The organism is Reticulibacter mediterranei (assembly GCF_016587455.1).
The window spans coordinates 1-113,703 of the sequence record NZ_BNJK01000003.1; the positions used below are offsets into that span (position 1 = coordinate 1).

At 52.8% G+C, this 113,703-nt stretch carries 128 protein-coding genes and 3 pseudogenes; 25 read left to right on the forward strand and 106 right to left on the reverse strand.

Annotated features, from left to right (window positions below):
- From K3T83_RS52700 to K3T83_RS52780, 17 genes and pseudogenes are all read left to right on the forward strand, one after another.
- Positions 1–261: pseudogene (locus tag K3T83_RS52700) on the forward strand (sugar-binding domain-containing protein); the annotation flags it as partial.
- Positions 261–1,067, forward strand: coding sequence for a radical SAM protein (locus K3T83_RS52705; protein WP_220211164.1), 807 nt, complete (start codon positions 261–263; stop codon positions 1,065–1,067). The pseudogene K3T83_RS52700 and the gene K3T83_RS52705, both read left to right, overlap by 1 nt.
- 85 nt (positions 1,068–1,152) lie before the next feature.
- Positions 1,153–1,662, forward strand: coding sequence for a universal stress protein (locus K3T83_RS52710; protein ID WP_220211165.1), 510 nt, complete (start codon positions 1,153–1,155; stop codon positions 1,660–1,662).
- 333 nt (positions 1,663–1,995) lie between these two features.
- A complete protein-coding gene (locus K3T83_RS52715; RefSeq protein WP_220211166.1) occupies positions 1,996–3,501 on the forward strand; it encodes an APC family permease in 1,506 nt (501 codons plus the stop codon).
- A 32-nt stretch (positions 3,502–3,533) separates the two neighbouring features.
- On the forward strand, positions 3,534–4,598 hold the full coding sequence (locus tag K3T83_RS52720; RefSeq protein ID WP_220211167.1) for a GNAT family N-acetyltransferase: 1,065 nt from the start codon (positions 3,534–3,536) through the stop codon (positions 4,596–4,598).
- A gap of 49 nt (positions 4,599–4,647) precedes the next feature.
- Positions 4,648–6,258, forward strand: a complete 1,611-nt coding sequence (locus K3T83_RS52725) for an APC family permease (RefSeq protein ID WP_220211168.1) — start codon at positions 4,648–4,650, stop codon at positions 6,256–6,258.
- Between the two features lie 66 nt (positions 6,259–6,324).
- A complete protein-coding gene (locus K3T83_RS52730; RefSeq protein WP_220211169.1) occupies positions 6,325–7,437 on the forward strand; it encodes a serine/threonine-protein kinase in 1,113 nt (370 codons plus the stop codon).
- 110 nt (positions 7,438–7,547) lie between these two features.
- The gene (locus K3T83_RS52735; RefSeq protein ID WP_220211170.1) at positions 7,548–8,963 is read left to right on the forward strand and encodes a methyl-accepting chemotaxis protein; all 1,416 of its coding nucleotides are present in this window, start codon (positions 7,548–7,550) and stop codon (positions 8,961–8,963) included.
- Positions 8,964–9,254: 291 nt separating this feature from the next.
- On the forward strand, positions 9,255–9,815 hold the full coding sequence (locus K3T83_RS52740) for a hypothetical protein (RefSeq protein ID WP_220211171.1): 561 nt from the start codon (positions 9,255–9,257) through the stop codon (positions 9,813–9,815).
- 279 nt (positions 9,816–10,094) lie between these two features.
- Entirely contained in the window at positions 10,095–10,577 is a 483-nt protein-coding gene (gene ybiA / locus K3T83_RS52745) for a riboflavin biosynthesis intermediates N-glycosidase (protein ID WP_220211172.1), read from the forward strand.
- Positions 10,578–10,714: 137 nt separating this feature from the next.
- Positions 10,715–11,323 (forward strand): HD domain-containing protein, encoded by a 609-nt coding sequence (locus K3T83_RS52750; RefSeq protein WP_220211173.1) that lies wholly within the window; start codon positions 10,715–10,717, stop codon positions 11,321–11,323.
- Between the two features lie 60 nt (positions 11,324–11,383).
- Complete coding sequence (locus tag K3T83_RS52755) at positions 11,384–11,704, forward strand: hypothetical protein (RefSeq protein ID WP_220211174.1); 321 nt, start codon at positions 11,384–11,386, stop codon at positions 11,702–11,704.
- Positions 11,705–11,718: 14 nt separating this feature from the next.
- Entirely contained in the window at positions 11,719–12,159 is a 441-nt protein-coding gene (gene ybiA, locus K3T83_RS52760; RefSeq protein WP_220211175.1) for a riboflavin biosynthesis intermediates N-glycosidase, read from the forward strand.
- A 2-nt stretch (positions 12,160–12,161) separates the two neighbouring features.
- Positions 12,162–15,371: a S41 family peptidase gene (locus tag K3T83_RS52765; RefSeq protein WP_220211176.1), complete on the forward strand. Its 3,210-nt coding sequence runs from the start codon at positions 12,162–12,164 to the stop codon at positions 15,369–15,371.
- 4 nt (positions 15,372–15,375) lie between these two features.
- Complete coding sequence (locus tag K3T83_RS52770; protein WP_220211177.1) at positions 15,376–16,233, forward strand: class I SAM-dependent methyltransferase; 858 nt, start codon at positions 15,376–15,378, stop codon at positions 16,231–16,233.
- A 64-nt stretch (positions 16,234–16,297) separates the two neighbouring features.
- Positions 16,298–16,588, forward strand: coding sequence for a hypothetical protein (locus K3T83_RS52775; protein WP_220211178.1), 291 nt, complete (start codon positions 16,298–16,300; stop codon positions 16,586–16,588).
- A gap of 405 nt (positions 16,589–16,993) precedes the next feature.
- On the forward strand, positions 16,994–17,230 hold the full coding sequence (locus tag K3T83_RS52780; protein ID WP_220211179.1) for a hypothetical protein: 237 nt from the start codon (positions 16,994–16,996) through the stop codon (positions 17,228–17,230).
- A gap of 376 nt (positions 17,231–17,606) precedes the next feature.
- Here the strand turns inward: K3T83_RS52780 and K3T83_RS52785 are convergent, their stop codons facing one another.
- The 10 genes from K3T83_RS52785 to K3T83_RS58495 all read right to left on the reverse strand — a co-directional run bounded on the left by K3T83_RS52785 (position 17,607) and on the right by K3T83_RS58495 (position 23,133).
- Positions 17,607–17,852: a hypothetical protein gene (locus K3T83_RS52785; protein ID WP_220211180.1), complete on the reverse strand. Its 246-nt coding sequence runs from the start codon at positions 17,850–17,852 to the stop codon at positions 17,607–17,609.
- Entirely contained in the window at positions 17,815–18,087 is a 273-nt protein-coding gene (locus K3T83_RS52790) for a hypothetical protein (RefSeq protein ID WP_220211181.1), read from the reverse strand. Before K3T83_RS52790 ends, K3T83_RS52785 begins: the two co-directional genes overlap by 38 nt.
- A 115-nt stretch (positions 18,088–18,202) precedes the next feature.
- Positions 18,203–18,352: a hypothetical protein gene (locus K3T83_RS52795; RefSeq protein WP_220211182.1), complete on the reverse strand. Its 150-nt coding sequence runs from the start codon at positions 18,350–18,352 to the stop codon at positions 18,203–18,205.
- 77 nt (positions 18,353–18,429) lie between these two features.
- Complete coding sequence (locus K3T83_RS52800) at positions 18,430–18,885, reverse strand: hypothetical protein (protein WP_220211183.1); 456 nt, start codon at positions 18,883–18,885, stop codon at positions 18,430–18,432.
- A complete protein-coding gene (locus K3T83_RS52805; RefSeq protein WP_220211184.1) occupies positions 18,882–19,988 on the reverse strand; it encodes a beta propeller repeat protein in 1,107 nt (368 codons plus the stop codon). The genes K3T83_RS52800 and K3T83_RS52805 overlap by 4 nt, the downstream gene beginning before the upstream one ends.
- Positions 19,989–20,312: 324 nt before the next feature.
- Positions 20,313–20,783, reverse strand: coding sequence for a hypothetical protein (locus K3T83_RS52810; protein WP_220211185.1), 471 nt, complete (start codon positions 20,781–20,783; stop codon positions 20,313–20,315).
- Between the two features lie 438 nt (positions 20,784–21,221).
- Positions 21,222–21,839, reverse strand: a complete 618-nt coding sequence (locus tag K3T83_RS52815) for a hypothetical protein (RefSeq protein ID WP_220211186.1) — start codon at positions 21,837–21,839, stop codon at positions 21,222–21,224.
- A 17-nt stretch (positions 21,840–21,856) separates the two neighbouring features.
- Positions 21,857–22,537: a DUF8336 domain-containing protein gene (locus tag K3T83_RS52820; RefSeq protein ID WP_220211187.1), complete on the reverse strand. Its 681-nt coding sequence runs from the start codon at positions 22,535–22,537 to the stop codon at positions 21,857–21,859.
- Between the two features lie 76 nt (positions 22,538–22,613).
- Positions 22,614–22,868, reverse strand: a complete 255-nt coding sequence (locus tag K3T83_RS52825; RefSeq protein WP_220211188.1) for a MerR family transcriptional regulator — start codon at positions 22,866–22,868, stop codon at positions 22,614–22,616.
- 55 nt (positions 22,869–22,923) lie between these two features.
- Complete coding sequence (locus K3T83_RS58495; protein WP_373324766.1) at positions 22,924–23,133, reverse strand: 3'-5' exonuclease; 210 nt, start codon at positions 23,131–23,133, stop codon at positions 22,924–22,926.
- A 275-nt stretch (positions 23,134–23,408) separates the two neighbouring features.
- Here K3T83_RS58495 and K3T83_RS52835 point away from each other — a divergent pair, with 275 nt between their 5' ends.
- The 5 genes from K3T83_RS52835 (at position 23,409) to K3T83_RS52855 (ending at position 25,568) form a co-directional block, all read left to right on the forward strand.
- Positions 23,409–23,636 (forward strand): hypothetical protein, encoded by a 228-nt coding sequence (locus K3T83_RS52835; RefSeq protein WP_220211190.1) that lies wholly within the window; start codon positions 23,409–23,411, stop codon positions 23,634–23,636.
- 22 nt (positions 23,637–23,658) lie between these two features.
- Positions 23,659–23,820: a hypothetical protein gene (locus tag K3T83_RS52840; RefSeq protein WP_220211191.1), complete on the forward strand. Its 162-nt coding sequence runs from the start codon at positions 23,659–23,661 to the stop codon at positions 23,818–23,820.
- Positions 23,821–23,910: 90 nt separating this feature from the next.
- Positions 23,911–24,447, forward strand: coding sequence for a hypothetical protein (locus tag K3T83_RS52845; protein ID WP_220211192.1), 537 nt, complete (start codon positions 23,911–23,913; stop codon positions 24,445–24,447).
- Positions 24,448–24,456: 9 nt separating this feature from the next.
- Complete coding sequence (locus K3T83_RS52850; protein ID WP_236065352.1) at positions 24,457–25,134, forward strand: RNA-guided endonuclease InsQ/TnpB family protein; 678 nt, start codon at positions 24,457–24,459, stop codon at positions 25,132–25,134.
- 41 nt (positions 25,135–25,175) lie between these two features.
- A complete protein-coding gene (locus tag K3T83_RS52855) occupies positions 25,176–25,568 on the forward strand; it encodes a hypothetical protein (protein ID WP_220211194.1) in 393 nt (130 codons plus the stop codon).
- Positions 25,569–25,643: 75 nt separating this feature from the next.
- On the opposite strand, the gene K3T83_RS52860 is transcribed toward K3T83_RS52855, so the two are convergent.
- From K3T83_RS52860 to K3T83_RS53110, 51 genes and pseudogenes are all read right to left on the reverse strand, one after another.
- Positions 25,644–26,489: a class I SAM-dependent methyltransferase gene (locus tag K3T83_RS52860; protein ID WP_220211195.1), complete on the reverse strand. Its 846-nt coding sequence runs from the start codon at positions 26,487–26,489 to the stop codon at positions 25,644–25,646.
- Complete coding sequence (locus K3T83_RS52865) at positions 26,489–27,307, reverse strand: radical SAM protein (protein ID WP_236065342.1); 819 nt, start codon at positions 27,305–27,307, stop codon at positions 26,489–26,491. The genes K3T83_RS52860 and K3T83_RS52865 overlap by 1 nt, the downstream gene beginning before the upstream one ends.
- 27 nt (positions 27,308–27,334) lie before the next feature.
- Entirely contained in the window at positions 27,335–28,354 is a 1,020-nt protein-coding gene (locus K3T83_RS52870; RefSeq protein ID WP_220211196.1) for a sugar-binding transcriptional regulator, read from the reverse strand.
- Positions 28,355–28,392: 38 nt separating this feature from the next.
- Entirely contained in the window at positions 28,393–29,169 is a 777-nt protein-coding gene (locus K3T83_RS52875; RefSeq protein WP_220211197.1) for a TauD/TfdA family dioxygenase, read from the reverse strand.
- Positions 29,170–29,313: 144 nt separating this feature from the next.
- The gene (locus K3T83_RS52880; protein WP_220211198.1) at positions 29,314–30,654 is read right to left on the reverse strand and encodes a helix-turn-helix domain-containing protein; all 1,341 of its coding nucleotides are present in this window, start codon (positions 30,652–30,654) and stop codon (positions 29,314–29,316) included.
- A 37-nt stretch (positions 30,655–30,691) separates the two neighbouring features.
- Positions 30,692–31,117 carry an NUDIX hydrolase gene (locus K3T83_RS52885; protein WP_220211199.1) on the reverse strand — a complete coding sequence of 142 codons (426 nt, stop codon included), beginning with the start codon at positions 31,115–31,117 and terminating at the stop codon, positions 30,692–30,694.
- A gap of 51 nt (positions 31,118–31,168) precedes the next feature.
- Positions 31,169–32,356, reverse strand: a complete 1,188-nt coding sequence (locus tag K3T83_RS52890; protein ID WP_220211200.1) for an RNA-guided endonuclease InsQ/TnpB family protein — start codon at positions 32,354–32,356, stop codon at positions 31,169–31,171.
- 753 nt (positions 32,357–33,109) lie between these two features.
- Positions 33,110–33,325 carry a hypothetical protein gene (locus tag K3T83_RS52895; protein ID WP_220211201.1) on the reverse strand — a complete coding sequence of 72 codons (216 nt, stop codon included), beginning with the start codon at positions 33,323–33,325 and terminating at the stop codon, positions 33,110–33,112.
- Between the two features lie 137 nt (positions 33,326–33,462).
- Positions 33,463–34,002 carry a hypothetical protein gene (locus K3T83_RS52900; RefSeq protein WP_220211202.1) on the reverse strand — a complete coding sequence of 180 codons (540 nt, stop codon included), beginning with the start codon at positions 34,000–34,002 and terminating at the stop codon, positions 33,463–33,465.
- 317 nt (positions 34,003–34,319) lie between these two features.
- Complete coding sequence (locus K3T83_RS52905; protein ID WP_220211203.1) at positions 34,320–34,874, reverse strand: hypothetical protein; 555 nt, start codon at positions 34,872–34,874, stop codon at positions 34,320–34,322.
- Positions 34,875–34,935: 61 nt separating this feature from the next.
- Positions 34,936–35,658, reverse strand: a complete 723-nt coding sequence (locus K3T83_RS52910; protein ID WP_220211204.1) for a hypothetical protein — start codon at positions 35,656–35,658, stop codon at positions 34,936–34,938.
- Positions 35,659–35,741: 83 nt separating this feature from the next.
- The gene (locus K3T83_RS52915) at positions 35,742–36,125 is read right to left on the reverse strand and encodes a hypothetical protein (RefSeq protein WP_220211205.1); all 384 of its coding nucleotides are present in this window, start codon (positions 36,123–36,125) and stop codon (positions 35,742–35,744) included.
- A gap of 87 nt (positions 36,126–36,212) precedes the next feature.
- Positions 36,213–36,527, reverse strand: a complete 315-nt coding sequence (locus tag K3T83_RS52920) for a hypothetical protein (RefSeq protein ID WP_220211206.1) — start codon at positions 36,525–36,527, stop codon at positions 36,213–36,215.
- A gap of 40 nt (positions 36,528–36,567) precedes the next feature.
- Positions 36,568–36,951, reverse strand: a complete 384-nt coding sequence (locus K3T83_RS52925; RefSeq protein ID WP_220211207.1) for a hypothetical protein — start codon at positions 36,949–36,951, stop codon at positions 36,568–36,570.
- A gap of 102 nt (positions 36,952–37,053) precedes the next feature.
- Positions 37,054–37,398, reverse strand: coding sequence for a hypothetical protein (locus K3T83_RS52930; protein ID WP_220211208.1), 345 nt, complete (start codon positions 37,396–37,398; stop codon positions 37,054–37,056).
- On the reverse strand, positions 37,395–38,984 hold the full coding sequence (locus tag K3T83_RS52935) for an HsdM family class I SAM-dependent methyltransferase (RefSeq protein ID WP_220211209.1): 1,590 nt from the start codon (positions 38,982–38,984) through the stop codon (positions 37,395–37,397). The genes K3T83_RS52930 and K3T83_RS52935 overlap by 4 nt, the downstream gene beginning before the upstream one ends.
- A gap of 467 nt (positions 38,985–39,451) precedes the next feature.
- Positions 39,452–39,745, reverse strand: coding sequence for an ATP-dependent Clp protease adaptor ClpS (locus K3T83_RS52940; protein ID WP_220211210.1), 294 nt, complete (start codon positions 39,743–39,745; stop codon positions 39,452–39,454).
- Between the two features lie 209 nt (positions 39,746–39,954).
- Positions 39,955–40,725: a hypothetical protein gene (locus K3T83_RS52945; protein WP_220211211.1), complete on the reverse strand. Its 771-nt coding sequence runs from the start codon at positions 40,723–40,725 to the stop codon at positions 39,955–39,957.
- 85 nt (positions 40,726–40,810) lie between these two features.
- Positions 40,811–41,617, reverse strand: coding sequence for a hypothetical protein (locus K3T83_RS52950; RefSeq protein ID WP_220211212.1), 807 nt, complete (start codon positions 41,615–41,617; stop codon positions 40,811–40,813).
- 105 nt (positions 41,618–41,722) lie between these two features.
- The gene (locus tag K3T83_RS52955; RefSeq protein WP_220211213.1) at positions 41,723–42,580 is read right to left on the reverse strand and encodes a hypothetical protein; all 858 of its coding nucleotides are present in this window, start codon (positions 42,578–42,580) and stop codon (positions 41,723–41,725) included.
- 83 nt (positions 42,581–42,663) lie between these two features.
- Positions 42,664–43,128: a hypothetical protein gene (locus K3T83_RS52960; protein WP_220211214.1), complete on the reverse strand. Its 465-nt coding sequence runs from the start codon at positions 43,126–43,128 to the stop codon at positions 42,664–42,666.
- Between the two features lie 49 nt (positions 43,129–43,177).
- A complete protein-coding gene (locus tag K3T83_RS52965) occupies positions 43,178–44,398 on the reverse strand; it encodes a rhomboid family intramembrane serine protease (protein ID WP_220211215.1) in 1,221 nt (406 codons plus the stop codon).
- A gap of 157 nt (positions 44,399–44,555) precedes the next feature.
- Positions 44,556–46,151 (reverse strand): sigma-70 family RNA polymerase sigma factor, encoded by a 1,596-nt coding sequence (locus tag K3T83_RS52970; RefSeq protein ID WP_220211216.1) that lies wholly within the window; start codon positions 46,149–46,151, stop codon positions 44,556–44,558.
- 72 nt (positions 46,152–46,223) lie between these two features.
- Positions 46,224–46,604 (reverse strand): ArsR/SmtB family transcription factor, encoded by a 381-nt coding sequence (locus tag K3T83_RS52975; protein WP_220211217.1) that lies wholly within the window; start codon positions 46,602–46,604, stop codon positions 46,224–46,226.
- A 174-nt stretch (positions 46,605–46,778) separates the two neighbouring features.
- Positions 46,779–47,474 (reverse strand): hypothetical protein, encoded by a 696-nt coding sequence (locus tag K3T83_RS52980; RefSeq protein WP_220211218.1) that lies wholly within the window; start codon positions 47,472–47,474, stop codon positions 46,779–46,781.
- Between the two features lie 13 nt (positions 47,475–47,487).
- Positions 47,488–48,231 (reverse strand): hypothetical protein, encoded by a 744-nt coding sequence (locus tag K3T83_RS52985; protein ID WP_220211219.1) that lies wholly within the window; start codon positions 48,229–48,231, stop codon positions 47,488–47,490.
- Positions 48,228–48,647 carry a hypothetical protein gene (locus tag K3T83_RS52990; protein ID WP_220211220.1) on the reverse strand — a complete coding sequence of 140 codons (420 nt, stop codon included), beginning with the start codon at positions 48,645–48,647 and terminating at the stop codon, positions 48,228–48,230. Before K3T83_RS52990 ends, K3T83_RS52985 begins: the two co-directional genes overlap by 4 nt.
- 610 nt (positions 48,648–49,257) lie before the next feature.
- Complete coding sequence (locus K3T83_RS52995) at positions 49,258–49,998, reverse strand: hypothetical protein (protein ID WP_220211221.1); 741 nt, start codon at positions 49,996–49,998, stop codon at positions 49,258–49,260.
- 32 nt (positions 49,999–50,030) lie between these two features.
- Complete coding sequence (locus tag K3T83_RS53000; protein ID WP_220211222.1) at positions 50,031–50,939, reverse strand: hypothetical protein; 909 nt, start codon at positions 50,937–50,939, stop codon at positions 50,031–50,033.
- Positions 50,940–51,079: 140 nt separating this feature from the next.
- The gene (locus tag K3T83_RS53005; protein WP_220211223.1) at positions 51,080–51,400 is read right to left on the reverse strand and encodes a hypothetical protein; all 321 of its coding nucleotides are present in this window, start codon (positions 51,398–51,400) and stop codon (positions 51,080–51,082) included.
- A 127-nt stretch (positions 51,401–51,527) separates the two neighbouring features.
- On the reverse strand, positions 51,528–52,796 hold the full coding sequence (gene dnaN, locus K3T83_RS53010) for a DNA polymerase III subunit beta (RefSeq protein WP_220211224.1): 1,269 nt from the start codon (positions 52,794–52,796) through the stop codon (positions 51,528–51,530).
- Positions 52,797–52,877: 81 nt separating this feature from the next.
- A complete protein-coding gene (locus K3T83_RS53015) occupies positions 52,878–54,188 on the reverse strand; it encodes a DNA polymerase III subunit beta family protein (RefSeq protein ID WP_220211225.1) in 1,311 nt (436 codons plus the stop codon).
- A gap of 96 nt (positions 54,189–54,284) precedes the next feature.
- Positions 54,285–54,788: a DUF3780 domain-containing protein gene (locus K3T83_RS53020; protein ID WP_220211226.1), complete on the reverse strand. Its 504-nt coding sequence runs from the start codon at positions 54,786–54,788 to the stop codon at positions 54,285–54,287.
- The gene (locus K3T83_RS53025) at positions 54,781–54,993 is read right to left on the reverse strand and encodes a hypothetical protein (protein WP_220211227.1); all 213 of its coding nucleotides are present in this window, start codon (positions 54,991–54,993) and stop codon (positions 54,781–54,783) included. The genes K3T83_RS53020 and K3T83_RS53025 overlap by 8 nt, the downstream gene beginning before the upstream one ends.
- Positions 54,983–55,522 (reverse strand): crossover junction endodeoxyribonuclease RuvC, encoded by a 540-nt coding sequence (gene ruvC, locus K3T83_RS53030; RefSeq protein WP_236065343.1) that lies wholly within the window; start codon positions 55,520–55,522, stop codon positions 54,983–54,985. The genes K3T83_RS53025 and ruvC overlap by 11 nt, the downstream gene beginning before the upstream one ends.
- Before the next feature lie 28 nt (positions 55,523–55,550).
- A complete protein-coding gene (locus K3T83_RS53035) occupies positions 55,551–56,354 on the reverse strand; it encodes a hypothetical protein (protein WP_220211229.1) in 804 nt (267 codons plus the stop codon).
- Positions 56,351–56,569 (reverse strand): hypothetical protein, encoded by a 219-nt coding sequence (locus K3T83_RS53040; RefSeq protein WP_220211230.1) that lies wholly within the window; start codon positions 56,567–56,569, stop codon positions 56,351–56,353. The genes K3T83_RS53035 and K3T83_RS53040 overlap by 4 nt, the downstream gene beginning before the upstream one ends.
- Entirely contained in the window at positions 56,569–57,165 is a 597-nt protein-coding gene (locus K3T83_RS53045; protein ID WP_220211231.1) for a hypothetical protein, read from the reverse strand. The genes K3T83_RS53040 and K3T83_RS53045 overlap by 1 nt, the downstream gene beginning before the upstream one ends.
- A gap of 13 nt (positions 57,166–57,178) precedes the next feature.
- Complete coding sequence (locus tag K3T83_RS53050; protein WP_220211232.1) at positions 57,179–58,081, reverse strand: hypothetical protein; 903 nt, start codon at positions 58,079–58,081, stop codon at positions 57,179–57,181.
- On the reverse strand, positions 58,081–59,004 hold the full coding sequence (locus K3T83_RS53055; RefSeq protein WP_220211233.1) for a hypothetical protein: 924 nt from the start codon (positions 59,002–59,004) through the stop codon (positions 58,081–58,083). Before K3T83_RS53055 ends, K3T83_RS53050 begins: the two co-directional genes overlap by 1 nt.
- Positions 59,005–59,103: 99 nt before the next feature.
- A complete protein-coding gene (locus tag K3T83_RS53060; RefSeq protein WP_220211234.1) occupies positions 59,104–59,628 on the reverse strand; it encodes a DUF6908 domain-containing protein in 525 nt (174 codons plus the stop codon).
- The gene (locus K3T83_RS53065; RefSeq protein ID WP_220211235.1) at positions 59,625–60,218 is read right to left on the reverse strand and encodes a hypothetical protein; all 594 of its coding nucleotides are present in this window, start codon (positions 60,216–60,218) and stop codon (positions 59,625–59,627) included. Before K3T83_RS53065 ends, K3T83_RS53060 begins: the two co-directional genes overlap by 4 nt.
- Before the next feature lie 143 nt (positions 60,219–60,361).
- Entirely contained in the window at positions 60,362–61,678 is a 1,317-nt protein-coding gene (locus K3T83_RS53070; protein WP_308441745.1) for a pentapeptide repeat-containing protein, read from the reverse strand.
- Between the two features lie 403 nt (positions 61,679–62,081).
- Positions 62,082–63,404: a pentapeptide repeat-containing protein gene (locus K3T83_RS53075; RefSeq protein WP_220211237.1), complete on the reverse strand. Its 1,323-nt coding sequence runs from the start codon at positions 63,402–63,404 to the stop codon at positions 62,082–62,084.
- Between the two features lie 203 nt (positions 63,405–63,607).
- Positions 63,608–64,438: a hypothetical protein gene (locus K3T83_RS53080; RefSeq protein WP_220211238.1), complete on the reverse strand. Its 831-nt coding sequence runs from the start codon at positions 64,436–64,438 to the stop codon at positions 63,608–63,610.
- Positions 64,377–64,994: a hypothetical protein gene (locus K3T83_RS53085; protein ID WP_220211239.1), complete on the reverse strand. Its 618-nt coding sequence runs from the start codon at positions 64,992–64,994 to the stop codon at positions 64,377–64,379. Before K3T83_RS53085 ends, K3T83_RS53080 begins: the two co-directional genes overlap by 62 nt.
- Positions 64,991–65,665: a group II intron reverse transcriptase/maturase gene (locus tag K3T83_RS53090; RefSeq protein WP_268963621.1), complete on the reverse strand. Its 675-nt coding sequence runs from the start codon at positions 65,663–65,665 to the stop codon at positions 64,991–64,993. Before K3T83_RS53090 ends, K3T83_RS53085 begins: the two co-directional genes overlap by 4 nt.
- A 73-nt stretch (positions 65,666–65,738) precedes the next feature.
- A complete protein-coding gene (gene ltrA, locus K3T83_RS53095; RefSeq protein ID WP_220211241.1) occupies positions 65,739–67,541 on the reverse strand; it encodes a group II intron reverse transcriptase/maturase in 1,803 nt (600 codons plus the stop codon).
- 591 nt (positions 67,542–68,132) lie between these two features.
- Positions 68,133–69,185: pseudogene (locus K3T83_RS53100) on the reverse strand (reverse transcriptase/maturase family protein); the annotation flags it as partial.
- A gap of 487 nt (positions 69,186–69,672) precedes the next feature.
- Positions 69,673–70,251 carry a hypothetical protein gene (locus K3T83_RS53105; protein ID WP_220211242.1) on the reverse strand — a complete coding sequence of 193 codons (579 nt, stop codon included), beginning with the start codon at positions 70,249–70,251 and terminating at the stop codon, positions 69,673–69,675.
- Positions 70,252–70,393: 142 nt separating this feature from the next.
- Positions 70,394–71,068, reverse strand: coding sequence for a PDDEXK family nuclease (locus K3T83_RS53110; protein ID WP_220211243.1), 675 nt, complete (start codon positions 71,066–71,068; stop codon positions 70,394–70,396).
- Between the two features lie 259 nt (positions 71,069–71,327).
- On the opposite strand from K3T83_RS53110, the pseudogene K3T83_RS58755 reads away from it, so the two are divergent.
- Positions 71,328–72,541 (forward strand): annotated as a pseudogene (locus K3T83_RS58755) (IS110 family RNA-guided transposase).
- A gap of 349 nt (positions 72,542–72,890) precedes the next feature.
- Here the strand turns inward: K3T83_RS58755 and K3T83_RS53120 are convergent.
- The 38 genes from K3T83_RS53120 to K3T83_RS53305 all read right to left on the reverse strand — a co-directional run bounded on the left by K3T83_RS53120 (position 72,891) and on the right by K3T83_RS53305 (position 106,242).
- Complete coding sequence (locus tag K3T83_RS53120) at positions 72,891–73,241, reverse strand: hypothetical protein (RefSeq protein WP_220211244.1); 351 nt, start codon at positions 73,239–73,241, stop codon at positions 72,891–72,893.
- Positions 73,238–74,260 carry a PD-(D/E)XK nuclease family protein gene (locus K3T83_RS53125; protein ID WP_220211245.1) on the reverse strand — a complete coding sequence of 341 codons (1,023 nt, stop codon included), beginning with the start codon at positions 74,258–74,260 and terminating at the stop codon, positions 73,238–73,240. Before K3T83_RS53125 ends, K3T83_RS53120 begins: the two co-directional genes overlap by 4 nt.
- 138 nt (positions 74,261–74,398) lie before the next feature.
- Positions 74,399–74,953: a hypothetical protein gene (locus tag K3T83_RS53130; RefSeq protein WP_220211246.1), complete on the reverse strand. Its 555-nt coding sequence runs from the start codon at positions 74,951–74,953 to the stop codon at positions 74,399–74,401.
- A 30-nt stretch (positions 74,954–74,983) separates the two neighbouring features.
- Positions 74,984–75,352: a hypothetical protein gene (locus K3T83_RS53135; RefSeq protein WP_220211247.1), complete on the reverse strand. Its 369-nt coding sequence runs from the start codon at positions 75,350–75,352 to the stop codon at positions 74,984–74,986.
- Between the two features lie 59 nt (positions 75,353–75,411).
- Complete coding sequence (locus tag K3T83_RS53140; protein WP_220211248.1) at positions 75,412–76,245, reverse strand: hypothetical protein; 834 nt, start codon at positions 76,243–76,245, stop codon at positions 75,412–75,414.
- 23 nt (positions 76,246–76,268) lie between these two features.
- A complete protein-coding gene (locus tag K3T83_RS53145; protein WP_220211249.1) occupies positions 76,269–76,568 on the reverse strand; it encodes an ATP-dependent Clp protease adaptor ClpS in 300 nt (99 codons plus the stop codon).
- A 319-nt stretch (positions 76,569–76,887) separates the two neighbouring features.
- Complete coding sequence (locus K3T83_RS53150; RefSeq protein ID WP_220211250.1) at positions 76,888–77,253, reverse strand: hypothetical protein; 366 nt, start codon at positions 77,251–77,253, stop codon at positions 76,888–76,890.
- 112 nt (positions 77,254–77,365) lie between these two features.
- Positions 77,366–77,671: a hypothetical protein gene (locus K3T83_RS53155; RefSeq protein ID WP_220211251.1), complete on the reverse strand. Its 306-nt coding sequence runs from the start codon at positions 77,669–77,671 to the stop codon at positions 77,366–77,368.
- Positions 77,672–78,000: 329 nt separating this feature from the next.
- On the reverse strand, positions 78,001–78,333 hold the full coding sequence (locus tag K3T83_RS53160) for a hypothetical protein (protein WP_220211252.1): 333 nt from the start codon (positions 78,331–78,333) through the stop codon (positions 78,001–78,003).
- A 19-nt stretch (positions 78,334–78,352) separates the two neighbouring features.
- Positions 78,353–79,087 (reverse strand): hypothetical protein, encoded by a 735-nt coding sequence (locus K3T83_RS53165; protein ID WP_220211253.1) that lies wholly within the window; start codon positions 79,085–79,087, stop codon positions 78,353–78,355.
- An 87-nt stretch (positions 79,088–79,174) separates the two neighbouring features.
- Positions 79,175–79,732 (reverse strand): hypothetical protein, encoded by a 558-nt coding sequence (locus K3T83_RS53170; protein ID WP_220211254.1) that lies wholly within the window; start codon positions 79,730–79,732, stop codon positions 79,175–79,177.
- Complete coding sequence (locus tag K3T83_RS53175) at positions 79,729–81,708, reverse strand: ATP-dependent DNA helicase (protein ID WP_220211255.1); 1,980 nt, start codon at positions 81,706–81,708, stop codon at positions 79,729–79,731. Before K3T83_RS53175 ends, K3T83_RS53170 begins: the two co-directional genes overlap by 4 nt.
- A gap of 83 nt (positions 81,709–81,791) precedes the next feature.
- Positions 81,792–82,631: a hypothetical protein gene (locus K3T83_RS53180; RefSeq protein WP_220211256.1), complete on the reverse strand. Its 840-nt coding sequence runs from the start codon at positions 82,629–82,631 to the stop codon at positions 81,792–81,794.
- A complete protein-coding gene (locus K3T83_RS53185; RefSeq protein WP_220211257.1) occupies positions 82,628–83,545 on the reverse strand; it encodes a helix-turn-helix domain-containing protein in 918 nt (305 codons plus the stop codon). The genes K3T83_RS53180 and K3T83_RS53185 overlap by 4 nt, the downstream gene beginning before the upstream one ends.
- Positions 83,546–83,695: 150 nt before the next feature.
- Positions 83,696–84,142 carry a hypothetical protein gene (locus K3T83_RS53190; protein WP_220211258.1) on the reverse strand — a complete coding sequence of 149 codons (447 nt, stop codon included), beginning with the start codon at positions 84,140–84,142 and terminating at the stop codon, positions 83,696–83,698.
- Between the two features lie 761 nt (positions 84,143–84,903).
- Entirely contained in the window at positions 84,904–85,518 is a 615-nt protein-coding gene (locus K3T83_RS53195; RefSeq protein ID WP_220211259.1) for a hypothetical protein, read from the reverse strand.
- A 140-nt stretch (positions 85,519–85,658) separates the two neighbouring features.
- Positions 85,659–85,928 (reverse strand): hypothetical protein, encoded by a 270-nt coding sequence (locus tag K3T83_RS53200; protein WP_220211260.1) that lies wholly within the window; start codon positions 85,926–85,928, stop codon positions 85,659–85,661.
- Positions 85,929–86,736: 808 nt separating this feature from the next.
- On the reverse strand, positions 86,737–87,621 hold the full coding sequence (locus tag K3T83_RS53205) for a hypothetical protein (protein ID WP_220211261.1): 885 nt from the start codon (positions 87,619–87,621) through the stop codon (positions 86,737–86,739).
- Positions 87,618–88,325, reverse strand: a complete 708-nt coding sequence (locus tag K3T83_RS53210) for a hypothetical protein (RefSeq protein ID WP_220211262.1) — start codon at positions 88,323–88,325, stop codon at positions 87,618–87,620. The genes K3T83_RS53205 and K3T83_RS53210 overlap by 4 nt, the downstream gene beginning before the upstream one ends.
- Before the next feature lie 67 nt (positions 88,326–88,392).
- Positions 88,393–89,529, reverse strand: coding sequence for a DNA polymerase III subunit beta (gene dnaN / locus K3T83_RS53215; protein ID WP_220211263.1), 1,137 nt, complete (start codon positions 89,527–89,529; stop codon positions 88,393–88,395).
- Positions 89,530–89,638: 109 nt separating this feature from the next.
- Positions 89,639–90,604 carry a ThiF family adenylyltransferase gene (locus tag K3T83_RS53220; RefSeq protein ID WP_220211264.1) on the reverse strand — a complete coding sequence of 322 codons (966 nt, stop codon included), beginning with the start codon at positions 90,602–90,604 and terminating at the stop codon, positions 89,639–89,641.
- Complete coding sequence (locus K3T83_RS53225) at positions 90,601–91,440, reverse strand: hypothetical protein (RefSeq protein WP_220211265.1); 840 nt, start codon at positions 91,438–91,440, stop codon at positions 90,601–90,603. Before K3T83_RS53225 ends, K3T83_RS53220 begins: the two co-directional genes overlap by 4 nt.
- A gap of 1 nt (position 91,441) precedes the next feature.
- The gene (locus K3T83_RS53230; protein WP_236065353.1) at positions 91,442–92,239 is read right to left on the reverse strand and encodes a prokaryotic E2 ligase family D protein; all 798 of its coding nucleotides are present in this window, start codon (positions 92,237–92,239) and stop codon (positions 91,442–91,444) included.
- The gene (locus K3T83_RS53235; protein WP_220211267.1) at positions 92,179–93,057 is read right to left on the reverse strand and encodes a hypothetical protein; all 879 of its coding nucleotides are present in this window, start codon (positions 93,055–93,057) and stop codon (positions 92,179–92,181) included. Before K3T83_RS53235 ends, K3T83_RS53230 begins: the two co-directional genes overlap by 61 nt.
- Positions 93,058–93,059: 2 nt before the next feature.
- Positions 93,060–93,566, reverse strand: coding sequence for a hypothetical protein (locus tag K3T83_RS53240; RefSeq protein WP_220211268.1), 507 nt, complete (start codon positions 93,564–93,566; stop codon positions 93,060–93,062).
- Positions 93,567–93,581: 15 nt separating this feature from the next.
- Positions 93,582–94,205 carry a hypothetical protein gene (locus K3T83_RS53245; protein WP_220211269.1) on the reverse strand — a complete coding sequence of 208 codons (624 nt, stop codon included), beginning with the start codon at positions 94,203–94,205 and terminating at the stop codon, positions 93,582–93,584.
- 157 nt (positions 94,206–94,362) lie between these two features.
- Positions 94,363–95,127 (reverse strand): hypothetical protein, encoded by a 765-nt coding sequence (locus K3T83_RS53250; RefSeq protein WP_220211270.1) that lies wholly within the window; start codon positions 95,125–95,127, stop codon positions 94,363–94,365.
- Between the two features lie 39 nt (positions 95,128–95,166).
- Positions 95,167–95,619: a hypothetical protein gene (locus K3T83_RS53255; RefSeq protein ID WP_220211271.1), complete on the reverse strand. Its 453-nt coding sequence runs from the start codon at positions 95,617–95,619 to the stop codon at positions 95,167–95,169.
- Positions 95,620–95,687: 68 nt separating this feature from the next.
- Positions 95,688–100,808, reverse strand: coding sequence for a helicase-like domain-containing protein (locus K3T83_RS53260; protein WP_220211272.1), 5,121 nt, complete (start codon positions 100,806–100,808; stop codon positions 95,688–95,690).
- 114 nt (positions 100,809–100,922) lie between these two features.
- Positions 100,923–102,062 (reverse strand): hypothetical protein, encoded by a 1,140-nt coding sequence (locus K3T83_RS53265; RefSeq protein WP_220211273.1) that lies wholly within the window; start codon positions 102,060–102,062, stop codon positions 100,923–100,925.
- Positions 102,063–102,181: 119 nt separating this feature from the next.
- The gene (locus K3T83_RS53270) at positions 102,182–102,673 is read right to left on the reverse strand and encodes a hypothetical protein (protein ID WP_220211274.1); all 492 of its coding nucleotides are present in this window, start codon (positions 102,671–102,673) and stop codon (positions 102,182–102,184) included.
- 99 nt (positions 102,674–102,772) lie between these two features.
- Positions 102,773–103,174 (reverse strand): hypothetical protein, encoded by a 402-nt coding sequence (locus tag K3T83_RS53275; protein WP_220211275.1) that lies wholly within the window; start codon positions 103,172–103,174, stop codon positions 102,773–102,775.
- Positions 103,175–103,269: 95 nt separating this feature from the next.
- Positions 103,270–103,845: a hypothetical protein gene (locus K3T83_RS53280; protein ID WP_220211276.1), complete on the reverse strand. Its 576-nt coding sequence runs from the start codon at positions 103,843–103,845 to the stop codon at positions 103,270–103,272.
- Between the two features lie 237 nt (positions 103,846–104,082).
- Entirely contained in the window at positions 104,083–104,235 is a 153-nt protein-coding gene (locus K3T83_RS53285; RefSeq protein ID WP_220211277.1) for a hypothetical protein, read from the reverse strand.
- A 203-nt stretch (positions 104,236–104,438) separates the two neighbouring features.
- Positions 104,439–104,804, reverse strand: coding sequence for a hypothetical protein (locus K3T83_RS53290; RefSeq protein WP_220211278.1), 366 nt, complete (start codon positions 104,802–104,804; stop codon positions 104,439–104,441).
- A gap of 154 nt (positions 104,805–104,958) precedes the next feature.
- Positions 104,959–105,159, reverse strand: a complete 201-nt coding sequence (locus K3T83_RS53295; RefSeq protein WP_220211279.1) for a hypothetical protein — start codon at positions 105,157–105,159, stop codon at positions 104,959–104,961.
- Between the two features lie 65 nt (positions 105,160–105,224).
- A complete protein-coding gene (locus K3T83_RS53300; protein ID WP_220211280.1) occupies positions 105,225–105,515 on the reverse strand; it encodes a macro domain-containing protein in 291 nt (96 codons plus the stop codon).
- Positions 105,516–105,720: 205 nt separating this feature from the next.
- Positions 105,721–106,242, reverse strand: coding sequence for a hypothetical protein (locus tag K3T83_RS53305; protein WP_220211281.1), 522 nt, complete (start codon positions 106,240–106,242; stop codon positions 105,721–105,723).
- 531 nt (positions 106,243–106,773) lie between these two features.
- Here K3T83_RS53305 and K3T83_RS53310 point away from each other — a divergent pair.
- On the forward strand, positions 106,774–106,962 hold the full coding sequence (locus K3T83_RS53310; protein ID WP_220211282.1) for a hypothetical protein: 189 nt from the start codon (positions 106,774–106,776) through the stop codon (positions 106,960–106,962).
- Positions 106,963–107,043: 81 nt separating this feature from the next.
- On the opposite strand, the gene K3T83_RS53315 is transcribed toward K3T83_RS53310, so the two are convergent.
- From K3T83_RS53315 to K3T83_RS53340, 6 genes are all read right to left on the reverse strand, one after another.
- On the reverse strand, positions 107,044–107,997 hold the full coding sequence (locus K3T83_RS53315) for a helix-turn-helix domain-containing protein (protein ID WP_220211283.1): 954 nt from the start codon (positions 107,995–107,997) through the stop codon (positions 107,044–107,046).
- Positions 107,998–108,167: 170 nt separating this feature from the next.
- The gene (locus tag K3T83_RS53320) at positions 108,168–108,539 is read right to left on the reverse strand and encodes a response regulator (RefSeq protein WP_220211284.1); all 372 of its coding nucleotides are present in this window, start codon (positions 108,537–108,539) and stop codon (positions 108,168–108,170) included.
- A gap of 402 nt (positions 108,540–108,941) precedes the next feature.
- A complete protein-coding gene (locus tag K3T83_RS53325) occupies positions 108,942–109,358 on the reverse strand; it encodes a response regulator (protein WP_220211285.1) in 417 nt (138 codons plus the stop codon).
- Positions 109,359–109,640: 282 nt separating this feature from the next.
- Positions 109,641–109,961: an RNA polymerase sigma factor gene (locus tag K3T83_RS53330; RefSeq protein WP_220211286.1), complete on the reverse strand. Its 321-nt coding sequence runs from the start codon at positions 109,959–109,961 to the stop codon at positions 109,641–109,643.
- A gap of 530 nt (positions 109,962–110,491) precedes the next feature.
- A complete protein-coding gene (locus tag K3T83_RS53335; protein ID WP_220211287.1) occupies positions 110,492–111,187 on the reverse strand; it encodes a YjbE family putative metal transport protein in 696 nt (231 codons plus the stop codon).
- A gap of 246 nt (positions 111,188–111,433) precedes the next feature.
- Positions 111,434–112,177 (reverse strand): protein kinase domain-containing protein, encoded by a 744-nt coding sequence (locus K3T83_RS53340; RefSeq protein WP_220211288.1) that lies wholly within the window; start codon positions 112,175–112,177, stop codon positions 111,434–111,436.
- Between the two features lie 229 nt (positions 112,178–112,406).
- Here K3T83_RS53340 and K3T83_RS53345 point away from each other — a divergent pair, with 229 nt between their 5' ends.
- Complete coding sequence (locus tag K3T83_RS53345) at positions 112,407–112,637, forward strand: hypothetical protein (RefSeq protein WP_220211289.1); 231 nt, start codon at positions 112,407–112,409, stop codon at positions 112,635–112,637.
- A 721-nt stretch (positions 112,638–113,358) separates the two neighbouring features.
- Here the strand turns inward: K3T83_RS53345 and K3T83_RS53350 are convergent.
- The gene (locus K3T83_RS53350) at positions 113,359–113,661 is read right to left on the reverse strand and encodes a hypothetical protein (protein ID WP_220211290.1); all 303 of its coding nucleotides are present in this window, start codon (positions 113,659–113,661) and stop codon (positions 113,359–113,361) included.
- Positions 113,662–113,703 lie beyond the last annotated feature (42 nt).

The window sequence follows — 113,703 nt, forward strand, 5'->3', positions numbered from 1 at the left end:
AATATTAATCACTGGTTCTTTGATGAACAAGGAAGGTGTCTTAACGACCTGTTGCAGCCACCTCTCTATGCTGTCACAGGACTGGAGATCCCTCGTCTACACGAACACATTATCACACCTCATCTCAATGTCATCCTGGTGGCAGGTGGGGGAAGAGCGTGTGTACCAGCAATCAGGGCAATCTTGGCCGCACAACTCCCTACAACCCTGATTACTGATCATATTACTGCGTTGCACTTGATGCCGGAAGGAGGAGAATAATGCGGGGACTACCAGTTAAATTTGAAGTTGAAAAGGGACGCATTCTCGTCCCGGTTGGGAAACCCTGCCCCTATGGATGTAGATATTGTTACACCCGTGGCGGCGAGGTTGGCCCCGCTCGTACCAGGGCTGGCACGATTTTGGAGCAGTTTGAGGAATTTGCAAAGACCCATGTGTTCAACACGATTCAATTTGGCTATGATAGTGATCCCTTTGCGTTTCCTGAGCGTGGTGTCATGATGCTAGAGCGCCTTGCTCAACTGGGAAGGCACCTGAATTTCAGTACAAAATCCTGTATTGAAGGGACAGTGCTTGATGCCCTTGCCAAAATTCGGAGCAATCTTGCGAGTGAGATTACTTTCACGGCACTGGTCTCCTTGAGTTGCTGGCACTCTGCTGAGAAGGTAGAACCTCGTACGCCCACGCCCGAACAACGCATGCAAACTGTGAGTAACCTCATGCGCATTGGCATTCCTGCGTTCATTGCCGTGCAACCGTTCCTTCCTCACATCGAGATGGCTGAATACGAACATTTGATAGGCGAGGCATTATGTGCGGGCTGTGCTGGGTTTGTATTAGGTCCGCTGTATGCCGACAAAGAGGAACGCTTTGTCAGCTTCCTACCAAAGGGAGCTTTAAGCAAGATACCAGGGGAAGAGACTATCATTTCCTGGTCTGCCCATCATCCAGTATGGACGCGGTATGAAGATCCACGTCTACGGCAAGTTGCAATTTTCGCTCAAAGTTGCGGAGGCCCGGTTTATTGGTCATCCGCCGATGCGATAGATAGTTATATTGCGGCTTGATCTATGAGGAGGAGGGTATCTCATGCGCTGGTCAGGCAGATCCAGGAAAGAAACGGAGATAAGCACATCTGCTTTGGGAGAAAGAGTGACTGGAGACATTGCTGTTGTCCTCTGTGACAATAAACTGGATACCAACCTTATCTACCTGGGATGCCAGATGGCGCGGAGTGCCAAACGCAAAGTACATCTCATTCGTGTGCTTGAGGTTCCACGTGCATTACCGCTCAAAGCAGTTTTAACACAAGAATCTGATCGTGCAGAGAGGCTGCTTCATGCCGCAATGGAAATTGCAGAGAAATTTGGGTGCGAAGCTGTCTGCGAGGTGGTCCAGGCGCGCGATGCCGGACCCGCTATCGTTGACGAAGCGAGCGATCATCAGTGCGCTTTGATCCTGATTGGCCTGATACGCACTAACAACAAACCCGTACAAGGGCTTGGCAAAACTGTCCAGCATGTTCTGACATACGCTCTCTGCCGTGTCTGGCTCATACAAGATCCCGCACCACGGCCACAACCCATTGCCGAGCAGAAATCGTCATTCAAAGGATCGAAGGAAACAACTGTATGCACATACAATCACCACTTCTCTCCATGAACGATCTCACAGGCGAAGAAGGATAGCAGTTCGGCCTGAAATTCTTTGATGAGGAAAACGTCGCCAGGAACACAAAACCGATCGATCACCAGAGAGAACTCATGGCATGTTCTTGAGCTAGAGTGGTAGTGATCGATCAGAGTATCTCAGCAGGTCACAACCATGATGATCGCTCCGAAACGAAATTGTAGGTACGATCTCACAAAAAGCGTATTTTTAGATTCTTTTCATTTATACATATACATATATCAAAAGATGACAACCAGGTCATTTTTTGTAGAGTAGCAAATGTCCTAATACCATACAACATAAAAAAAAGAAGAGGAGTTCGCTATGACTGTTACTTTCATTCCTCGTCCAGAACCACAACGTCCCGTCTTCCATCGACAGCCCTTAACTTCAGAAACGTATCTCCCAGAGGTGTTACCTCCTGTTCTGGGGTCTGGAGATCTTATCGCCCAGATGATCGTTAATGTATTCTGGATCAGTAATATTACCCCCATCTTAGCAGGTGGGCCTGTCGTATTTCTCTATTTGGTGATTTGTGGGGTGTGTTTCTTTATCCCCTGTTCCGTGGTCATGGCACAATTGGCCGCCATTTTCCCGCACGAGGGTGGTATTTATAACTGGACGTTTCATTGCCTGGGCAAAAACTGGGCCTTCTTCGTGAGCTTGTGTACCTGGCTTCCCGGGGTGCTTTCGATCCTCAATGCGTTAATTGTCCTCAACAGTTGCGCACAGACAGCCAATCCCCATTGGCTCACAGAACCCTGGCAACAGGGGGCTGCCATCCTCTTTGCCCTCACGTTTGTGGGGATCATTTCCACACGACCAACTCGAACGGTACAAACCATCATGAATGGCGCAACCATTGGCATGGGAGTGGCGACGGTCCTGATCCTGGCTGCGACGTTGATCTGGTTGTTGAGCGGACGCCCGAGCGCGACGACCGAATGGGTGCTCCCCCATTCGGTTGCACAGATCAATTCTGGACTCTTCGGCAATACCACCTTAGCGCTCTTAGGAAGCAATATTCCTCTGGCCCTTATCGGCGAGACACGCAACCGACAACAAGCCACGCGCTCTCATCTGTATTGGGGTACTGGCCTTACGCTCGCAGGATATTTCGTGTGGTTTTTCGCGCTTCTCACCATACAAGGTGCCCAGGCTGCGGCCAACCAGGCCAATCCTATTGTATTGCTGGTTGCCACAGTTACCAGTGTTTTTGGCCCATTCATCGGCAAACTCTTCCTTATAGATATTGGGTTTTATTACCTCATCATCGCAATCACGCTCAACCTCTGCTATTCCCGATTGCTGATCGCCTTTGCTGCCGATGGACGCCTTTCGGGGCGATTCTGCAAAGTGAATGTATATCGCGTACCAACCTATGCTCTTCTTTTTCAAGTCGCAATGGTCGTGGTGTTTGCAAGTGTTCTCTATTTCATCGTCCCCTTGTTCACAGGACTTGGGCGCTCGGCCAGCGATCTGAATAGTATTGCCTACAATGTCGTTGGAGCCAGTTTAACCCTGGTCTGGGCACTTTCATACATGGCTCCATTCGTCAACGTCACGCTCCTTTATCTTCAAGCCCGACATGCCGTGATGACCCAGTGGTTTCTCTCCCTGCCTGCACTCCTGTTCTGTGCGATCCTGGGAGTGCTGACGCTCGGCATCAGTATCGTCACCACGCTACTCAATTCATTTATTCCCACGCTCATTCCTAATACAAACTGGATGTACATCATTGGCTTGGCTATACTGGTCTGTCTGGGCTTCTGCCTTCTCTTGACGATGTACGGCAACAGTGAAGCTCGATACGAACAGATGCAAGGATAAACAAGCATATTTCTTTTAGGAAGGACTTTTCTATGGCTTCATCGCATTCTCCTTACACCGTTTCTGGTCTTTCTGCCTCTTTTGAGGAGGTGATAGCATTCATCCAGGCGCAGGAAGCTCGTTTGGTGGCACGTGATCCACGCCTGCAAGCTGTACGGCCCTCACACAAAGTGAGAGCGGCCCTGATGCTCCAGCCAAGCGAGAGGCACGCAAGCTCACTCGCCGTGTTCGATGCCCAAAAGCAGCTACGTGGCTACGTGGCTCCCGACATCTGGCAACTCCCAAAGGACAGCTTATTGCATGCGTTTTTGACAGAGCGCAATGGAATTGCCCAATCATTGACGTTGCCCAATCCCGCCGATCGTGATGTGAGAGACGTGACTTCGATGGTATTGTCAGCACTTTCGGCCTCCTGGCAGCGAGCAGGCAGCACTGGAGATCTCATCCGCTGGCCCAGCCATGATACGGACTGGCTGGAGCCGATCCTGCTAGAGCATGGCTTTCTACTCGATAGTATCTGCGCGCTCCGTCCGCTCTCCGCCCCATCTCTTGCCCCACGGGTGGCACACCGCACCGCACAGATCCGTGAGGCACATCCCTCAGATGAGGAGGCATTACTGAACTTGTTTGAGGAAGAACTACGAGTACACGCACGCTGTATCCCCTTCGCACGCGTAAGCCTGGCGGCAATCCATGGCTTCCGCAGACGATTGGCTCGGCTGTGGGATGGAGAGACACTCGAAGAGGGAGCACCTCTGGTTCTGATCGCAGAAAGGGGGCAGAACATCGTGGGAATGGCCGAGTGCCTGTTATGCCATGTCTCCCCCGATGAAGAACCAGGTTTCACCCCTCCAGGCCACTATGGCTGCCTGGATAATGTGTGCGTTGCAGAATCGGCACGAGGACAGGGTATTGGCACGCTCCTGACACAGGCTGCTCTTGCTGCGTTTGAACCTCTGCCAGACCTCAAAGGGTATATCCTTTGGTATAGCCCTGGGAACGTGCTTGCCGCTCATTTCTGGCCCCATGCAGGTTTTGAGCCACTCTGGACGACCTTTCAGCGGTTGCCTCATATGAGAGAAGCATTACACTTATAGCTTGTGCCTGGACAGCTCAACCACTCTTTGTTCTCATGGAAGGAAACCTATGACAACATCTGATGAATCAATCAAGGCAGCAGCAGAGGAAAGGAGCAAACATGCCCTTGCTTCTCCTCATCATTTGCGCTCGGGTGCCGTGGGTGTCTTTGAACTCTACGGCAACTGTCTGGCTGCTATTGCCCCTGTTGCCTCAATGCTCTTTAACGTTCCGGTGATGGCCTCTCAAGCGGGAGCCGCAACGCCACTGGTGTTTCTACTCTCAGGCGTGGGAGTTCTTCTGTTGGCGTGTTCGGTCATCTATTTTTCGTCTCGTTTCGTGAGCGCTGGTGCGTTTTATACCTGGGTTCGACAAAGCTTAGGGCCGCACATGGGATTTCGGACAGGCTGGCTGATCCTCGGAATCTATTCGCTGTTTGAAATCTCCCTCCAAGCCAACGTGGGTGGCAGTTTGGACAATATCCTTTCCAGTCTGGGCTTCCATTTACCCCTCGGATGGTTAGGCTATGCAGTGATCCTCACCGGAATCGTATTCGTCCTTTCCCTCCTTGATGTGCAACTGGCCTCCTGGATCATGGCCGTTTTTTCGCTCCTTGAGTTGGTGAGTTTACTCTTACTCAATAGCGCTATTACCCTCAAAGGTGGGGTCGCAGGGCACGATCTGCTCCATACGTTTACCCCCGCAGGTGCCACCCTCGAAGCAGTGACACCAGGGGGACTCGCGGGAATATGCCTTGCAATGTCCTTTGCCTTTCTTGCTTTCATGGGTTTTGAAACGGGAGTGGCCTATGGAGAAGAGACTCGTCATCCCCGCCGTAAGATGCTTGTAGTGCTCTCTTCTTTGTTGTTGGCTCTCACTCTTCTCTATAGCTGGACCGCATATGCGGCCACGATCGGGATTGGCTGGCAACAAGCAGGGACGGTTTTGGGCAATGTGGCAAATGCCCCCCTACAATATGTCACCCTGGCGACGACGTTTGTCGGTGCCTGGCTTGGACAATTGCTTTCAGCACTGGTCATTAGTTCCAATTTTGCCAGCGCTTGTGCAATGCACCAGGTGCAAACCCGCTATCTGTTTGCCATGGGACGTGAGGAGATTCTCCCTTCATTCTTTGGGCGAACCCATTCTCGTTGGAAGAGTCCGTATGCTGCAGGGATCGCCCAGTCCCTTTTTACGGTATGTGTTCTTAGCGTCTTGGGTTGTTTCCTCATGCAGCACACCAATCCTGACGGAAGTATCGTCTATGCGTTAGGCCTACCAGACGGCACGCAGTGGACGCAGACGAATGGCATTGTCATTTTCCAGTGGCTCTCCACTATTGTCAGCATCAGTATTGTGATTGTCTATATTTTCACCAATATTGCAATGCCTTACGAGGCATGGCGCAGGAAGGAATTACGCTGGTGGAAACATGTCCTTCCCGTCGTCTTGAGTTGCACATTGCTTCTCTTGCCGCTCCTTTCCCAGACGCTGCCTTCGCTTCCCATCCTTGCTTCCTTTCTGACACCCCTTGGCCTCTCTCCAGCTCCCTTTCCCCAAATTATTCTGCCATTGGCGGTCGTGAGTTGGATGGTCTTGGGAGAAGGGTACAAATGGTGGCTCTTAAAGCGGTATCCAGAGCGCATTGAGGGACTCGGGCACATACTTCAGGAAGCATGAATACATTCGGCCTTGCGCGCCTCGTCAGGTGCGCAAGGTTCCATTTGACTGAAAGAGGTTAAGACCATGAATACTCGCGCCAGCGGAGAGCAACGCTCTCCACGCACAGTAAAGGGATTCTACGAGCTGATTGAACAACAACCAGTTCCTCCTTTTCGAGAAGACCTCCAGGAATGCTGGTGGCTCGGCCGCCGAGGAGAGCATTCTGTGTTAGTGTGTGAGATAGATGGCAGGAACGCGATGTCTCCGGCACTGATCCAGGAAGCGACCAAGCGATTCACCAGCTCCAATCAACGCTCCCACGTTGCAAAGTTGCTGGCGACCTTTCCCGAAGATGGGCACCACTTCTTTGTCTTTGAGTTGCCTGGGGAAAGCCTACCCACCTATATGCAACGGGTTGGAGGCACATTGAACCTTCAGAATGCTCTCGCAGGCTGCCGGCAACTCCTTCAACTCTTATACTGGATGTCGATTCAGCAACCAGTCGTGGTTCACGGATCTATCAGACCCGAATATGTACGGGTGGCCTCTCAAGGTCGGTGGGTGCTCACGCACTTTTCTCCTGAGATTCTGGCAGGTGTACCTCCTGCATCCCTTCGCTCCTCCTCTTCTACTCAATACCAGCAATCGCTTCCAGACTGGGGGGCCATCGGATCGGCACAAGATCTGTCTGCTGCTATGGCCACCATCCTGTTCACTCTGACAGGGCAACCTCCCCACAATATTGGAGCACAGATTGAGCAAGTTGCTCTGATGTATCCAGACGTTGCAAGCACCTTGAAGACGCTCTTTTCCCAAGCACTTCACCTAGAGCCGACCAAACGCTCTGTGCGTCCAGAGGAGCTGCTTGCGCTCATCTCGCCAATGAGTAAAGAACCACAGCAAAAGGAGCACCCGCACCATGAGGCAGTATCTGGCATCATGCAAGAAGGCAAAAGCAGGCTCGCAGGCCAGCTAGCATTACCAGCCCAACACATGCATGCTTCCGCCGCTCTAGTCCCACCCGCTCCAGAGATCCGAGTCATGGACGTGACCCCCCCCCGCCCGGCTGAACGGAAAGGGACGCTTCCCCATCCAGACACGTTGCCTCCCATACCACCTCCCCCTCGTTTTGATGCCTACTTCTGGATATGGACAATCCTGACTCTTTTTGGGTGCCTCTTCTTGCTCTCCTCCTAAAGGCCATGCAAGACGCACTATTTCAGCAGGGTCATGAACATATGATGGGGCTTCCATAACATCTGCGCTCGATATGGTGAGTGACTACAAACACTATAGGGAGAACACCAATGAAATTCTTGAACAGCATACCTATTTTCCAGAGACTCTTTCTTGCTTTTACGCTAGCAGCACTCCTTCCAGGTGCGAGCACTCTGGGAATAGGATACATCTCTATCAACATATTGGCGAGCCATCATCTCAATGATCTCACTAGACCGTTGCAAATAGGAATCATCATGGCCTTTGTTCTTTCAGCTGTTATCGTCTATTCATTAGGCTTTCTTGTCAACCTTACGATTACACAGCCGCTGAGCCAGCTTGCTGCTGTTGCCAAGAAAATCAGCGACGGCGATACACAGGCGCGAACATCGCTGCAGGGACAGGATGAACTCTCTCTGGTTGGCTCTTCCATCAATCTCATGTTAGATCGGATTAGCCGTCTTGTAGCTGAGGCGCAAGGGCAACGCGATTTCCTGCAAGGTCGGATTGATCAACTCGTGAGCCAGGTCAGCGGGATTGGCGAAGGCAACCTGAATATTCAGGCCGAAGTCAGCACCGATGACCTGGGAGTGCTGGCAGACTCTTTTAATTACATGGTTGAGGAATTGAGCAGGCTGGTCTTACGAGTCAAGCGTGTGGTTGGGGAAGTGGAACAAGCGACAGCGCAAACCGCCAAGCAGATGGCCCATCTGGTGGAAAATGCCCAGCGACAAATTCAGCAAACAGGAGTCGCGACACAGCAAGTTGGGCAAATCGCCTCGGTCAGCCAACGACTGGAAGATCTGGGGCGGGGCTTGGGGCAGTCGGCTCTGCAAACCAGTCAGGCAGCCGAAATGGGCAGGAAGTTACTTCAGCAAACCAGTCAGGCCATCAAACACATTCATGAACGTGTTCACGGGACGGCAATTTCCGTTGCAAAGCTTTCTGCGGGATCAGAAGAAATCGGAACAATTACTGAACTCATTTCAACGCTTGCACAAAATACCCAGCGGCTTGCGCTGGACGCCTCCATTCAAGCGGCTATGGCCGGCGAACACGGCAAAGGATTTGCCGCCGTCGCCGAGGAGATTCGGCGCTTCTCAGAACGGGCCAAAGCGGAAGCGCAAAAGATCACAAAGATCGTACGGGGAGTCCGTGAAGATATCTTCGAGGCGACTTATGCGATGCAAGAAACCGAACGCGAAACCGATGTAGGAGCGAGGCTCATCAAAGAGACAGAAGAGGCGTTGTTACGTATTTTTCAGCATGTGGAGCAGCAGGCCAGGGAGATTGAACGCGTTCATCTGCACGTTGAGCAACAGTTGCAATTTTCTCATGCTGCTGTCCAATCCATACAGGAAGTCGCAGTGATCGCCAAGCACAATGATCAAACAACGCTCGTGGTGAAGCAACAGATGAAGACGCTCACGGATTTTGCAGGGACATTACAGCAGTCTGTCGAGGTCTTTCAGGTGCGAGCAGATGTTGCTCTCGCAAGTTCATAAAGAAAGAGGTGCTCAAGATGCAGCCCCAAGAAGAAGAAAGAGGGTTCTGCTCAATAGATCTCTCCCAAAAGGGTCCTCTCGCTCTTTGCGGGTTCATGCCTTCTCCACTGAAGCAGGTGATCCTCGCAAAAAACTTTGAAAGTTCCATGGGGGAATGAACACAAGATCCTCGCTCGACCATGCTCATCGACACCATATGCGCGGATCCCTGGGGGACACATAGTCTATTTCAACCAGGAAGGCAGTCTCATCCAGGCCGCGACCACGTTCAGAAACGGAGTAGAGTAACACATGGAAAAAGATCTAGCAACGATAAAGCGACCTTCTGTAGTCGAGCTTTTTCATCTGGATCATCTTGATCCTCACCATCAAGTAGGAAACCACCAGTATGCCTTCCTGCTGGATGGCCTCTTTGAAGATACACAGCGAGTACTCATTGACGCCGAGACTGGTACAGTGCGAAGAGGAGATCCTCTTCTGGCAGAAACAAGGCTGAATGAAATGCATTTACATCTCTTCGTTGCATTTGTTCTTGCGCACCCGTTCCCGGTAGCTGCCTATCAGATTTTGAACCTCTCTGACTACCTTATTGCATCTCTGAAGGAGGGGTGTGCAGGCGCGCAACAAGTCACCAGTAATGCGCGCCTAGAAGAACGCATTGGGACATGTAATCAGCAGCTCTTCCCACTAGGCATAAAGATTTCGCCGAGTAATTTGGAATTTAACGACTATCGCATCAGTTCCATTCAAGCGAAGCATGCAACGGGAGGGCGCGGTATTCAGCTCCTCCAGAATGGTACACCATCCATCGACGAACAACCCGTCGATCATCCTTCAGTTCGCTGCACATGAGGGAACGAGGAGGAAAAAACACATCTATGCCAGCGGAAAATGGAAAAGGGAGGACAGGGAATCGCATCCAATTGCTCTGCAGAGCAGTTCATGACACCCACCCTCTTTTCCCTGCTCGACGCACTGAGGTGCAAGCACAAGAGAAGTGCGCCAAAACGAGGCGGGCTTGGTGAATCGATAGTGGAGAAAGGAAAGATAGCCTGCCTCAAAAAGAGTACAGGCAGCAGTATGTTAAAGAAGCGCTCTATCATAGAAACAAATCATGTGGGGAGGATAAAAATGTCATCACGAGCAGAAGCTATCTTTTTCTATAAGGTAGAAGGGCTGTATGGTTGTTTTTCCAATTTTTCGTCACATAGCATTGTCATGAAGAGCCGTTGGTGGCCGACAACTGCACATTACTTTCAGGCGCAAAAATTCGCTGGTACGGCATATGCTGAACAGATCCGTCTTGCTCCGACGCCACAGATTGCGACCGAGATCGGAAGAGATCCTCGCCTCCCTCTCCGTCGCGATTGGGAACAGGTGAAAGATGACGTGATGCGCGAGGCAGTGCTGCACAAGTTTGCAACCTATGAAGACCTTGCGAAGGTCTTACTTGCCACTGGAGAGAAACAGATTATTGAAAACAACCGGCTTGATCCTTACTGGGGATGTGGGCCGGATGGTAATGGCAAAAATAGGCTTGGTCACATTCTCGTAGAAGTACGAACGATATTGCGTGAGAGAGTGTGTAGTAGCCGCGTGATAGCAGTTTACTAGAGACACGAGATATGGCAAGTGACCCTAAGGGAAATATGACTCTTACTTTCTTTCTTTACAGGTTTATCGCCTGCAAGACGGAAAGGACGGGGGGCACAACACAAGGAGATGTCACCCCGCACGAGTCTGGAGAGGCAATGAACGTGAATATGCAAGAGGAACAACTGCTCTCGGCCTGGAGTGTGTTGACATCGGAAGCACAAGACATGATCAAACGAGCAGTGATGGTCGCATCTCAGGCACATCAGGGAGCGGTGCGCCGTTCGGGAGAACCCTTTGTAGAACATCCACTGGCGGTTGCCCTCATTGTGGTCCAGATGGGCCTGGATGCCGAGGTGATCTGTGCCGCAATACTATATGATGTGGTGGAAGATGCTGGCTATTCGCTCTTGGCACTACATACCCAGTTTGGGGCTACCGTCGCACATCTGGTGGATGCCGTCACCGTGCCAGAGGCAGAGGTGCTACCTCGGTATCTGCTGCATACCATTGCCAGCCACAAACTCTTGCAGGCGATGGAGACCGATAGGCGTGCTGGCTGGCTTAAACTGGCGGATCGCCTGCGCAACATGCGGACATTGGGAGATTTACGCCCCGATGAGCAACAGATGATTGCGCTGGAAACACTGACCTTTTATGTGCCATTAGCCCGCCACCTGGAGGCTACGGAGATCGAGAGGGAATTGGAGACGCTGGCGCATGACTTTCTCCGGGAGACGCTGATGGTGACAGGAAGCACGCTCTGACCCTCTTTTTATATGGAGAGGGGAGATATGGAGAGATGAGGGAGTCATTTGGGAGGAACGATGAAGAAAGCACTCGAACTCGTGCGTGTGCCAGCGGAAGGCATGATGGTTGTTTGTTTTGATGAACCTACTGAGCAGGTTCGGGTGGGACGTATCCAGAGGCTCCAACGAACAGCGAGAGGGCTGGAGGTGGATCTTCTGTATGCTGATCAGTATGTGCAAGCTGGAGACTTCATCTGGAGTACCTATTTTTATGGGAAGAGAGATGCACCTGCTCACTCAGGCATATTTGAGTGGCCTGGCGATTGGACATTCACCTTCGATCTGGCAGAACGGAGCCTGCCATCTCGCCCTGGATGGTTGGTGCATCTTGTTTTTTGAGGAAAGGAAATACTATGACAATCTACTTCTATCATCTTGATGAAGACTTTGCTTGTTTCTCGAATCTCTTTCCATCGGAAATATTGATCGATGGAAAGCCCTGGCCGACGGCGGAACATTACTTTCAAGCGCAAAAATTTGCCGGGACTGAGCGTGAGGAGGAGGTACGCCTGGAATCTGATGTGAAGGGAGCGATTCGCCTCGGAAGAGATCGCGAACTCCCTCTGCACCCTGATTGGGATCAGGTGAAAGATGAGGTCATGCGCCGCGCTGTCCTGCGCAAATTTGAGACTCATACTCAGCTTCGCGAGATCTTACTTGCCACTGGCGAAGAAGAGATAGTTGAAAAGACAAGAGATGATTACTACTGGGGTTGCGGACAGGACGGCAGCGGCAAAAATAGGCTCGGCCAAATTCTCGTCGAGGTCAGAACGATATTGAGAGAGAGAGAATAAGTGTGGTAAAAGGGTATATACGTTTTCCCCATGTATTTCAGGATCGTATTGTGTTTGTGGCTGAGGATGATCTTTGGCTAGTATCGGCTTCGGGAGGGCGTGCTGAGCGCCTGACGGCGGGAGTTGGTGAGGTGAGTTCTCCCCGCTTTTCTCCTGATGGACACTGGCTGGCCTTTGTAGGATGCGAGGAGGGGCCAAGCGAGGTTTATGTGATGCCTGCGAATGGCGGGCAGATTCGCCGTTTGACCTATGACGCTGGTGAGTGTCAGGTGTTGGGCTGGTCACAGTCGGGCGATGAAGTCTTGTATGCCAGCAATGCGCATCAATTTTCCCCACGCTACTACACCATTTCTGCTGTTGCTCTGGGCGGAGGCATGCCGCGTGAGCTTCCTCTTGGACAGGCCAACGCGATTGCTTATGGGCCGCAGGGAGGGATTGTGCTTGGCCGTAATATCAGGGATATGGCGCGGTGGAAGCGCTATCGTGGGGGAACTGTTGGGCACTTGTGGTGCGATGCGAAGGGGAGCGGCACCTTTCAGCGGTTCCTGCATGTCAATGGGAATGTGGCTGATCCCTGTTGGGTGGGTGATCGCATCTACTTCCTCTCTGATTATGAAGGGGTTGGGAACCTCTATTCCTGTACTCCGGCGGGGGAAGACGTGCAGCGACATACGAACCACGAGGATTTTTATGCACGCAGCCTTGCCAGCGATGGAGAGCGCCTGATCTATCACGCGGGAGCTGAACTGTACCTCTATGATCCGGCGGTTGGCGAGACGCGTCAGCTCTCTGTGGAACTGCCAAGCATTCGGACGCAGCGCAATCGCAAATTTGTGTCTGCCCGACGCTACCTGGATACCTATGCCTTGCATCCCCAGGGTCATAAGCTGGCGCTGACCACACGTGGGAAAGCCTTCTCGCTGGGCAACTGGGAGGGACCGGTCTTGCAGCACGGGGAACCCGATGGGGTGCGCTATCGGTTCCTGGAGTGGTTGAACGATGGCAAGCGCTACGTCGCGGTCTGTGACGCACCTGGACGAGAGGTGCTGGTCATCTTTGATCCTGAACAGGAAGGCTCGCCGAACATACTGAGCGAGATTGCATTTGGGCGCGTCGTGAGCTTGTCTGTCTCTCCTACTAATGATGTCATCGTGCTGACCAATCATCGCAATGAGCTGGTGATGGTCGATCTGGCGACCGCTTCGGCACGGGTGCTCGACCGCAGCGAGACCAAACTCATCAGGAGTGTGTCCTGGTCGCCCGATGGACGCTGGTTGGCCTATGGCTTTGGTCTGCCTTCGCGCAAGACAGCGATCAAACTCTGTGAGATCGAGAGCGGCCAGACGCATCAGATCACCGAGCCGATTTTGCATGATGTCAGCCCATCATTTGATCCCAAGGGCAAATGCCTCTACTTCCTGGGCTACCGTCTCTTCCATCCTACCCACGATAACATGCAGTTTGAACTGGGCTTTCCGCGTGGCGTCAAACCATATGCGATGATGCTGCAACGTGATACTCGCTCCCCCTTCGGGCCAGAAGCGACGCCCGTTGGGGAAAAAGGAGAGGAGGGAAAGAAAGAAGAAGAGAGCAAGGATATGGGCGAAAACAAGAAGCAAGTCGTTATTGATCTGGAGGGGATCGCCGAACGTGTGGTGCCATTTCCTGTTGATGAGGGGTGCTTCCTGAGCGTTGTGGGCATCAAAGGCAAAGCGCTCTTGCTCTCGGTTCCAGAAGGCGAAGTGGAGGAGGATGAAGATGAGGATGATGAGGAAAATGAGCCACGAGGGAGGATCGATGCCTATGATTTTGAGACGAAGAAACGTGAGCGCGTGCTGACTGGAGTGAACAGTTTTACGCTCTCACGTGATTGCACAACGCTGGTCTATCACTCGCATGAGCGGTTGCGTGTGCTCAAAGCGGGTGAGAAACCGAAGGAGGATAAGAGTGATTATACCAAAGAGACGGGGTGGATAGACCTGGGGCGTGTGAAGGTGTCGGTCTCCCCGCCGTCTGAATGGCGGCAGATGTTTGCGGAAGCCTGGCGGCTGCAACGCGAGCAGTTCTGGGTGGAAAATATGTCGGGCGTTGATTGGGAAGCGGTCTACAGGCAGTATGCTCCATTAGTGGAGCGGGTGGCGTCTCGTTCGGAACTTTCCGATCTCCTCTGGGAGATGCTAGGAGAACTGGGAACCTCGCACGCCTACGAAGTGGGGGGTGAGTATCGAGCGCAACCCCATTACCATCAAGGGTTCCTCGGGGTGGACTGGTCCTACGATACCGAGCAGGAGCGGTATCGCATTGCCCATCTCGTCAAGGGCGATCCCTCCGAAAACGAGACGACTTCTCCATTGCTTGCACCTGGGCTGGGTGTGGCTGTTGGGGATGCTGTGCTCTCCATCAACGGACAGCGCGTGAGCCGTGAGCGCACGCCACAAGCATTGCTGGTTAATCAAAGTGGTCATGCGGTGCAGGTCACCATTGAAAAGGCAGATACACAAGAGCAACGGTCACTCGTGGTCAATGTGATGGAAAGTGAGTGGAAGATGCGCTATCGTGAATGGGTGAAGCAGCAGCGCCACTATGTGCATACCGTCTCTGATGGACGCGTGGGGTATGTGCATATTCCCGATATGGGGGTCAGCGGTTTTGGGGAATTCCACCGCAGCTATCTGGCTGAGTATGATTATCCAGCGCTGCTCATCGATGTGCGCTGGAACAATGGAGGGTTCGTCGCAGAGTTGTTGTTAGAGAAGCTAGCACGTCGCCGCATCGGAAGAGTCTTTCCCCGTTGGAATATGCCTTTTCCTTTCCCCCAACAGTCCCCACGAGGTCCGATGGTGGCGTTGATGAATGAACAGACGGCATCGAATGGAGACATCTTTTCCCATAGCTTTAAGCTGATGGGACTTGGTCCATTGATCGGCAAACGCTCCTGGGGAGGTGTCATCGGCTATGTGCCGCGTCATTGGTTGGTCGATGAGACCATGACGACCCAGCCAGAGTACGCCTACTGGTTCAAAGATGTGGGCTGGAACATCGAGAATTACGGCACCGACCCTGATATCGAGGTTGATGTTGCCCCGCAGGATTACGCCAAGAACATCGATCCCCAACTGGACCGCGCTATTGCCGAAGCACTCAAGATGATTGAAGAGCGACCCACGCTGGAACCACAGCCCGGCGAGCGGCCATATCTGGGAAGGAGCTAACTATATGTCACACGATAATAACGAGAAAAACACCTATATCTTCGATCCTCTCAGTGCAGCGGAAATGGCACGCCTGATCAAGCAGGATCGCATGGTAACGCAAGCAATGGGTGGCCCCCTTTCTGGCATCGTTGATCCCTCTGCACTCCATACCGTTCTCGACCTGGGCTGTGGACCTGGTGGATGGGTCTTAGATACAGCATTTGCCTATCCACATCTGGAAGTAGCAGGCGTTGATATCAGCCGCCCGATGATCGACTATGCTAACGCACGGGCACGTACACAGAGGCGTACCAATGCTTCATTTGGTGTGATGAATATCACTGAGCCATTCGATTTTCCCGACGATTCATTCGAGTTGGTCAACGCTCGCTATATGCTCGCAGTATTGAAAAAAGATGCCTGGCCTCCGTTTCTGGCAGAGTGTCATCGAGTGTTGCGGCCTGGTGGACTCCTACGTTTGACGGAACCCGCTCAATTTGGGGTGACGACCAGTGACGCAATCAATGCTTTTATGGACCTCATCCTCAAGCTGCTTGTAGCAAACGACTATGCGGTTTCTGAGCGGTCTCCGACGATCTTACCACAACTCCGTCGCTGGATGTACACTCAGGGGTATCAACAGATACGCCTCCTCGCTCACGCCCTGGACTTTTCAGGCCCCACAGCGGCTTGGCCCGATACGAGGGATGATATCCGTATCGTAGGAGTGCAAATGGAACCGTTGCTGCTCGCGCTTGGTCTCATTACAGAGCAGGCTTTTGGCGCGCTCTTTCAAAAGGTCTTCATTGATTTGCACCAGGAGGAATTCAGCGGACTAAGTCACTGGACAACAATTATAGGCCAAAAGCCGAGCAGGTAGGAAAGCGGCTTGATACATACCTTGTGAATTATTTTGCAGGGAATCAGGGGAAGAAAAAAGAGAGATGGGAGACCAAATCGAAGTGCTCATCGCGACACCGTTGTACCATCAAGCAACTTCATTCCTGCGAGAGCATAGCTGTGTCGTCCAGACTACTGCACCTGATGGATATTTGATGGTATCGGTGATGTTCCCACAGGGAACAAAGCAGGAAAAGACTAGTAACAGCGCAGCTGGCGTCGAGGAGTATCGACTGACGATGCCTGATGACATTGTTGTTATACAGACGTACGATCCCGCTACGGGATGGAGCACGCTCCTCCTGCCAGCGCAAGAAGACTGGAAAGAAGACTGAGCAGAGGAGGCCAATTATCCTTGGATCTCCTTGGTCAGTAAGTAGGCAGAAGTTCAAATAGATTCGTAGGCGTATTCAATTACGAGTCTCTAGTCGGACGAGGAGAGATAAGACGTGGAAAAGTGGTACGCTTCTCCCCGTACCACTTTTCCACGTCTTAGAGTCAGCCGCGTCGTCGCCACATGTTCTCGGCTCGTTCGTTGTAGCCCATCCAGGTCGAACAATTATATATGAGCGTAACATACTAACGTAATCACATCAATTGTGGCGTTTTCCTGCTTGAGCACTAGTGTAAAAAGTTGTTTCACCTCAGTCGGAGAGATCAGCCTCTGCAAGCGACTCGAACTACATGCATCAGATGGTGTGCTGTAGACAACATTCGTGAGGAGGAGAGAGAAAGAAAGAATGGACCTGCCTGAGTCGCTAGAGGCGCAACTGGATGCAATAAAAGCTGCACTGCTGAGGCAATTGGATGAGCAGATAGCAAGTGGCCTTCTTCCCAAAATCATGGAAATTGGCTCCCTCTCAATCGAGCAGGGAACCATCAGTATCGGCCTCATTCGGGGAATTGACAAGGTGGCGGAGGTTCACATGGATGCGCACACATACCAAATCACACAACTGAAGTTAGTGAAGGAATAAAGTAATGACGAAGACCCCACGATCAACAAACGCTCAGTCCGACAGTGTATTTACGGCACACCAAACTCATCAAACGCTAGCAGTCAGAGAGAAGCAAGGAACTACCATCTGCCTGCTTCGGTGACACATCACTCCGCCGAACTGCTCCCTTCACTCGGGCCGATCGCTGCTTGTTGGTCAGAGACCTCACATAGTTTGCGCTGCTCCTCACACGACCGCTCGGCGCTCTTTTGTTGGAAGCACCGTTCAACACTTACCGAAAAAGCAGTCGTCAGAAAGAAGAACTAGAGAGCACAGTTTAACCAATTCCATTCACGTCCCCACACAGTGCCATCCCTTTGTAAAATGCCCTTGAGCACCTAGAGAGCAGCGTCGGTTACTGTCTATGACGCCCCCATCTCTGCTTCCTTCGTCGGTGCCAGCGCCGCACAGCCCACTGCATCCGCTCACTCCACAAGAGCGAGAGAATCAGGCTCCATCCACACATGCCCCAGAGCATCCATTGCAAACAGATGGTCCATCCATCTACCCAGGATAGAGCCTGTAAGCGGATCGAGCCAGCAGGCCGGAGCACCACCTCCAGATTACTGGTCAGTCCCCACAACAAGACACGCACTAGCATACGAGAGCGCTGGGGAAAGCCACCAGATCCAGCGGCGCTGCTGCTCCCGCTGCCACCTCTCCTGTTCGGCAAGTACCAGCACCACGAGCATAACGGTCATCCAGACGGCGACATCCACCAGGAGCCATAGCGATCGCATCCACACAAAGAGCATCCCTGCGCTCGCTAGCAGGATGAGACTCAGCAGCAAGGCAAGGCGCAACCGCTCCCGTCGCTCCCAACGGTCCTCGTCCATCTCCTGCTCCCTTCTCTCTCGTTCTTTCTCTTCATCCTAGTATACCTGTTTTGCTCTCCGGGGGAGAGCCTTCCATTCATCGTACGTATCTAGCGCGTTGCTAACATACTTCCTCTCACAGAGGATCTGGCAGGGATCTGGCAAAACCTGCGACCTTGCCAGATCCTCGCCCTTTCAATCCCCCGACCTGCGCTTGCTTGTGGTCCTGCTCGGTACAACGGCTTCCTCCTACCATACAGCGACACCACCACACGATCCTCAACACACCAACCTCCCCCTCCTCCAGGCACTGGCGTTGATCACGAGACCTCTGACACACAAAGGGAAACACAACGGAGGGATTCAGTTCCCTCTTGGTGACGAGATCGAATGACTACCAGGAGCACGCACGCGGTGCCACCATTTGGTGCCCCGCACCACCACATTCAAGAGATCCGCTCCCGCATCGAGCAACACCCGGATATGGCGTTGTTCTTCCTCGAGTCGCTGCGCATACGATACCTTCTTCACCACCTTGAGCACCGGCCGCTTCCCCGCTCGCAAGAGCGTTCTGATCCACAGATCCTTAGGCGACCGTTCTTTCCAGGCGTTATGCACATGCAGCGTCAAACGCACCCCGGGATGCTCTGAGCACCCCACGTAGCGCACCTGTCCACTGTCGGGATCATGCAATTCGTAGATATACGCCCACTCATGCCGCCAGATACTCTTCCTTGGTGCTTTAGTGTAGCACGCCCGGCACACTCGCCCAACACAGCCTCTCCCACATGTCTGACACGTCCGGGGATATGCCTTCATCCGTCCTCCTCAATGAGTGAAGGAGTCCATTGCCCCTCATGATATCGTAGGATGGTCCCCGTATCTCCAACCGCCCAGGCATCATCCGAATGCGGAGCCAACGCCACGTGTTGCAACGCCTGCCCGCTCGGACTAGCGACTGGTGTCCAGATTCCATGGTGATAGGCCAGGATGGCTCCTCTCGCTCCAACGGCCCACCCAGAGGAGGCTGAACGCATGGTCACATTCGTCAGCACAGGAGTAGAGGCCGTGCTTTGCATGTCGAGACGCCCTCGCTGATAATGCAGGATCACACCTTGAGCTGAGTTGCTCACCGAGCCAACCGCCCACCCTTCATCAGGGGAAATCATCGATAGCCCGAATAAGACAATAGGCGAGGAGGGATTCACCGGAAGTGCCGTCTGCCTCCACACTGTACCATCGTAGTGCGCCAGGGTGGTTCCTGCCAGCCAGATCCCTTTGTCGCCATCTGGCACCAGGGTATGAAAGGCGCTCGTGCGGATGCGCTGTGGGAGCGCCAGGGGTCGCCACTGATCTCCATCATATCGGAGCAGGGTCGTTTCCGCTCCATTGCTGCCAAGCAGCCATCCCTGTTGCGGGCCATGCATGGCAATACGGGTGAACTCAGGATCGGTTGCCCATTGTTTGAACACGCTCCACCACCCCTGGTGATAGCGCAGCAACACCGTTCCTAGTGTGCCATTTTGTTCGATACCAGAGGTTGTTGGAGTGGGCGAGGCCGTTGGCAGAAAACCCGCTCCTATCGCCCATCCTTCAGAGGCCGATGTCATCGCAACGCTCGCAAGCCTGACGCCCAATTCAGGCAACTCACGCGTGCCCTCTCCAAAGGGCAGCTCACGCCTCCACTGTCCATGCTGATAATGCAGCAACACGTAATTCGGTTGACCTGCTACCACTCCGACCGCCCACCCCTCCTCTGGGGACACCATCGCGCTATCGCTCAGATTCATTCTCTCGGCAACAGGCACCGCTCCCACTGACCATAGAGCGCCAAAGGGGTGCAAGCGGAACACCCCCCAGACGCTCACGCACACAAGCAACAGCAGAACTCCACACACCAGGACGTTTCTTTGCCAACGCATCCTATTCTCTTCCTTTCTGATAAGAGGATCGTCCTCCAGGCAGCACACCAGCTGTGCAAACGCTTATCCATTACAGTCGCACCCACCACGCGCCGCAGCAAGACGGCTTCCCATCCTTATGCTCTCTGCCCCGCCGCAACAACGTCCACGGCCTTCTCTTTCGTGACGGTTCTCCGCCCTCACACCACTCTACCTCTCCAACCTGGGAGCATCATAGGAACATCACAGCATCAGGTAGCCTCACCCGCACACCCTAGTTCTCGCTCCAATGCCTGTATGTATAAAAAAAGAGAGGCGAGATCCACGTACAGATCGCAACATTCCTCATAAGAGAAGCAACCAAACGCGCTGACAGAAGATATTCCTGCAAATGGATAGAGGAGAATAAAAGAGATCTTGATGTTCTTTTATTGCCCCGCTCCATCGTATGCTGATATCTCTCCACCCGGTAAACCCAGCAGAAGTCACTTCCAGTTCCACCGCACACGTGCTCAACCAGAACCATCCACAGGAGAGATGGTCAGACAAATTGAGTGCTGTATTCAGGTCCACATCGTGCCCAATCACTTCTCCCTCACGCGAATACCACGCCATCGTATGCCCCTCCGGCGTGGTATGAAATTTGCTCAAATGATACACTGCATACGAGGTGTTGCACACGTCTTGCCTGCTCGCGTGGCAGCTGAGCACCTGGATACTCCCTGCATGCGCCTGTCCTCCTCTACACACCGTCGCCAGCACCAGCGCCGCTATCAGCACCAAGGCGCTCCGCTTCTGCTGTCTCGGGATCCTCATACGCCCTCCTTGCTCTTTCGATAGGCAGCCCGAGTCCCTCGCTCGGTTACCCAACCCATCGCAAGAACAGCTTACTTCCCCATGATAGGGACAAGCTAGGAACATCATGGGAACAACCTGGGTGCAACATGGGGTAGTGACAGCATGCAACGGGGGAGAGCGGACAGACAAGGTGGAACAAGCACTGGGGATAGCAGCCATCCACCAAGATCTGCTACGTGAAGAATATGCTCACAAAAGGGCCATATAATGAGCGTTCATCCATGAACGGAGCTTCACCACTGATGAAAGAAATGCTACACGAAGAGGGCCACGTAAGAGCATGCATCCATCTAGAGAGAGACAGTATATGTAGACACTGCTTACAAAAGAGAACCACGCGAGGAATATGCGAACAAAACGCGCCGCACCCAGTCCATCCGACCGTTATGTGAGCCTTCAAGGAGCGAGGCGTTTCAGCTTTTTACGCCCCTCTCTCGCTTGGAGAACCAAGTGCGTTGCTTCGCTCGCCATACGAAGCTTCTCAAGGCTAGCAGAGGAGCAAAAATTGCAATAGGCATCAAATCCAGTATCGATCAGTACACCATTCTCGACGTAGAGCGCCTGATAGCCAATCTTTTCACCCGAGAACAACACATCCTCGATGAGTGCCGTTCTCTCAGCAGCCAGGTCTTCGGGCTTGCGGTCGAGAGCTTCTTGCAACTCGGCACACCGCCGCTCTAACTCTGCGATCCTTCGCCTGCTCTTCGTTGCTTTGAGTCGAAGCAACTCACGCTCCTGCAGTTGACGCACAGTATTCGCATCGTCGAGCTGAGACTGTAATCGGTCGATGCGCCGCATGTATGTGCCTTGAATGGAGGCACTCTCCTGCTGGAGTGCTGTGACCAGCAGTTGAGCTGCTTCCTTTCCATAGGTCTCTATGGCGCTTTCCAAGAGGAGTCGCGTTTCCTCGTGATAGTCGGCCCATTGGTCGCGTAGAGCCGCCGAACCGTCATCCTGACGCATGAGGTCGGGTTGGACATCCTGCTTAATCATGCGGTGATCTCTGTGTAGCATCGGTTTCTCCCCTTTCATCAGTTTGCAATCTCAACATGGTGTGCCACAGGTTCAAAACTTCCTTCTAGCAAATGACGCATACGCTCCTCAACAATGGTTATCGCTCTTGTTAGGCATTGTTTGCAGGTCGGTCCGTCTGAATCAACGAACAGATTACCGTTAAATTTGGCCCAGACCTGACAGAGCGTATCGTTTTTTGATCGTTTGAAACGTCCATTTTCCCAGGCATCATCGAGCACAATGTGATCTGCCCCGTTCGTAGTGCCACTGATGTTCTGGCTTGGATTGTCACATCCGACTGGATGCCAGGCCATCGGCAGTTGCGCTGTCAGTTCAGCTGCAAAGAGCCGATAGGTCTTCCAGGCGGCCCGCGCGTCAACATAACTTCTGTGCCGACTTGTAGCAAGACGATGCAATCGCTCTAAACGTGTGCGTACCGCTTCAACCAGAAGCCAGTTCTCTTCCTGAAAGATTCGCACGCTGCTATAGAGTATATTATTGAGGAGGACCAGACCACGCAACACTGTTTGGTCTTCCAGATTGGGTTCGTAATAGGCGACGACAATTACCTCAGCACGCTCCACAGGAGCTAAGCCCTCGCGCTCTTGTAAGGAGGGAGGAACAACGATGCTCTCATTGAGAGCAATATCCGAAGCCTGGCGATTGCTATTATTGACCATCCGTTGGGGAGTGTTCATCTTCTTCCTCCGATTCTTCTATATTAAGAGTGGGACACTTTCTTCTAAGGCTTGTTGCCTTCGCTCAGGATGCTCCCTACTCTTCTCCTAATCGCTTTGCTCCATCCATATCCCTGATGCTCATTTGCCGCGACTTGAGATACCAGGCTAATGGCTGCTTTGCCTGCGCTCTGCTTATCGCCGTTTTCAGTGCTGCGAGCGAGAACAGCAATGGCTCCGGTGGCGGATATGCCGGCTCCAGTCGCCCGATCCGCGCCCAGTAATAGAGCGTCGAGCGTTTGATGCCAGAGAGCGCCGAAAGCTGTGGGATGGTATAAACCATTTCACACATGTAATCTTATCCACTGTTTTGCCAACGAAGCACACCGAACCTTCTGTTACAACCGTTACGAAGGAGCGACTAGATGAACCGAGAGATCGTCGAGGAAACGCGAGATGCATCCTTCTCTGACTTCTCCCTGTACATACCAGCGTGCCGCCAAGAGCAGATAGAACCAATCCTTCGCACGCGTGCACTCAACATAAGCCAGATGACGCTCTTCCGCCAATTCCTCCAGATTCCAAACACAACTATGAGGCAAGCGGCCCTCATTCATACTGACGATGGCCTGGAGCTAAACACTCAATTCTAGTTATCAAGCGACTTTGGCATGATCTGCTGATTCACCAGCTTCCTGACCTCATCCTTCCTCTGAAAGGAGCGTCGTGGTCAAGGAACAGACGTCGAAAACCGCAGCACTCCATAATGACAAACGTATAATCTACATCGCTTTCCACTTTTGCCCAAACCTTTTTCTCGGTCGCAGCGAAAAGCGCTGAGGAATAATGCTTGGGTCAGCGTTCCTCCTATACCCCATAAAAGCTCAATGCGGTGACAAGAGATGAATATGTTTCTCTTCGGTATGATGCATCCGCCGATCCAGAGGGTGTGGTAGACATGCCCGACGGCACGTCGATGACGGTTTTGCTGTTTACCCGCGATGGCTATGCCACCTATGGTATCCCGGCGAACGAACAAGGAAAAACGGGTCCGTTCCACTGGCGTCCATATCCCCATCAGTATTGGAAACAAATCACGTCGTTACAGCAACAACGCTAAATAAGTTTGTGGGGAGGTTGTTATGAACGAGGAGTCGAAGAAGCGCTTTGAAGCGCATGAACAGCACTTTACGCCTGATCAACCAGTAGAATTTCTCTTCCGGCGAGCGAGCCAAGCATTTTGGATAGATGCTACCATTGTCAGTCCTGATCCACTTGAGATTCGCTACGCCAATCCTCCATAAAGTCTTGCGGCATTCCTCCCCGTGCACGAATGCCGCTCCTCCTTTCCATTACAACTTGCAAAAACTACACATATATGGTATATCTTTCGTATGGATAGAACCGTCAAGATACAACTGCATCCAACGCCAGAGCAGGCAAGAGCCTTGTCTGAAACGCTGTCTCAGTTTACCGACGCCTTTAATCAGGTGTGTCGATATGGATGGGAGCATCAGGAAAAGAACGGGGTGACGTTGCATCACGGTACGTACTACGACACCAAAATCACCTGTCCAGGGCTGGTTTCTGATCTGCTCATCCAGGCACGTGTCAAAGCGACTGAAGCCCTCAAGAGCGCCTTTACCTGGAAAGCCAAGCACGAAGCCGGTCACCCTAAAAAGGTGGAGAAGGCCCTTAAACGTGGCAAACCAGCACCCACATTCAAGCCTGCCAAATGCCCACAAAGTACGCTCTGTCCTGCTCGGTACAATGTCCACACCTATTCGATAACGTGGGAGACACAAACCGTTCGCCTCTCGACGACGCAAGGTAAACAGACCATTTCTTTTACCGTTCCCCACTACAGCGCTCAGTACACTGGCTGTAAAATTGCCACCGCTGACCTCATCTCTCGCAAAGGGAAATGGTGATTGCATGTTGTGGTTGATGTGCCTGAGCCTGTTGTCGAGAAAAGCCCTGAAGTGGTCGGGGTGGACCTGGGACTCAATCATCCTGCCGTCACCTCCAACAAACACTTCCTCGGCTCCTCTCACTGGAAAGAGCGAGATCGTCGCTTCTTCCGCCTTCGTCGCAAGCTCCAATCCAAAGGATCGAAGTCTGCCAAACGCCACTTGAAAAAGTTGAGCAAGAGGCAAGCGCGTTTCCACCGGGATTGTGATCATGTTCTCTCGAAACGGATTGTCCAGAACACCCCAACAGGAGCCACAATTGTCTTTGAGAATCTCACCAACATTCGAGAAACCTCGAAAATTGGGAAGAGCAAGAAGAACGATACCAAACGACGCTTGCATGGGTGGTCCTTTGCGCAATTGTATGACTTCACCGTCTACAAAGCGCAAGAACGCGGAATTGCTGTTGAGCGAATTGATCCGCGTCACACCTCGCAAACCTGCTCGCGTTGTGGGCATCAACATCGTTCTAATCGTCGTTCTCAAAGCCTCTTCCTCTGTCGTCAGTGTGGCTACTGCCTCAATGCCGATCTCAATGCGGCGAAAAACATTAGAGAGAAGCATCTTGCTTCTCTTGCCAGCCTCGGTAGATCTTTGGCTGGTGGGCTTCCTGTCACGAAGCCTCTCGTCTCAGACCTTCTGGTTTAGGGACAAGCCTCTCGCCTTTAGATAACTTCAGGCAGAGGTACGTGACCCAAAGTGTCTTCAGGGGAACGATCTGTTATCGCAAGCTCAGAACAGCAGCAGACCGCGAACGCATTCGCCCACTTCCAACCGATGCACTTCCAAAGCGTGCGATAGACCAGGAACAGCGATTGCGGGATACTGTGTGGAACGGGGACATAAACGGCCTCACTACCCGTGAAATCGCCGCAATGTTTGATCTGGAGCGTCAGCGTACTCATCACGTCCTATATTATATCCTTGCTGGAAAATCTGCTGACAACCGTTTCAGCAAACCAGTGGGGAGCAATTATCATGAGTGGCGGGTATCTATCAGCGAGGGAAGGATCTTTACGCGTGAGCCAGTTCCAGGGCCGCCCCACAACGAGTACCGATGGTTCATAGTAGAGGGGCAATGAGAGCAGACTATGCTGTCCAGGGAGCAGCACCGCGTATTCTCAATAACCCCTACTCTCTGGAACAGCTGTATTCCATTATCTCACTGGTTTTTGGCCAACAATAGTCGTCAGGTGCCAGAGGCCGCAGAAGGATTGAGACCGCATGGCACTCAAGGTTTGTTGATAAAGCAACTCAAACAGTTCTTCATTGATGAGGCCAAGTTGCATCAACGTGGGTTTCATTTGAACACCAGCTACTTCGACATTGTGGTACATGTCTGCCCATGCCTCGGTACTGGACGAATAATCGAGTGCATGGGCAGACACTGCCATTTGTCGATACTGCTGCTGCCTGAAGAAAGACAGCAACATTGGGGGTATTCCGAGCGCGTGATCTGGGGAAAAGCCATAACCAAGCTGGTAAAGAGCGTGCAAAGTCAAGGCTCCTAGCTGATTGGCGACCTCGCTGGTTGTCGCACCAAAATCCACCGCTTCCGTCAGACGTAGGAAACCTCCAGGACGCAAGATCCGATCACACTCATCCAAAAAAGTGGCCCATATCTCACGCTTCAAGACACCAGCCAGGAAGCGTGCATTGACCAGATCGAACGAAGCATCGGGAAAATCGAGCGGCTGCGTAATATCCATGACGCCAAACGAGGCGTTGAGGAGTTTTTGGGTGCGTGCTCGTGCATTCGCATAATCGACCATACTCCGGCTAATATCGACCCCTTCCACTTCCGCAGCGAGGGCAAACGCGACATCTAGTACCCAACTACCGGGACCGCAGCCCAGGTCCAGGATGTTGTGCAGACTGGTAGAGTCGTCGATGCCCACCAGTGGTCCTCCCATCGCTTGCGTGACGACCCGATCCTGGTCAATCAACCGCCCCAGTTCCGTAGGGCTTTCGGGGTCAAATATATAGCAGTTTCCCTTTTCCATCACATTCCCTCTCCAACCTTTGACGCTATAACGCTCTCTACAGCATCGGCAGATGACCAGAAAACTTTTCCCCCTTCCGCCTCTACCACCATCATCATCCGCTGCATCCGCACTCCATCTTCATAACGCGTCCATACAGGAGCATGAGCAGACCAGGGAACGATCACTTTGCGCCCTGGTACTTTTCTCAAGATCTCTTTTGGCACGAACCTGACGAAGCGTTCCTTCTCATCGGCATAGAGCGGACCTAAGATAAATCCATCGCAACCGGCACGCAACGCCTCATCAATCAAGTGCTCATACTCTGCATCCGCAATATGCGGCAAGAGAGGGCGCACCGCAATAAACGCCGGTATCCCGATCTGTTTTAAATTGCTGACGGTACGCATTCTCTCTTCAGGGGTCGGAGTATGTGGTTCAACAGCAGGTGCCGACTCCCAACAACTCAAGGAGATCAACGCACTGAGCGTGAGATGGCTAGCAAGATTGCTCCGAACCGTGGCAAGGGCATGTAGCGCGGTCCCTTCAATACAGGCTTTCGTGCTGAAATTGATGTGCTTCCCCAATTCGACGAGGCGCTCCAGCATCACAATCCCACGTTCGGGAAAAGCAAAGGGATCGCTATCATAGCCAAATTGAATGGTATTGAAAGCATGGTTCGTTGCAAATTCCTGTAAATGGCTCAGAATCTCTATCGGCTTGACACGTGCCGGCCCAACCTCACCATTACGGGTGTAACAATACTTACACCCGAAGGGACAGGGTATCCCAACTGGAACGAGGACGCGTCCCTTCTCTACTTTGAACTGAATATCCACTATTACGCAACTCCTTTTCTTACACGTCTATTTCAGCCTTTGAGCAGTAATATGATCGGTAATGAGCACATTGGCCAGCCCCGCTCTGAGGGCCGCTCGAATGGCCGGGATGCGAGATGTGCTGGCACCCGCCACAAGAATGACTTTGGCGTGCTGGTGCGTGATCCGCTCGGGTAAACGTGGGATCTCCAATCCTGTGAGATAATAGGGGAAGGAATGGAACATGTTGTTGAGCGAGCGCCCCTCTGCATCAAAGACCCAGTGGTTGATGTCTGCCACCGGATGATATCCCTGTAACGTCTGGACCTGTTGTTCAGAAAGGACTCCTCTTTTCACCATATCGTGATCCAGATCGGAAGGCCATAGTCCCATCATGATAATATTCGCCTGCTCAATCATTTTGAAGACATCGCGCACCAATGGCAGGTTGCGGGCCTGTTCCTGCTGAGCTTGTGTCTCCACGAGCGCGGGAATGGGCAGCCAGTAATCTTTGCCGCCATAGAGTTTAGCAATATCGTAGGCGACAAGATTGGCATCGCCGATGCTCGCCTGCTGCTCCACAAACCCAATGGTAGGTACTACCTGCAAATCTGGGAGGCTTTTGCTTGGTTTAAGATGACGCACGACGTTTCTCATAATACTTCTCCCTCCCGTCACCGCCAGGATATCGTGGTGCGTAATCACCTGATCCAGGTAGTGCGCCGCTGCCTCCGTAATCTCTCCCAGTACCTCTTCATTGAGATCTGAGTCAGGCTTGCTGTCGTCAAAGCAGCGGCCCGGGACGAGAATCAGTTCTTCTAGTTCCAGGTGAAAACGCAACTCGTGGGCAAGGTTGGATACATAGCCGGCTCGCTCTTCAGGGATCACGGAGATACGTACGATCCCTCGATCTTCCGCTTTTTGCAGCGCTTTGCTAATGGTCTGCCGTGAGCAATACAGGAGGCTAGCAATGCTCTCCTGAGTCTTACCCTTGTCATAGTAGAGGATCGCTACTTTACGGAGAAACTGTTCACTCGTTAAAAGATTTCCTTCAATAATGTCACTCACGAACCCTTATCCCCTCTCGCCTCCGCTGTTTCCACCAATCAGAACTCATCGGGCAAAAATCCGAATGTGACGCGCTTCCCAAAGGCCGTTTCAGGATTCGTGTGTACCAATACTCTATACATCTCACGATATCCCTGAAAGGCTGTTCTGCCATGCAGCCAACGGCCATTCTGGAGGATATATCCCTGGTGTTTCGCTAATGCAAACGAGATGGTCTGCTGATTAAGGAGGTCAAGAAAGGTTGGAAGCACCCGACATACAGGTGACGCATAATATCCCAGGCTATCATAGCGAAACCTGATGCAGATGTTGCCATTAGCGTGTTGGCTCAAAATGCTGCTTTGTAGTGGAGAGGCTGATCCAGCAAAGATCGCCGAGTTCGGTGTTATCAAGGCATCTAAAACATGGGGATAGTGCCGGAACAGGAGTTGATACATATATTTACCATCAACAAAAAGCGATTGTCCTCCATCTAAGGCTGGCTCTGCACACCAGAGAATAACAAGCGTTGCTGGTAAAGGAAGACTGCTGCCGTCTGTATGAAGACGTAAATGGAACGGCGTGAAGGCTTGATATCCAGCCTTTTTAGGGGGTACATCATGCGCAACAATGCGAGTCAGTCCAGTATGATCTGCATCGCGATGGGGAATAATGGTTCCTAACTGCTGACAAAATTGCAGTAATGCACCCGGTGAGTCAATAGCATTAAAGACGAGGATACCATCTTTTTCCAACAAGTCGGTGATACTCTCTTGCGTACGTTCTGTCGGGCTATCGACCGAAACATCACATGGAATTGATTTAGGTTGCAACATCAATTACCCCCCTCCGCTATAGTAAGTGGCACGTGCAGTGTCCTGCACCTCTACAACGTACAGTTTCTGTTGAAGGCTGTCAAATGACAAGTTGTCATATTCGCTTGCTTGCTTGGGAAAGGGAAAGAGGAGCCGGATATGGCTTCACTGTAAATGAAGAAGGGGGCGGGTTGGCAGGGAGAGGTTTCTAAGCAAGACACGCGCATCGTCACCAATTGCCTTTGCAGGTGAGTAGGACTCAATGGGATGCACTGCACGGATCGCCCGCTGAACTTGATGTGGCAATTTACAGAGTTCTGCCCCAGTGAGTGCAGTTTTGAGGTTTTCTAATCCTTCGTCAACTCTGTTCAGCCGAAACTGTGCTTCGGCTTTGGTGAGGTGAGAGATCACATGCCACTGCGGGGCAACCGAGACGGAAAGTGAGCGTGAAACATCCTGGTTGATTAATGTGGGGATTTGTGCCAAACTTCCTACATGAGTAAGTCCCCGTACATACACTTCCTGGATCATCACTGGGTTAAAGGTGGGTGTGAAGGCTGCTGTAATGTCTTGAAAATGCAATGCCGTATGTATGGCATCGTGGAAGTTTTCTCGGTCTCCCATCTCACCAAAAGTGCGAGCAAGCAGCGCAGCAGCATAGCCTTTGCTCACCGGATCAGGAGAAAAGCGGAGGGCTTGCTCAAGATAAGGCACCGCTTCAGCATACTGCTTGTGCTTTCGCAACTCATTCCCATAGCCCCGATAGATTTCTGCGGCCATCTCGCGATCTGCCTGATCGTCAACAATACGTACGGCCTTTTTGAAAAAATGCACGCTCACCCAGAGATCCTCTTCTGGTAGCAGATCACCCAGGATCACCCCCAGTACCGCCAGGGCAGCCGCCAGCGTCATCAACAGTTGGGTGTGGCTGCTCTCACTGATGATCTGGGCCTCAAGACGCAAAATGAGCGGCCACACCTCAGCTACCGCTGCGTCAGCCCTGCCAGCCTCCCGGGCTGTTTGGGATAACTTGATGACTGAGGGAGCGATTTCGATGAGATCAGTACTCTGACCGCTTGAAGATCCCTGTTCTGCCAGGCCGAGCCACTCTGCAGGTAAACACAAGCAGTGTAGAATATGTTTGAGGGTGACAATATCCCGGACGTTTTGTCCGTTCTCAAGTTTAGAAATATATGACTGATCAAAACCCAGAATGTCTGCCAGGTCTCTCTGGGTAAGATGATGGAGAACCCGGAAACGCTTGAGTGTCTGACCAACATCAGAGGTATAGTTGGGTTTTGCGCGACGAACTGTATCAAGAATGGAACGAAGTGCAAAGGTGCTTCGAGACGTCGGTAGAGGTGGATGCGAAGAGAAAGGTGCAGGCAAAATGTTCCCCCGCCGTTTTTCCTGGCAACCCCAACAGAGAGGGTCTGGATTATACCTACTCAGCTTCGCGCCACACTGATAGCAGTCCCGCCCAGGTTGTACTTCTGGAACACGCATGGCACACCTCTCCCCTTCTCCTGCCACTTATGGCAGTTTACCGGCCAGTATGTAAAGACCACGACGCAATTGACCGCTTATACCCTTCCGGCATCCGAAGCGAGGGAATTTCTTCAGGGGAAAATAGCCCGACAGCTTTATGCTCTGGACTGTGAGTAATCTGCGAGAATGGAGCAGTTATGCAACCATAAGTGAGGATCAGGACATCTCGCCCCTCAAAAATATGATACACCCAGGCGTCAATGAGCGCGCCTGCCTGGGCAACCAGACCAATTTCTTCTTCAATCTCACGGATAACACAGACTTCGGGCGCTTCGCCAAGCTCCAGTTTGCCACCTGGCAGTTCCCATTCATCTCGTTCGTTTTTGAGTAGCACCACTTTGCCATTATGATGCACAATCCCTTTGACTGAAACGGGAAACTGATGTGGTACTCGTCCCTCTGGTTGTGGTACAGAAGACATAGACGATATCGCTCCTTATAGTGACGTACCCCCGCATGAATGCGGAGGCTTCTACGCTGTTACCAACGTTGGGCGCGTCCCGCCCGAAAGTTGTTGTAATCCACGTGCCAGGATATTTCGCGCCGCATTCTGATCTCTATCCAGAGAAAAGCCACACGAGCAGGAGTGCCAGCGCTCGGATAGTTCCTTCTTGACCACTGCTCCGCATCCTGAGCATACTTGGCTGGTTCCATATGGATCAACTTTGATCACCTGCACGTGTCCAGCCCATGCTGCCTTGACCTCGCACATGGCAAGAAAGGTTGACCATCCAGCGTTCATAATGCTTTTGTTTAAGCCAGATTTCGCGGTTGCCCCATTGGGAAGGTAGGCTCCTGTCTCCGCGTCCTGTTTGGGTCTGGCTCGCCTGGATAAGTTGGCAGGTTGGATAGCCTCAAACACAATAACCTCGTAGGTATCCACCAGCCAGCGCGAATGCTTGTGTAGGTAATCGGCCCGTTGCCGCCTGACCTTGCGGTGCGCTTTGGCAACTGCCCTGACCGCTTTCTTGCGCCGATGGCTCCCACGCTTTTTGCGAGAGAGGGCCTGCTGTAAAGTGGCTAGCTTCTTCTCAGCACGTCGATAGTGCTTGGGATTCTCGATAACATCTCCATCTGAGAAGGTTGCCAACTTCGAGACACCCAGATCCACCCCAATAGCCAGATCAGTGTAGGGCAGATGTGGGCAAACCTGCACCTCGCACGAAAATATGCAAAACCATTCGTCGCCCTCTCGCTTGATCGTTACCGTTTTGATGGTTCCTTCTATGGGGCGATGGAGTTTCACCTTGACAATCCCGATCTTACTGAGGTGCAAACGGTTTCCATCCAGTTTCCATCCCGCTTTGTCTGGATAGGTAAAAGACGTGTAGCGATTGCATCCCAAGAAACGCGGATGCCCTGGTTTCTTTCCGGCCTTACAGCGACGAAAGAACCCTTGATACGCTTTGTCCAGCCGCCGCAATACATCCTGGAGGACATGGGCGGCAATCTCCTGATACTCTGGTCGAATCTCCGCTTTGATCTCTGGAAGATCGTTTTGCTGGTCATAGTAGCTGATCGATTTTTGCTCATACGTCCACGCATCCCGCCGCTCAGAGAGTCCTGCGTTGTACACTTCTCGACATCTATCTAACACCCATTGCAGCTTTTCGGTTGTCGCTTTGTTCGGAGAGAGGCAATATTTATAACTTCTTCGCACGTTTTTTGCTTTCTCCAGGTGTCTTGTTCCAGCCCCCTGTTGAACAAGCCATTTCTGCTACTTTGCCACCTCGCTGAGGTGGAGTGTCCCTTGCTAAGTAGGGTCCTGCCTCGCTTTCTTTTGGTTCTCTCTCACGAATACCTGTTCCCCTTCGCCTCCTGCGGCTTACCCCAGCCTGAAGGCGAGGGGAATGCGCCGCAAAGAGTCTTCAATGCTTTCGCCTTCAAGAATGTTGTATCAGGCAACACTCCTTTTGAGAGTTTCACCTTGATTGTATCATAGCAGGCAACTTTTCATCTCAGGTCGCCAGAAAGTCCTATCTCTACACAATCAAGTGGTTGGTAACCTATGATATCAAGGAACGGCGCTTTCATCCCTTCCCCTAAAGGGAAGACGGGACTTCCCGCACCGGACGTTAATGGGGGAAACAAAGAGATAGTAAACTGGCATCAACCCGCCACCAGTAGCCCCCAACAAGTTGTTCGTATCCCCACCCTGGTTTGGAGCTTTTTGTGTAACAAAAACTCTTCAATATTTTGTTACACAAGAAATAAGAAGAAGCGTGATCCTTTGCGATCACGCATACGTAGATTTTGAGGCACCTTCATGCTCTTCTCCAACGTGTTCTATCGTGGATAGCAGGCCCAAAAAGACAAAATTTTTTGCCTTGCGCAACAGAACTGGCGCAGGTCTTTCGATTCGGACCTGCGCCAGTTCTGTTGTCGTCGTTAAAGTAGCGTTCACACCAGCAACTTAGTAAAACCACTCACCACCAACAAGAAAAGCATTCTGGTCATATTCTCCACCGGTCTGATGACAGAGGGAGAGCGCTTTTTTGCTGCGCCGGCGCACCTGCCGATTCAACCGACGCCTTGCTTCTTTGAGTACAGCAATGCCTCGACGTCGTTTCCACCTCATTCCTCTTATCATGTACTTATCCTCGAATCCTTTGTATGGGCGAATACGCATGTCGTAACTCCTTTTGCTCCCGTACTTGATTAGCCAATCTGGCTGATCTTAGGAACAACTGTTGGTGATCCGTGAGCGATATAATACTGATGGTTAAAGGCTCGCCGTCCTATTCTTGGCTCTCCCATTGCCACCTCTTAAAACAGATACTTAATACGAGACTCAGGCTCATAGTCATAGCCATTACGCTTAGCCCGCGCCAGTATAGACTTTTGCACTCCAGTGAGACCACACTCATCGGTATAGCAACTTGTGTTGGCTTTTCCATCCCTGAGCATTGCATCTAGGCCAGCATCGTGATAGCCGTGGTGCCATTCCTTCGTGAAAAAGGTCTGGTCCTCCAGGTGCCGCACATACGCTTGATGTGATGGTAGAAAGTGTGCCTCATATCCCTGCTGATACAGTGGCTTCTGGTTAATCCCTGGCTTGCAATAAATGCCAGTAAACTCTTCACCTTCTACCAGAGTAAAGGTCTTCAAAACACGCCTGACATCGAAGTCGGCCCGCCAGGGATTAGTGAGATCATGCCACCTGCTGTCTGACCACATGGACATGTAATAGAGGCCATAATGCACCACATCCTCATAGAAACGCTGATCAACTTCTGACCACCTGCGGCCTATCCACTGTGCGGTAGGATCGTGCTCAACCCGAATATCGCCATTTTGAAAATCCATCGATTTCTTCCTTCTCTTTCTCTAAAGTTCTCTCTTTGCCGCAAGTAACTCTTCCCTATCTTTATACTTCTTACCTTCCAATTCCCTGAAGGAGATCGATACAAATTAACTTTCGGTTGTTGTGATAGGCTCATAGTTTCTCCTCGGCAAACAAAAAGGAGATCAGGCGAGCGTTTGCTCATCTAATCTCCAAAATGACGGATCTGCCTTCTCATAAAAAAAGGCCAGAACAAAGTTTTGTTCTGACCAAAATCCCGTGTGGTGCTATTTGCCGTGATATTTATGCGGGCTAAGGAGAAGAACTTTTCTGGGGAGATCTACCAATCGACCGCAGGTCCTTTGAACGGCCTTGACTTCCACCATGCTTTTGCACGATTGTTCAGTTCGATTAAGAACGCGCTAGTATTCTCTAAGTCCAAGTCGGGATACTTTGCAATGATCCTGTCAAAAATCTTATTGAACCGATCACACAACCTGTTGACTGTTTTTTCTGGTGCCCCCTCCATCATGGCGTAGTACTTCACAGCAAAGGCTCTCACCAACTGCTTCATCTCTGACGCATGTATTTTCCCTGTTTTCTCCTTTGGAAGGGCCGCTTGTGCTGCATAGTAGGTAGCTGTAGCCTGCTCACGACTGATCATTGAGGAGTAATATTGGCACTCACCGTTCTCTTGTTCAATCCAAACGAGTGGATTTGCCTCGGGATTGGCAAACTCCCCAGTATCGCAACGTGCGGCCCAATACTCCGGCTTCTGACGCTCTTCTTTTGGCGTGGCATCGAAGATCGAGAGAGCCTGAACGTATACACGTCGGCCATCATCTAGATAGTCAGCCAACGTCTCTTTGTCATTGACCAACCCGATGTATTCCATATCTCTCCTTATCAAAGGATCAAGCATTGTACACAACATGGTTCTTGATGCCTTATGACTTTCACTGTTCCTGGGCAGCTTCCAATGTCGAAACAAGGGATAGATACACTCGTTGCAAGAACAGATCACCAAGAGTTTCTGCTGGCCGATGAGGTGGTATCTTCCCCAATTGAGCGGCCATGAGCGGTTCTTTTAACAACCAGGGTTCTGCAATGAGCAGAGCAATAAGGTCAGGTGCTTCTGCATCCCAAGGCGTTACTTCATCAGCCACACTGAGCAGCGTCTTCCATCGTTGCTCAGGATGAAGAGAGCAGTCACTCACCCGCTCACTGTAGATGCGCAGGGCCTGGCCCTTGTACCATTCAAGGAGAAGAGGCGAGGCGGGATCGACGCCTTTGGACACCTCTTCCTCTGTCAACAGATAGTGTGTGACATGGACGCCACTCTGATCACGCTCTACCAACCACATTTCATCCGCTGAAGGCTGCCAGTTGGGATCGTCCAGTGGAGATTTCTTGACGTAATGGACGTAGTGGCTGTCCATATTCAGCCAAAGTGTACTCCCAGGGCCGAGAATAAAGGCTTCGTCAAACCAGTCTCTGCTAGCAATCCAGATGGAAAGCTCCTCTACTGAGGTGTTCTGCTTGGTGAGATACCACCAACCTTCTTCATCTTTCCAATAGCGGTCGATAATCAATCTGGCAACGTAGGCTGGAACTTTGCCTCGAAATGCAATGCCTGCCTGATCCAGGACGAATAATTCTGGTTCTTTCTCAGTCTGCATACACAACTCCTTGAGAAGATTGCCTACGGCTTGTATCATGAGTAGCTCTCTACGCATTGACACGCCTCCGCATAAAAATTTCGCTATTCGCACCTGCTAATGAAGTGGCGTGCATTATCTAGAAATCCATACGTTGCCAGAAGTCTGGCAAAGGTGTGAGGTTCTGAAGGCCTTGCGTCAAGGATTTCAGTCATCATCGGCTGAATAACCTGAAGGACCGAAATCGTGCAATACCCGTGAGGGAAATGGATATGAGGCTCTAGCTCATGAACGCGTTCCTCAGCTGAAGAAAATGCTACAACCTGACTCATCTGTACCTGGCTGAGCCAATCGACCTGAAATGTATAGGTCACTCCAGCCACATCAAACCAAAACTCAAGGGATGGCGGATCTGTTTGCCAGTCTGGGGCACCTCCATCCACTTCATGGATGGTAAATTCTGCGTTTGTGATAGGAAGCATCTGCATATTACTTCGTCACCTTTTAACCGTCTAGGAAATGAAAGAAGCACAGCATCTCCTGGGATGCTGTGCTGAACAGAAAAATGAATTTTGTTAGTACTCTTCGGAAGCCTTCACATCAGCATGGTTGTCCTGTGGGTCCTCTTCCTGGCTGGCATGATACTTTTGCCAGAAAATGATCATGCCTTGTTCTTGCATCATGTTTAAATGCTTGCTCATAGACGAAAACCAAACTCGGGTATGAGCATTCATCGTCAGAATAACCTGCGTCAGTGGCTCACGTACGCTCTGACACAGATCATCAATTGACCACCCAAAAACAATCTCAAGTTCAAGCCCTACCTCCATTTGGCGCTGCCTTGGGCATTTTACTGCGACGAGAATATCACGAATTGAGGTGTCTACCATCGACTGTTCCTTTCTCTTCTAGAGTTGTCGTACTATTCCCCTAGACAACCGCTTCCTTTTTCTCCTCCTGGTCTTGCAGATCAACCTTGAAAAATCTCACGTTCTCAATGTGACAGCTCATCATTTTGTTATTTGGGCGTTTGGGTCGAAGACCCTTGAGGAATTCATAGGCTTCATCTTGCGCCTCTTGATAGGTTCCCAGCACTGTGATTTCACCTGTGATTGTAAACGGGAAAAGGTAATGCTCCTTTCCCGTCTCTAACTCATCCTTTTTCCCTTCCAGGTCTCCATCTATCGTAAAGTGATAGTCTTCTCCTGCATCTTCTCGAAAACAGTGAAAGAGACAGGACTTCACCTGGTCAAGCAGAGAAATGGCTCCTTCATAAGATGAAGCCTGAAGAGTAATGCGAAGGGTAGCAGGCATCGTGGTGGACCCTTTCTCTGGTTCATTTGCCGCAAGCAGCATCTATCCTCCAGCACATGCACGCTGGCGGGTGTACAACGAGATAGACAGCTGAATGCCTTTTCAGTGGATCTGTTCCACATATGAGGAAAACAGTTCATGCTCTGTAGGAGTCTCGCGCCACAAGCTCTCTATGAGACTCACCTCTTCGCCTCTCTCAATGGCATTCCAAAGCGTCTCCAAACGTTCCTTGGTGAGCTGTAACCCACGCTCATAGCGCTCCGCTTGCTCAGAGCCAGCTTCATGAGAGAGAGTAAAAGGCATATGATCCAGATCGTCTCTCATCACTTTTACGGCAAGGTGCGTGCAGTGCAAGATCTGTTGGGTTTGTTTTAATGCAGATCGCGCTGCTTCAAGTGCTTGATTGCTCTCTTTGAGACGCTGTTCTAGTTGTGCTTTCGTTGTCATTGTTCCTTCACCTTTCGCAGGCGTTGATGGCGAATGCTTCGTGACTGTGCATTCATGTTCTCGCGATAGGTGTCAGCACAGAATGAATAGCTTCCTGTTGCCTCGATCTCCTCCAACGAGACAAACCAGGATCGTTCTACGGCTGCACTGTCCTCCACAAATCCGGTGATTCGCCGGAAGGGTACGACACGCTCTCCAGTAGCTGGGTTGACATCCTCTTCTACAATCGAGGGAACAAGGTGATGAGTGCTCGCATATCGCTTGTCTGAAGCGTACGTTGGCCACCATGTGGCATCTGTCAGTTCGGGGAATGGAGGCCTCTGTCCCGAAACCACCGCATAGCAAGCACGCAGATCCCACAGATCATTGTTCTTAGGGGTTGCCTGACGCCTTGCGTCGAACATATATCCATCGGCTGCGACTCGATAGAAGAGTACCTCATCACCGGTATGCTCTCCTTTGTGAAAAACCAACAGCGAGGTTTTCACATTGGCCTGGGGAAGAAATATCCCCTGTGGCAGCGAAACAACCGCTAAAAGTCGGTGTTCCTGGACCAACTTCTTCCTCAAAGCAATAGCAGCCTGTGATGTATTGCGCACCACCCCTTCCGGCACCAGGAGAGCCGCCCGGCCCCCCTCTCTCAGCAGCTGCAACGTGAGTTCAACAAACAATAGCTCTGCATCAAGCGTCCCCGCCTGGTGAAGCGTTGCGCCCAAATCAGGGACATCGAGATATTTCCCAAAGGGTGAATTTCCCAGCACCACATCAATAGATCCCCACTCCTGCTGCACCATGCGTTGGTTAAAAACGCTCCCCAATGCGTCACTGCATCGCACCTGCGGTCTCTCGACGCCACAGAGGAGGAGATGTGCATAGCACGGAGGCAGCATCATGGCATTGAAGTCGAAACCAAACAGTGCAGGTTCGGTGGATCTAGGCAGACCTTGAGGATCGAAGAACACACGGCCAGAATCGAGGACCCATGAGGTAGAGGAACGAGCGCGTTGCATGTGTTGCCAAGCGGCAACCAGTTGGTTGCCAGTCCCACAACTCGCATCAATCACGCGCTCATGAAGCTGGGGGCGTACTAGATCGGCCATCATGTAGGCAATGTGCATGGGCGTCATGATCTGCCCAGCTTTCGGCTGGAAGGCTCCTTCTTTTTCTGCCCAGATGAGGACCGCTTCAAACGCGTCCTGCATCGTTAGATGCTCCTCGCAGAGTGTGTCAACCGCATCCATCAGTGGGTAAATGACTTTCGGCTCCACTCGGAAGAGGACCTGTCCAGCTTCAGCCAGGCATGAATCGGGGTCGAGAGAGCATAGCCATACACAGACCGTTGTACGCAGATGCTGGCAGCACTCGTATGGGTTCATCAGAGCCATCTGTTTAATCATGCTCCAGTGGCATGCCTCGGCCTGTGAAGAGGCGAAGAGCGTATCTTGTACACCAAACCGAATTGAGTGTTCCTCAAAGCCCTTGAGCATAAAAAAGTAGCTGATGAGATCCAGGCCCATCAGCGTATCGCCAATACCAGTCATAATGACGGATTGCCATAGCCGTTCCATCGCATGTGTTTCTTTCATCTGTTTCTCCGTGAGGCAAAAAAAGCGAGCCAGGGAAATCCCGGCTCGCGGTCTCATCTGTCTTTCAGTGATGAAAAAGCGTCAGGAAGACAGCCTGCAAAATAAGATCTTTGCTTCTGTCTCCTCTTCATACCTATTGGAGAGTGCATATTCTGTGATTGGTGTCCTGAAGCCCCAGGCCATTCCTGAATGAACCACTTCCCTGTAGAAAGTGATTCTCAGAGTCGCTCGACAATGCGTTGAGTGCAAGGGGTTGAAAGTCTGTACCATGAACACTTCATACTCAACAGATGCTTCCAGTAATTTGCATCTTTTTCCCCATACACTGACCTCGGTTCGCTCAGAAAAACGATTTTGACCTGTCTTCAAGGAGCGGGGAAGCTCCTTGAAGCATCACTGACCCATGGGTCAGTGATGCTTTACAACACCCCTGTTCGTCCAGGCTCCAGTGTTCAATGCCATCTCGGCTACGAAGCGCCAATCGTAATAGCGAGTCCAGCTGCTCGCAGCCTTGATTGATAGAGTTCCGCGATTTCCTTCGGACAGGTGACGATCACGGCCTGATCCCTCTGCCATGCCTCCGAGGCGATTTCCAGGGCATCGACAAGTCCAAGCGATGTGATCACTCCTCTGAGCTTGTCAACCACCTCATCAGGATAGGCATTGCAAGTATCGTGATGGAGTATGACCTGGTAAGGATGCAGAGCCGGGAAAGGGTTCGTCTGTTGTCTCACAACCTGTACGCGGAGTATCCAAGGCATGTACCTCTCCTTCTGTTGTTCTGTAGCGTAAAAACAGCGGGTCGTTCGCAGTTTTATTGATAAGGAATACAAGAATAGGCGAGGGACATCGAAGAGGGATTTATTCAGCTGCGGGTATCACTTCTGCAACCATTCTACCGCACATGCCCGCCTGGGCATGCAGGCCTCCAAAGAGGTCCTTCTACCTACCCTCTTACGATGCTGATCTGCTAGAAACGCCCGATGAGGAGCTGAATCATGCCAACGACGAGGAAACCAACAACGACATCAGTCAACGGAAACCCCTCGAAACTATCCTCATCCGCGCGGTGGGCAAGTGGAATAGGCCCTGCACACAACATTCCCAGGCCACCAACCAGATACGCAAACAGCAACGCGGCAAGATACTGTCCTGGTGAGAATGGGTGAAACAGGAACGCTCCAGCCAGGATGCCCAATAACAAGGGGGCACCTTGTATCAAAGAGATAGCAACCATCGATTGCCACCCACGCAGACGAGCGTGCTTCTCCTGCTGAGAGGTGTGCTGGATATAGAAGGATGGCCAGCAGCATATGCGCCCCAGGATCTTCCGTATGCTGAGCGGCGGCGATGGACGCTCCTGCTGTACGTCACCTACTCGCTGCTTCAGGCATTCAACGAATAAGGAATACCCATCTTGATTCGGCAGGATGAGGCAGCGATCACCTATATGGCACGCGAGGCAATTCTGGGAGTCAAACAAGCATGTCAATGCATCCAGTTCCTCTGCTGTGCCAGTAATCTCAATGCCGAACAGTGGCTCATACATCTGTTCAATGGCAGTACAAGCACCACAGCCGATATCAGCGGCATTAATGAGGTAGGCTCCTCCTCTATACTCCTGAAAGTATGGTCCAAGCCGGATAAAGGCTTCTTCATCGTCCCTTTGAATGATTTTCTCAATCTCCAGGAGGTCTGTAGGGAGAGCAATGTGATAGAGCGTGATAGGTGTAACAGACATAGTCCGTCCCTTTCTTGCAATAAAGTTGCAACACACAGTACAGGCCAGCCCAGAGAAGGCTGACCCTGTACTTTTTCTCTTTTGATTAGTTCCTATATAGATGCTGCGACTCCTCCAGGCGTTCTACTTCTCTCTGTGCCTGGAAGCACGCGTCAGTCAGGTCCATGCACAGGTCGTGGACCTGTTGAGAAAACAAGGGATGCAGGCTGAACTCACCGAAATCGACATAGCCACGCCACAGCAGTTCTTTCAACAACGCGAGTTGCATTGCCTCGTCATCCCCCTCTTTCTGAAGCGTCTCTCCTGGTTGATAGGGAATTTCGAGCACGAGCGCAGCCAGTTCCACCCAATTCACCTGCTCCAAGCTCATACTCACAAACTCCTGGAACAGGAATGAACTTGTTGAGGTTCGCATAAGCAGAGGGGTACGAAAGACAAAGAGCAATCGGAGCGCGTTCGCCACCTGCTGAATGTTTCCTCCCCAGTCACGTCCGATGCTCTTGACGTGGAAGAGGAGGCGATCATTCTTTGCAATGGACTGCCAGAGGATACCCGTTTCAGCGGTGGAGTACGTACCGTCTAGAGCAGCCGCCTCTGCCTCTTTCAGATACACCGCGTTGTAACCACGTAACGCCCAGTCTACCAATCGGAACTCCACCCGGTTCAGTCGGTACACGAAGAGGGCTTCGTAGACTGGACCATACACGCTATCACCCTCGAAAACCGGTGGTTGACTATATTTGATTGCGCCTCGCAGCACATATTCGGGCGCAGTAGCATCGTATTGGCGCGCTTGATGTACCTGGATCAAGCGCTCTCGCAGATCTGTGCGTATTGCCCACGCCAGAAACAGCAGCGTTTCGGGACGCGCAGACAGACCGATAATGGACATACGGTTCCTCCTGTATACATGCATTGGGAAATCAGGTCATGCAGATCCAGTGGCTGTTGGCCACTACTGTGAAGCTGGGGAAATCATCACCACCAACAGCTCCCGTTACCCCTCACCGTCTAGCAGCACCAGGCGCATGGCCTTCGTGGTCTCGCGGCAAAGATCGGCCAGGAACAGCGCCTGCGTCCGTTCTGGCTCTGGTAACTGCTGGCCCAGCGATAGGGTCTCATCACCAGTCGCTTTGAATAGTTCACCCAGGTACTCGGCTCTCGCGCCGACTGGGACTTCCTGCGTTCGGTTTGCGCACTGACATCCTACAGGGAGAGGGATCTCCAGCACGTGAGCGGCGATCACATGCCAATCCATGCGATGCAAACTGATGCGCACCAATTCTACCAGGAAAAAAGGTAATGGGAGGAAACGCGCCGCCAGGTCGAGATACCAGGAGAAGAATATGCTAAGCTCACCTGCTCCACGGCAGATATCACCATGCCATGTTTGGCTCAAGCGAGTGAGACGATCAGCCAGCGGCATATGCGATGAGGCGACCTGCCAAAACGCATCAGCCTCATCAACAAATGTGGTGTCCTGCCGACGCTTTGAGGGGGACGAGCTATCCGAGAAAAACAATGCCCACGTCGGATCGGTCAGACCCTCTAATTCGAGGGCACCTGCCACAAGGGAGAAATCAATGGAGGTGAGGCGATAGCGCACGAGTGCCTCAAACAGCGGTCCGTAGATGGGGTCGCGTTTGAGATTCTCTCGTGCCAGCGCTACTTGTCCGTGAACCAGGTGCTCGGGGAACACGGGCAGTCGGTCCTGAGACCAGGGCGGTTGATAGGGGTATTTCCAGGGACATGCCTCTCGGTCCTGGCGTGCTTGCTCTTGCACCTTGAGAGTACTCAACCAGGCAAGGAGCAGCAGCATTTCAGCATTGGCTCCATGAGAATATCTTGCTGGCATGCTCTTCCTTTCTTATTCCTCCTAGAAGGAATTTCCACAAGAAAAAGGACAGCGCCAAAGCCGTCCTTGATTTCTGGCAAGGGCTAGTGTTCATTGGAATCCTCTCTCCTCTCGCAAGCGACAAACACCACCGCCTGGGTCGCACGATCGAGGAGTACCTGACGCCAAAGCTGACGCCAGGGAGTCAGCGGAAAATGGTGGTCGGCTTCCCACATCGCAAATCTCACGAGGCAACGAGCAGCCGCTGTATCTGGATTGTGTGCTGCCTCTTCCTCCTCGCGTATCGCCGCAAATGCCTTTTGCCTCTTCTTCACCAACCGGAGACCAGGTTTTTCTAGAGCCTCCTCGCATTCGTGCCAGTTCATATCAGCGAGAAAGGCCGTCGGAAGATGTTCTATGCAGAGGTGTGGCCTGACGATCTCGTAAGGGTGCCAGCGCTCTATGTGCTTTTCAGAGGCAATAGGGACAATCACCGCATCCACACGATCAAACAGAGGGATGTCTTCGGAGAGCGGTCGGGGGAAAAACAGGGCTAGATCGAAATTCATGCTTCATCTCCTTTGTGAGCGCAGCTTCTCTCGCATCACGATGCTGTGCTCATACCAACGGTCCCGTCGATGCGTGGTTCTCTGTGGTCTTGGGGCGGGATGGATCAGCGTCCCTCGCACATTGCCGGTGTTCTTCGAGGAAGACAGGGGCGATAGCATCAGGAAACATCGCGTGGAGTGCCGCCTGGATGGTTTCGCTCGTCCAGATCATGCCGTCTTCCAGAAGTTGGCGATACACGCGTGCAACTGTTGGCGGTTTTGTCAGCGCTTCACAGGCTAACCCGACCTCCAGCAGGCTGAAAGCGCTAGGGAGGAGCTGGCCGTCCGCCGTCGGGCCGACGTGATAAGCCCGAAAGTTTTCTTCGCTCCCATCGAGGCCTCGATAGCAACGATAACAATAGGCATGCTCCTGTGTGGCATGTGCCTTGCCGATCATCTCTGTTTGAAAGAACCGAGAGACTCGCACGGTGTCCTGACAGTCAAGACAGAGGTAGGCAAAGCACCTGCCGCGCACCGAGATCTTTTTACCTGCTGAATGCTTATTGCTCATGACCCTCCAGCCTTTTCTCTCTTCGGCGAGATGCGCGCCACAGCAAGCACCATCCAATGATCCCCCCATCACAGCACCGCTGAGATGCGCAAAGAGATTGCCCATACTCATGAACACTACCCCAAATCCACCCACCGCCAGCCAGGTACGCCACGAACGATGCTGCTTCACCCCACGTGCAAGAACTGTAGCAGTTACAAGAGCATAGAGAGCGCCGGACGCCCCAACGTTATATGGAAAGGTAGGAAAGAAAAGAAACGTCATCATTGCTCCTAAACCCGAAGCCAAGCCACCACACAGGTAGATGAGCAGGTAGCCTGCTTGCCCATAGGTGCGTTCGGTCTGCCTACACGCCACCAGTCCCCACATATTTAAGGCATAATGGAGAAAGCCTGCGTGTAAAAAGAATGAAGTCAGGAACCGCCAGGGCTGTATCCAAACCATGTTCCCTGGTCCAAGCGCCCCCATTGTTCGTAAAAGAGGAGCGTGGACGTCGGGACTGATCCATATCCAGTCCCACAGGGTGGCATAGCTATGCTGGCGCACTCCTATCAGAGTTTCCAGCAGAAACACTCCTGTGTTCATTCCTAGGAAGATAAAGGTCAACCAGGGATGAGCGCTCCCGTGCTCATAGTGAGACGGTATGCTGCCGATCCGATGGCTTCCTGGCTTTTTTCCTGCGATCTCCTGATCGCCCTGTTCCTCCGTTGTTTTTTCCACGAGACAGTGCTCTTTCACAACAAAAGGCGTGCCTTCATGAAGGCACGCTGCTCAACCATATTGAACTATTTTGAAGTGTGAAGTAGCGCCAGAGAGCATCAGAAACCCTCATGTGTTACATGTGCTCCCGAACTCACCTACTTCAACTGGTACGAAATTATTTCCAAAGTGCCGAGACGTGCGGCGAGGCACGCAATTTCTCTATGGCGCGTTCCGCTATCTGTCGCGCTCGTTCGCGTGAGACCGCAAGTTCGCGCCCTGCCTGAGCCAGGGTCTGTTCCTCGTCCAACCCCATACCAAAACGCAGCTCTATAACGCGCAACTCACGCGCAGAGAGGACTTCTACCAGAACGCGCTGCACCTCCTCGGCAAAAACAGATTCAACAACGGCCTCTTCGGGTGAAGGCACTGACATATCAGCAAGGAGTTCGCCCATGCAGCGGTCGTCATCCTCATTAGTGCACAACTGTTGCTCCAGTGAGGATGATAGTGGGAGTTGCTGGAGCATTGCTAATTGTGCTACCGACACCTGCGTTTCGCTGGTGATCTGTTCGGACGTTGGCTCTTGCCCCAATTCTACCGTCAGCCGCTCTCGCACTCGTCGTACTCTGAAGAGCCGTTGATGGATATGAGACGGCAACCGAATCGTCCTGCTCTTTTCCTCACAAGCACGCCTGATGGCCTGCTTAATCCACCAGGTTGCATGGGTGCTGAAGCGACCCCGGTCAGGGTCAAACGTGGGAATGGCCCGGAGCAAGCCGATATTTCCCTCTTGAACGAGATCTTCGAGCGAGAGGGTCACGGAACCTGCCAGCGTATATTTACGAGCAATGTTCCATACCAACCCTTGATTAGCTACGACAAAGCGCTCACATGCCTTCTGCGCAGTTTCACCTCCAGCCGTCACCAGTACCGCCAATCTCCGCTCTTCTTCTGCTGAAAGGAGCGCAGCCCGGTGGCCAGAGGCATGCCTTGCTGGCTTTACCATGCTACCTTCATCCGAAAGGGGCGGCGAACGACTCCCTGGATGTTGCTTCTCCTTGGTTTCTTGCGCATGTGTAGAGGCATCCTCCTGCTGAACATCGTCGCGTTCCTGCCCCAGAGTCTCTCCGGCACGTTGGGTGGTACGACGACGACGCCGGATCGGCTGACGACAGCCAAGTTGCGCGGCCCATTGCAAGGCTATTTTTGGGGGAACGCCCAGTTGCTCGGCTAACATCCTGGTCGCTCCCCACTTCCCAAGAGGTGTTTCACAGGCAAAGCGTCGGATGCGTTCTGCAATCTCATCCGTCAAGATATAGCCGGATACTGCGTTTCGTGGCTGTCTGATGGGAGCTGCTGCATCCACGAGGTGAGTGGATGGTATGCCAGCCTCGGTCATACTCTCCAAAGACAATGACTCCCCTTGTTCGACCAGCGGATCATTCGTGGCAAGGCATGACCATTCACGCAGCAACATCCCTTGAACCTTGGCACATGCCTCATAGAATGCTGTTCTTCTTTGGAGATCCTGACCGCCGAGCACATCCCGTGTTATATACAACCCAACCAGGATGGCATCGAGTGCCTCTAGAGGAGGTGTAGGCGTGTTTCGCTCTAAGACCGCTTCAACATAGTGTGCTTTGACGAAACGGATCTGCTGTATCAGGTTATCGATTTGCTCTCCATCAAGCTGACGCCAATCGCCGAGGACAATCGTGGTAAAAAGAACCTGGAATGGAGTCTCCATCCTCGATTGAGGAGGTGTTGTCATCGTTGGTCCTCCAGAACAAACACGGGCTGCGATCAGTTGATTGCAGCCCGAGGCAGAGGGATCGATTACACCCTATTTTGTGGTTGGGAAGATCAATCCCGCTTCGTCACATGCTTCAACGACTGCACGCGCACGCACAAGTGCATCACGGTTGATGAAGTAATAGGCCCACAGACCCTTCTTCCGGCTATCGACCAGTCCAGCATCACGTAAGATACGCAAATGGTGTGAAATAGTCGGCTGCTCCAGATGAAAACATGCTACGATCTCAAACACACAAATTTCTCCCTCGTGGCGACTAAGTACGCTCAGAATACGCAAGCGCGTTGGATCTGCCAACGCTTTGAGCAAACGTGCCCGAACGACGGCATCCTCTTCGGATAGCGGTGAGACAAAGCGAGGAGAGCTTATGCATGTGCTCTCTCGAATCTTTTGTATCGCATCGGTTATCATGAGTTCACCTCCTGATACTAAAAGCACTGTCTCCCTGCACAAGAGAATTTGTGCAGGGAGACAGTGCTCAAACAAAACGTAAAGCCTACCACAACTCGCTGTAGTAGGTGCTGTGTGGAGGAAAGGCAATGCGCTATCTGTCCCCTGCAACGAGAAAGCAAACAGCCATTGTCATCAGGCATGAAGGAGCGGAAACGAAAAGGACGTCATATCTGGTCGTACTCCTAGTTCGTAGAGTCTGACGACGCCGGCAAGTTCGTGAGAGGAGAGACGAAAGAGCCAGGCGCTTCCCCAGCTACTCATGGGATTGCCATGTTCGGCGGCGGCATCGACGATATTCATCGTCGCCTCGTGGATGAGCCACGCTCCCCAATTTGGCAGCGTGCCAGGAACAGGAAGACCTGCTTCACGCTGCCGGGCCTCGACGATCGTATCGGTTAATCGGCACATCGTCCGAAGTGTCGTCAGGCTCGACCATGCCTGGCATTCTTTTTTTGCGGCCATGCTGCTAGGAGGGAAAGCGTCAGTGGAGATGTGCTGAAAGAGCACGTCAGGGTAGACAGGCAGTTTCGATGAGCAGTGAATATCCCGCTCATCGAGCTGAGCCACCGTTAGGAGCATGGTCGCAGCCGTCAGGAGCAGAGGCGCGTTCGCCTGCTGAATGCCTCTCCAAGTTCGCGTCAATGCCTCGTTGACGAACCAGGACTTCCACGTTTCCACCGTGTTCGGTACTCGTAACCGTTCAGTCACGTGACGCAGTTCCGCCACGCGCTCCAGGTACAGTTTTCTGTTCAGTTCCTCGATCAACTTCCAAGGCCCGCCGCATTCTTGCGAGGAACGCGCATCAAGGGTTTCTTCGCTCTCAATCATGGTCACCTTGCTTTCAAGGGTTCTCCTGACGCCCTTCCTCTTGTATGCCCGGACGGAAAAGGATTTTATGACAGACACCGACCTTGCTTCGCGCTTCATCAGGGAAGAAGAGCGTTTTCCGTCCAATAAACGAAAGAGCAATCGCATGCGCAAAGTCCTCTTTTTTCCCGATAATCCTGACAAGCATATGTGTCCAGAGTGGAATACCACAGTGAGTGGTCTCCGCCAGCGGTTCACCCAACGTCGTAAAAGTGATGCCTTGTCCTTCACCTGCGACAGGATCGCGTCGTACGGAGTGTCTCCTCCGTGATCTATGCTGGTGCAACCGCATGGGGTCATGAGCAGGCTCACTGCGGTGTGTTGACCGGAACCCCCAGGTCATTCGCCCCAGGGGACGGATGGCAATATCAAGAGCGGTGTCACCATAGACCGTACGTGAGGAGGGAACAAACACCGCTGCGCGTACCACAGCAAGTCCACCCAGACCATCTTCCAGGCGATACCCCTTTTGTAAACGGAACATGGCTCGGCTCTCTACTGTTCCAAGGACGATTTGAGGTCGCCTCATCGTCCAGTGCGCAGAGGTATTGGCCTCGACAATCAGCCCAAAAGAGCCTGGTGGAAGAGGGTGGCGTTGCAGTTCCACGCTCTGAGCCGTACGATCTTTGAGATAGGTCTGGTAGGCTCCCTCGCCGTGCAGCGAGTGTTTCGGCGGCAGGCGGTCATAGCATACTGTGTAGGAAGCCTCCTCGTTCATTCAGCTCGATCCCTCTCCAGCGCAGGCCTCCAGAAAAGCGAGTAATGGCACTCTGGACACAGAGGCGCGGGCAACATAACGATCTCCCCCATGATCTTCGCACGGTCCAGGAATAATTCTCCCGCATGGCTGGCACAGTACCACTGGGTACACCGAGGACATTGGACGGAGGCCGAGGCATTACAGGATTCTCCATAATGACATACAGCGCTCACGTGCGCTTCGACGACAAAATGTGAGACGGATCTGGTTCCCTCTTTGGGAACTCGGGAGACCAGATAGCCCCACCTTTGGGTTTCCTGATCGAAGTAGCGGTCACTGGCGAGATACGCACGGTCCCCCTCCCAATTGGAAACGACGACCTGCGTACCACTTCCACGAGGGGCTGGTGGCTTTTCTTCTTGTTGTTGACTCATGACATCCTCTCCTTTTTGCGAAAGAACTGTCTTCTCGCATGCCATCGTGCAAGCAGAACAACATGGCTTCAGCATCATACTGCACCATTGCGGTCACTCGCGGACGTTCTTCACATGGGCATCCAACAGCATGCAGTTCTTGGACAGTGCTATTACTCCTCAACAACATCCTCATAATTTGGCCCAATAGCATACCCCACATTCTCATCCAGGTTCTCTTTCTGCTCTGATGAAAGGGCTTCGCCAGCTACTACCTGACACAATGCCACGTGCAAATTCCGTACGAGCCGTCTCAGCATCTTAATTTCAGCCAGTTTGGGAAAAATGGCACAGTGTTGCGGATGACAGACCTCGCACAGATAGCGATGGCAACACGAGTGCAAATCCCTCACATACCTTGTATTACAGGCACTACATTTCATTCTCTTGTTGTGTGGCACTGCTCTCAAACCTTTCCTTTTGAAATCTGATTTCTCTTTCCCACCTACTGAGCCCCTGAGTATGTCTCGAGTGCTCAGTATCCATTCATTGCCCCTTCTCTGCTCCAGCTACACTCTAGGCACTATGCAAAGCATAGTGCGGAAGCTGAAGTAACATACAGGCCCACGCTTCAAGCTGTCCTCCCTGCATCTGGCAGCCACAACGATGGCTCCACGAATGAAGTATGTGTTGCCAGGGGGTCGTGACTATACGGCCTTCCCGATGGTAGTGAGGTAATGGGTGTATCTGTAGATAGGAACCCGGCACTGTGTTCCTGTCCTGCGATCTCCTCGATTTCGATCTGGCGCTGAGGAAATCGCAAGGCGCCCACAGCGTAGTGCTTGCGTACAAACGCAATATAGCCTTTGGCTCCGCCATAGTGCTCCATCAATTTCTTTGGCCTGACAGACTGGAAGCGGCCATGTGGATCGTAGCGGTCACTGTATCCCATGTGTAGGCGAAACTCATCCCACGTTAAAGAGATGCGTTCGGCCTCAAACATAAAGATGAGGGGATATTTGTCCTTCCCCCAGAGTACTCGTGATAGTTCTGGGGACTGAACCGGAAGAACATACTTCACCCAGCCAAGGACGGGAATCTCACCACCTACACGCGTTGTGCGCATGAGCAGGACATAGTCTCCTGCGGTGAGATTCCCTAGCACTGGAGCCTTCTCCGGCACGCCCCAGCAATAACACTGACCGCCAGGGAAGAGTCGATGAAGGACTGCGTGCGTCTGCTCGCGATGCTCGTCGTCCAGCACACAGCAGATGCTCTCGATATTCTGGGTGTTATAGAGCGTTTTCGGGGCATCCGTGTCAAATCCTTCGATGCCAATATGATGAAGATACAATTGTGGAGGACGCACCATTTCTATTCCTCTCTTCTTTCTCACGTATCACATCAGAATCCTCGTCCATCCGCGTTCAACTCCAGTCGTGTACGGCGCAATTGCTGGACATCCACTTCCGAAAGCCATGCACAGGAGACACAAATCCGTTTCCGTTGGCGCATACTGGGTTGCGACCCATCCAGTTCTTCAGCCGTCATATCAAACCAATACCCAACATCAGAGATATGTTCCTCGCAATAGTACCCTCCACACCCGGGGCAGTAGTGAGTTCCATCTTCTGAACAGTCCATCCGGATTCCTTGATACTCCTGATGCTGATGCATACAGGGAATGGTGTCCAAGATATACTTTGGCAGCAAGAGTGGTTGCCAGACAAGTTCCCGTGTCGATCTAGTCCTGGGGTAATCAAGAAATGAACGAGGCTTTTCTTTCGTTGGAAGTTGATCAGAGTCCAGGAGATCGAGAAGATCGGGGGCATAGGCATCAAGCGTCGCCAGACACGTTAGCCGGCACTCTTCCCTACGCCAGTCACCAGTGCTCACCTCTCCTTGTCGCCTATACATTGGTGAGTCGCCATAGGCACGAAACGGAACGACTGTTACCTGGATCGTCCTACAGGTTCCATTCTGGGTAGAAACAACCTGGAATCTGCCCATTTTGGTCCCAGTGATCCATTGCACAACCTCCTCATTCACATCCTGCCGAGAATAAGAGGGGACAGGATCACTGTAACCGAGCAGGGACCCGCTCGTTGCCGTATAGGCATAGCGACGCTCGTTTCTGGAAAAATACCAGATAGACATGGTTGACCGCTTGCCGTGCTCAATCACGAGCGCCTCTTCTTGTGAGACCTGGCACAAAAGCGTTGCAATAGCCAGATCCAGCCGCCGACTTTTCGGCGCGGAAAGTAACAATTGTGCAAGTATTGGTACGGTACAGGTGGATGTGGTTGCTTCCATGAGTTATTTGCCTTTCTACACAAAACAGGCATTCTCCTCAGCAGTACCAAAGATACTGCTGAGGAGAATGCCTGTTCTCCCAATCATTGATACGGCGATGGTATCCTCACCGGGCAGCGATCTAGCGGGGTTTCATAGCCTCATCCTCCTTCTTCCTCTCCGGTCACGAGGTGTGCATGCGCAGCAACAAATTGTTGTAGTAAAGAGGCTGCCAGCGTGCCATCATTGGAGGAGAGAAGCGTGAGAGCTACTTCTGGGACAAAACCATCATTGATGTAGCTAGGACGGACCCGTATCCTTACCTGAAACTCAAGATGAGGGTATTCGTATTTGAGACAATGTAGGAACGCTAGGGCTGGCTCTTTGAGGAGATACCACAGTTCCGTCGAACCAGCTATTTCCCCATGAGCACAATAGGAATGCCCTTGTAACCCCTGTCGTTCAAGATCAACTGCGATCATAAGAGATGCCTTTCATAAGGGCAAGGAGAATCTGGTCGATCCTCCTTATGTTGAGCATACGAGCACTATTCCTGATGTTTTCTTCCCACGCTCGAAGAAGCAGGCATAGCCCTGGCAAGCAGGGCTTCTACCGATTAACGCTCATGGGCATAACGACATAGAGGGTCTCCTCACCAGGCACTCCACCTAGTGGCCGCGCCACGACTGGCCGCGCCGACGAGGTCAACTCAATCGCAACTTCTGGTGCCTTCGTCGCTTTCAGAAACGCAAGCATATATTGACAATTGAGGATCGTCTGAACAGTAGGGCCTGTGACCCCTCCAGAGACTTCATGCACGGTTGGCTCCGGCAGTCCCTCGGCCGTGGCCTCAATCCATGCCTTGTCCTCCACAACGCGTAATGTTGTGATATTGCTCGCATCTTTGGCGACAGGCAAAAGAGCCTGGTAGCCGCGCAATAATTCGGCGGTCGCACAAACGAGGCGGGTATCCCACCCTTTGGGCACGATGCCTCTATAATTTGGGTACGTGCCTTCTATCGGTCGAAGCAAGATCGTCGTCGTCTCTGTGGTAAAACACACCTGGAGGGCTTTCAAGAGTGTGGGCGCATCGCTTATGGCCTGTCCATTTTTCTCCACGGCTTTATCACAGGTAAAACGCACCTCGATATCAACACCGCACTCCTTCGGCAAAAGCTTCACAATGTGCACGAAGTATTTTGCAGGAATGAGGACGGGATACTCCCAGGAGCCCGCACCAGGCACCTCGACCCCATGTTTCAGGAGGCGAAACGCATCGGCGGTCACCATCGTCAGCGTATCCTCTTTGAGTTCGGTATAAATGGCCTGAAAGATTGGCCGAGAATCATCTTGTGCCGCCGCATAGGCAGCCTGATTCAGCATCGTCGCCAGTTGCTCGCGAGGAAGGCAGAGCTGTTGCAGTGGCGTTTCAAGCACTTCATACGTATAGGTATTGGTTGTACGCTTCTCTACCTCGAACTCGTCTCTCGTTTCTGTATACCGATCTCCGGCCATACGGACCGTTGGCCCAGTTGGATAGTCCTCCGCATCCATGCCCCGAACAAATTTGCGGCCAGCACACGCGATTTCGATGGAGCCCTCCAGTCGTTGCACCACAATCTCAGCCTTTTTTGGGAGCGCCTTAACGGTGTTGAGCAACTGTTGGTAGTCCACAGCGTATGTTCCCTCCTCTGCAACTGTGACCGTCACCGCAGCAGTGAACGTGACGAGCATCGTCAGATCAGTCATCGTGAAGATGACCGTGCCTTCCTTCGCCTCGATCAAGACATGATTGAGGATTGGGAGTGCGCTCCGACCCAAACACTTTACCGTCTTGAGGGCCTCCATCATTTCTGCCTGGTTGATCGTAAACTGCATATATTTCCTTTTCTTGGCACAAAAAAGCGCCAGCAGACAGGTTGAATTCTGTCTGCTGGCGCGTGTTCAGCCAGCTTATGACTATTCGGCTACTTTTGCCGCAGCAATTGCATATCGGCACGCTCCAGCGGTGGACGTAAGCACGATGGGGTCTTCCGGGCCGCCGAACGCGATCTCCACCAGAGGGGCATCAATACCTCTGAGCATCCGGGGCAGTTGCCAGGGACTGGCAGCTACGCTGACAGCCTGACCTGTTCTGCTTAGAACAGATACCTGGTGTAACGCCAACTTCGGAGTCAGTTCGTGCTTCGTTTCGATGCTCATTCCAGCCTCATTGACGCGAAGCCAGAACGCATGGCGATACACCTGTGCCACGCGCGCAACGGTTTCACAAGCAGTGAGCAAGTGAGCAGTCGCACACACCACACGTGTCTCATCTGTCCTGGAGAAGAAACGTTCCAACCCTTTGGGGAACCCTTCTTCATTCAACAAACTTATGGTAATCTGCATCGCCCCGGCCAAGAAACGGATCGCCTTCGCTCTGAGCAGTGGTGCATCAGATACCTCTTCTTCATCCCTCTTGATGCGCTGATACTGTTCAAACACCGCTTCCAGAGACAGTTCTCCCTCTTGTGGCGGGAAGAGTTTTAATACGTGCTTTAATTGCTTGGCAGGAATGAGCACTCCATGTTCCCAATCCCTGGTATCTGGCAACGGCTCCCGGCACTGGGCGATACAGGTACGATTGCAGGCTTGGAGTAAGATCTCTCCTCCTTTTATGCTCAAATGGACTCCCGTCAATGCCTGACCTCTCTGCTCATCCCTCGATCCAACCGCCCACTTGACTCGATTGAACATGGAGACAAAGCACTCCCGTTCGAGGCGCGCTTGCTGCGTTGTCCTGGCAACAATCCGATACAGATCCAGGTGTTCTTGGCGCTCACGGGAACCACACGTCGGGCAATTCCCCCAGTGAATCTCCTTCTTCGTGTAGGTTGCCCCTTCTTCCAATCCAGCGACCTCCCCTGGAAAGTCGCTGGTTCCCGCAATGGGCGTTTGCCGCTTCAGATCACCCAGATGTTCGACGATGAGTATTTGCTCTTCCTGTCGTAGGGTAACGAGCCCATCGGTGTTTTTGAGCAGCTTCACTAATGCCTGATACTGAACAGCATAGTGTCCTTCCTCGGCAATCACGAGCGCTTCGGTGAACTCTAAGCGTACTCTTACTGAAGATGTTTCTCGCGTACTCCACAGAGATGGGGGTTCTGTGCAGGTGCATAGTGTGAGCTTCCCATCCTGTACCTGGAGTTGAACGAACGAGTGCATGCGAGAACGAAGAGAGACCCGTTTTAGCGCCTCCAACAGAGCAGATGCATCTACAGTAAATTGCAAGGCTTTTCCCTTTCCAAGAATGAAACATGAAAAAAGGCGACCAGTCGGTCGCCTTGTCTAGTGTCAGCAGATCGCTATGAATGACATCAGTAAATCTCAACTCACCGGATTCTCTAGCAATATATAGAAGAGGGCTTTCCGCCAGCCTCTTCCGGCATCCTCTGGCCTGCCAGTTGCGGCGGCTGTCATGGTACAGAGCCACCACCGCTCTTCTGGCCTGAGCCCTCGCCAGTTCCGAATGGCCGTTCCGACGCCAAAGCTGTCAAGTTGCTGCTCGATAGCCCATACCAGGACCAACAATTCTTTACCCAACAGGCGCTCTACCTTGTTCTCCCCTGGACGCCACCGGCCTGTGGGAAGATGTTTCTCCTTGAGCCGTTGATTGAACTCGTAGCGAACATCTTCCGCAATAGCAGCCCAAAGGTGATGAGCAAGGACACAACGTTCCACGACATCCGTTTCCCCATACTGCTCTGCAATCGTGACGGTGCTCCTTCGATCTGGAGGAATCGTTACCACGAAATGATGGGCAACACTCTCACCGAAGCCTCGGGTCTGACGAGGCTGTTTTGTCCTCACCTCATTCCTTTGATTATCCATGAGACTTCCATGCTCCACTGAATAACAACAGTTGGCCAGGAGCTGGTCCCAGTGCGAATTCTCGCGGCTCCTCGACCTCACGTTGCGCGTCTTGTCGTAGACATTCGGCAAGCGAGAAGGCGTCAGCTCCCAGCAGGTCTGGAAACAAGACCAATTGCAGAAGAGAACCCTCTCGCACAGACATCAACGTCGTATCACGTGTCATAGGTGGTGGTTCCTTTCTCTACGATCATACGAGCATGGCATATGGCAACAGCAGCAGCGTCGGCAGCATCATCTGGCCGAGGAATGGTCGAGAGCCTGAGCTGCACACGTACCATTTCCCCCACCTGGGGTTTCCTTGCGTTTCCGTATCCCGTGACGGCACGCTTAACCTGCGAAGGAGTATACTCAGCAATGGAGAGATGGGCCTGTCTGAGAGCGAGCATGGTCACTCCACGCGCATGACTGACGGCAAGTGCAGTCTTGCGATTCTTGCCGAACAAGAGGAGTTCCATCGCCGCTTCAGTAGGCTCATACATGGTAAGTAGCATGGTCAATTGTTCATAGAGCGATTGCAGGCGATCTGGCAACAGCAAATGCTGCGAGGTCCGAAGCACGCCGCAGGTGCGTAGCTGCAATTCCCCATGCTGTCCGTGTAACACGGCATAGCCAGTAATGGCAAGGCCCGGATCGATGCCGAGCATTATCCGTTTCTCGGGTGGGGAGCGTATTCGCCAATCGATAGAGGTCACATATGTCTCCTTGGCACTAGTATCGTCGTCATCCAATCGTTGTTTTTGACGAAGCCCGAAGCGCATCTATCTGTCGCTGCGTGTGCATGCCAGCATAGACGACGACACCTCTCAGCAGGTCAGCAAGCCTCTCCACTACATCTTCCCCTAGTTCCTGCGCAACCAAGCGCGCACATGCCCGATATGCATGCTCTTCAGCGGTGGATCTGAGGAGTGCGGCCAGGAACGCTTCGGAGAGGTTGGTCGTCGCACACACTTCCAGTCTCAAGAGCAGCGATTCACTCAGCAGTGCTTCCCGCTGGGGGAAAAGACGCAACAGCATAAAGTGGAGGGGAAGGACCTTCACCACCTGGCGTAACGACGCCAGTTCAACTTCAAGGGTTTCGCACTCTGCATCCAACTGCATGCAGACGGACTCCAGATGCGGCGTAATATTCCCACCCTGCTGAATATACACAAGAGCCCCCAGGCGCTCTTCAAGGTGTGAGAGGCCCTCCATCAGCCTCTCAAGGCTCATGGTAGGCGAAGCAAGCGATGGCGGAACATGTTCGCATTGTTGGGGTCGCTGCGGTTCCACCGCTTTCGTTAAGGTCCGTTTGCACGGCTTAGGAACCGTGATTGACGGGTCGTGATAGGCATAACATGCCTCAACTGTCAATTTTCCTTTGAAGCCCTGCACCGCTCCCAGGTGCTCCACACGTGCATAAATTGCCCCTGGCGTCATCCCGCCACCCGATAATTCACCGTTTGACACGCTTGCCTGAATCAGATTGGCTGCAGGAGTCGTCCGCTTCACGTACTCATGCAGCACACGAAAGGTCTCCTCCGTCAACAGCAGTTCCTCCTCGCCGCCCGGGGAAGACCCAATGTTTTCGCCGTCCGGTCAAATGCGGAGACATGGAGCGCACTGATGACTTTGACCGGGAGTTTCTCGTTGAGCAAGAAACACATGAGTACCTGGTCCCGAAGTCCCTGACCTGTATCGGGCTGGTGCTTCAAAGAACGTGCCTGCTGCTCGGTAAGCCGCTGATCAGAAGAGAACGTCATCACCGCTTCTCTCCCATCCTTTTCATCGGGAACGCCACCTGTGCCAAAGCGGCAAAAGGCAGGGTCAGCAGCGGAGGTGCCTCGCTGGGTGTTCGAGGCGACTTGATGGAGACCGCCTCTCCCTGATTCAGACATGCTACCGCAGTGCTGATATACCATGTCTCGTGTCGGGGCGCAGCACGAATAAGATCTGTCAGCGCCCGCTCATACCCCTCTCGCCGTGCCTGTTCAATCGCATATTCCAGCCCGGGCGCGAAGTAGTGAAGGGTTGCGTCGATCAAAAGCACCCGCCTCGTCGGCGCTTCGTAAGGATAGGACTTCCAGATGGCGTAGAACGAGGAGACGTTGAGTGTGTAGCAGAGTTGGCTGGCCCATCCTTCGCTCCGAAACGCGCTGCAAATCTTGCCGTCACAACGGTCAGGGAGAAAACACTCCTCACCATCTGCATTATTTCTCCTGATTTTTCCGATCACAAAGAATTCTTCCGAACTGCCCATCACTGTGGGCCAGGGTTGTTTCTCCTCATCGGGAGCATAGAGGTCACTTTGGACGAGACGGAGCCGCTTCAGCCGATACGGTCCTTCTCCAGTATCCATCAATCCGTTCCTTTCATACAGGAGCAGGGGGGATCAATGCTCTTTTTTCCCCTCCCTCCTCATCCGAAAATTGCCAAAGGGGCGGGTGGCCGATGAGGAGGACATGCGATGCGATCAGATCGTTCAACAACGCCAATCGCTCGTGTTCGTGCCACATGCCACCCACCCAGGAACAGTACACAGCCTCCTCTCTTCGGTAGGGAGCCAACCGATCGCGCACGCGCCCCTGCCCCACGTACAGCATCTCTGGCTGGTTAGCCAGCTTGAGGCGATAGAGGCCAACCGTCTCCTTCAGTGGTGCAGCATCTTTCACCGCCACCCAACAGGACCAGTGGTGGCCGCACCAATTGAGGTCATCAGGAAGGGAACGTTCAAGATCGCCAGCTGGGACGCTAGCCGGAAGATGACTGTCATTGCGCCTCGGCGTGGGATAGCCATGAAAGTCACTTGCCTGGCCTTTGTGAAAAGTCGAAGCAAGATACCCACGTGGCATCCTGCCAAAGTTCGCCAGAAACCGATCGGGATGCCACGTGCGCTGACGCGCAATCGCAACACACTCATATCCCAACCGTAGCGAGCGGGACACATCGCCAAGCTCCATGACGGAGACCTCGAAGCTGGCCAGAACCCGTTCTTGCCGAAGACGCTGCCGAATAGCCCACAACGGCGGCCCGGCAATATGCGGGCTTTTAAACGGCATGGAGTTTCCAAAGACCGCCTTGAAGTGTCCCATACGTGTCCGCAGGTCGCCGGATTGGCCAATATAGACAACAACAGGAAAGCTCATGCGATGAAGGGAAATAACGATACGGATGCGGTAGAGGCCGGAACACGCTGGAATACGCGCTTCCCGCCAGCATCCTTCCAACGGCTGCCACGAAGACCAAGCCCGCTCACAGGAGGGATGCGTATCCATCAAACAAAGCCTTCATGGTAATAGCGCCGATACTTCTCACGCGACCTGTCGTCTATCTGCAATGGCAATGTTGTGGGCAATGCTGCTGCACAGACTCGTGCCTCTTGCAACAGAGATGAATCTTTGAGCACACGAATAAAGGTCCACTGGCCTTCTAGAGAGAGCCGGCTCTCTCCGCGATCAAAGGCATCGCGTATCGCTTCACGCTGATCGATAGGCGCATACCAACACCCCTCCATCAGTTGCGTCCCATCGGCCAGCAGCGTCGTATGCAGTGCCAACCCGCTCATTTTTCCGTTGAATTTGAGCAAAAGCGCATCGTTGACGAGCAGGACCGCTTGATCGTCCATGGACAGCTTCAACCGGCGCTCGGCCGCAGAACACAAAAACCAATTTGAGTAGGTAGGAAGTACCTTGAGTGGGAGCATTGCAGAAGAGACCTTCCGCAGTCTTGGCGGCAGCCAGTAAATGGAAAGTTGCGTGAACAGAAAGGCCAACTCACGGCGATATTCAGCAGGGTCCAGGAGCATGCCTTCGATGATCCCAAACACACACTCGTGCCGGAGCAGGAAGGGAAGTGGTACTGGACCTGCGGCTTCCACGACATTACTCACGTCGTCTCTTTTTCTGATGAGCTTTTCCAGGATAGAGAGCCGTCGTTCTTGATGCACATCAGGTGCAAGTAGACTTGCCTTTACCGCATAGTTGATATGTGGAGGAAACGTGTCCAGCACAGTGCGCAATAGAGGACACTCCTCAAGGGCCTGGAGTGCCATGAAAATGGGAGGGAGCGATTGCTGGAGGAACGGTTTTTCCTCCATAAGCGCATGAACGGCATCAGCATGACAAAGCGGTACACGATGCTCATGGATGGAAAGGGAAGTTAGCAGATGGTTGGTTGGATAGAGCGATGAATACAACATGGTACGCGTACTCCTTTAAGAAACTACAAAAAGAGCAGCGAATTGATATTCGCTGCTCTTGCACGACAAAATGGAAAATTTTAACGGACGAGTGTTTGTCTAGACGGGCGGAGGTATATCAGACAGAGGAAGATGCTTATCTTCTTTCATTGGAGAGAGCGCTTTACTGCGTGCAGCGGGAATGATTCGCGAGGCGGCCTGGGCAAATCCCTGATATCCAATGTTTTTTGCCCAGATGCGTAAAAGTTCAGCGACATCCCTTTTGCCACGAATGTTCACCAGAACGTCTTGCGTCTGTGGGTCTCGCCAGAGGAGAGGTGTTTCCAGAATACCAAACACTGTCTGTCTGAGTCGCACAGGAAAACCATATTCGGTCATGACTAATTCAGGATCTGGGTAGCGCTGTTCTTTCACCGTGTAGTAGTGTGCCACCAGGACATGCCGCCGCTCTCCTTGCAGAGAATCAGCGATAGGCCAACTTTCGATGATCAGCGACATATAGGGTTCATTCTCTACAGTTAGGGTGAACTGCTCTGTCGTTGTCTCAAACTCTTCCCACAGTTTGGCCGCTCGTACCACCTGGTGCACGCGCTGAAGCAGCAGTTCACCTGCGCTTTTGCTCATACGCCTCCCCTTCGTTCTGCGGCAGGGCCAAGAGGATACGTCTTCCTTGTCTCTTCCTGTAGCGAGAGGACGGTTGCTCTCACTTCGACAAAGGTTTTTTTATCGCGCATCTGCGATGTAGCTTTGTGGTGTGCTGCCTCATAGGCCGCGCGATAGCCAGGATGCCCCATGCCATCGGCCCCGTACTCAGAAAAGCGCACATGAGGAAAGAACTCGTTTTCCAGTGCCTCCAATTCGGCTCTCGCACGAAACACACCAGGGAAGTAGTAGACAGGCTGCCCAATTTCAACGGCCAGCACAATAGTTGGATCAACGATCTGTTCGCCGCTCATTAGCCAGCCATGTTCCATCAACACCACGCGATCAGCATCCTCAAAGACCATCCAGCCTTCCACGAACAGACCGTGCGGATCAAACAATGCTGGGAGAGCAAAGACCAAGGGATACGTATTTTCATAGCAATGCCCCCAAACAGCTCCAAATTGCACCGCAATAAGGAAGGAGAGGGTATACTCGTCCTCAGACAACGCTCTTCCCTGGGTCTCCTTCCCTGCGTTTCCATGATCGCCTTCTTGGACCTGAACATCCATCGAAAACCCTCCTTTCCGAGAGCAACAGGAAGCCCCTATTCGCGGGTCTGCGAATAGGGGCGATCAACAGAAAACAACGTGTATCAGTCGATGTGCGATGGGAGTGTCATCAATCAGCTCATCCAGATATCTCGCGCCATCTTCTACGAGCAAATCAACTCGCGAAGACGCTCTAATACAACACCATGGTACTCCTCGCTTACTGCCATCTCTGGGTTCTGGCAGGCTGATGCAAGGACACCACGCAGGAACCAGTAGAGTTCGTCCGCTCGGAGAGCGTCATGCTTCTTGATCTGCTCATTCATGAAGTGATGCAGAGAGGGATTGAGATCGCAGAGAGAGACTGATCGTTCCTCAGCGGAAAGCCACTGCTGGAAACGGTTTTCAAATTCCTCGACAGACGATTTCAGGCTATCAACGGTCCTCAGCGATTCCTTCACCCATGCGGCCATTTCCGCTGGCTGACGGAGTAAGAGTCGGGTAAACCCTGCCCAGCAGAGATTCGTTTCATACCGAATGTAGAGGGCAAATTGCTTTTGCTCCGCTGTATGGGCGCAGGAGAGCAGCACCATGCTAATTAAGTCGTGATTATTGGAGTCGATGGTAGTCTTGGCATTATAGTGCAACCCTCTTCCAAAGGTTGCGGATTCACAGCGGCAGTCACGGAGGGAGGCATCCTCGACATCGATGTCTCGCAGATTACTGAAGGAGAAGTCGGCATCCACCAAAGAAGCTGCTTGCAAACTAGTGTCGAGCCAGTCGCCATAACCACACTTCGCCTCTGTCAGGATAGCATTATTCAAGACTGCATGCCTCACCGTCGCATGGGTGAGATTGGCCCGAGCAAAACTGGCCTGAGTCCCTTGAGCATAGTTCAAACAGGCTCCTACCAGATTGGCCTTGTTCCAAAGAGAAGCGGTCAAAACAGCATCTGCAAAGGTTGCTTGCATGGCGCTCACCCACGAGCAGGTCGCGTGTGAGAATGTTGCTCTCGTGAAATCAGCGCGCGTGAGCGTTGCGGCATGGAGATTCGCATGAGAAAGATCAGCACGCGCAAAGATTGCGTCCGTCATCTCCGCTTCACAAAGCACGGCGTACTGCATCTGCACTTGGCGGCCCTCCACCCTGCTCAGATTTGCACGCGTGAAATTTGCATGAGAGAGGTTACTTCCCGTGAGATTCGCCTCCTGCAACATGGCCCCCGTAAAATCGAACCCCTCAAGATCCATCGAAGACAGATCTTCCTTTCGCAAGTCACCCCCCTGAAAATCCTTCTTTAAGAAGGCAGAGAGGCGTACATAATCCAGTGGCTCTGACGGCAGCATGTGATGATGGACGAGTAATTTGTGAAACAGTCGTTCTGCCTTCGCTTGTGGGTAGTGTGTCGCCGCCAACCTCAGTTTCGCTAACAACTGTTGGTTCGTGCAAAGCAAGCGATAAAATGTATTGGTCGTCTGCATATTCGTTGTAGTACGGCACGCTCTGAAGAGTTCGAGGGCGTGCCGTCGCTCCTTTCACCAAAAACATGCGCTCTTGCTTGAGAGGGGACCAGTGTTCCACAGGATAGAGGAAGATCATTATAACCAGTGGAACGGGCTGCTCTCAAGCAAGAGCGCAAACAACGACAATTTCAAGGGAGAAGCACGCTACAGGAAAGAACTACCATGCTTCTCTCGGATAGAAAAAGGCTTGATGTTTCTAGGGCATTATTGAGTGGCTCGAGTGAAGAGTGAACTAGCCTCGTGGTAGTAGAGCTAGTCCAGCGGGTCTGCCAAGCGGAGCACCCTGCTCACATTGCTATAATTGTGGAAGGCGACAGGAGATGCGCACCAACAGCGTATAGACGTATGGTGAAGCGTCTCCTTATTGGTTCGTCAAGACACGAAGCTGGTGAATCACCGCAGCGTGCTGCTCTTCGCTCAGTACTATCCCCGGTTGCTGACAAGCCGAGGTGAATACACCGCGCAGAAACCAATAGAGTTCGTCTTTTTTGAGGGATGCCTGCTTCCTAATCTCCTCATTCATCAAGTGATGGAGGGATGCATTGATGTGTCTGAGTTCTACGACGAGTCCCTCGCCGGCAGCCCAACGGGTCAGGTACCGCTCATATTCCTGGACAGAAGCCTGCAAGCTCTCAACACTCCACAGCGTTTCCTTGACCCACAGCCTCATCTCCGTCGAGTGACAGAGGAGCAGCTTTGTAAACCCGGACCAACAGAGATTCGTCTCATGCCGAATATAGAGGGCAAACTGCTTCTGTACCGCTGTCTGAGCGCGGGAGAGCAACACCATACTGATCAAATCGTGGTTGTTAACATCGATACTCGTTTTGCTGTTATACCGTAGCCCAGCAGTGCCAAACGCTGCAGCGCGGCACGAACAGTGATCGAGGGAGGCGTCCTCTACATTAATCCCCTGAAGGTTACTCAAGGAGAAATCCGCCCGCATGAGCGTAGCTCTTTGCAGATTCGTGTACGACCAGTCGCTAGAGGAACAGGTAGCCTGTCTCAGATTTGCCTCTTTCATCACAGCATGCGACACTGTCGTGTACCGCAACCGTGCCTGCGCAAAACTGACCCCTGATCCCTCTATTGCGTTCAAACATGCTCCCTCCAAATTCGCCTCATCCCAGGTAGAATCTGTGAGCACAGCATACGCAAAATAGGCCTGTTGTGCCTGTACACGTGAGCAGTTGGCATGGGAGAGCGTAGCCTCGGCGAAATTCGCACGTGTCAGGTTGGCATCAATGAGATTGGCCTCAGTCAGATCCGCGTGCCTCAAGTCTGCGTCACATAGCGCTGCCTGACGCAACACGGCTCCTTGCAGTTGCGTGTGATAACAGCGCGTTCCGGTGAGATTTGCACGGGTAAAGGTTGCCCCACGGAGGTTGGACCCAGAGAGATTCGCTCCCTGCAGTTGGGCTTTAGCAAAATTGAAACCCTCAAGATGCAGGTTAGTGAGGTTTTCTTTCTGCAAATCCACACCTTGCAAATCCTTCTTGAGAAAAGCGCAAAACCGTGCGCACTCATCCTCTGACAACGGCATAGAACGACGCGAGAGGAATTTCTGAAGCAACCATTCTGCCTCCTCTGCGGGATAGTGGGTCACGATCCAGGTCATTCTTGCTAGCAACTGGTGTTTGGTACCAAGCAAGCGATATAGTGTCGTCGCAGTATGCATGATCATACAATGACGCCCCAACACACAAGCGTCTTGAGGCGTCCTCCTTTCATCACGAAACAAGCTCTCACGAGAGCAGCATGCTCCTGTATCGTGAGAGAGACACAACACACAAGTAGGAATAGGAGAGTGCATATGCACTCTCCTCAGATGAGACAGGCTATTGGCGTGATCACCAGGCTGTCTCATGTGCAGGGGAGCAACGCTCTTTATGCTGCGATATCAGCAGGTCCGCCGAGGGGAGAACCTTGCTCGAATTGCCACAGAGGGACCGTGGAGAGCGACACAAGATGGGCGCCAACAGCGGTGGATCGCAGTTCCAGGCGGCGATGATAGGTCCAGTCCCCCGAGACCCAGGAACATTCCAGCGGCAACGTTGAACGAGACGCTTTCAGTCGGGCGGCAATATCCCCTTGTCCAACATAGAGAAGCGGATCACAGCCTGCAACGCGCAGGCGGTAGAGGCCCATCCCTACTCCAGACAGCGGCTCGCGGCGCAAAGGGGTCCAGGGGGTCCACTCCAGGCCACACCACACTTCGGTGTGGGGACTGCCATCAAGTGATCCGGTCGGCGCGACTTCTTTCGCTCGTTGTTCTGGTGAGGCGTCCCACAGCGCACACCACTCGTCACGGGTCCGTCCAAAATTTGCCAGGGGGGACGCGCCGTCCTCTTGCTGGCACAAGGCAATCGCCAGGCACTCCAGACCGAGCCGAAGCGGTTTCGGGACCGTGGGAAATGGGGCGACTGATACGTCAAAGCGCGATGGCGGCTTATATTGACGCCACTGCCAGAGAGCTGGGCCAGCGAAATGTGGCGTGTGCAATGGGGCCTGCTCGGCGTAAATGTGTTTGAGCGCTCCAAGACGCTCCTTGAGGTTAGACGACTGGCCGATATAGGCCATCTGGACACGCTCTCCTATCAGCAAAATGCGGTAGAGGCCAGGACAGGTGGGCACCTGTTTTCCCCGCCAACTGTTCTCAAGCGGAATCCACTGGTGCCAGGCTGTTTGCTCGCACAGGGACGTAACAGCCGTTCGCATAAGGCTCCTTTCGTAGTAGCATACTCAGGGCTGGCGTTTCCTCATGGTCGAAGAAGAGGCTCGCTTGCCGACGGATCGCCCGCCAGCGATAGTGGTGCGGTTCCCGCTCACGGAAGTGCTCAAGCCATCTGCGTACGAGCCAGCAATGGATCTTTCGGTGTCGGCCCAGTTCAGGCCCGGTCGGGGGGCGGCGATACTTATAGGTTTTATCGGCCCAAGAGGCATACCCCCACCGACCGAGCACAGGCCGCAGCGAGGGGTAAACGGAATCCGTGGAGAGCTTGATGCCGTACTGGTCACACAGCCAGAGCAACTCGCCCAAGGCCGGCGCGAAGAGACAACCCCAGATATGGATCTGCTTCACGCCTTCCCGCCCGACGAACGGGACAACTTCGTGGATGATCTCACGGAAGACTGGCATGGTCTGCCGTGGGAAGCGCCCCAAAAGTCGGGTAGCCAGCCGACGAGGTGGTTTTGCAACTCCTTTTTCGTCTGGCCCCCGCCGAACGGAGCGTGCGGCTTTCACCGCACTCCGCTCTCCAGTGATTACTTTCAAGGACGAGGTTTTCCATCGCCTCTGTGAATTCTTTCATGACATTCGGCGCAAACAACGAGTGTTTTTCGTCTTCTTTCTGCCATTCTTTTTACCCACAGGGGCTTCTCTCTCCGTCCTTTTACGTTCAGGTCTGCCATTTTTCTGATGTGATGGACCTCTATGTTCTTCTTTGATCCACAGAGTTCACATGTATCCGCAAGAAGTCGTTTAATGAGTTCGTTGCGATCATGGCCTCGCCTTTGATAGAAGGCTGGATCGAGGTCAGTAAGGATTGCTTTTTCTTGTCTTCTCAGCGGTATGCCTCCGAAACGCGCAATGAGAGGCTTTTTCCCGTTTTCTCGTTCAACCACTTTTTCCAGGCATATCATGACTCCGTAGGGAGTCTCAGTTGTAGCGCGGTACTTCTCGAACATAGCTTTTACACTTGATCGATGTTTCTTTGCCAACGTTCTGAGCAGTGAGGTTTGCATGACCCAAAGTAACTGGTGGAACCAGGATACGTTGTTTGCCAGGAGATAGTATTGAACGAGACCCCGGTATTCGGCTTGATACTGAGCGATGATGGTGAAGTCATCGTTTTGCACCAGTTCGTTCCGGTGTGCAGGTTTTCCTTTTTGCATGTATTTGGCGCATCGCTGTTTGACAACATCGGCAGGAACTCGCAATCCCATTTTGCCATTGATAGTCCGATGCCCCGATTTGGAGTTGTGCTTATCATCAGCGCGTTGGGTTACGATTTGGTGGCTAGGCAAGATGAATCACTCCTTCTTGCCCGCCTTCAGAACCGGACGTGAAAGTTATCCCTTCATCCGGCTCCTCAATTCTTGCGTCCTTGTCATGGATACCAATCTGGGCTTTTCTTGCATGCCGTTGATCGTGACAGTGCCGATGGATTGCCATGAGGTTACTCAATTCATCGCCTCCTCCCTCACTTTTTGGGGTAATATGGTCGATTTCCACACGGTCTCCATGTCGGAAAGTCAGTTCACACCAGCGACACTTTCCTTGCTGTTTTTGTAAGAGTCTGGCAAGTTTGCCATACAGCATCGGGTGTTGTTTGAGTCGCTGGCTCCAATACCAAAAGTTGCCATCGTATGGGCTGGCGTTCCCTTTGACCTTCACGTGTCTTCGGATGACAGTATCGCTGTGATTTCTCAAACGAGGCCCCTCTTGATCGCGGAATATCCACTTGTGTGTTTCATCCGTTTTCCAGTAGCGATCTTTAATCCAAAATCCGTTTTTGTAGGGATGCCGACGCCTTGCCCATGCACGTGTCATTTCATACACAGCATGATCGCAATGGCTAAAAACCATTTTCGAGACAACCGCGCGGTAGTAGTTGCTCCATCCCCGGATAACCGGGTTTAATTGCCGGATGAGCCTCTCTTGAGAGACACCTTGACACTTTTTACAGATGGCTCCTAACTTTCTGATCTGTCCCTGGATGGCTTCTTTACTTGGAGTGATGAGCGTTTTGAAACCAAGTGGTTGTCCATGCCCATTGGTTCCTGTTCGGTTTTTCCCGACAGGGGATTGGCGTATGGTGAAACCCAGGAAATCCATTCCGATGTTCCCTTGGTAGGGAGTCAGTGTATGACTTATGCGGGTTTTACTTGGTTTCAGTTCTAATCCGATTTCTCTCAGCCAGCTTTCTACCACCGTTTGTGCCTTCTTCACTCCTTCTTCAGTGGGATGAAAAATGGCAAAATCGTCCGCGTATCTCACAACTTGCGGTCGCTCTTTCACTTTGTAGGCTTGAAGGAGAGCCGTTTCCATCCCATGCAGTGCGATATTCATCAGTAATGGTGAAATCACGCCACCCTGGGGGGTTCCCTGTTCGGTTGAGGTGTATCTTCCTTCTGTGAGCACTCCGGCTTTGAGCCAGCCTTTGATTGCCTGTTTCATTGTCGGGTACGTGTCGAGCTTCTGGAGGAGGGCTGGATGAGAAATGTGGTCAAAACAACCGGCGATATCGGCGTCGAGGATGTATTTCGCCTTGTGCTTAATTGCATCAAAGATAGCCTGAATCGCGTCATGACAAGAGCGGCCTGGACGGAACCCATAGCTGTGTGCTTCAAAGCGTGCCTCCCATTGTGGTTCCATTGCCAGCTTGGCGAGGGCTTGTCTGCCCCGCTCGAATATGGTCGGAATCCCTAATGGGCGCTTCTCATCCTTTCCAGGCTTTGGGATGTAGATCCTGCGGACCGGTTTGGATGAGGTTTTCACCCACTGTTTCGGGTGTATCCGTTGTGCCATGACAAGCCGTTGTTTCGGTGAGACCGATTTGATCCCATCTACTCCGGCTGTCTTCTTGCCCCGGTTGTCTTGCGTTACTCGTCTGACAGCGATTAGTCTCGCCGCTTCGGATTTCATCAACAATTTTTGGAGTTTGTGAACTGCTCTGGTATTGCCACGCTGACTGGCTCGGAAAATGCGCTTTTGCAGGCGGAACGTGTGCTTCTCTAACTTTCGCCAGGGAAGGTGGTTCCAAGTCTCACTCGCAGGGTCGGCTGGTAGCTCTCTCTGTGGTGCTTTCCTATCTGCCATACTACTTGTTCCTTTTCCTTCGTAAGAATCGTGCTTACGTCAGCCTATCTCAAGCATTACCTTGAGCTTTCGCTTTTTAAGCAATCCTGTCATCGGGAGAGATGCGGCTTGGATGCCTGCTCGTAGTATCGACCCCTACGAGACTACTCCTGATGATTACCTCGTTCCTTTTGTTTGTTTTGCGCTGTGGTAGGTGTACACTATCCGCCCGATTACTTGCCGAGTGGCGATCAACCCGCTACGAAAAGTTGATCCTGTTCATCTTTCCCATTTTGGGCAAGCCTGGTATTCCGCGTAGGCTTGATTTCCTTCAGGACGGTTCTGACGTGTATTCGATTTACTCCTCTGGTTAGATGAGCTTCTCACCATGACAGCCTGCTAGTGGTGTCGGGGGAGCGGACTTCCTCCTTAACCCCGTTTCAGCCCGCTTTCCTGATTGAGGTCCAGTCGCTACAGGAGGGCCGATGCATTTTCCCTGCCACTGAGGGAGAGAGGAATTTCGCCTCTCATCAAACAAAAAGTTGTGTAGGAATCTTTCCTACCTGATCATCCTCTGGCTTGTGGGCCAGTTTCGATCAAACGAGTCGCACCATAGCCGAGGAATCGAGCCGCTTCTGTGGTTGCGTTCGTAATCAAAGTTTTCTCGATAGAAAGCTCTAGCTTTAGGTTTTCCTTCAGCCAGCCTCGTATCTTTCCCTTGATTTCCTCTGCCTCCGCCTTTGACCCGATGAACCCGAAGAGCGTATCGTCTGCATAGCGTACATATCTGAGTCGTCGGTAATTTGGATCGAAAGGATCTCTTGAGGGCATGCGCTGAACTTGTGTCCAGAGCTTTTGTGCCTCTTTTCGTTTTCCTTTCTTTTTCCAGTACACCGCCTTTGACCTCAATACTTCGTATTGCAGATTGTGACGTCTCTTGGTTCCTCGTGTATATTCTGGAATGAGCACTTGTTCGACATATTTATCAAACTTGTCCAGATAGATATTACTGAGTATTGGTGAGACCACCCCGCCCTGTGGGCTTCCGCTCAAGGTTCGGTGATACTTCCAATCTTCAAGGTATCCTGCCTGGAGAAGATTCGATATGAGTCTCAGGAATCGGTTATCTTTCAGCTTTTCACCTAAAATGCTTACTAACACCTCATGGTCGATGGCGTCGAAGTATTTTGAAATGTCGCCTTCGATAAACCACTTTGTCCCAACCCAGTGATCGGTGATGTTGATTAAGGCTGTGTGACAGCCTCGTTGTGGTCGAAAACCGTGAGAGCGGGGACTAAATTGCGGTTCGTAATATGCCTCAAGGATGAGCCGTATTACTTCCTGCAAAAGTTTGTCGCTCCAGGTTGGTAATCCTAGAGGTCGAAGTTTCCCGCTCTTTTTGGCAATGTAGGTTCGTCGCACGGGCGTCCATCGATAGCGTTCATGGCGAAGGTCGTCTATGAGTTTCTCGATTTTTGCCATCGACATCCCGTCCACAGTTTCCGATGTAGCACCTGGGGTCGTGGCTCCTTTATTGGCATAAAGTCGTCCATAAGCCATCAGGTACAGTCCCGGGTTGTAGAGTTGTCGATAAATGTCTTCCAGAGGCAACCCTTGTTTGCCACGTTCTTGAATGATACTGAGTACAGTTTCGGCTAAGCGCATCTCGCGCACCTCCCTGATTTTCACTATCGAATCACCTGTTCCCCTTCGCCGTGTAGTAGGCTTTCCCTACCGCTGACTACTATGGGAACTCCGTTATCGTAGGTCTCGCGACCCTTAGACAATCCTGTATTCCGTCGCTTTAGTACGTATTAGCGCAACGTAGGTGCTCCACTCATCCCCTTCAATGGATTCACTATCCATCATCTCGCCTCACGAAAGTTGGAGTATCTTTGCATTGGTCCACTCCATGTGGCGACACCGCTCTTAGACGCTGTAGCGGTGGGTGGCGGCATTCACCGATTGGGAATTAGAATTCGAGCAGTCTAGCTCTCACCATATTGCGCGGGTCTTGCGGTACGTTTCCATAAGCGTCTTCTGGTTCTTTCCGCTTTCAGTGGCATGCTGTTGTTCCCTTTGTCTTTCGACTCCAGGTGAGCCATTGACCCAAGAACGTCCTTTCGAGTTCCTCCTGGCTTCGCCAGGGATACTAAAGCGCGTGATACAGCGCACTGCAGAACCCACCGAGGCCGAGCATGTCCCCGTCCTGGAGGTAGGGGAGGACCCCTTGCACGCATGCAAGATACTGCGAGGCAGAGACTCCCTGTGCCGAAAAAATGCAGTGCAGGTTCTCGCGATGCGCACTCAGATATTTGGCAGCCTGGATCGTGGTGATACACGCCTCCCACGCATCTGCTTCCGACCATCGGCTCTTGTGCCGCCTTCCCAGACCATCCCACTTCTCATCTATCAACAAGTCGTAGCTTGCCCGGTGCGTGACACGGTCTGCATAGCCAAATCGCACCGCATGCTCGATTTGGCGCCGAAGCGCTGCAGCGAAGGGGAGGCGTTGACCAGGACCATCGCAGAAAGCCCCAGAATCTTGGATGATGGCATTAGTCCTTTGGGAGAGGCGCACATAGTTCGTGCTTTTCGTCGCCAGGGTTTTTCCATAGACTGGTGATACACAAGCAAAGGGGCCAACCTCCACGGGAAGGCTATTCCAATCATCCTCCGCGCTGCCACAATAGAGCCTGATGGCCTCTGTCTGAGGAGGAATGAGAATCATTGTGGCTCAGTAGGTAGAACATTCATTACAATCATGGAGAGAAATTCCTTATCTGCTCGCCATAGGCAAAACACCCCTGTTTTTCTTTTTTTCCAGCTGGATCAGATGGGCAGGTACTCGTCTCGTACGGCATGAAGCATGCCTATGAGGCATGCAAGCACGCGGCTGGCACAGGCTGCGATGCGGATGGAGCGAAGTGATACGCATTGGCCGCGCGATATGCCGCCAACAGGCGTGGCGAACGCAGCGTATGAGGGGCAGAGAGCGGCTCAGGGCACGCGCACTGCCAGCGAAGAGTAGGATTGGAGGTTGCGATCACCACCATACCGCAGCGCTGGCACTCACACCACCCGTAATCCTTTCCCCAACGTCCATACGCATTTAGCAGATGCGCACACGCTTGCTTGGAAAGCTGACCAGGGCGCACAAGTGGATAGCGGATACGCACCGGATCAGGAGTCTTGTCCAGCACAAAGTAGTGGTCGTCCCCATAATCGACATAAGCTCCACGACGACAGGCCACATCGGGGACACCAACATCGCCAAAGAAGGTGTACACGTTGACACGCACCTTTCGTGCAAGCAACCGCATCTTCTCACGCTGCTCTGGCTGTTCCCCCTTGATTTCCACAAAGCAGCGATGATCAGGCAACCAGAAATCTGGCAGATACCAGAGATCTGATCGCAAGCAAAACAGCTTCGGCTCGTAGCGGTAACGAATACCCAATAGATCAAAGAAATAGGCCCAGCGAGCCTCCAGCTGGCTTCTGAAGGTGTACGGACCATAGATGGTTGGCTTTGCAGCAAGAAGCAGCATAAACGACACTCCTTTTACGGTAATATCAAATCAAGCCCATTCGACAAAGGGCTGGAGCAAGCGGTACACTTGCTCTTGTGAACGTTGAACATGGAAGGCGAAAGGCCAGACACTCCACACGGCTCGACCAATTAAGAAAGCTCGCGCTTCCCCAGCGATGTTCCTGAGAGCAACTGATGATGAGAAAGTCGCGCTTCGAGCGCCTCAGTAAAAGGGCACAGCCGCTCAGGAACGATGTGGAGACAGAAGGAGATCTTCCATGTTTTACGCTGGGATCGATTGGGCCGATCAGAAACATGATGCGCTGGTCCTCGATGAGGTCGGTCATAAGTTGGGTTCGCTGCGAGTCACCCATACCCCAGAAGGACTTGCCAAATTGGATGCATGGCTGAGAGGACTCGTTGGTGAGCAGAACCAGGAGCAGGTGGCATGCATCATCGAGACGACTCATGGCTTGCTCATCGCCTTTTTGCTGGAGCATGGCTGGGCAGTCTATCCGGTGAACCCGCGCACCGTTGATCGGAAGCGAGCCGCATCTGGAGCCAAGACAGATGCTATCGATGCCTATCTGCTCGCCAAAACAGGACGGGCCGATTTTGCGGACCTGCATCGACTCACTCCCGATAGTGAGAAGATTGCTGAACTGAAAGCCTTGACCCGCGATCAGGGCAGCTTGATCCAGATGCAAACGCGGCTGGTGAACCAGCTCACAGCCTGTCTCAAAGACTACTATCCCGTCGCGTTGCACCTGTTTGCCAAACTTCAGCAAAAATCGACCTTGCTGTTCCTGCAAACCTATCCCACGCCTCAGAAGGCAATGGGAGCCTCGCGAGAACAAATCGCACGAACGCTTAAAGAGGCTGGACATACCAGAGCAGAAGCCACCGCCGCCAAGATATTTGAAACATTGCATCAACCGCATCTGTACGCAGCTTCGGTGACGACGCGTACCAAATCGCGCTTGTTGCTGGCCCTGGTTGCGCAACTGCTGCCTTTGATCGAGCAGATCGCAGCGTATGATGAGGAGATCGAACGCCTTTTTTGAGTCACGAAGACAATGAGGTCTTCAGCAGTTTGCCAGGAGCAGGCAAACGCCTGGCTCCTCGCTTGTTGGCCGAAATTGGCGATGACCCCCATCGCTACGCGAGTGCAGCGAGCCTGCAAGCGCTCGGAGGCACTTCTCCAGTCTTGTTTGCTAGCGGAAACTACTCTAAGCCTCACCGACGATTGGGGTGCATCAAACCCTTGCGCAATGCGCTGCATCAGTTCGCCTGGCAAAGCACGCAACAAGAGAGTTGGGCGAGAGCCTACTACGAGCGCAAACGCGCAGAGGGCAAAAGTCACAGTGTTGCTGTGCGTACCCTCTCCAATATTTGGGCACGCATCCTGTTTGCCATGCTCCAGTCGCACACCCCCTATGTGTCGGCGACCTTTGAAGAGGGCCGCCAGCTCCACGCGCTCAAAGCCGCCTGAGATCGGGCTGGAGACTTTCGGGGCAAAACTGCCTGTGTTTTTGCCTTCAATCGAGCTTGGTTGCTTCTGATCATGCCACGTTGCGGTGTCAAGCCACTTTGTTTTCCTTGACACCGCAACGTGGCATGATATACTCCCTTACGCTCATTTGAAGCCATTCGAGCCTCCATTCATCTTATTTGTTCTCCTCTCCGAGAAATTCGTTGTCTCAAGGGTTGACATAGAAAGTCTTTCTTTGCAGCAGGAAAAGGCCCAGACGACTATGTGTCTGGGCCTTCGCTCGGGTTGTGATGGTGAAACAGCTACGGGGGGCGGAGAAAGCAGCAAGCACGGCGCGTTCGGATGACCCTTATTCGCCAGTATCAGCCATCCAGCTGGCTTCTTCCCACCAATAAAACTCGTTCCAAAACGCTTCGTCCTTCTCTTTCGCCTCGATGAGAGGACGGTGCTCTTCAAGGCTGGCGACCAATACCTCTTCGGAGAGGGGCAGAACAAGCGGCAGGCAGATGCCATGAGGCACGAGCTTCCCCGCGTCATACACCGCCGGATTCAGATTGAAGGTGGCAACATCAGTGATGTCCCAATAGCCCCCTTCACTCAGCCTCACAAAGGCAGATGCCGTTGAAAGAGCCACCTTCTCCTGTTCCACAGCACTCCAAAATGTATCGAGTGCCGCTCGGTAGTAGTCCATCTTGCTCATTGCCCGGTCGCTCGTTCACCATGCCTGTGTGGAGGAAGACAGGCACGGCGCACTCCGCAGAACTTGCAGGACGAGAAGGCTGCGGGCTGGAGACCAAGCACGCGGGGAAACGAGCCGCTCGCAATGGCAGCCTTCAACCTCGCGAAGTGGTCGTGCAGTTGCGGCAGAACAATCTGCTCATAGCAGGAGATGTCCGACCATGCATGTCGAGGCGGTTCTTTCTCTTTGAGGTAACAGTGACCGACGCGCGTTGGTTGCCCCTCGCCAATCCAGCCGTTTTGCCGCAGAAGCAGGTAATATCCTGCAAGTTGATTATCATAGCCCAGTTCTTCCGATGACAGGTGAGACGCAGTCACCTTGTTATCGGAGATCCACGCCTCGCCACTGGGGTTCACCCCGAACTGATCGGGGACGCCTACTACATGAGCACCACCGATGACGCCATGCAGGAGTCGATAGTGTTCCTGCACGCCATCGTCACCATCAAAGCGGTGGATCACCTCACCGTCTGGCCAGCACACGGGAAGTCCCTCCACCAGGGTTGCATGAGGCAACACCACCTGGGACATGGGAGTACTCCTGGCAAAAGTGGTGGACCAGCGATAATAGGCCGTCAGCGGGTATTTTGCTGACCAGGTCCAATCGGACAGATACTCCCGCTGATAGGCGTCGATCCGCGCGCTCAGGACGCTGTATGCGGGATGTGCCTGCTCCCAGTCTTTTCGCGCCTTGCTGTTCGCTGCCCCGGACGTGCGGCACTCGACATCGAGGGAAAACCAGTCCTGGAGATCCTCGAAGATCGGACGGCATGCTTGTTGCCACACCTGGAGATGCCCTTTCAGCAGCGGGACATCGTGATACGCCCGCTGGATGATGCTCTGAATCATCTTGCCAAACCAAACGCTGGCCCCCATATCGAGGAGAGGCGTTCTCGGATCAGCGAGGTATTGCAGCTCATATGCTTTCGGGCAACGGTCGAACGTGCGGAGTTGGGAGATACTCAGGGGACGCTCTTTCAAAATGGCTGCTGTTGCATCATCGAGCAGATAGAGCAGATGTCATCACCTTCCTTTCGAGCAGTGAGTCGCCTGAATACAAAGCGCTTTCACACATGAAAAAAGCCGAGAGGGTTCCCGGCATTATGAGGGAATACCTGCTTAGAACACCCACTGAATCCGTTCGATCCGCTCCATACAGGAAGGATATTTCTGCCCTGTATTCACATATCCATCATGGAACCATTTGTCAGTGGTCCCCGCACGGTTGCCTCGCGACCACTCTTCTGTTGTACAGCCATCCATTTGCTGGATATAGCGTTCGTACGCTAAAAATGCTGCGGCATAGCCCCGCTGAAACAGTGGTCTTTGGTCGATAGCTTGCTTGCGAAACAATCCACACAGGGGATTGATATTGTCGCTCTCCTCTTCCAAGCGTTCAAACCCTGCGAGAAAGCGGCGCACGTCGAAGTCATACCAAAGCTGCTGCATGGGTTCAAAAACGCCCTCATTCCACATCCCCAGATAGTAGCGCTGAGGATGCATGAGCCGAGGATCGGGATAAGGGTAACAAGGGTTGGGCGCTGTCAGATCGTCTTCCTCGTAGATCACCTGGATATCCCCATGAGCCAGAGCCGTTTTCCAAGTAACCTCGCGCCTCGGTCGCTCTCTTTTTCTCGCATCGGGATTCCACAGGGTTCTTTCCTCGCCTGGCATTTTTCATCCTTTCTCTGCCGGCTTATCAGTTCATGCTCTTTTCCATCCCCGACTGGTCTGCTTGTACCAGCAGCCATTTCTCCACTCCACAGGGAGTTTGCGCCCGCGCTGCGTGGGTTCAGGGATATCTGTGATGTCAGTGAACTGCGGCTTTGTTTGCCCATTGTTCACTAGGCGATAGCGCAGGCCCTCTTCATCGCGATACAGGCCACTCCCCAGGTACACCATAGGTCGCCCTATGCGCTTGCGAGCCTCATCAAGGCTTGCAAAGCGCTGGGCGAAGTCGGCGAAGCGCACCTGAAGCGGCCACCAGTTCGCAATCTGTTTGGGTTCGGTCAACCTTGCGGATGAAGATTTAATGTAGAGCCATCCGTCTCGCTCCTCAAGCGTCTCACTCACATCCTGTCCTCTCCATACAAAGGTAGGGCTATGAAGTAGCCCTACGAAGGCACAAGCAATTAGCGTTGTTCTCCCAGCACAAACAGAGAGAATTGGTATGGTCTGACACGGTGCCTCTTCCACAACTCCTCAAGTTGTCTTGCCCAGGCCTGCCTTTTCTGCTCGCCTGTCTTTTCTTTGAGAATGGCGGCGATCCCCCGAGACCAGTCGGTGAGCGGAAGTACATCTGCGACCCAACCGCGAATTCGTGTATGGGTCGTCTCATCGAGAACCGTCAGGTACACTTGAGCCATAACGTGGTTACTGGTGAGATGCACCAAGCTGACCTCGTAGAAATCCTGCTTCAGCGCCTCAATGACGTAGCCGAGATGGCCGTCTTTGACGGTATAGCCTGGCCGCGTCTTCCAGATCTTTGCCGTTCCCATACGAATCGGCTGCTCAAGATACCTGAGTTTCCTGGGCCTCTTCCCAACGAGCTTCTTCCTTGGCTCACCGGTTCCCTCTGGCACTGCATCAAACAGCGAGAAGCGCTGGTAGCCTATCTCAGCTTTCAGGGGAACCGCGATGGGCTGGATCACTGGAGGCGAGAAGGCAAGCTGGGCCAGGACACTGACATGTCCCTCCCAAACAGGACGATGCGGAAACGGGCGTGTGGGGTGACGAATGAAAACCGTGCCACCAGGAATCGTAATGACCATGCGCGGCGGCTGTGCTTCGCCCGAATCCCTGAGTGTGGAGTGACCACGCTCCGCAAGATAGGCTACCGCTTCCTCATACGAACTTCCTGTTTCCAGCATTCGTTGCGCCTCGGCCAGTTCTGCAGGCTGGAAGTAATGGTGAACAGCCCATTCCACCACCTCTTCATCGCTGCATGTTGGCATCAGTGTACTCATACTCGTCTCGCCTTTAAGCATAGCTATCGAACTTTCACACTGACGGTTAACCCGTACACAGTGAGGCGCTCCTGGTAATGCTCTGCGGTTTCTTTCGGACAAGCAATTACCATCTCCTGACCAATAGAGAATGCGTGCACTGCGATGCGCCGGGCCTCCTCGTGCGAGAGCACACCAACCACAGTGGTCAAGGCGTTGACCACATCATCGAGTTGGTCCTGATGGACCTCGTCCCGGTGCAGAATGACACTGTGTGGATAGAACGGACCAACGCACGTTTGTGGGTGTGCTTCGCGCTGAACAACGAGAAAACATCTGATCATACAAGTATCTCCTTTCATGCATATAGTGAGAGGCATGCAGATACAGCAAACAGCGAATACTGCCGCCAGTTTTCTGCGTCCATTCTGCCAGGAGAGAGGAATAGGGTGTGATACGGCCAGTTCCTCTCTCCGGAGCCGTGCCCACACGCGCGGAGAGCAGGCTGCTCATCATGATCAGGATGTGTTGATGCCTGAACTGGCACCGAAAGATGAAAGGGGCATTGCCGTTACGAATAGGCTCCTTCAGCACAGAATGCAACGGCTAACAAACAAGCGGAAATCAGTGACAGAGGCGGAGTCTCAACAGAAAAAGAGAACATCAGCGACACTCCCACCGAACAGCATCGAAGCTGTTGCCGTAAAGCACTGCGTGAATGGCAGGGAGCTTCTGCCCAAATGGGAATGCAGATGAACGCAATGCAATAAGGAGGTTAAGCGTTGAATACTGTTCGCCTGACTCATAAGTATCGCACTCGATGAAGATACAGTAAGTATCAGAGCTTGCTGCTTCCCTCATTGCTTCGCCCTCAATACACGCTTGCAATGTATCAAGAAAACGTGTTCCTTCTGTATCGTGTTGAAGGTATCCAGAGGCTCGCAAACGAGCGAGAATGGCCGCCGTGATAGCATGAACAGCCTGCTGAAATCCAAAGGATAACGTGCCTTCTGGCCAATCAACATACATATCTTGCCTCCTTTCGTGATCGAACGCAGTGTATGTATTATCATGAGTACTGAAGATCCTCCGTCACTTTTAGGCACCTTTTTCACCAGAATCATGTCTCCATCATTCATGGCTATCTTTTTGTGTTGGGATCATAAGAGACCCTTATAGCTTCGTTGGGATGATACTTACCAGTAAAATTGCCGCTTCTTTGATAGCAGGCTGCCCTCTGAGCAGAGAGAAACGTGGAGATGGCCCCTTGCCCAACACGTTCCCCGATTTTGACCCATATGTGGTCTTCCTGTAATTCATCGACATCCCAAAACAAGCCTGGCTCTCCTCGCTTCATTGAGCTGACATTGACCCAGAGATCCCCGACACGTTCTGTCGTCCACACCTCCCAGATCTTCTTGAAGTCTCTCTGTTCGTCCTTTGACACTGGAGTCCTCCCTTCACAAAAATGCGCGTTGGCGAGAGCGGCTGCACGCAGGAATACAATACGGCACAACAGAGAGGGCAACGCACTTGGTTGCTCCTACCGAAACGAACCTGATTCTCCTAGAAGAAGAGGTGGTTCTACAGCGGGCAGCAATTCGGGGCATTACCGCCTCAAACACTTCCAGCGTCCTTCTCTACGACACAAGAGCCCCTCCTTGATTATAAGAGAGACTCGGCGCATTTCAGCGATAGCTTCATCCCATGTAACCATCTGAAAGCGCTCAAGAAATGCATCCACAACGTCCACCCCTTTTTACAATGAGGCATTCTTTACAGCCAGGGACACCACTGGATAGAGACGCCACGTTTTGCCTCAGAAAACGCTCGATTGAAATGATTGAGGCAGACTCTGTATCTTTCCCCTTCTTGAAGGGTGAGCCAGTAGCTTGCATAATGCCCACAACGGGATGGCCCATACTCACACGGCCCCATATCCTCTTCCGAGAAACGGGTCAATGCTGGAAAAGAGGGCAGCAGGTTCTCTTGGAAGGATCTGCCGCAATGAGAACAGGTCCCCTGTCGCGTCAATCCATTCGCGATGATAAGCATGCGTACCAGACCTCGACAGCCAGGGCAGACTGAGGTCAGTTCTTGAAACATCATGGTGGTTCCTTGCGATTTTCTATCCGTGAGAGAGGTACGACACCTCTTCTGGCCATTGCGGTGGATAAAACGCTTCTCCAGTGTGGCGCTCTTGCCAGATGGCTGCGGCCATGCCCAGATAGCGAATGGCCTTCTGGTTCCTGATGTCATTCTGGAGCCACCTCTCTCGCCAGCATTGCATCAAATCACGAAAAAACTCGTGTTGTGAATCTCGTCCATAGAGAATATATTCCCGCACAAAACTTTTAAAGGCTCTTCCAGCGGGAGCCTGTGGGCGTCCTCCCAACAACAGAAACTTGCTATCCATTCCCGCCAAGTGCTGGATTCCTATCTCAAGTAATGCGTCCTTTTTTCCGTTCTCTAACAGATGAAGCGCATCGGCTGGATCAAAAGTGAGCAGTTCATTGCTAATCTGCTCACCCATGCGCTGGCACAATTGTTGATAGGGTGAACCAGCCTCCGGACAGAACAGCGCATTCCAGGTGGCAACAAAGCTGGCAGCAGCGTAACCATTGATGTGTGTAATCGATTCCGCTCTGACCCGTAGGTGATGCTTGGGAGGACTGAGTGTCGGCAACATCAGCGCAATGTCTTCGCCTGATAGCTTGGGGAAAAGGAACTCCTGCCGCACCCAGTGGCAGAAGAGCACATTGTAGACACATTCCAACGGCGGATAGCCCTGCGACAACTGAAAGGAGAGCGCATAATACCCCTTGAGAAGCGTTGCAAATGCAGCGTGTTCAAGAGTTCGCATCTTTTTCCTCCTTCATGAACCTCATAGCAAACACCAGACCTGTCGTGTGATGTTGCACGACAGGTCTGGTGTTTGGCACATACGTCATCAGACGCATTCTTCAAAAAGCGAGAAGCGAACATACTTCGTGTCCGCTTCTTCTTTCTTCCCCTTTTTGGTGGTTGGAGGCTTCTCAGGCGCGGAGGCAGCGGTGATTACAGGTTGTTCAGTTGTATATTTCTGTTGCAAGTGAGACAGCAACGCACGCTCTTTTGCCTCGATCTCCTGGGCACAACGTTGCTGATAGCGTTCAATGAGGCCGCTTCCCCGAATCCAGGCGCTCAATGCTCGCTCAACATCACTCCACGTATAGGCAGGATCACCTCTCCCTCCCCCAAACGCCCCTCCTTTCGCGGCATACTGCAACCACTGGAGCTGCTGATGGATGTCGGCAAACCACTCCGCATAAAAGCCATGGAGATCAAAATGCGCAATATGCCCATACAAATTCGTATGCAGCGGCTCATAGAGACCCTTGCGCCACCCGTTTTTGGGAAAGCCGCGCCGTATCCACGAGGCCATCGCATTCGCCCATTTTGCTTTCTCCTCATGACTGTCGAAGGCAGTCGAGGTAAACTGATTGGCACAAAATGGCGGTCCACTCACGACCGGCTCCTTTCCACAAAGAAGCGCTCAACCTCTGCGATTTGCGTGACCCGGGTAGCTGGCGGGAGCGCATTTAACACCTCTCTCCCATAGCCCTTTTTCACGAGCCGCGTATCGAGGAGCGCCATCACGCCATAATCGTGTGGGGTGCGCAAGAGGCGGCCTACCCCCTGCTTCAGCTGGAGAATCACCTGGGGCAACACGTAGCCGCCAAACCAGTTCTCATTCCTGGCCTTCATCAAATTGATGCGTGCCTCGTGGATAGGCTCATCCGTAGGAGTAAAGGGCAACTTGTCGATCACCACCAGGGAGAGCGCGTCTCCAGCGATATCGACCCCTTCCCAGAAGCTTTTCAAGCCGAATAAGACCGACCCTGGTTCGGTGCGGAAGCGACGGATCAATTCTGCCCGACTCATCTCATCTCGTTGACTGAGCACTGGGAAAGGTAACGTGGGAGCGATGCGCGCGTAGACCTCATCGAGCATCCGGCCACTAGAGAAGAGCAGAAAGGCTCGCCCACGAGAAGCCGTTACCAACTTCTCCATCTCGGTCGCGATTGCCTGCGTGTACTGCTCCACGTGTGGACCAGTTCCGTAGACGGGTTCAGGGAGGTTGCGTGGAATATACAGCAAGGCATGCGTTTTGTAATCGAACGTCAATGGCAATATACGCTCGATGACGGTCGGATAGTCGGCCTGGCTCAACCCCACCTGTTTGCGGAAGTACGCAAAGTTGCCGCCCGCATGTGCTGTGCCCACGGTGGCGAGTGTCGCGGAGGCCATCACCACCGTGGGCCAGCGGTCAAACACCTTTTCTTTGAGAAAGGGCGCAACATCAAGCGGAGCTGCACACACCTGAAACTTCGGCACACGCTGCTCTCCGGTCAGCAGACGTTCCACGTAGTGAACGTATTTTCCTTCCGTCTGAACTGCAAAGACCAGTTCAAGCGCACTCGTCAGATTCTGGACACGCTTGAGGAGCTTATCGTAAAGGGCAGACTCTTTCTCTGTCTGGTTTGCTGGCCGCGCCATGCGCAATGCGTCCACCAGATCAACAAGCCGGTTGGCAAGCGTCAATGCCTCTGGCATCGGCTCTCGGAACGGGACTTTCGACGCCGTGCCAAATGGCATCTGCTCCACACGTAACCATACATCTGCCGCCAATTGTCCTATCTCATTGTAAAGCGTCTCTGGCGTCCGCTCCTTGACGGCATGCAACTGGAGCAAGGATGCGAGTTGCGTTGGGCGAACGGAAGCAGTAAATGCGTTTGTTGCTTCATTCACTATATGGTGCGCTTCATCTATAACGAGTAGATCACATTGCGGGAGGATTGCCCCCTCGGTTGCTGCATCGAGCATGAGGAGTGTATGGTTCACGATAACAACCTGAGCGGATTGGGCGGTATCACGCATCTTGCGCACATAGCATTGGTCAAAAAAGTCACACTTACTCCACGCACACGCATCGCGGTCACCATTAATGCGCTGACGCAGCTCAGTTGGGATCACAAAATCGAGAGACTCAAAATCACCGGAGAACGAGCGGTGTCCGTCATTCACCAGATCAACGAGCCGCCCAAAGTCGGGATACCAATCAAACACCCGCAGGTCTTTGCCTGTCTCATACAGGCGATCCCGACACACATAATTGCCAACGCCTTTCACAAGCGTCGCTCCAAATGGCATCAGATGTGCTTGCAGGAACGGCACATCTTTCAAGAAGATTTGGTCTTGTAATGCTTTGTTCCCAGTGCTGATAATTGCTGTTTTCCCAGAGCGGAGGATGGGGACGAGATAACCCATCGTTTTTCCCGTCCCGGTGCCTGCTTCCTCAATGAGATGGACCCCTTCAGCAATCGCACGCCCCACTTGGAGCGCCATCTCCACTTGCGCAGGGCGCAGTTCACGCCCGCCCTTGAGAAGATCGGCCACAAGCGATGACACGCTTGTGGCCGGTGCTTGCTCATAGATGCTCATAGGCTATTCCTTCCCAAAAAAGAGCCAGGGGCAGCATGCACATGTTGCCCCTGGTCCAAGGCGACATGAATGTCGCCGGAAGATTAGTAATCGAAGCCGAGAACCTCCCTCAGTTCCTCATGGGAGAGACACTCGTGCAATATCCAACCGTCGAAGTAGAAGTAGTACTGCTTCCGCGTCCAACGCCGACTGGCGAACAGTGTTTGCTGGCTGATGGCATCTCCAGGGATCAGCAGCAGACAGTCGCTATGTGTCCAGACCCACCCGAATGGTTGACACACGCCTTGCCGCATCCGACCAGCCAAGAATGCCTGCGTTGCGGCGCGATGATGAAGCGAGGAATGAGGCTGCTTGGCGCGAATGGTCGCTTCGAGCAGCGCGAAGATGTCTTGTGGGTACGCTTCTTGCCTGCTCTGCTCTCCTGCGGAAGTACGCTCCTGCGCTATGATCCGGCTCCGCAAGAGTTGGGAGATTCCTTCTTCGCGATCAGCGTGTTGCAGCCTCCGCGCTTCCTTCCCCTGTTGCTTCATGGCAAGAAGGTTTCTGGTCGCCTCTGCCCACACGGCCGACGGATTCGGCACTGAGCAGAGGGTCGTCTGTGCATAGAGCAGGGTATGTTGGAGCTTGATGATGGTTTCGCGTGCCTGTACTTCGTACTCGACCACCGCGAGCGGCGTCTCTCCTCCCTTGTAGCAGGCATACACGGTATAGCCGAAGGGCTGATGGGGGACGATCTGAAAGCGCCCCTTTCCCAGACGATAGACCAGGACATCATACCGCGTATCGCGCGCATGAGCTTCCACCCACCATACTGAACCGGGTAAGGGGGTCTGACGTGCCTCAACGGTGAGGAAATTACTTTCGATCCGCTGTGCACGCCAATATGCCCGCGCCTGCACGATCGCCGTGTTACATGCATTCATGACCTGCTCATGGCAGTAGCAACGCCATTCCCTATCTCATGACGCAGCATGGCAAGCCATGTCCTATCGTTCGGATAAAGCACCTGCAACCAACGTCCCACACTGATCAAGAGATCCACCAACGCTCGTTTTCCCTCTTGCGTATACCCATCATCGACCCACCCCTGTTCCAACAGTTTCCGCCGACGGATCTCCTCCCAGACGAGCGAGAGGAGCGCCCCATCCTGCTGCAAGGCATGATCTAACTGCCAAAGATCTTCTAAAAGGAGGCGCACGCCAAAGCTGGAGGACTCGATAGTCGTGAGCGCGCTGGCCGAAAACGGACAGCGCCTACTGAGCTGGGAGAGCGTCAGCGGGAATCTTTCGCGTACGACTCGAAGATATGCCCCTATCTCAGCAGGAAGAATGAGGCCTCCTTGCCTGGAAATCTCTGCTATGCGAGCTATCAGCGCCTCCTGGCGCAACGGAGGCGAGATGGACATTTGCAACCGGGGAAGCGGCTGCAACATCTTTTCGATATCGGTGAGAACAAACCGGAGTTGATCCGCTTCCCCTCCCCGTTCCACAATCAGGTGTACCGCCGACACCAGCAGTTCGCGAGTTCGCTGATCACCAGCCATGATCTGCATCATCCAGGCACGCACATCTGAGAGCGTGAGCGCATCGGCACACGCTTCTGTTGACAGTACAGCTCCTCCAAGGGCGCTTCCTACACATTCTGCAAAAAAATGGGCGAGGGGAACATCCAGGCCGAGACAGATCTGGACAGCCATCCTGACCGAGACATGATTCTCTCCTCGCTCAAGCCGACTGACTGTTGCCGTATCAATGCCCAGTTGGGCCGCAAAGGGTTGCTGAGGCAGTATGCCACGAGTACGGCGCAGCCAATCGCCAAAAGGTATGGTCTGTTGCATATGAGAACTCCTGTGCACAAAAATACCGCTCCTTCTTGGGAAGGTGCGGGTTCAATCAATGATCTTTGTTTTTTGCATGCAAGTGGTAGAAAATCTTGCGCTCACCTGTCAACTGGCGCTGCCCTAAGCAATGCGCCTGCTGGAGGTACTTTAGGAACATGTCAGGCGCTGCACGTCGATTTCAGGAGGGAAACGAAGGGTGTACAGGTCCCCCTGCCAAAACAACCCTTTCATCGTTTCCGTCATAACGCGAAGGAAGTGAAACGTAGTGGACCCTTCAATCTTATGAAAAGCGTCACTTCCTTCCTCAGAATTCATATAGAGCGCGAAGAGATGGCTCAGAACGCTCTTTGGAGAGATGTGCACCAGGTAGACCTGAACCTTGAGCATTGTCTCCTTTGCTGGGACATATACTCGTAATTCGGGGATTGCCCCAACGAGATCTCCACGGTAAAACACTCCTTGATGCTGCTGAGAGGACTCTGTGAAGAAGAACTCTGCTTCATGCTCAGGTGGCTTCTGGTAGGCGTTTGTCTGTTCTTGTTGGACACCAAGCGCTGCCAATAATTCTTCAAGATCCTTTTCCCAGGACGACATCGTCACCTCCTTCTAAGCAATACACACAATGAAGAAGGTTCCTGTATCAGGAACCTCTCTGATATGAAAAAGCGGGAGAAGCGACTCTCATCCATCGCCTACTCCTTCCTTCTTTCAACCGAAAAAATGCTCTGCACATTTTCTACGCAGAGCATTTTCATATATTTGCCGCTACAATCAACTATCACTGCAAAGCATGAGTAGTAGAGATATTGTCCACTATGCTTGCTATTTTGTGTCTTATCTCGTCTCCTCAGCCAGAGCACACCTGCAATGCACACCACCCTGGCCCCTCTCCTTCCGTCGCATGGTAGATGGCATATTCGTCAGAATCACCTCCTTCCACAGATACCTCCTGCAAGAACCCCTTGCTGTCCCACCAATAGGCAACGCTCACAGCAACAGGTATACCCAAACGAAGAGTTACTTGGCTCTCATTCATTTTCACTCCGATTCGTGTCATGTCTCACTGGTTAACATCGATAACCGTTCGCAACGTCTCCTCATCCATATTGGTCAACGATGTCGATACAGCAAGATAGGCAGTGTCGTGCTCGCCTTCAACTGCGAGCATGACCCCTTCTTCAAACAGCATGTGGAAATGTCGAAGAAGGGGTCATGCTCCTAGAGCATCCGACAGCAATAGATTTCTCGCAAGTGCCATCGCGTTCTGTGTAGAGACAGTTCTCCCTATCGCTACCAGAATATGTCGTACGCCCTTTTTGCTGTCTACCCACGTTGTGCTGTGCTATGATCCTTTCCTATACCCCGTCATCCAACTCAACGTTGTCATACCGTCCATCCCCAAAAACGCTTATGATCAGTTCAATCCAACAGGTAAGCGTGAGAACACTGATTGCCACAGTATGTTCTCGCGGTTCCCGCGGATCAAGACTGGAAATGAGCTGTTCTATATAGGCATACCACATAGGCAGATAGACCTCGTCCAGGAGTTCGGGAAGCATTCCCAGTTGACCCTGATAATAGGTCTCCAGGAAGGTGGAAAGCCGCGCACCTGGCCGCAATACAGCCACAATCTCCTTCGGCGGCCTCTGTTGCAGCCAATCGAGCACCCGAAGGGGATGCAAAAGATCCTCAGCAAAATACAGGGAAGGATCAAAAGATCCATCTGCTTTCGTTGAGGGAAGCCAGATGTGCCAGGCAAAGACCGTGTCTTCGGCCACAGTGATCTCGGACGCCTCGATCTCACAGGCACAGCGTAAGACGGGGGCATGCTGAAGGCGTGTGAGCAGCTCAGACGGCGTATATGCTTGCCCCGCAAGCCACATGCGATACCGGGGACCAAATGCCTCTAGCACTTCCAGGAATTGTCGTAGTGTTCTGCCTTCCGCATCGATCGTAGGTGGTTGATCCATGGCTGGCCTCCTTCAGTTCGTTCTTAATTGGAGAGCACCAGTTTTTCTGGCTATTCGGGAAAAAATTGCGGTTAGCTCATAAACACGCCATTTTTGTTCCTCATAAGACTCAATAGTCACACACGCAGGGAAGATGAAGATCAGTCATCTCTACTGCGTGTGCGTTCGACGACCTTGAAGCGCGAGAGATCCCAGGGTTGAGCATTCTGCATCAACTTGACGGAGGCATACCATTGGCTGTATGCCTCACTGTTATGGCAAAGGACAAGGACACTAGCATGACCATCAATCCAGGTGATTTCAACAAACAGTCCATTATCCTCCGTCCCAAAGGTCAGATCATATCCCTGCTCTTTGATAATCTGCTCGATCTCACTTGGAGACCGTTGGCCTACTTTCGTTCCTAACATGTTCTGATCATTTCTTTCTGTACTCGCTGGTACAGGTAACAGGTTGGAATGACTCCCATCACCAGACCAGTTGGCAGAGACGGTGGTAAGCTCGCTTCCCTTGCGCGTGGAAGGAGCATGGGCAGGATCTAGATGGCTGCGTCAACAAGAGGAAGTGAGCGGCTTGTCATGGGTCCGCATGGGACCAACTTCCGCGGGTCTCTGGTTTCCTCTTGGGGTGCAGTCCAGGTGTTAACCACAATTTTCCGAAGAACCCTCTTTTCTGTGGTAGCCCACCTTGCGGTCTCGACGAACAAGAATGAACTCCAGCAATCGATAATGGACCAGATGGAGACAAATCGCTGGCCAGTGGTGAGAGGAAGCATGCATACCTGCTTCCTCTCGATTCCCTCACACCAACGCTTCGTATCGAGACCATCTTGCACCGCTTTTTGTTCAGCCAGGGCCAGATCCAGTTCCTCAACATGCAACACCTCACCAAACACAACAAAGCATGCTGACATGCAGGAACCTCGTAGGCTTTTCCACGTGCAAGCGCGATAACCCCTCCAGTGGAAAAAGAAAGGCGGTCGCGTCCCACAATGAAGCGACCGCCCTGCGCATCAAATGCAAGCATATGTTCCCTTTCACGAGAGCATGAGATGAGGCAAAACTTTGGTGCCTCCTGCAAAAGCGAGCAAACATCTCTCCTACTAGGCTCACATCCAGAAGCGGCACGATGTACATTTCTCCTTTCCCATTGCTCCCCGTCCTCTCATAGCAACACTGCAAGCGCTTTTGCTTTCCCTCCTGCTTTTGGCAATACCTCCTATGCCCCGCGTGCATCTGCTATCCGCTCTGGAAGCGCAATGCCGAACCACTCTCCATACCGGACCCCGGCGGTAACTTCGCTCGCAGCAATCTGCCTCATTTTTGGTGGCGTCCTCTGATGTTGTGTGTCCCTTGCACAGACATTCCAGAGCCGCGCCACCAACGCAAAGTGCGCAACAGGATTTTCTTCCAGCCACTGACAGAAGGCATTGGCTCTCTCGATCAGTTCGCATGCCAAATGGTACTGTTGGCGGACCTCTTCCATCTCTTCCTTCGTCCACGAAAAATCCCGGCAGACATCTTCCATCGTTACGTTCAACCACACCGAGTCTGTGTTGTTCCGCAACATCTGCACGGTCAGTGCGAAGGAGGCCAGCGGTTCCCCCTGCGCCGCACAGCGCTGAAGGAGCAGCGCCTCGCTGACCGCATCCCGCGACACCGGGACCTCAAAGAGCTCCTCGCTGGCATATTCCCTATAGGTATTCAGCCACTCCTCATCAACGGCACCCAGCAGATACAACAGCAGCTTCCAGCCAAAGTCCAGTTCCTGATACTGCTCTTCCTCATACAGATCAAAGCCCATGGGTTCGATGGGGAGAAAGGCCGTCAGCTGCCTTTCTCCATAGATGTCATCTGGCAAGAAGTGAAGCGGCATGGGGAAGTAGTGCTGATTCACCAGGTGAAAGAAATGCACTTCGCGTGGGCTATAGTCGTGTCCCTGCTCCGGAAAGATGGACACCTGTTGCGCTTCATCATGCGCAAACTCTTCAGGAAAACATTCCTGGTAGAGCTGAAGCATTTCTGTGATCGAGAGGAGCAACGTCAGGAAATCAGTCGCATCCTGCATACTCAAGGGGATTTCTGCGTCTGGCGGCAGGGTCACGACGTACTCCTTCCCGCCTTGCTCGCCTGATAGCCCTCCCGCGCCATATGAAGCATGGGTACTGGAAGCTGCGGGGAAAGCTCCTCACGTCTCTCCCGCAGGCCCCGCCGACCGGTCACGAGGAATTTCTGGAGGCGAAACGTCGTAAGGACGACCCCCCTAGGACTCACCACCCGTGTTCGCATCATCCCATCATGGCGGAGCACCAGATTACGCGCGACCACCTCGGCCTCCCCCTCATCGACAAAGTGATTTGGGCTTTCCCACCCAGCCTCCATCAATTCCCACTCATCTTCGCGTAACAGCTCCACGGTCCAATGCACGCCATCCGACTGAAGCGTTGGCCTATGCATGCGCCACCCAGGCCGCGCATGAAACATACAGGTCTGTTGTGTCTCCTCTCTCCCAGCGATAGACGCGACCCCACCTACTGTTTTCCCCAGTGTTCGCAGGAGATAGTTGAGGCAATCTTCCTCGATCTCCTCCGGCGCATCAGCGTGTACCGCCAGCAGCACACAGGAATAGGGGAGAATGCCAGGTGATACACTCCCCTGAGCAAGGTCCTCAGCAGTCATTTCGACCACATCGCCGATGCTCATTTCCGCGTACCGTGCGATATCCTCTATCACCTGGTGTGCAAGAGATGGGATGCCATAGTAAGCTAGACCATAGTAGGCCAGGCATACGGGCTGTGTTTCCTTCATCGCTTTTTCTTTCTTCCTTTCGCAGTCGTGTGCCAGGACGTGACACGTCCTGGCGCAAAGGAGATGGCTAGTGAGCGGCCCCCATTGACATGAGCGTGTGGGTGCAGGTATACGACCCTTTCGCGCGCATCACGCCAACGGGCGCTTTCGTCATTCCCACCTCGAAGGTCAACTCCGGGGCAGGGATGACGCTGAGCACCTTCGAGAGGGTAGCCATATTAAAAATCAGCTCGTCCTGATCCTCGCCCACCACGGCTGCCGGGATGGTGGTGCAGTTCCCCCCGACATCTGCCGCCTCCGCCGTGATTGTCAGCTTTCCCGGCTCTACCCCTGGGCTGGCCTTGATCGTGATCCGGCCAGCATCGTAATCGGACTTCGCGAAGAGCGAGGTGAGTGCCACAATCTCGCGTAGATCCGCCGTCTTGACGGTAACGGTGGTTTGCGTCTGCTGCGGCAGCGTTGCTTTGTAATTAGGATAGTTGCCTGACGCGAGAATAGAGGAGAGGAGCATCCATTGCGTGCTAAAGATGACCTGACTACTTGTCAGCCGGATCTCGACATTTCCTTCTGTGGGGAGGATATTTGCCAACTTCGCGAGGGAACGTGCGGGGATTAGAATGTCGCAGGTCAGTTTACTTTCAGCCGGGAGCGGCAATGTGCGAAAGGCCAGTTTTCCATACCCATCTGCTGCCGCAAAGGTTATGAGCTGTGGCTCGATTTGCACCAGGATATTGCCAAAAACCTCGCGTGTCCCGGTCTCGTCCACGGCAATCGAGACTTCTTTGATGACCTCCTTGAGCAGTGCGGCCTTGAGGATGGTCGGATTGCTGTCCTGCTCCACGTCTGGCATACGAGGAAACTGTTCAGGATCAACGCCTCTGACATGAACGGGACCGCGAGCCCCATTGACCCTAACATCATAGGCGTTGTCTACTACAATCTCTATGATGCCCGACGACAATGCACCTATCAGGTCCGTGAACAATTTCGCAGGAACAGCGACTTCACCTGCTTCGAGCACCGTTGCCTCGACCCAGGCGGTAATGCCTATATTGAGATTGGTTGCATCCAGTCTGATGCGAGTGTCCTGAGCTGTTATGCGGATATTGGTTGCCATTGGAAACGCTCCTGCTCCTTGAGCAACAGCGTGGTTGACCACAAGCAGCATGCGGTTCAACCGTTCCTGCTCGCAGGTTATTTTCATATGTGCTCCTTTCTGAGCAACAAGGGGAGAGCAAAACACGCGTGGCGAAGGGATCTCACGCCACGCGTACGCACGGTGAAATTGAAGGAGAACTCTCTAGGAGGGAGCATTACGCCTCGTCTTCGTCATCCCACTCGTCTTCCCTGTTCTGCGCTTCGCTGCTCTCTACAGTGGTGAAGAACTGGGGAGGATATCCAAGTGCCTGGGACAATCCTTCGGGAGTAGTCTCCAACGAGCGCGTGGTGAATGAGGAGGAATCGGTGTAGGAAGCGAATGTCGTCAATCCTCCATAGATCAGCATTTCTACATAGCCATAGAGAAGCGACGCCATATGATTGTTGACGGTGCGCGACTGTTGCATTGTCCGCTCTGCCATGAGGACTAGTTCTTTGCAGGAAAGTCTCTGCGCCGCCTCTGCCTCTTCTTCCGGTTGTGGCAGCAGCAATTCGGGATGGACCAGTGACGGCGCAGGCAAGCGCAAGCAGAGCGGCCCTGCGAGCGCCCCGCACAGTTCATCCACCGTCGCGGTATTTCCGCAGAGCACCTGGCCGGAGTGCAGCGCATTGCCGCCATCGATCCACCAAAGCAGTGGAGGACGCTCGCGGCGTGTTCCAGCAGGAGACATAAGGCAATTCGCCATTTCCTGCCTGCCCAGGGCACTATCGACGCAGCCGACCAGAATCGTCAGTTCGTTCCAGCGCCGCGAAAGCAGCGAAGGAGAGAATGGGCCGACGTGGGCCGCAATCTCGTCCTCGTTCAAGCCAAAGGCGAACGCGAACCGGTTGGCGAGGAGTTGGGCCTTCGGATATCCAATTTCGGCTGGGCAAAAGTTCTGTCGCGCCCGAATATTGCTTTCCTCCACATAGTCATGATCCACGATGAGGAGCGAAGCCCGACGAGGCTCTTCGCCGTGAACGTGTTCCCAGGTCCGATTGAAGTCCCACACCAAACGAGCCAGGTGCCCCACCAGCCAGGAGCCAGTTCCCCCTGCACCGACCACGACGATCTGCATGCTTTTCGATTGGTACGCGACGACAGGACGAGGCGGTTGGGTCGCAAATCCAGGATAATTCATTGCGTCATCCACTCCTTCGCCACGCAATCCTCGACACCTGCTGGCAGCGCGAAGAAGGTGCGTGCAGGCACTTCCCATGAATAGCCATGGACACACACCCGTGTACGGATTTGTGGATGGGTATGGACCTGACCGATGACAAAGTAGACCTTAAAGCCCCCATTGACCAGTTCATCTCGATTATCAACCCGAGAGAAGTAGGCGTGCATATCATGGTGCGAGTGTCCCTCAAGTGTCGCCGTCTCATCCGCTTCGGACGAGGTAGTGGCTCGAACACTCGTCGCCGTCTGGATCTGTTCTGGTTCATGAATGCGCCATCCGTTTTCATAGGTGAGGTAGAACAACCGCTCAAGCATATGTCCATCTGTCTCATCCCGAGCAGCGCGCGCCTGGTCAAACAACTCCTGCACCACCTCTTCTCCAACGCGCGGATAACGCCAGATCACATATGGCGCAACATCTGCCAGACCAGGCAAGGCACAGGGAGCAGAAATGGGCATGAGAACCTCGATACCTGGGCAACCCGCAAGCAGAAAGACGCCTCCTCGCGCAATCACGTACTGGTAGATTCTTCCCGTATCTACAGTTGGGAGTTCTGGCTGCAAAAGAACGTGATGCGAAGGGGCAAATGGTAGAGGAATAGCTTCAACAGGATTGCCCTCAAGAAAAGGCAGGGGCGACAGCGGCAACAATCCCCGGATCTCGCACAAGACCAGGGGGAATGGAATGTGCATCCCAAAACAGCGCACAAAGCTGTAGATCCCGTCACCAGCAATCAGCAGATCAACCTCATCGCTGACGGTTACATGAGAAGCCCGGAGCAAGTGATAGGACATCTTACCTCCTCACGTGAAGCACACGACTCAGCAGCGTATCAAGCGTGAGCGCCTGGGTAGGATGCTCACGCGGGGCAATAGGCAAGAGGTCTTCAAGGGGGAACTCAGAGGCTTCTTGCGTGGCAAGGTCGGTCAACAGGTAGCGAATATCTCCCTGGTGCCGACGGGACTTACTACTTGCCAGATGGCCGTTAAAGGGGCTGCTGATAAACAACTGGAAGGCTTGAAGTATATGCGCTCCATCTGCTTCAGGCGGGCGGTTGGCTCCGAAGCAGATAGACCCATCGTTCCCCACATTGGAGAGCGGGGCATGGTAGAGCTTTGTCTGCGGCGCGATCTCCTCGTCTTTGGCTGCCCAAACCCAGTAATGGTGCCCACAGCCAGTAAACACCAGATGGGGTAAGGGAACCTCAGCCTGCTGGAGACCGAGATCATTGTCAATAATGGAGAGCTGGTAGTGAGCGGGAGGAAGAGAGACCGTTGTCCACCGTCTTCCTGCCGCGTCGATGCCAAATCGTAGTGTGCCAGGTGGAAGCCAACTGCTATCAAACGGCATCGGGTGAAAGGCCGCTCGGACGGCATCAGCGGGAAGGAGTTTACAATATTGCCTGTCGTCACGGTCGCGCCAGGAAAAGGCAAACATGTCGCTATTCAGAAACCACAGCGCGGCGCTGATCTTGATCAGACTGTTTTTAGGGATATTGAGGAGCTCAAGGACTTCCTCTGAGGTCAGCGCCTTTAATCCTGATCCCGCACTGACGCCATCATCTCCTCTTGCTTCTTCGTAAGCAGAATGCACTCGTTCCAAATGCGTATTACCTCCGTGAAATTGCACATAATATCGCCTTCAAGCCAATTGATAAACTGATCCGTTTTCTCTTTGAGAACGACGGCCTCTTCGTACTGCCTCGCCAACTCATCAATGGTGCTGATGCTCCAGTTCGCAGTAGTACATGGCGCTTCTGCGGTGGCATCCAACCAGACAGTGCCTGTATCGTGAGCGATCAGGTCAATGACGTGACGGAAAAATGCCAGTGGCTCACGTTCACGTTCACAGACGGTACGCAACGAGGTATCATCTACTTTCCCCTCTTCGAGGGGAAGAGCAAACAGCGTCTCTCGCTCATCAGAAAAGTGGAAGAATTCTACTTGGATTTCGCCGATCAGGTAATATATGAGCTGCCATCCCAGATCCAACTCCAAAAAGTCATCGCTGATGGTCAGGTCGATGCCGAACGGTTCGACGGGAATGGTGGTACAGCGATACTCCTCACGGGTATCCTCCAGCACCTCCCAGAGTGGCAGGGGGAAGAGATGTTCGTCGATAAGTTTGAGCAGGCGCACTTCATGCGGACTATACGCCTCTCCGAAGGGAGGAAACAGGGGAGCCTGACCCAGGCGCACTTGCTCCATCGACTCCGCGTAGGCGGTGGGGAAGTAGTGCCGATACACCATCAGGTAGTCTCCCAATGACTGTATCCGCTCAAGCAATCGCTTGGCATGATAGATGGTGAGCGGGAGCTGGCAGGCGTACAACATAGAACGCAGTTCAACGCGGCTCCCATTCATCACAGCACCCAGCGTGGCCAGGCGCTCCTGGCCACGCCTCCTTTCCACGCTCAAAACCCAAGCGGTGCGAAAGGACTAGGGACCGCTTTCGCCTCTCGCAACCGTCGGGCAATGTCGCCGATGATGTAGTTGCTCTTGTCCTCGTGCTCGAGTGTATCAATAATGCGCCGTTGATAGCCGACTAGTCGCTCCTGATTGAGTTGCTTGGTGAGCAGGAGCATTTGTAGTTCCCAGGCCAGGGCAATGATCTCGGGCAGGCGCTGCGGAAGCGCACAGAGCCTTTCAACAAGCGCATCGAACACGACGCCGCCCTTCGTCCCAAGCTGTGGCGTCACCCGAATGATGGTCTCCTTTGACCCATCTGGCTTGTCGTCCTCCGACCAGGTAAGCGTCGCGTTTGTGGCTGCGGGACTGACCTGGCTCAGCCAGCGCTTCAAGTTGCTATCGCGCTGCTTTTTCGCTTCTTCTTCCCCCTTCTCAGTGACGATCTGCGCGTCCAGGGTAATCAATTCTGAGGGGATTTCAAACTCTTGATTTTGCAATCGTACTCGTGCCATGCAGATGTTCCTTTCCTACTCAAACATGGAAATGGTGGCGTATTTTTGTTCAGGTTTTTTCTCGGCCTCTTTAACTGGGGAAGCCGTCTTGGCCGGCGTGGATGCCACAACGCCCGTTTTTTGGGCCGTCTTCGTGACTGTGGGTGTCGAGGGCGCGGTGGTCTGGGTCACCTTCGTGGGGGCCTGAGATGCTCTCGCCCGCCGCTTCGCCTCGTCTTCCAGCCGTTTCCGCTCTCGATCCGCCCAGGCCAGGAAGTAGGCCTGCATTGTCGCCACAATGGCTTGCTGAAGATGATCGAGAAACGCCTGCTCCGACAGTTCGGCGGTGCGGAATGTTTTGACCTGCACCGAGCCACCCTCTGGCAACTCGCGTGCAAACAGTGAGATGAGCGGTCCCTGTGGATGGCCATCGTCATGGTGGATGGTCGTACCAATAAAGAGGTCGTTGGTTCTTTTCAGCAGGTCTGGGACCGTCCAGGTGGGTGATGCCAGAGGAAGTGCATCCGTCGGCGCTGCTTGAGGATCTTCACGAGGTGGTTCCTCAGTCTCCCCAACAGGCGCAGGAGGGTGTTCTTCTGGGAATCCGTCGTCATAGTAATCGACAATGACGCCTTCATCATAGATAGGCTGTCGCGCCATAAGCTCCTCCGTTCATGATATACAAAAGCCCGCCTGACGCTCTAAGCCAGGTGGGCGACATTCGATAGGTAGATGAAAGAGGCAAGCCGCGTCTGTGAGGTCGAGCCAGAGCGAGGCGCCACACGTGTGCCTTTGTTGGAAAGGTACGCCCATACCCCTACTCCAATGCTTGGAGACGGTGTTCCGCTTCTGGGGAAAGCACAAAATCGTGCCGATGCAGGAATGCGCGCAGGGGGCCAGCGGCGTTTCGTCTGGCCGCAATAATCCAGTGAAACCCACCTGTATAGGAGAAGGAACGGCAGGGAATCGCTTTGACCTCTGCATTCAGCACACGGTCGGGGAAGTACAATGCAAAGGAATCGGACTCCTGCTCATACACCACCCGGCAATTGGACTGGGCGCATGCTCGCACTCCAGATCCAAGTCGAAAGTGATGCTGCTCGGCCCAGGTGAGTAGGATATTTCCTGCCCCATGATAGGTGCGATAACGAAAACAGAGTGTTCCCTTTGCACCTATCGGCTCTTTATGAAGGGCAGTGCCTGAGAGCGTGCGAAAGCTCTCGACCAGCCTCCAATCGTCGTGAGGAAAGACGACGAAAAAGCCAGTCCCATCAGTATGCAGCGCAATCTGACGATCCTCTCCCGTATAGAGAGGTGGTTCAGGAAGCGCACTGCAATCAATCTGCAGCGCTCCTAATTGGCGATGATACTTTTTCGTCCAGCACCATGCACGGTGAAAAGCGCTAAGCGGCCATGCGTCGAGCGGAAGAAAGGCATAGAGGTGCCCAGCTCGCGTATCCGCCCCATCAAACCCCTGATCGTCACGGGCAGCGGCTCCATCACAGACCCCAGCCAGTGCTTCTACAGCCTGCTTCAATACAAGGTAGTGCCTGCGATCAAATGGATCTTCTGCTACCTCCATCGTTTTTTCTCCTTTTCGAGACATTCGCTGCATATGCAATTACCGTCCCCACCCGATCACCACGATCAACAAGAACCAGAGGTAGAGCGTCGGGAGGTGCCAGATCCCCCTGATCACCCAAGAGGTCCACGAGCGCGTTGCATGCGCCTTTGGGAAGGGCACGAGAAACGCCGCAAGCAAGAGCAAGGAGCGCACAACAATGAGCAAGAGCGCGCTATAAGCCAGGCCATGTGGTTCAATGGGCACAGCACAAGCCCAGATCACATAGGCGGGTTCGATGAAGTAGAGGTGGGCGATCTCCCACATGCCCACAAGACTTGTCGCACAGCCACGCGGCAACCCAAACTCATTCTTTTGCTGAAGATATTCGGCGTACGCTTCAGGACTCATCGTTGCCTTCCGTTCGCTTAATTGCTGAGCGGGGCTGTGCACTACAAAAAACAAGCCAGCCAGCGCACAGTAGAAGAGCAGAATCGTTTGCCACACCGTCATGGAGAATCCTCCTTCACAAAACAGATCAGCCAGATCTCTGTGGATCTGGCTGATCGAAACAGTAAAACCTAGTATTTCCGCCGCCTTTTGGGCTTGTGCCCGTACTGCTGTCTGAGCGCTGCCCAATCGTCAGGGGCGGCCGTTGTTACTACAATCGGCTCGTGCCAGGGATTATTGTTGAGGACATAGTGCTGGATTTCCTGGGCCACCTGCCGGGCCGTTTGCGTGGGCACTGGCATCTCATCTACCGCAATGACCGTCTTGCCCAGCTCGCCATCCGGATGACGTGGGGGAAGCACGGCTTTTGCTGTACTGGGAGTGCTGGATCGCTCTGTCAGCAACGCGGCAGGGACCGCCTCCAGTAACGTCTGCCGCACCTCGGCCAGGTGCTTGAACTCTTCCTCGCTTTTGGCCTTGGCGGCAACGTGAATGTAGTCATCCAACTGTTGTTTTCGTGCCCTTGCGTTTTCCCACGCCTGCAGGTCTGGAAAGACGCGGCGTGCTTCCGCTTCAAACGCCTGCGCCTTCTCTTGCCTGTTGGCAAGCATTCTGGCCTGTTCTTCTATCTTCGTCGGCAGGTTCTGCAAGAACTGCTCTATTTTCCAGGCAAACCGCCACTGGTTTTCTGGCTCTAGCCATTCGGCAAAGCAGGGCACCTCACACCCCTGTTCGGGGTCGAGCAGCGCAAAGACATACGGCGCGTTCAAAAGCAGGTTGACCTTAAAGAAGATGGGCACGCCCCGATACGAGCCAAGAGGCTGGCAAGGCGTCTTCTTCCCAACGGCGGAGAGGACCGCCTGGCCGAGGTACTCCGTCCGCTCCTCTTTCTTTTCCAGCCGCGCGCCTCCTGGTGTCACGAACGGTGCATCCGAGAGCAGACGCTCGATCTGCTCGTACCGTTTGAGCGCCGATGCATATCGCTCGGCCTCGCGGAAGAGGAAATGGGCTTCTTGGTGATCGCGCTGACGTGCTCGCTCATAGGAGGCATGGAGTTGGGCATACGCCTCGATGGAGAGGGAGAGATTCGCATGCTCCAACAGCAACACATCCCCGGTCGCCGCCGCTTTTACTTGCCCATACGTCAGTTCGGAATCCTCGTTGTAGGCGATCTCTCGCTCGCTGAACGCTCCGCTACGGAGTTGGTTAAAGGGGCGGGCTTTGTTGGCGAGGATTTGCCAGGAGTAGGCGTCAAAGGTGCGTCGCTGGACGTAGTAGAAAATCTCCACCACCGGATAGAGGTTGCCGGGCCGCTGGCATCGCCCTTCGCGTTGCTCTACTTCATCAGGCCGCCAGGGGGCATCGCAGTGATGCACCGCCGCGCACCGCGTCTGAATGTTGGTCCCGGTCCCCAACTTTTTGGTCGAACCCAGCAGGATCGCCACCTGCCCGGTCCGACACTGCTCAAAGAGCGCTTCTTTGGCCGCCGCATTGTCCCCTGCCTCATGCACATAGCGAATACCTGCGGCCGGGATGCCCTTCTCCACCAGCAGCCGTTTGATCTCGCCGTAGACCTGCTCCCCTTTCTCCGCATGGGGGGTTCCCATATCACAAAAGCCAATCTGTAGACTCTTGTAGGGGCCAGGCAGATAGGACGCATGCTCCTGCCAGCGGTGGTACACCTTCGCCATCTGGGTGGCAATGGCGTCCAATTTGGCCGGGTACGCCTCCGGTTTACCATGCAAGCCGAGCCACAGCGCAGCCATGCGCCCATCACCCGTGACCCAGAGCATATTGTCTCGTTTGCCGTGGATGCGCATGGGGTTGCCAAGATGGAGCCGCTCACTGCGTTCCACCAGGCCGCTGACAAACTCCGACACTTCCTCAGTCGGCTCCACGGCAATGGTGTGTTCCAAGCGATCCGGGCGCTTGTCAGCCAGGATCTCTGGGGACCGCAGATCCACGACGCTAGCAAACAGGTGCAGAAATTCGGGGAGATTGATAAAGGCGCGGGGCCGTTCATAGGAGCGGAAGCCTGCTCCCGTGGGAGTCACCTCAACCTTTTCCTCCGTCTCAATGAACATGGAGGCAAAATCATCGAGATGAAACAGTTCATAGGCCTCAAGCAGGGGACGGTCCAGATACCAGAGCATCACAAACGCCTCCACCATCGAATTACTGATGGGGGTGGCGGTAAAGAAGCTGGTAAAAGGACGCCTGCCATTGTGCTGCTCCAGCCAGCGCAGCTTCATCAAGAGATCCTGTGACCGCTTGGCGGCCTTGACCTGGAGCTTCTCTTGATTCGTTGGCAAGCCAAGATTTTTGAATTGGTGCGCCTCGTCTACGATAATGTACGAAATGCCTAATTGCTCAAACGTCAGGCCCGCGTCATGAGGAAGATCGAGGAGGGCGTTCAAGCGTTCGCGCATCCGCTGGATTTGCTTTTCCAGCTGCTTGATCCGGCGCTTCTCCGCTCTATTCCGACTCGTCGGAGCAATCGCGCAGAGCACCTGTTGATATTCTCGAATCTGCTGCCGAATATGCTCTCTCTTCGTCTCCGGGTGGACATTAATCGCTTCAAAGGCGGAATGGGTCATGATCACCAGATCGTAATCACCGGTGGCGATCCGTGCCATAAACAGGCGGCGTTTGTCGCGTGCGAGATCTTCGCGCGCGATCATCAGAATGTTTGCCCCGGGATACAGCTGCTTGGCTTCCGCCGCAATTTGCTCCAAGAGATGATTGGGCACCAGGATCGCGGCTTTCTGAATGAGTTGCATGCGCCGCAGCGTCAGAGCGCCAGCCACTTCGATCTTCGTCTTGCCCGCCCCAACCGGGTAGGCGCACAAGCCGGACCGGCTATTGATCATGCGCGCCAGGAAATCGCGCTGCCAACTATACAGATTCTGCTGCCAGGCCCCATTCATCCCTGGAAAGCTCAGATGCTCGCCATGAAAGCTCGTTGGGACGACACCATTGTAGAGCTTGTTATAGAGGGCCGAAAGTTCTTGTGTCCGTGCGTAATCCTCCCACACCCATGCCGGAAAGCGTGCCTGAATTTCTTTCCGTTTTTGCTGCGCCAGCCGAGTTTCCTGCACGTTCACGACTACCTTGCCATCGTGGGTGTCTTCCACCTGAGTGGGACGATGGTTGAGGATCTGCTCCACGAGGTGAAACGCATGGACGCGTTGCGTGCCCCAGGTACTGGTAGCCAGGGCGGAATAGGACACCCCCAAAGGGGCCGAGACAAACCAGGCTCCCGAGGCGCGGTCGTGGACAATTTCAGGCTTGAGTTTGAACGTCTCTTCACAGAATTGGACGAGGTACTTAGCAGGAATCCAGGGAGCGCCGAGGAGCACCTTGATGTGTTCAGGCGGGATCGGGGTGGGTTGGACCCGTTCCAATGCTTCCACATTGCGTTGCCATTTGCTCTCCGTGCGCAGCGCCCGGCGGGCCACCTCTAGCTTGTGGCGAACATTGCCGGAGAGATAGATGGGGGCAATCTGCCACAGTTGTGTTTCTGGATCTTCATAGACCAGCTCCCCGAGATACGAGGCGACGGCATCGAGCGGTTGCCCGGTGGCTCGTGCGATGAAGGCGAAATCGACTCGACCAAAGCGATCCAGGGAGAGGGCGAGCGCTTCCTCTCTGGACTCGGCTGTCTCTTTGTACACCGCAGGACAGTTGATGCGACGAAAGAAGATGGCGGCCTTTTGCGCTTGCTTGGTTGCCTCATCATAGCTTTCCTCCAGGCTCAAAAGCAGCGGGCACTGCTCATCAGTCTTGAACGCAGCAATCGCGGGCGGCAAGATGCGTCGTGGCTGCTCTTCTCCTGTCTCTTTGTCTCGCCACCAGGAGAGCGTGGAGCGACGAATGGGACCATACTGTTCCACATACGCGTCATAGCAGCGATTCAACTCCGTGCGCAGGGGAAGCAGATCCTCATCTGTGTTGTGGTAGTCCCCTTCGGCCTCGACCAGGGCCAGCGCCCGATCCCGCAAGACCACCAGCGCTGTCAGTTCGTCCACCTGCTTGGTCACGACTTTGGGCTGCCCGTCGCTGATCTGCACCAGGCCGTTCTCCTCCAGCAGGTAAAAGCATCCTTCTTTGCGGCCATCCTCACGGATCACCTGCCAATGTGCGTCGAGCAGCGTGCGGTCAAAGCGCGGCACATAGCTACTCTGATGCGCCTGGGCATCCTGGACAATGCGCCCGATCGCCTGTTCGAGCGCCGCCTCCAGGTCGTCTGGGGCATGCACCAGCAATTCATGCTCATGATAGAGACCTCGCCCCACCGAGGCGATACCGAGCATCTGCTCAGGGTGCTGGGCGAAATAGGCATTGATGGGGACAGTTCCGCCCTCGAAGCGCTGCTCCTTGACCTCTTTCCAAGCATGTCCTGGCCAGGGAAGGGCTGCCGAGCGCCGTTGCAACACCAGCAAATCGGTTACCACTCCCGTTTTTGCCCACTGATGGCTCACCCCTGGCAAGCGAATGGCTCCCAGCAGTTTGCCGAGGGTTGCCAGCTGGTCACGGGCCATACTCTCTTTGGCATCCAGTGTGTAGCGCGACGTGATGAGCAGCACCAGACTTCCTGGACGAGCGGCCTGAAGCGCCCGATAGATGCAATAGTTATGCAACCGCAACCGGCCTTGAAATGGGAGCGTGCGATCATAGATGGGAACATCGGCAAACGGCACATTGCCAACCACCAGGTCAAAGGCCTCCTCAACCAGAGCCGTCTCTTGCAAAGGTGCCGCGATGATCTGGGCCTGGGGATACAGCAAATCGGCAATCGAGGCACTAAAGGGTTCCTGTTCAATGCCCACCACTTGTAAAGGAAGATCGGCGGGAGCTGCCGAGAGGATCTGCCCAGTTCCACATCCTGGTTCGAGGACGCTCCCGCCAGAGAAGCCAAGGCACGTTGCTAGTCGCCAGATAGCCCAACTGAGGAGCGGGGCAGTAAAAAAACTGGTGGGGGTAGCAGCGCTGGCCGCTGCATAGCCGTCGGGTCCCAGCAACATGCGAATTTGCGCCCCCACCCGTTGCCAGTGCTCACTGCTTGGCTCCACCTCAAATGCTGGCGCATACGCTCCCCACCCAGGCCAACTCGCAATTACGTGTTGTTCCTGCTCGGTGAGCGGACGGTAGACCTCTTTGAGCATCTGAACCGTTTCAATGAGGCTAATGATGGAAGGTAGCTTCTGACTGCGGAGAGCAGGGTCGTGATGCGTTAACGTCTCAGTCGTCATACACATCGAACCTTTCTGTGCTGACAACAGCAAAGCCCAGGCCTCCCCTTACATAAGGGGAGGCCTGGACAAGGAAAAACGGCACAACAGCATGACACAACGGTCAACACCTGGTTACCTGACCTGGTTGAAGAGCAACGTGTAGTGACTCACGTGTAACTGTGTGAGATCTGTCACGCCGAAGTGCTGGCAGATCTGCTTGATTGTATTGGCATTTTCGCCGCAATAGGTCTTGCGAATCCAATCCACCTGCTCTGCGGTGATCAGTGGATCAGATGCTGCTGGAAGTTGGGGAAGCTGCACTGGCGTCACAGTGATAGGCTCCTCCGTGATCACAGTCATGGCTTGATCCTGTTTTCCTTCCACAATCTCTACCGAACGCTGCATCGACCAGACGACTGTTTCTTCTAACAGACTATCTAATAACCGTCGCTGGATATGTAATGGGATGCGGCGTGTATTTAGGTACGCAATAGTCTCGGGAGTACCGACGCGCAATGGAGGAATTTGAGGGACCATAGGAATAATTGTGGACTGGTGATCCTTATCGGGGCCAACATCTTGACCCTCCTCTCCAATACCTGTAGGAATAGAGAACCCCCAATATTTGGCGCGGTTGGGATTCTGCTTCGCCATCATGATCGCGTTGTATGCATCGATGACTGGATACTGCGCGTTGAGGACACGATAGAGGTGATCAACCATATAGTTCGAGACACTGACTTTGAACCATTCGTTAAATCCCTCTTCAGGTCGCTCGTTGGTTCCCACTAACTCATGAACAAAGGCACGAAGTTGCATCTGCGGCCTCTGCTTAGGCTGATCACTCCCATCTTTATACTGAATGTTCCCCTCGTCATCTCTAGCGGTTCCAACACCATAGGCAATACCAGCACGATCACCCAGATCTCGCTTCATCTGCCAGGGTGATTTTACCCCATAGGCAACGACAATGAGAGAACAGGGATGCCCATCCCAACTGAGGTTCCAGTAGGGAACCAGACGCTCGTTCCCTGTTTTATGCTGGACCACATAGTGTTCGACGCCCATAGCAGTGAGCAGCCTGTCCAATACCGGATTCACTCCAGAGCGGACATGCCAGCCAACGGCTACTTTGCGATCGGTTGTACTCAAATTGCCTGTCATCCACTTGAGCCAGGGATTCTCCTCCAGCGTCGGTTGGACAACATCATCAATGCTATCGCCAAAGGATTCGTCGAGTGTCGTCAATGCGTTGCTATTGTGAGTCGTCAATGTTATGCTCCTTTGTGGGAAAAACTTCCATCGAAACGTCTGCACTCTTGGTCGTGCAGACACAAAAAGCAGGAGGCTGGAGAAGTTCTCCAACCTCCCACACACGTGCCGAAACAGAGTTAGAAAGGCATCTCCGGCCTGTCCGCCGACGCGATCCAATGTCCATCCTGGTAGGTCACAGGGAAACCCGCAAGCGCCTGCCGATTCCATGTCTGGATCTCCGGCACCTGATAGAAGGCGTCGGAGCGGACATGCGCCCCACGTGGATCGTGTTGTAGTGTATGCAGTAAGACGGTGAGGAGTTCCTGTTGCAGGTCACGTATCTTCTGTCGCACTTGACGATCAGGTTGCGCCTGGCGATAGGGGTAGGTAACGCGGCCTCGTTCTCCGACGAGCACCGCTTCGACCGCCAGGATGACACACAGGTGAACGCACGGGTAATCATCGGGGATTTGACTAGTGAGCAAAGCTCCTGCTTGCACAGCATTGCCGATAGGGCGATGCACAGGCGCAAGCAGTATCGTAGCCTGCGCTCGTTCGGACACTGCATTCAAAAAGGCATTGACCGTTCCATATTCGCAGACTGGCCCTGCCTTGCTTTTCTTTGCCATATGCTGCCTTTGTGTGATGTGGGATCTGAAGAAACCGTGCGGCTAAACCTCTGGCAGCAGGAGGTCCACGCGCCCGACTAACAGCAACGCCAGAGTGCGTCATGTGAGGCACTGATGAGGGGCTATCTCCTGCGTCAGATCAAACTCGCTTTGGATCTTGACCTGGCGCTCCTTTCCTGCCAGGGGAAGCGTCAGCGTGACGCTCCTCTCATCGGTCTCTTGCGCGTCCATGAATGCCTCCATTGGCAGCCTTCCCTCCAGAAAGAGGCGTACTGCCACCCGATTGGAAATGAGCAGGTGCTCGTTGCCATGCTCTTCGAGGACCCCCTCGATTTCAGCCAGCACAGGAGCCGGCGCAATTTCGGTGAACATGTAGCTTTCGACTGTCCTCCCGAAGGGAATACCCACAGCCCAGCGATTTCCCCAATGCATTCCCTGGAGACCGAAAACGGTGATCTGCTGCGGTGTCACCGAGAAGTGTTTTCCGGCGATAGTTTCCATGAATCATCTCCTTTCTGCTCAAGAGTGGAAAGAGTACACAAAACGGCCCGGTTTTCTTGTTCTAGAGCAGAAGAACTGGGCCAGTGGCAGAGCAATCAGAAGCAGGAGTCTGAGGCGCGTTTATACTCTTTGATGGTAAAACACCATAAGAGCATCACGCCAATACAGGCGGCCACGACCCAGAAATGCGGAATGATGGCCGAAAGCAGTAAGAGCGCAAGGAGCAGAAGAAACAGTGTGACATACCCTGCTCCCTTGCTAGAGCTGCTGTGAGCACTGGATGAACTGTCGCTGCTGGTTGCTTCGTGCCACCAGGAGTAGTAAAAGAAGCTGGAGTGAGTGTTGTTTTCCTCGTCATGCGATGTGGTAACGCTGTGGTTGGTTGCCGTCGGCTGCCCGAGGGCTGGTTCGCTGATGAACACGCCCTCTGCAAGTGAAAGCAACACAAACAAGACGACACCACAAAGAACAAGGTTGGGTGTGCGCTCTTCGCTGTCTAACAGCCCAAGGAGCGCAGCAATTCCCATGGACATCAGCATACCCACCATGGCATAGACCCCAATGCCAATTCCCCACCATTGGGCGTCCCATTTGTGAAAGGCGACGATCGCCCAACCCCAGAGCAGCATACAGGTCGTTGCCGTCATTGCAAGCATATATCGCTTTTCCATGAAGATACAGTCCTTTCTCAAACTGTACGGAGTGAACAACAGGCAAGAAGGCCATCGCCCGACATTACTCGGCGACGGCCTTCTTGCTGAGCAGTGCTGCATCCTGGTCCAGTGCAGCACCTGCGAGGTGTCCGTTAGCGCGTCTTTTACACAGGTAGACACCAAATGAGATCAAAGACGCTGATAATAAACCTCATCGGGAGGTCGTGAGAGGATCGAAACGCAGCAGAGGCGCGATTATGGGCGTGGCGTCGGATAGGCAATCACGGTGGGAGAATAGACATGCCACAGTCCTGAGCGCTCCAGGTGTGCGCCTGGAGCGGAAAACAGATGGGCGATGCCGTACACAAAGAGCGCGCAAAACACGGCCAACACAAGCCAACGACGCATGAGAATATCCCTCCTTTCAGGGACTCTATGGCCAAGCCATACATGATTGGATGACACAATGTGAACACACATGTGAGGAGGAGCACGTGCATTTCCAACACGTCTTCTCTGCACACGCCACGCTTTTTGGGTACACAACAGGCGAGAACACACAAGCAAGACGCATGTTCCTCCGTCCCTCTGCGGCACGAGCAACCACATCATCATGCCTCCGCCATTGCAGCTTGTTCCCGCTTGATTTGTGCGATCGCTTCCTCATAGGTCCGCTGAGCTGGAACAAGCTGCAACGCATGGGTAAAGTCCAACAGGGCAAGCTCATAGGCCATCTCACCACCATAGAGGATTCCTCGGTGAAAATAGACTTCTGCCTGGAGGCTCCGGGAAGCGGGGCAAGCCAGAGCTTGAGCAAAACTTGCCAGTGCCTCCTCACCCCGCCCGATCAGGCAGAGGACAACACCACGATAATCATAGAGATACGCCGCTGGCGCACACTGAACGGCCTGGTCGAGCAGCAGGATCGCCGTATGGTAACAATCCTGCTCCACCAATCGTTTGGCAGACAGCCACAAGTCATGCGCCCGCCCTTTTTGGGAAACATGAAGCATCATCATCCCTTTCTGAAGACAAGAGCTTACGGTGACGTGATCCGAAGGTGTTTACGCTCCATATTTGGAGGCTTGCACAAAAAACCAGGCAGCCAGCCCGAGTCATTGGCTGCCTCACTCATCGGTGTGAGCTATGGGAAGCAAACGAGCTAAGCAATCTGTTTTGCCAGAGGCTGGCATCGGCGTAAATGACGATCTTGATCTCCAGCGGCTCGTTGGGATGGGTGTCTGCCAGTTGCTTGATAGCTTCGGCCATCTCCAAGGCAACTGCTTCAGAGGTCTTTTCGATCACTCCCCTCATAACACCAGTACGCATCATAGGGAGTGCCACGCACCTCAACTTCTGTGCATACGCCTCCTCCAATCCAGCTTTCACTAAAGTGCTCAGAGGAAGCTGGAGATCGTCGATAACAAAGATGCATGACGAAATGCCCCATTGTGATGAATGTGCGTCCCATCAGCGAAAATCACCATCCCTTGATGGATCTGAGTTGACTGGGTAATCTGTTGAGCCGCTTGCTGGTGGAATTGATTTCCGGCGACGCTTTGGATAGCTCCGTCCACTCCCCCTAGCCAAAGTCCAGAAGAATTGATAAGAGTCATGAGACCCTCTGCCGGTTCCTGAATGATGTTTCCAGGCACAATGGTAAGGATGACATTACGATACTGTGGCATATGGTTGTGTCCTTTCTCCTATCGCAGCAGCACAACGAGCGGCAGAAAGAAGGTCTCACCCAGTCGTTAAGGGATGCTCCCGATCTTCGCCGCTCGTTGTGCTGCTGCAAGATGCTTGTCTCTTCCTTTTAGAAAACAGGAGCATGCGGCGTGAAGGCGGCAGCTCCAATCAGGAGCTTTCAGAACAGGAGCAACGTAAAGAGATTTAGAGTTTTTCCAGGAGAAATTGAGCGGCTGTTTTGACCTGGATGAAGTCCAGGCCAATCAGGCCCTGCGCTTTGGGGATGCGCTGAAAAAGCTCTACATCGACGCAGACGGGAAAATTGTTATGCCGTCCTGGTTTGTTTGCAAAATCTTTTGTTAGGTTCCACAGGCCGTTAGCAACGATGGCTGCAATAACGGTATCTGGATACTCGGACAGTTCTTGCAGAATCCTCTCAGGATCGCCGCTGCTTACAGAAATGTGCGCCAGCTCTTGCAGGATCTGAGGAATAATCTGCTCCATGTTTTCAAAGGTTCGGCCACGCAACAGCGCGATAATTGGCAAAACGGTTACAACCGTTTGCAACCCAACGCAGTTCGCCGGGAACGCAGCATTGCTCGCATCAAATGGTTGATGCGTCTGTCCAGTCGCCTCGGCATAGGCTCGTGCGCAAGCATTTGCACACGCAAGGAGAAAATTAGAATCACGCTGAATATCTTGAATCCGGTTCCATAGGCTAAACATCGGGTATACTCCTTTTCTAAGCGAAATGGGTAAAATGAACATGCAAGAGGGCCATTTGACCAGTTTTCCGTCTGGTCAAATGGCCCTTGAAGAAGAACTATGTATTTGGCTCAAAACATCTTTGGTATCTTTCATAAAGCTGATTACTTGGTGTCTGTTGCGAAAGCATGGTATTGGCGCTCTGCGCAATCAACTCAACTAGGATTCTTCAGATACCGAGGGCATTGAACATTTGCACATGCAAAGCAAAAGTCGATGTTGTCGTATTCCATTGCCTGTTGGCATTGAGCGCAGAGCGGCTCACCCCCCCGCATATATGCTGTGCAACGATAGTTTCTGCACGTCCAAACTCTCGTGCCGTCTCGCTTCCGCATCTTTTCTTGAGCCTGTAAACAGGCATGGCAGTGAGGAGGAAAGAAAAAGGAAAAAATCATGAAACACCTCTTTCATAGGTGAGAGGCTGGCGCTTGCCTTGCTCTCCTCATGATGTTATATTGAGTAGTAGTCATTCACAGACGAAAGGAGGAATAGATGGCTACTACACAACTCCCTCTTTGGAGAAGGCTCCTACAACAACTATCAGAAGAGCGGTTATCCCTCATTGCCGGACAAATGCGAGTGAATCGCATTGTCCTTCTACGTTGGAGAGAGGGTATTACAGCGCCTGATGAGGAATACCAAAGGCAACTTCTTACGCTGCCAGACAAAGCAGGAACGTAGGCGTATAAGCGCAAGCGCGTTGATCAGTGTGTTCCCACTGCTCTGGGGCACACAAAGAAGTGGGAACGCACTGATCAACGCTTACTGAGCGGGGATCAAGTAGTGCAACCCAATTTTGATAGCCTTAATTTCTCTCTTATGAATTGCATCAATCACATCCCGTTCTTCCACTTTCCACATTGCGGCCATCTCTTGAACAGTAAAGAAGGGAGAGCGTGGGTTTTTCCCCCTCTCAATCACGGCGATGTACCGCTCTACTTCCCGCCCATATCGCTGGATGAGCGGGGCTTTCGTAATGAAAAATTCTCCACTCACAATATGTCCAGGCACCGTTCCATTTTTTACCCAAATGCGAAGGGTTTGTTCAGAAGCACGGAATAGACGTGCAGCCTGTTTTATATCAAGGAAAGGTGAAGATACCTTTTCACCTCGCTCAAGTGCAGTAATATACCATTCCACTTCTTGCCCATACTGCTTAATGAGTGGCTCTTTCTCTACCACTGCATGCGTTGTCACGGCGAGAGCAGGCAGAATGTTCCTCTTTATCCAGGACCGTACCACAGTCCTGGGTTGGATCTGGAAGAGGGCGGCCGTTTCCTCAATACTTAAAAAAGGGGAAACTGGCTCCCATCCCTGCTCAAGCTCGGCGATATAGCGTGCCACACCTTCTCCATACAGCTCGACAAGTGCCGACTTTTCTATCAGAAGATGTTGACTTATCGCAGTGCCTGTTAACACCTTCTTTTGCAGCCACCGGCTCACCGTATAGACAGACACCCGAAACAAGTGAGCCACCTCGCCAGCGAGGAGATAGGGAGATGGAACACTGCGTCCACGTGCTGATGCCTCCAGAAAATCGTCGATGGCCTCCCCAAATGTCTCTCTGAGACATTCCACCTCAACCAAGAGCTGTTTTTGCCGACCGACCTCCCTCCCTTCCTGAGCAACTAACAGCTTTTGTTTCACCCATGCCAGCACTGTCCTTTCCTGCACGCGCAAAAGGTGACTTACTTGACGAACCGTGAGTGTCTCCATGATGATGCTCTCCTTGCAACATTTAATCCATGACGACTGTACATGTCGTCCTCAGTACGGCTGGACTGCCGCCTACGAAGGATGTATCTGCATCGGCACGAAGAGAGCCAGTGAAAAACACAACTACTGTGTTTTTCACTGGCTCTCTTCGTCCTATTTTTTACAGACTTCTATCCCCACCGAAGCAAAACTTTTTGAACAAAAGCAACGATTTCTTTTTCTTTCAAGGGTTTTTCTAAGTACCCGGCAACACCAGCCTGGCGTGCCTTCATCCTCTCAAAGAAGCCCGGGTCAGTGATGGCAATGATAGGGATCTGACGAATAAGCAGTTCTGCTCGAAGATCCTTTATCAATTTCCCGGTCTCTGGGGTAGAGAAATCAATGACGAATACATCCGGGAGAGAGGGTAACGTATTGGAAAGATCTTGAAGCGCTACTGAAGCGCTTGCAAAGCTGTTGACCTGATACCTTTCGCGCTGCAAGGCAACCTCCAGAATCTTGCGAGTAGTGGGTGAAGGGGCGATTACCATTACACGGACCATACAAGCCTCCATTCTTGTCTAGATGGTCCCATCGTGCTATACTGGTGGAACACGGTGGAGTCATCCAACGTTGGCGTGGTTCTGCTGTCTAGCCGCAAACTGAGCCAGCAGAACCACGTGACAAAAAACACCTAAAAAATCACAAGCGAGAAGCATTCATATGAGCAACTCTTCTTGCAGCTTCTTCCGTACACTCTCCCCAATTACCTCGTGAGCCATGATATCTTTATCGACGCGCAAAAAGTCTGAACATTGCTGCTTCTTTTTGGGAAACCTTGAGCATGATACGCTCAACACGTTTATCTGAAGTGTGGCTGAAGCACTCGTTGGCTACAAAAGCAATGAGTTGAGGGGATGACGGAAAGCGAGAGTAATCAGCTCTGTCGCTCTTGAAGGGAGGGATCAATTTGTCTGAGAAGAAGGGAGATACTTCTCAATCAGATCAAGCGCTTGGTGGGGGGGAAAAGGCTTTGCCAGGTAGTCATCTGCCCCAGCAAGAAACGCTTTCATCCTATCTATCGGACCGTCACGCCGGGAAATGACGATGATGATAGGAATGTGTCTGTCAATCTTCCTTTCGGAGCATTTGCCCCTAATACGCTTGATGAGTTGCAATCCATCCATATAGGGCAGTTCGATATCAACGCATACAACATCAGGGAGAACAGTCTCTGCCGGTGGAAAGAACGCCTGGAGAGCGTTATAGGGGTGAAAAAAACAGTTCACCTGATAGCCTTGTCTTCTGAATATCTCTGTCAGAATCTTGCAAATGGTTGGTGAATCATCGATCACCGCGATGGTTGGTTTTCTTGAATCCATTCAAGAGTTCCTTTCTTGTCTAGAGAACGCCACTTGTGCTATACTGGTAGGCAACGTGATGGAGTTCTCCATTAACGGGCGTGGGTACGCTGTCTAGCGACTAAACTGAGTCAGCGTACCCACGCTAACAAACACATTACTTAAAATCACAGGAAATGCCGTAATACCTTCTTCACGCCAGCGAAGCTTCTCGCAGGCGCTCTTCAGAAATTCACCAATCTTCTATCTATCCCTTCTCTTTCGAAGAGTGAATACTGTGCAATGAAATACTGCTGTCCCCCCTTACGAACTCTCGGTCATAAGACATGCAAAGCGTGTCTCTGAAGGAGCTTCGCCGAAGCTGGCCATCACAGGGTGCTCCAAGCTCGTTTCCAAAGCGAACCGTTGAGTTTGTTGTAAGCAATGCTCCACTGCCATATTGCAGATTTGAGAAGTAAGCCAGGGAAGGTCGGTTTGATTTCTTTGTAACGCTGTGATGAAGACTTCCTGCGTCAGGTCTTCGGCATCTTGAGAATTCTGCACAACTTGAAGAGCGCACGATAAGACAAACAGATAATTGTCACAATACACTTGCTCAAACGTGGGTACATCTTTTTTTTGCATGACACTAGGTTCCTTTCTTTGGGTCACATGTATGTTTGCCAAGAAGCCCTGCCCGCTGGTGTTACCACTCCCTTAACTGAGCATGCAGCAATGAAAGCAGCGGTTTGGCAGTCATACAATTCTGGTTGTTGCTACATCTCCCATGGGAAATTGCCATCTACGTACTGCTCAGTATGGTGTCTATAGCATCCTGCTGTTGTTCTTTCAGATAAGTTTGACATATCTGCTTGGGAAGGGGACCTATCCAGATCTTTTTGTACGAGGTGCAGGAGCTTCATGATGGTCGCATCTGCGGCCTTTACAAGTAATTTGGGAAGATGGTCAGGCGTACTTGCAAAAAAGCCATAGATCCTGACCTTGCCGATGACGCAAGGAATCAATAAGAGGTCGTGATCTTTCTTGATTTCTGTTGAGATGGCCCTACATTGTGTGGGGCGAGGGCTGTTATCCAGTCCATCTCGTTCTCCTTTTGCTTTTTGATCTCGATGAGAAGGAAGATGTTGGTCTCTTTCTTGAAGAAAAGAGAAAAATCATTTTGCTCTGCGGTTGTGATCATGCCAGCGTAAGCAGCCATCAGTGACAAGAATAAGCGCAAGAGCCACACCAGGAAGAACATAACCAGTCCAGGGGAAACGCTTCAGCATTGAACCCGCCAGGTTATCATCTAGAATGATTTGAGCCGCCGTCCAGCCAAGCACCAGACTGGCAAGATCCAACAGCAAGGGGAAGCGTGTCATGAGGTTCGCCACCAACGCGCTACCCGCGAGCACGAAAAGGATACTGATCACCAGACCTGCAACCAGAATCAGCCATTGATCTCCCGCCAGCGCCCCCACTGCCACAACATTATCCAGGCTCATGGTGACATCGGCGACGACAATGCTGATGAGCGCAGGAATAAATTGGTCTGTCGCCCTGGCGCTTCGCTTCTCCTTCTCGTCCTCAGTACTGCCCTCGGCGTGACGATCCAACAACAGACGCACCGCAATGATCATGAGGAGAACGCCACCGCAGACTTTTACCAGAGGTCCATGCAGCAGCAACGTTGCGAGGAACGTACAGCCGATCCGCGCGACGATAGCCCCACCTCCACCCACAATCAGAGCGACCCAGCGTCGTTTTCCTGATAATTTGGAGGCCGCAGCCCCGATGACGAGTGCGTTATCGCCGCTGAGCACAAGGTCAACCAGAATGACTCCTACCAGTGGGCCTAACCAGCCAGGCATGGCCTATCCTTTCATCAGAGAAACACAGTAGCCAGGTCAGTTCGCTGACCTGGCTACTGCTACACAACAACGTGACGAAGCGATTTGCCTGTGCTATACTGCACACGATGAAACCCTTCATCAGAGGCTAATCTATCGGTATGTGTGGCAACAGACGATGGATGAGCCAGCATATCTTCTCTAGTCCAATGGCTTTTCAACGAAGTCACCTTCGGAAGCGGTATCGAGAGCTATCGAACCTTCCTCTCACTCCTCCAGCGACTTTGTATGGTTCAGTAACTGAGTAGATGGTTCCAATAGGTTAGATGTATAGGATGCTTCCTCACGTGGTGCCATCTCTTGTTCCAGAGCAACCACAAAACGCATCCATTGTTCCCGTAACCACTCCACGTGAGGATTTGTCTCATAGGTGAGATACATCCAATCCACCCACTGTAGGACGGCATCCCGTTGTTCAGCCTCCAGACCGTCCAGGAGACCTTCGTAGATCAACTGTAATATTTTCCTCGAAAAACCAAAGTTGATCGATGCATCACGCGATAACAAGACGGCATGGCCAAAATCGACCAGATAGAGACAGCCCGTCTCAGGGGCTCGAAGCAGATTGCCGATGTGCAGGTCTTCATAAGAGACGGCACGCAGTTGCAAGTAGTGGAAAATGCCCATCAGTTGAACAAGGACGTCGCTCCACTCACTCAGATGAAGTTTTCGCTCCTCTTGGAGAAACGCCTTCAGTGGCTCGGCATCGAGCAATTCCATAACCAAAAAGAGATTTCCCCGCTCATCTTGACCAGAGCCGAGGAAGCTGGGGATCTGGGGATGTGAGAGGGAAGCCAGCACGTCAATTTCACGCTTCAAGACAGGAGTCTTAATAGCCACACGGTGACCCTCCTGTACCCAATCCTCAGCCACATAGACCACACCATACGATCCTTGCCCTTTTTTCGAGAGGACGTGATATCTGTCCCCAAATTGCAATACTTGTTGCATCGGACAATTCCTTGTCTTTTCATTTCAAACAATAAAAAACCATCCATTGTGAATGGATGGTTTGAGGCTCGCTTGTAGTGGGAGTGAGAAAAAGTCCTCCCTTCTGAACAGTCAGTTCTTTATCATCACGACCTGTCTTCCTCAATACATAGTTGTGCATGACCACACATACGTTCCACTACCCCTCAGGGAAGGTCGTAGCTAGGCCACACTCAACAGAGGCCTGGAAGTGTTACAAGCAGTCGCGGAGCAACTCCGAGCGGCGAAGTATTTGCCAATTATCTTTGATTTTGAGCGGCGAGCAGACCGCAGCTATACCGAAACCGTCAAAACGCTCAAGGGCCTCTCGCGCTTTATCATCACCAATCTGAGTGGGCCATCGGTTCCGAAGGCAACTGTATGCCATTGTGCCCCATTTCAAGATTCCGTTCGCGCTGAAGAGAAGCACCAGGAGCGGTAGCAGTTACTCGACGAGTTGTTTAGAGGCATCTAAAACCTCGCCAGATGTATCCTTGCAGAACTCAAAAGATGTTTTTTGGGTGTTGCTGTCAACATTGTCGTTTTCTATTCAGCGCCCAGCCAGTCCTCGTCTCTCGTTCCCCACGTGGCGCAGCGCCCATTCGCCACGACTGCCTATACTAGTTCACATGATTTATCATGAATACCCAAAGTTGTTTACTGATACGCAAAACTCTGCTCGCACGGAATCGGGGTCCGCCATGACCTGGCTATTGGCTGTATCTCAGATACTTAGCAGAGCCGCCCTTCTTGTAGTGTTTGGAGCGTGAGCAATCCCGAAGCCGCTTTGTGATGGACTTTCATACGTTGAGGGGAGAGAGGAGACATAGTGAGGATACTTCTTATTCTCGCGCCCTACGAGTTAACGTTTGTGAAGATCTCACAGCAACGGCTTAGCACAAGTGGACATACGTTTTGACAGATTCGGCAAAATTATGCTTCCCATTGCCAGCAAGCCCACGTAGCAAATGATAATCCTATGAGTACTCTACCAATAGAGCTCCCATTCATTAGCAGCCACAACCACACTTATCTTATTCATACATATGTAAATAGTCTGGTTGCACCTGCATTTCAGGGCCTTAGCCAGCCGGTCATTTTTCTCCACACGACACTTCGTACACGCTTAAAATGGTGTATTTCTCATAAAGGAGAGGCTTCGATTACCAGGGAACACGCATCAGATAGATGAATATGAGTAATTCTGCTACTTTGAGGACAATGTAAGAACTAATTATATAGATTATGCCAGATTTACTAATTCTATCCATCCATAAGAGTGCTGCAAAGAAATGTTGCAATACAATAATAAGTACTGCAATTGCTAATCCAGCAAGCATAGTTGGGATAATCTGCTGGAGATCCTTATGCTGCGTTTGTACGATGTCAAAATCATTGAGCACAAATCCAACATAAGACACTAACAAAATCACGGGGACAAGATTCTTTCCAAGATTCTTTCGCATAACGCCTCCATTAACAATACAGACAATATAAAGTCTGTGACA

Excerpts from the sequence above, each read along its gene's own strand:
- K3T83_RS52935 (WP_220211209.1), bottom strand. The coding sequence starts at position 38,984 with ATGAAAGAAACACATGCGATGGAACGGCTATGGCAATCCGTCATTATG.
- K3T83_RS53260 (WP_220211272.1), bottom strand. The coding sequence starts at position 100,808 with ATGACGACTGAGACGTTAACGCATCACGACCCTGCTCTCCGCAGTCAG.
- K3T83_RS53000 (WP_220211222.1), bottom strand. The coding sequence starts at position 50,939 with ATGGAAGCAACCACATCCACCTGTACCGTACCAATACTTGCACAATTG.
- K3T83_RS52815 (WP_220211186.1), bottom strand. The coding sequence starts at position 21,839 with ATGCTACACAGAGATCACCGCATGATTAAGCAGGATGTCCAACCCGAC.
- K3T83_RS52925 (WP_220211207.1), bottom strand. The coding sequence starts at position 36,951 with ATGCCTGCTACCCTTCGCATTACTCTTCAGGCTTCATCTTATGAAGGA.
- K3T83_RS52895 (WP_220211201.1), bottom strand. The coding sequence starts at position 33,325 with ATGCGTATTCGCCCATACAAAGGATTCGAGGATAAGTACATGATAAGA.
- K3T83_RS53190 (WP_220211258.1), bottom strand. The coding sequence starts at position 84,142 with ATGTCGTCCTGGGAAAAGGATCTTGAAGAATTATTGGCAGCGCTTGGT.
- K3T83_RS53270 (WP_220211274.1), bottom strand. The coding sequence starts at position 102,673 with ATGGCAAAGAAAAGCAAGGCAGGGCCAGTCTGCGAATATGGAACGGTC.
- K3T83_RS52715 (WP_220211166.1), top strand. The coding sequence starts at position 1,996 with ATGACTGTTACTTTCATTCCTCGTCCAGAACCACAACGTCCCGTCTTC.
- K3T83_RS52980 (WP_220211218.1), bottom strand. The coding sequence starts at position 47,474 with ATGATTGAGAGCGAAGAAACCCTTGATGCGCGTTCCTCGCAAGAATGC.
- K3T83_RS53275 (WP_220211275.1), bottom strand. The coding sequence starts at position 103,174 with ATGGAAACTATCGCCGGAAAACACTTCTCGGTGACACCGCAGCAGATC.
- K3T83_RS53130 (WP_220211246.1), bottom strand. The coding sequence starts at position 74,953 with ATGCCAGGCGAGGAAAGAACCCTGTGGAATCCCGATGCGAGAAAAAGA.
- K3T83_RS53105 (WP_220211242.1), bottom strand. The coding sequence starts at position 70,251 with ATGATTCTCATTCCTCCTCAGACAGAGGCCATCAGGCTCTATTGTGGC.
- K3T83_RS53350 (WP_220211290.1), bottom strand. The coding sequence starts at position 113,661 with ATGCGAAAGAATCTTGGAAAGAATCTTGTCCCCGTGATTTTGTTAGTG.
- K3T83_RS52780 (WP_220211179.1), top strand. The coding sequence starts at position 16,994 with ATGGACCTGCCTGAGTCGCTAGAGGCGCAACTGGATGCAATAAAAGCT.
- K3T83_RS53165 (WP_220211253.1), bottom strand. The coding sequence starts at position 79,087 with ATGCGAACTCTTGAACACGCTGCATTTGCAACGCTTCTCAAGGGGTAT.
- K3T83_RS53295 (WP_220211279.1), bottom strand. The coding sequence starts at position 105,159 with ATGATGCGTACTGGTGTTATGAGGGGAGTGATCGAAAAGACCTCTGAA.
- K3T83_RS53160 (WP_220211252.1), bottom strand. The coding sequence starts at position 78,333 with ATGATGTTTCAAGAACTGACCTCAGTCTGCCCTGGCTGTCGAGGTCTG.
- K3T83_RS52845 (WP_220211192.1), top strand. The coding sequence starts at position 23,911 with ATGGATAGAACCGTCAAGATACAACTGCATCCAACGCCAGAGCAGGCA.
- K3T83_RS53025 (WP_220211227.1), bottom strand. The coding sequence starts at position 54,993 with ATGACACGTGATACGACGTTGATGTCTGTGCGAGAGGGTTCTCTTCTG.
- K3T83_RS53210 (WP_220211262.1), bottom strand. The coding sequence starts at position 88,325 with ATGAAGGAAACACAGCCCGTATGCCTGGCCTACTATGGTCTAGCTTAC.
- K3T83_RS52735 (WP_220211170.1), top strand. The coding sequence starts at position 7,548 with ATGAAATTCTTGAACAGCATACCTATTTTCCAGAGACTCTTTCTTGCT.
- K3T83_RS53195 (WP_220211259.1), bottom strand. The coding sequence starts at position 85,518 with ATGGATCAACCACCTACGATCGATGCGGAAGGCAGAACACTACGACAA.
- K3T83_RS53300 (WP_220211280.1), bottom strand. The coding sequence starts at position 105,515 with ATGCCACAGTATCGTAATGTCATCCTTACCATTGTGCCTGGAAACATC.
- K3T83_RS52775 (WP_220211178.1), top strand. The coding sequence starts at position 16,298 with ATGGGAGACCAAATCGAAGTGCTCATCGCGACACCGTTGTACCATCAA.
- ltrA (WP_220211241.1), bottom strand. The coding sequence starts at position 67,541 with ATGGCAGATAGGAAAGCACCACAGAGAGAGCTACCAGCCGACCCTGCG.
- K3T83_RS58495 (WP_373324766.1), bottom strand. The coding sequence starts at position 23,133 with ATGAATGAGGGCCGCTTGCCTCATAGTTGTGTTTGGAATCTGGAGGAA.
- K3T83_RS53245 (WP_220211269.1), bottom strand. The coding sequence starts at position 94,205 with ATGGCGCGACAGCCTATCTATGATGAAGGCGTCATTGTCGATTACTAT.
- K3T83_RS53050 (WP_220211232.1), bottom strand. The coding sequence starts at position 58,081 with ATGGATACGCATCCCTCCTGTGAGCGGGCTTGGTCTTCGTGGCAGCCG.
- K3T83_RS53225 (WP_220211265.1), bottom strand. The coding sequence starts at position 91,440 with ATGTCCTATCACTTGCTCCGGGCTTCTCATGTAACCGTCAGCGATGAG.
- dnaN (WP_220211224.1), bottom strand. The coding sequence starts at position 52,796 with ATGCAGTTTACGATCAACCAGGCAGAAATGATGGAGGCCCTCAAGACG.
- K3T83_RS52985 (WP_220211219.1), bottom strand. The coding sequence starts at position 48,231 with ATGAACGAGGAGGCTTCCTACACAGTATGCTATGACCGCCTGCCGCCG.
- K3T83_RS52840 (WP_220211191.1), top strand. The coding sequence starts at position 23,659 with ATGAACGAGGAGTCGAAGAAGCGCTTTGAAGCGCATGAACAGCACTTT.
- K3T83_RS52805 (WP_220211184.1), bottom strand. The coding sequence starts at position 19,988 with ATGCGTTGGCAAAGAAACGTCCTGGTGTGTGGAGTTCTGCTGTTGCTT.
- K3T83_RS52800 (WP_220211183.1), bottom strand. The coding sequence starts at position 18,885 with ATGAAGGCATATCCCCGGACGTGTCAGACATGTGGGAGAGGCTGTGTT.
- K3T83_RS52970 (WP_220211216.1), bottom strand. The coding sequence starts at position 46,151 with ATGACAACACCTCCTCAATCGAGGATGGAGACTCCATTCCAGGTTCTT.
- K3T83_RS53060 (WP_220211234.1), bottom strand. The coding sequence starts at position 59,628 with ATGAGCAAAAGCGCAGGTGAACTGCTGCTTCAGCGCGTGCACCAGGTG.
- K3T83_RS52875 (WP_220211197.1), bottom strand. The coding sequence starts at position 29,169 with ATGTTGCAACCTAAATCAATTCCATGTGATGTTTCGGTCGATAGCCCG.
- K3T83_RS53200 (WP_220211260.1), bottom strand. The coding sequence starts at position 85,928 with ATGTTAGGAACGAAAGTAGGCCAACGGTCTCCAAGTGAGATCGAGCAG.
- K3T83_RS53145 (WP_220211249.1), bottom strand. The coding sequence starts at position 76,568 with ATGATCAGATGTTTTCTCGTTGTTCAGCGCGAAGCACACCCACAAACG.
- K3T83_RS53305 (WP_220211281.1), bottom strand. The coding sequence starts at position 106,242 with ATGTTTAGCCTATGGAACCGGATTCAAGATATTCAGCGTGATTCTAAT.
- K3T83_RS52755 (WP_220211174.1), top strand. The coding sequence starts at position 11,384 with ATGAAGAAAGCACTCGAACTCGTGCGTGTGCCAGCGGAAGGCATGATG.
- K3T83_RS52905 (WP_220211203.1), bottom strand. The coding sequence starts at position 34,874 with ATGGAATACATCGGGTTGGTCAATGACAAAGAGACGTTGGCTGACTAT.
- K3T83_RS53285 (WP_220211277.1), bottom strand. The coding sequence starts at position 104,235 with ATGCGTCGTTGGCTTGTGTTGGCCGTGTTTTGCGCGCTCTTTGTGTAC.
- K3T83_RS52820 (WP_220211187.1), bottom strand. The coding sequence starts at position 22,537 with ATGAACACTCCCCAACGGATGGTCAATAATAGCAATCGCCAGGCTTCG.
- K3T83_RS52915 (WP_220211205.1), bottom strand. The coding sequence starts at position 36,125 with ATGCAGATGCTTCCTATCACAAACGCAGAATTTACCATCCATGAAGTG.
- K3T83_RS53140 (WP_220211248.1), bottom strand. The coding sequence starts at position 76,245 with ATGAGTACACTGATGCCAACATGCAGCGATGAAGAGGTGGTGGAATGG.
- K3T83_RS52900 (WP_220211202.1), bottom strand. The coding sequence starts at position 34,002 with ATGGATTTTCAAAATGGCGATATTCGGGTTGAGCACGATCCTACCGCA.
- K3T83_RS52770 (WP_220211177.1), top strand. The coding sequence starts at position 15,376 with ATGTCACACGATAATAACGAGAAAAACACCTATATCTTCGATCCTCTC.
- K3T83_RS53220 (WP_220211264.1), bottom strand. The coding sequence starts at position 90,604 with ATGAATTATCCTGGATTTGCGACCCAACCGCCTCGTCCTGTCGTCGCG.
- K3T83_RS53045 (WP_220211231.1), bottom strand. The coding sequence starts at position 57,165 with ATGGATACTGGAGAAGGACCGTATCGGCTGAAGCGGCTCCGTCTCGTC.
- dnaN (WP_220211263.1), bottom strand. The coding sequence starts at position 89,529 with ATGAAAATAACCTGCGAGCAGGAACGGTTGAACCGCATGCTGCTTGTG.
- K3T83_RS53310 (WP_220211282.1), top strand. The coding sequence starts at position 106,774 with ATGGCTACTACACAACTCCCTCTTTGGAGAAGGCTCCTACAACAACTA.
- K3T83_RS53070 (WP_308441745.1), bottom strand. The coding sequence starts at position 61,678 with ATGCAGACGACCAATACATTTTATCGCTTGCTTTGCACGAACCAACAG.
- K3T83_RS53040 (WP_220211230.1), bottom strand. The coding sequence starts at position 56,569 with ATGACGTTCTCTTCTGATCAGCGGCTTACCGAGCAGCAGGCACGTTCT.
- K3T83_RS52860 (WP_220211195.1), bottom strand. The coding sequence starts at position 26,489 with ATGGAAAAGGGAAACTGCTATATATTTGACCCCGAAAGCCCTACGGAA.
- K3T83_RS52885 (WP_220211199.1), bottom strand. The coding sequence starts at position 31,117 with ATGTCTTCTGTACCACAACCAGAGGGACGAGTACCACATCAGTTTCCC.
- K3T83_RS53090 (WP_268963621.1), bottom strand. The coding sequence starts at position 65,665 with ATGGGATTGCGAGTTCCTGCCGATGTTGTCAAACAGCGATGCGCCAAA.
- K3T83_RS53340 (WP_220211288.1), bottom strand. The coding sequence starts at position 112,177 with ATGCAACAAGTATTGCAATTTGGGGACAGATATCACGTCCTCTCGAAA.
- K3T83_RS52790 (WP_220211181.1), bottom strand. The coding sequence starts at position 18,087 with ATGGACGAGGACCGTTGGGAGCGACGGGAGCGGTTGCGCCTTGCCTTG.
- K3T83_RS53020 (WP_220211226.1), bottom strand. The coding sequence starts at position 54,788 with ATGGATAATCAAAGGAATGAGGTGAGGACAAAACAGCCTCGTCAGACC.
- K3T83_RS52930 (WP_220211208.1), bottom strand. The coding sequence starts at position 37,398 with ATGACAACGAAAGCACAACTAGAACAGCGTCTCAAAGAGAGCAATCAA.
- K3T83_RS53250 (WP_220211270.1), bottom strand. The coding sequence starts at position 95,127 with ATGGAGGTAGCAGAAGATCCATTTGATCGCAGGCACTACCTTGTATTG.
- K3T83_RS52940 (WP_220211210.1), bottom strand. The coding sequence starts at position 39,745 with ATGCCTTGGATACTCCGCGTACAGGTTGTGAGACAACAGACGAACCCT.
- K3T83_RS52975 (WP_220211217.1), bottom strand. The coding sequence starts at position 46,604 with ATGATAACCGATGCGATACAAAAGATTCGAGAGAGCACATGCATAAGC.
- K3T83_RS52960 (WP_220211214.1), bottom strand. The coding sequence starts at position 43,128 with ATGAATTTCGATCTAGCCCTGTTTTTCCCCCGACCGCTCTCCGAAGAC.
- K3T83_RS53175 (WP_220211255.1), bottom strand. The coding sequence starts at position 81,708 with ATGAGCATCTATGAGCAAGCACCGGCCACAAGCGTGTCATCGCTTGTG.
- K3T83_RS53120 (WP_220211244.1), bottom strand. The coding sequence starts at position 73,241 with ATGAGCAAGATGGACTACTACCGAGCGGCACTCGATACATTTTGGAGT.
- K3T83_RS52910 (WP_220211204.1), bottom strand. The coding sequence starts at position 35,658 with ATGCAGACTGAGAAAGAACCAGAATTATTCGTCCTGGATCAGGCAGGC.
- K3T83_RS52950 (WP_220211212.1), bottom strand. The coding sequence starts at position 41,617 with ATGTCCATTATCGGTCTGTCTGCGCGTCCCGAAACGCTGCTGTTTCTG.
- K3T83_RS52730 (WP_220211169.1), top strand. The coding sequence starts at position 6,325 with ATGAATACTCGCGCCAGCGGAGAGCAACGCTCTCCACGCACAGTAAAG.
- K3T83_RS53325 (WP_220211285.1), bottom strand. The coding sequence starts at position 109,358 with ATGGATTCAAGAAAACCAACCATCGCGGTGATCGATGATTCACCAACC.
- K3T83_RS52955 (WP_220211213.1), bottom strand. The coding sequence starts at position 42,580 with ATGCCAGCAAGATATTCTCATGGAGCCAATGCTGAAATGCTGCTGCTC.
- K3T83_RS52720 (WP_220211167.1), top strand. The coding sequence starts at position 3,534 with ATGGCTTCATCGCATTCTCCTTACACCGTTTCTGGTCTTTCTGCCTCT.
- K3T83_RS53110 (WP_220211243.1), bottom strand. The coding sequence starts at position 71,068 with ATGCTGCTTCTTGCTGCAAAGCCAACCATCTATGGTCCGTACACCTTC.
- K3T83_RS53075 (WP_220211237.1), bottom strand. The coding sequence starts at position 63,404 with ATGATCATGCATACTGCGACGACACTATATCGCTTGCTTGGTACCAAA.
- K3T83_RS52740 (WP_220211171.1), top strand. The coding sequence starts at position 9,255 with ATGGAAAAAGATCTAGCAACGATAAAGCGACCTTCTGTAGTCGAGCTT.
- K3T83_RS53185 (WP_220211257.1), bottom strand. The coding sequence starts at position 83,545 with ATGCAACAGACCATACCTTTTGGCGATTGGCTGCGCCGTACTCGTGGC.
- K3T83_RS53150 (WP_220211250.1), bottom strand. The coding sequence starts at position 77,253 with ATGTATGTTGATTGGCCAGAAGGCACGTTATCCTTTGGATTTCAGCAG.
- K3T83_RS52705 (WP_220211164.1), top strand. The coding sequence starts at position 261 with ATGCGGGGACTACCAGTTAAATTTGAAGTTGAAAAGGGACGCATTCTC.
- ybiA (WP_220211172.1), top strand. The coding sequence starts at position 10,095 with ATGTCATCACGAGCAGAAGCTATCTTTTTCTATAAGGTAGAAGGGCTG.
- K3T83_RS52725 (WP_220211168.1), top strand. The coding sequence starts at position 4,648 with ATGACAACATCTGATGAATCAATCAAGGCAGCAGCAGAGGAAAGGAGC.
- K3T83_RS53315 (WP_220211283.1), bottom strand. The coding sequence starts at position 107,997 with ATGGAGACACTCACGGTTCGTCAAGTAAGTCACCTTTTGCGCGTGCAG.
- K3T83_RS52810 (WP_220211185.1), bottom strand. The coding sequence starts at position 20,783 with ATGAGGATCCCGAGACAGCAGAAGCGGAGCGCCTTGGTGCTGATAGCG.
- K3T83_RS52750 (WP_220211173.1), top strand. The coding sequence starts at position 10,715 with ATGAACGTGAATATGCAAGAGGAACAACTGCTCTCGGCCTGGAGTGTG.
- K3T83_RS52825 (WP_220211188.1), bottom strand. The coding sequence starts at position 22,868 with ATGTGTGAAATGGTTTATACCATCCCACAGCTTTCGGCGCTCTCTGGC.
- K3T83_RS53280 (WP_220211276.1), bottom strand. The coding sequence starts at position 103,845 with ATGGAAAAGCGATATATGCTTGCAATGACGGCAACGACCTGTATGCTG.
- K3T83_RS53080 (WP_220211238.1), bottom strand. The coding sequence starts at position 64,438 with ATGCGAACGGCTGTTACGTCCCTGTGCGAGCAAACAGCCTGGCACCAG.
- K3T83_RS52945 (WP_220211211.1), bottom strand. The coding sequence starts at position 40,725 with ATGTCTGTTACACCTATCACGCTCTATCACATTGCTCTCCCTACAGAC.
- K3T83_RS53055 (WP_220211233.1), bottom strand. The coding sequence starts at position 59,004 with ATGTTGTATTCATCGCTCTATCCAACCAACCATCTGCTAACTTCCCTT.
- ybiA (WP_220211175.1), top strand. The coding sequence starts at position 11,719 with ATGACAATCTACTTCTATCATCTTGATGAAGACTTTGCTTGTTTCTCG.
- K3T83_RS53240 (WP_220211268.1), bottom strand. The coding sequence starts at position 93,566 with ATGGCACGAGTACGATTGCAAAATCAAGAGTTTGAAATCCCCTCAGAA.
- K3T83_RS52990 (WP_220211220.1), bottom strand. The coding sequence starts at position 48,647 with ATGAGTCAACAACAAGAAGAAAAGCCACCAGCCCCTCGTGGAAGTGGT.
- K3T83_RS53005 (WP_220211223.1), bottom strand. The coding sequence starts at position 51,400 with ATGATCGCAGTTGATCTTGAACGACAGGGGTTACAAGGGCATTCCTAT.
- K3T83_RS53065 (WP_220211235.1), bottom strand. The coding sequence starts at position 60,218 with ATGGATGTTCAGGTCCAAGAAGGCGATCATGGAAACGCAGGGAAGGAG.
- K3T83_RS52880 (WP_220211198.1), bottom strand. The coding sequence starts at position 30,654 with ATGCGTGTTCCAGAAGTACAACCTGGGCGGGACTGCTATCAGTGTGGC.
- K3T83_RS52920 (WP_220211206.1), bottom strand. The coding sequence starts at position 36,527 with ATGGTAGACACCTCAATTCGTGATATTCTCGTCGCAGTAAAATGCCCA.
- K3T83_RS52785 (WP_220211180.1), bottom strand. The coding sequence starts at position 17,852 with ATGCTAGTGCGTGTCTTGTTGTGGGGACTGACCAGTAATCTGGAGGTG.
- K3T83_RS53320 (WP_220211284.1), bottom strand. The coding sequence starts at position 108,539 with ATGGTCCGTGTAATGGTAATCGCCCCTTCACCCACTACTCGCAAGATT.
- K3T83_RS53335 (WP_220211287.1), bottom strand. The coding sequence starts at position 111,187 with ATGCCTGGCTGGTTAGGCCCACTGGTAGGAGTCATTCTGGTTGACCTT.
- K3T83_RS53330 (WP_220211286.1), bottom strand. The coding sequence starts at position 109,961 with ATGCAAAAAAAAGATGTACCCACGTTTGAGCAAGTGTATTGTGACAAT.
- K3T83_RS53255 (WP_220211271.1), bottom strand. The coding sequence starts at position 95,619 with ATGACGGTGTGGCAAACGATTCTGCTCTTCTACTGTGCGCTGGCTGGC.
- K3T83_RS53180 (WP_220211256.1), bottom strand. The coding sequence starts at position 82,631 with ATGAATGCATGTAACACGGCGATCGTGCAGGCGCGGGCATATTGGCGT.
- K3T83_RS52995 (WP_220211221.1), bottom strand. The coding sequence starts at position 49,998 with ATGGTGCGTCCTCCACAATTGTATCTTCATCATATTGGCATCGAAGGA.